Annotated in this window: 106 protein-coding genes and 1 riboswitch (2 of these 107 running past the window's edge); of the genes, 53 read left to right on the top strand and 53 right to left on the bottom strand. The window is 63.3% G+C overall.

What is annotated here, in order from left to right; translation table 11 throughout:
• Nucleotides 1–701, top strand: partial view of a lipid A biosynthesis lauroyl acyltransferase gene (locus tag NKI46_RS10360; RefSeq protein ID WP_352746043.1) — the 3' portion only. The gene continues 307 nt to the left of window position 1, outside the view; 701 of the gene's 1,008 nt are visible here — the last part of the coding sequence; its start codon lies beyond the left edge, outside the window; it ends in the stop codon at nucleotides 699–701.
• A gap of 13 nt (nucleotides 702–714) precedes the next feature.
• Here the strand turns inward: NKI46_RS10360 and NKI46_RS10365 are convergent, their stop codons facing one another.
• Nucleotides 715–1,146: a L,D-transpeptidase gene (locus tag NKI46_RS10365; RefSeq protein WP_023681747.1), complete on the bottom strand. Its 432-nt coding sequence runs from the start codon at nucleotides 1,144–1,146 to the stop codon at nucleotides 715–717.
• Between the two features lie 223 nt (nucleotides 1,147–1,369).
• On the opposite strand from NKI46_RS10365, the gene NKI46_RS10370 reads away from it, so the two are divergent.
• From NKI46_RS10370 to NKI46_RS10390, 5 genes are all read left to right on the top strand, one after another.
• Nucleotides 1,370–2,650 (top strand): acetylornithine deacetylase/succinyl-diaminopimelate desuccinylase family protein, encoded by a 1,281-nt coding sequence (locus NKI46_RS10370; RefSeq protein ID WP_352746046.1) that lies wholly within the window; start codon nucleotides 1,370–1,372, stop codon nucleotides 2,648–2,650.
• A 121-nt stretch (nucleotides 2,651–2,771) separates the two neighbouring features.
• Complete coding sequence (locus NKI46_RS10375) at nucleotides 2,772–4,247, top strand: ABC transporter substrate-binding protein (RefSeq protein WP_352746049.1); 1,476 nt, start codon at nucleotides 2,772–2,774, stop codon at nucleotides 4,245–4,247.
• A gap of 253 nt (nucleotides 4,248–4,500) precedes the next feature.
• Nucleotides 4,501–5,448, top strand: coding sequence for an ABC transporter permease (locus tag NKI46_RS10380; protein ID WP_352746052.1), 948 nt, complete (start codon nucleotides 4,501–4,503; stop codon nucleotides 5,446–5,448).
• Nucleotides 5,445–6,314, top strand: coding sequence for an ABC transporter permease (locus NKI46_RS10385; protein WP_352746055.1), 870 nt, complete (start codon nucleotides 5,445–5,447; stop codon nucleotides 6,312–6,314). Before NKI46_RS10380 ends, NKI46_RS10385 begins: the two co-directional genes overlap by 4 nt.
• Nucleotides 6,311–7,933, top strand: a complete 1,623-nt coding sequence (locus NKI46_RS10390; RefSeq protein WP_352746057.1) for an ABC transporter ATP-binding protein — start codon at nucleotides 6,311–6,313, stop codon at nucleotides 7,931–7,933. Before NKI46_RS10385 ends, NKI46_RS10390 begins: the two co-directional genes overlap by 4 nt.
• 115 nt (nucleotides 7,934–8,048) lie before the next feature.
• Here NKI46_RS10390 and NKI46_RS10395 read toward each other — a convergent pair whose 3' ends face one another.
• A complete protein-coding gene (locus tag NKI46_RS10395; RefSeq protein WP_023700308.1) occupies nucleotides 8,049–8,480 on the bottom strand; it encodes a TerB family tellurite resistance protein in 432 nt (143 codons plus the stop codon).
• Between the two features lie 195 nt (nucleotides 8,481–8,675).
• Here NKI46_RS10395 and NKI46_RS10400 point away from each other — a divergent pair, with 195 nt between their 5' ends.
• Complete coding sequence (locus NKI46_RS10400) at nucleotides 8,676–9,461, top strand: TSUP family transporter (RefSeq protein ID WP_352545365.1); 786 nt, start codon at nucleotides 8,676–8,678, stop codon at nucleotides 9,459–9,461.
• A gap of 52 nt (nucleotides 9,462–9,513) precedes the next feature.
• Complete coding sequence (locus NKI46_RS10405; RefSeq protein WP_023670429.1) at nucleotides 9,514–9,684, top strand: hypothetical protein; 171 nt, start codon at nucleotides 9,514–9,516, stop codon at nucleotides 9,682–9,684.
• A gap of 150 nt (nucleotides 9,685–9,834) precedes the next feature.
• Here NKI46_RS10405 and NKI46_RS10410 read toward each other — a convergent pair whose 3' ends face one another.
• The gene (locus tag NKI46_RS10410) at nucleotides 9,835–11,310 is read right to left on the bottom strand and encodes a cobyric acid synthase (protein ID WP_352746061.1); all 1,476 of its coding nucleotides are present in this window, start codon (nucleotides 11,308–11,310) and stop codon (nucleotides 9,835–9,837) included.
• 2 nt (nucleotides 11,311–11,312) lie between these two features.
• Nucleotides 11,313–11,921: a dimethylsulfonioproprionate lyase family protein gene (locus NKI46_RS10415; protein WP_023744728.1), complete on the bottom strand. Its 609-nt coding sequence runs from the start codon at nucleotides 11,919–11,921 to the stop codon at nucleotides 11,313–11,315.
• A 148-nt stretch (nucleotides 11,922–12,069) separates the two neighbouring features.
• On the opposite strand from NKI46_RS10415, the gene NKI46_RS10420 reads away from it, so the two are divergent.
• The 3 genes from NKI46_RS10420 to mmsB all read left to right on the top strand — a co-directional run bounded on the left by NKI46_RS10420 (nucleotide 12,070) and on the right by mmsB (nucleotide 14,640).
• A complete protein-coding gene (locus NKI46_RS10420) occupies nucleotides 12,070–13,239 on the top strand; it encodes an isobutyryl-CoA dehydrogenase (RefSeq protein ID WP_023688138.1) in 1,170 nt (389 codons plus the stop codon).
• A 49-nt stretch (nucleotides 13,240–13,288) separates the two neighbouring features.
• A complete protein-coding gene (locus NKI46_RS10425) occupies nucleotides 13,289–13,657 on the top strand; it encodes a four helix bundle protein (RefSeq protein WP_023691031.1) in 369 nt (122 codons plus the stop codon).
• A 98-nt stretch (nucleotides 13,658–13,755) separates the two neighbouring features.
• Entirely contained in the window at nucleotides 13,756–14,640 is an 885-nt protein-coding gene (gene mmsB, locus NKI46_RS10430) for a 3-hydroxyisobutyrate dehydrogenase (protein ID WP_023739078.1), read from the top strand.
• Between the two features lie 425 nt (nucleotides 14,641–15,065).
• Here mmsB and NKI46_RS10435 read toward each other — a convergent pair whose 3' ends face one another.
• The 5 genes from NKI46_RS10435 to NKI46_RS10455 form a co-directional block, all read right to left on the bottom strand.
• Nucleotides 15,066–16,445: an aspartate aminotransferase family protein gene (locus tag NKI46_RS10435; RefSeq protein ID WP_023739079.1), complete on the bottom strand. Its 1,380-nt coding sequence runs from the start codon at nucleotides 16,443–16,445 to the stop codon at nucleotides 15,066–15,068.
• A gap of 52 nt (nucleotides 16,446–16,497) precedes the next feature.
• Nucleotides 16,498–16,620 carry a hypothetical protein gene (locus NKI46_RS10440; protein WP_023670422.1) on the bottom strand — a complete coding sequence of 41 codons (123 nt, stop codon included), beginning with the start codon at nucleotides 16,618–16,620 and terminating at the stop codon, nucleotides 16,498–16,500.
• A 32-nt stretch (nucleotides 16,621–16,652) separates the two neighbouring features.
• On the bottom strand, nucleotides 16,653–18,722 hold the full coding sequence (locus tag NKI46_RS10445; protein ID WP_023739080.1) for a prolyl oligopeptidase family serine peptidase: 2,070 nt from the start codon (nucleotides 18,720–18,722) through the stop codon (nucleotides 16,653–16,655).
• Nucleotides 18,723–18,819: 97 nt separating this feature from the next.
• On the bottom strand, nucleotides 18,820–19,977 hold the full coding sequence (locus tag NKI46_RS10450) for an MFS transporter (protein ID WP_352746066.1): 1,158 nt from the start codon (nucleotides 19,975–19,977) through the stop codon (nucleotides 18,820–18,822).
• 147 nt (nucleotides 19,978–20,124) lie between these two features.
• On the bottom strand, nucleotides 20,125–21,300 hold the full coding sequence (locus tag NKI46_RS10455) for an MFS transporter (protein WP_023739081.1): 1,176 nt from the start codon (nucleotides 21,298–21,300) through the stop codon (nucleotides 20,125–20,127).
• A 271-nt stretch (nucleotides 21,301–21,571) separates the two neighbouring features.
• Here NKI46_RS10455 and NKI46_RS10460 point away from each other — a divergent pair, with 271 nt between their 5' ends.
• The 5 genes from NKI46_RS10460 to NKI46_RS10480 all read left to right on the top strand — a co-directional run bounded on the left by NKI46_RS10460 (nucleotide 21,572) and on the right by NKI46_RS10480 (nucleotide 29,340).
• Complete coding sequence (locus NKI46_RS10460) at nucleotides 21,572–23,149, top strand: trimethylamine methyltransferase family protein (protein ID WP_023739082.1); 1,578 nt, start codon at nucleotides 21,572–21,574, stop codon at nucleotides 23,147–23,149.
• A 161-nt stretch (nucleotides 23,150–23,310) separates the two neighbouring features.
• The gene (locus NKI46_RS10465) at nucleotides 23,311–23,775 is read left to right on the top strand and encodes an endonuclease domain-containing protein (RefSeq protein ID WP_156929759.1); all 465 of its coding nucleotides are present in this window, start codon (nucleotides 23,311–23,313) and stop codon (nucleotides 23,773–23,775) included.
• Nucleotides 23,776–23,793: 18 nt separating this feature from the next.
• Nucleotides 23,794–26,364 carry a GcvT family protein gene (locus tag NKI46_RS10470; protein WP_023739084.1) on the top strand — a complete coding sequence of 857 codons (2,571 nt, stop codon included), beginning with the start codon at nucleotides 23,794–23,796 and terminating at the stop codon, nucleotides 26,362–26,364.
• Between the two features lie 84 nt (nucleotides 26,365–26,448).
• A complete protein-coding gene (locus NKI46_RS10475; protein ID WP_352460709.1) occupies nucleotides 26,449–27,978 on the top strand; it encodes an ArnT family glycosyltransferase in 1,530 nt (509 codons plus the stop codon).
• A 54-nt stretch (nucleotides 27,979–28,032) separates the two neighbouring features.
• Nucleotides 28,033–29,340, top strand: a complete 1,308-nt coding sequence (locus tag NKI46_RS10480; protein WP_352460734.1) for a M24 family metallopeptidase — start codon at nucleotides 28,033–28,035, stop codon at nucleotides 29,338–29,340.
• On the opposite strand, the gene NKI46_RS10485 is transcribed toward NKI46_RS10480, so the two are convergent.
• Both NKI46_RS10485 and NKI46_RS10490 read right to left on the bottom strand, forming a co-directional pair.
• Nucleotides 29,305–30,132, bottom strand: a complete 828-nt coding sequence (locus NKI46_RS10485; protein ID WP_352460710.1) for a phosphate/phosphite/phosphonate ABC transporter substrate-binding protein — start codon at nucleotides 30,130–30,132, stop codon at nucleotides 29,305–29,307. The two genes, NKI46_RS10480 and NKI46_RS10485, sit on opposite strands and share 36 nt — an antisense overlap.
• Before the next feature lie 86 nt (nucleotides 30,133–30,218).
• Complete coding sequence (locus NKI46_RS10490; protein WP_352460711.1) at nucleotides 30,219–31,229, bottom strand: fatty acid desaturase; 1,011 nt, start codon at nucleotides 31,227–31,229, stop codon at nucleotides 30,219–30,221.
• Nucleotides 31,230–31,453: 224 nt separating this feature from the next.
• On the opposite strand from NKI46_RS10490, the gene NKI46_RS10495 reads away from it, so the two are divergent.
• Together NKI46_RS10495 and bmt are read left to right on the top strand one after the other, a co-directional pair.
• Nucleotides 31,454–32,311, top strand: a complete 858-nt coding sequence (locus NKI46_RS10495) for a helix-turn-helix domain-containing protein (RefSeq protein ID WP_023681768.1) — start codon at nucleotides 31,454–31,456, stop codon at nucleotides 32,309–32,311.
• Between the two features lie 115 nt (nucleotides 32,312–32,426).
• A complete protein-coding gene (bmt, locus tag NKI46_RS10500) occupies nucleotides 32,427–33,449 on the top strand; it encodes a betaine--homocysteine S-methyltransferase (RefSeq protein WP_023733760.1) in 1,023 nt (340 codons plus the stop codon).
• An 8-nt stretch (nucleotides 33,450–33,457) separates the two neighbouring features.
• Here bmt and NKI46_RS10505 read toward each other — a convergent pair whose 3' ends face one another.
• The 7 genes from NKI46_RS10505 to NKI46_RS10535 form a co-directional block, all read right to left on the bottom strand.
• On the bottom strand, nucleotides 33,458–33,724 hold the full coding sequence (locus NKI46_RS10505; RefSeq protein ID WP_023724232.1) for a hypothetical protein: 267 nt from the start codon (nucleotides 33,722–33,724) through the stop codon (nucleotides 33,458–33,460).
• Nucleotides 33,725–33,964: 240 nt separating this feature from the next.
• Nucleotides 33,965–36,073 carry a vWA domain-containing protein gene (locus NKI46_RS10510; RefSeq protein WP_352460712.1) on the bottom strand — a complete coding sequence of 703 codons (2,109 nt, stop codon included), beginning with the start codon at nucleotides 36,071–36,073 and terminating at the stop codon, nucleotides 33,965–33,967.
• Nucleotides 36,074–36,075: 2 nt separating this feature from the next.
• A complete protein-coding gene (locus NKI46_RS10515) occupies nucleotides 36,076–36,636 on the bottom strand; it encodes an RNA polymerase sigma factor (protein WP_023696454.1) in 561 nt (186 codons plus the stop codon).
• Nucleotides 36,637–36,851: 215 nt separating this feature from the next.
• Nucleotides 36,852–38,030, bottom strand: a complete 1,179-nt coding sequence (locus NKI46_RS10520; protein ID WP_023700323.1) for a BaiN/RdsA family NAD(P)/FAD-dependent oxidoreductase — start codon at nucleotides 38,028–38,030, stop codon at nucleotides 36,852–36,854.
• A 95-nt stretch (nucleotides 38,031–38,125) separates the two neighbouring features.
• Nucleotides 38,126–38,863: a dienelactone hydrolase family protein gene (locus tag NKI46_RS10525; protein ID WP_352746072.1), complete on the bottom strand. Its 738-nt coding sequence runs from the start codon at nucleotides 38,861–38,863 to the stop codon at nucleotides 38,126–38,128.
• 104 nt (nucleotides 38,864–38,967) lie between these two features.
• On the bottom strand, nucleotides 38,968–39,654 hold the full coding sequence (locus tag NKI46_RS10530; protein ID WP_023706084.1) for a 4Fe-4S dicluster domain-containing protein: 687 nt from the start codon (nucleotides 39,652–39,654) through the stop codon (nucleotides 38,968–38,970).
• An 89-nt stretch (nucleotides 39,655–39,743) separates the two neighbouring features.
• Nucleotides 39,744–41,318, bottom strand: coding sequence for a trimethylamine methyltransferase family protein (locus tag NKI46_RS10535; protein ID WP_023670403.1), 1,575 nt, complete (start codon nucleotides 41,316–41,318; stop codon nucleotides 39,744–39,746).
• 259 nt (nucleotides 41,319–41,577) lie between these two features.
• Here NKI46_RS10535 and NKI46_RS10540 point away from each other — a divergent pair, with 259 nt between their 5' ends.
• Nucleotides 41,578–42,276 (top strand): cobalamin B12-binding domain-containing protein, encoded by a 699-nt coding sequence (locus NKI46_RS10540; protein WP_023688118.1) that lies wholly within the window; start codon nucleotides 41,578–41,580, stop codon nucleotides 42,274–42,276.
• An 88-nt stretch (nucleotides 42,277–42,364) separates the two neighbouring features.
• On the opposite strand, the gene NKI46_RS10545 is transcribed toward NKI46_RS10540, so the two are convergent.
• On the bottom strand, nucleotides 42,365–42,505 hold the full coding sequence (locus tag NKI46_RS10545; RefSeq protein WP_023746827.1) for an entericidin A/B family lipoprotein: 141 nt from the start codon (nucleotides 42,503–42,505) through the stop codon (nucleotides 42,365–42,367).
• Nucleotides 42,506–42,570: 65 nt separating this feature from the next.
• On the opposite strand from NKI46_RS10545, the gene NKI46_RS10550 reads away from it, so the two are divergent.
• Nucleotides 42,571–43,212 (top strand): DUF1638 domain-containing protein, encoded by a 642-nt coding sequence (locus NKI46_RS10550; RefSeq protein ID WP_023733763.1) that lies wholly within the window; start codon nucleotides 42,571–42,573, stop codon nucleotides 43,210–43,212.
• A gap of 15 nt (nucleotides 43,213–43,227) precedes the next feature.
• On the opposite strand, the gene NKI46_RS10555 is transcribed toward NKI46_RS10550, so the two are convergent.
• Nucleotides 43,228–43,866 carry a hypothetical protein gene (locus NKI46_RS10555; protein ID WP_023733764.1) on the bottom strand — a complete coding sequence of 213 codons (639 nt, stop codon included), beginning with the start codon at nucleotides 43,864–43,866 and terminating at the stop codon, nucleotides 43,228–43,230.
• Nucleotides 43,867–43,877: 11 nt separating this feature from the next.
• On the opposite strand from NKI46_RS10555, the gene NKI46_RS10560 reads away from it, so the two are divergent.
• The 10 genes from NKI46_RS10560 (at nucleotide 43,878) to NKI46_RS10605 (ending at nucleotide 52,621) form a co-directional block, all read left to right on the top strand.
• The gene (locus NKI46_RS10560) at nucleotides 43,878–44,453 is read left to right on the top strand and encodes a DUF4893 domain-containing protein (RefSeq protein ID WP_023670399.1); all 576 of its coding nucleotides are present in this window, start codon (nucleotides 43,878–43,880) and stop codon (nucleotides 44,451–44,453) included.
• A gap of 110 nt (nucleotides 44,454–44,563) precedes the next feature.
• The gene (locus tag NKI46_RS10565) at nucleotides 44,564–45,346 is read left to right on the top strand and encodes a formyl transferase (protein ID WP_352746077.1); all 783 of its coding nucleotides are present in this window, start codon (nucleotides 44,564–44,566) and stop codon (nucleotides 45,344–45,346) included.
• 188 nt (nucleotides 45,347–45,534) lie between these two features.
• A complete protein-coding gene (locus NKI46_RS10570; RefSeq protein WP_023670397.1) occupies nucleotides 45,535–45,837 on the top strand; it encodes a virulence factor in 303 nt (100 codons plus the stop codon).
• Nucleotides 45,830–46,453, top strand: a complete 624-nt coding sequence (locus NKI46_RS10575; RefSeq protein WP_023688112.1) for a methylenetetrahydrofolate reductase C-terminal domain-containing protein — start codon at nucleotides 45,830–45,832, stop codon at nucleotides 46,451–46,453. Before NKI46_RS10570 ends, NKI46_RS10575 begins: the two co-directional genes overlap by 8 nt.
• Nucleotides 46,450–47,541 carry a methylenetetrahydrofolate reductase gene (locus NKI46_RS10580; RefSeq protein WP_023744709.1) on the top strand — a complete coding sequence of 364 codons (1,092 nt, stop codon included), beginning with the start codon at nucleotides 46,450–46,452 and terminating at the stop codon, nucleotides 47,539–47,541. Before NKI46_RS10575 ends, NKI46_RS10580 begins: the two co-directional genes overlap by 4 nt.
• Nucleotides 47,542–47,621: 80 nt before the next feature.
• The gene (locus NKI46_RS10585) at nucleotides 47,622–48,602 is read left to right on the top strand and encodes a methyltetrahydrofolate cobalamin methyltransferase (protein WP_023688111.1); all 981 of its coding nucleotides are present in this window, start codon (nucleotides 47,622–47,624) and stop codon (nucleotides 48,600–48,602) included.
• A 22-nt stretch (nucleotides 48,603–48,624) separates the two neighbouring features.
• The gene (locus NKI46_RS10590) at nucleotides 48,625–48,975 is read left to right on the top strand and encodes a hypothetical protein (RefSeq protein WP_156929758.1); all 351 of its coding nucleotides are present in this window, start codon (nucleotides 48,625–48,627) and stop codon (nucleotides 48,973–48,975) included.
• Between the two features lie 7 nt (nucleotides 48,976–48,982).
• A complete protein-coding gene (locus NKI46_RS10595) occupies nucleotides 48,983–51,052 on the top strand; it encodes an ASKHA domain-containing protein (protein ID WP_352657527.1) in 2,070 nt (689 codons plus the stop codon).
• A gap of 186 nt (nucleotides 51,053–51,238) precedes the next feature.
• On the top strand, nucleotides 51,239–51,385 hold the full coding sequence (locus NKI46_RS10600; protein WP_352746082.1) for a hypothetical protein: 147 nt from the start codon (nucleotides 51,239–51,241) through the stop codon (nucleotides 51,383–51,385).
• A gap of 270 nt (nucleotides 51,386–51,655) precedes the next feature.
• The gene (locus NKI46_RS10605) at nucleotides 51,656–52,621 is read left to right on the top strand and encodes an alpha/beta hydrolase (RefSeq protein WP_352746085.1); all 966 of its coding nucleotides are present in this window, start codon (nucleotides 51,656–51,658) and stop codon (nucleotides 52,619–52,621) included.
• A 125-nt stretch (nucleotides 52,622–52,746) separates the two neighbouring features.
• Here NKI46_RS10605 and NKI46_RS10610 read toward each other — a convergent pair whose 3' ends face one another.
• Nucleotides 52,747–53,646, bottom strand: coding sequence for a LysR substrate-binding domain-containing protein (locus tag NKI46_RS10610; protein WP_023670389.1), 900 nt, complete (start codon nucleotides 53,644–53,646; stop codon nucleotides 52,747–52,749).
• 202 nt (nucleotides 53,647–53,848) lie between these two features.
• Here NKI46_RS10610 and NKI46_RS10615 point away from each other — a divergent pair, with 202 nt between their 5' ends.
• The 3 genes from NKI46_RS10615 (at nucleotide 53,849) to NKI46_RS10625 (ending at nucleotide 55,819) form a co-directional block, all read left to right on the top strand.
• Nucleotides 53,849–54,034: a hypothetical protein gene (locus tag NKI46_RS10615; RefSeq protein ID WP_023700331.1), complete on the top strand. Its 186-nt coding sequence runs from the start codon at nucleotides 53,849–53,851 to the stop codon at nucleotides 54,032–54,034.
• 362 nt (nucleotides 54,035–54,396) lie between these two features.
• Entirely contained in the window at nucleotides 54,397–54,531 is a 135-nt protein-coding gene (locus tag NKI46_RS10620; RefSeq protein ID WP_023681787.1) for a hypothetical protein, read from the top strand.
• Nucleotides 54,532–54,880: 349 nt separating this feature from the next.
• A complete protein-coding gene (locus NKI46_RS10625; RefSeq protein ID WP_348524244.1) occupies nucleotides 54,881–55,819 on the top strand; it encodes a GlxA family transcriptional regulator in 939 nt (312 codons plus the stop codon).
• Between the two features lie 13 nt (nucleotides 55,820–55,832).
• Here the strand turns inward: NKI46_RS10625 and NKI46_RS10630 are convergent, their stop codons facing one another.
• The 14 genes from NKI46_RS10630 to NKI46_RS10695 form a co-directional block, all read right to left on the bottom strand.
• A complete protein-coding gene (locus NKI46_RS10630; protein WP_352746088.1) occupies nucleotides 55,833–56,630 on the bottom strand; it encodes an ABC transporter ATP-binding protein in 798 nt (265 codons plus the stop codon).
• Nucleotides 56,627–57,400 carry an ABC transporter permease gene (locus NKI46_RS10635; RefSeq protein ID WP_023670383.1) on the bottom strand — a complete coding sequence of 258 codons (774 nt, stop codon included), beginning with the start codon at nucleotides 57,398–57,400 and terminating at the stop codon, nucleotides 56,627–56,629. Before NKI46_RS10635 ends, NKI46_RS10630 begins: the two co-directional genes overlap by 4 nt.
• A gap of 90 nt (nucleotides 57,401–57,490) precedes the next feature.
• Nucleotides 57,491–58,441 carry an ABC transporter substrate-binding protein gene (locus NKI46_RS10640; RefSeq protein ID WP_023825777.1) on the bottom strand — a complete coding sequence of 317 codons (951 nt, stop codon included), beginning with the start codon at nucleotides 58,439–58,441 and terminating at the stop codon, nucleotides 57,491–57,493.
• A gap of 99 nt (nucleotides 58,442–58,540) precedes the next feature.
• Nucleotides 58,541–59,386 (bottom strand): DUF1194 domain-containing protein, encoded by an 846-nt coding sequence (locus NKI46_RS10645; RefSeq protein WP_023681790.1) that lies wholly within the window; start codon nucleotides 59,384–59,386, stop codon nucleotides 58,541–58,543.
• 91 nt (nucleotides 59,387–59,477) lie between these two features.
• Nucleotides 59,478–62,039 (bottom strand): GcvT family protein, encoded by a 2,562-nt coding sequence (locus tag NKI46_RS10650; RefSeq protein ID WP_023714351.1) that lies wholly within the window; start codon nucleotides 62,037–62,039, stop codon nucleotides 59,478–59,480.
• 153 nt (nucleotides 62,040–62,192) lie between these two features.
• Nucleotides 62,193–62,948: an FkbM family methyltransferase gene (locus NKI46_RS10655; protein WP_023670377.1), complete on the bottom strand. Its 756-nt coding sequence runs from the start codon at nucleotides 62,946–62,948 to the stop codon at nucleotides 62,193–62,195.
• Nucleotides 62,945–64,180, bottom strand: coding sequence for a hypothetical protein (locus NKI46_RS10660; protein WP_023681792.1), 1,236 nt, complete (start codon nucleotides 64,178–64,180; stop codon nucleotides 62,945–62,947). The genes NKI46_RS10655 and NKI46_RS10660 overlap by 4 nt, the downstream gene beginning before the upstream one ends.
• A 34-nt stretch (nucleotides 64,181–64,214) precedes the next feature.
• Complete coding sequence (locus NKI46_RS10665; RefSeq protein WP_245260818.1) at nucleotides 64,215–65,645, bottom strand: aspartate aminotransferase family protein; 1,431 nt, start codon at nucleotides 65,643–65,645, stop codon at nucleotides 64,215–64,217.
• A gap of 67 nt (nucleotides 65,646–65,712) precedes the next feature.
• On the bottom strand, nucleotides 65,713–66,720 hold the full coding sequence (locus NKI46_RS10670; protein ID WP_023714350.1) for an NAD-dependent epimerase/dehydratase family protein: 1,008 nt from the start codon (nucleotides 66,718–66,720) through the stop codon (nucleotides 65,713–65,715).
• Nucleotides 66,717–67,160: an EamA family transporter gene (locus tag NKI46_RS10675; protein ID WP_023714349.1), complete on the bottom strand. Its 444-nt coding sequence runs from the start codon at nucleotides 67,158–67,160 to the stop codon at nucleotides 66,717–66,719. Before NKI46_RS10675 ends, NKI46_RS10670 begins: the two co-directional genes overlap by 4 nt.
• A 124-nt stretch (nucleotides 67,161–67,284) precedes the next feature.
• Complete coding sequence (locus NKI46_RS10680) at nucleotides 67,285–68,637, bottom strand: FAD-binding oxidoreductase (protein ID WP_352746093.1); 1,353 nt, start codon at nucleotides 68,635–68,637, stop codon at nucleotides 67,285–67,287.
• Nucleotides 68,638–68,640: 3 nt separating this feature from the next.
• Nucleotides 68,641–70,074: a UbiA family prenyltransferase gene (locus tag NKI46_RS10685; RefSeq protein WP_352746096.1), complete on the bottom strand. Its 1,434-nt coding sequence runs from the start codon at nucleotides 70,072–70,074 to the stop codon at nucleotides 68,641–68,643.
• Between the two features lie 206 nt (nucleotides 70,075–70,280).
• Nucleotides 70,281–70,544, bottom strand: coding sequence for a hypothetical protein (locus NKI46_RS10690; RefSeq protein WP_023670370.1), 264 nt, complete (start codon nucleotides 70,542–70,544; stop codon nucleotides 70,281–70,283).
• Between the two features lie 144 nt (nucleotides 70,545–70,688).
• Complete coding sequence (locus NKI46_RS10695; protein WP_352746099.1) at nucleotides 70,689–73,178, bottom strand: mechanosensitive ion channel family protein; 2,490 nt, start codon at nucleotides 73,176–73,178, stop codon at nucleotides 70,689–70,691.
• 319 nt (nucleotides 73,179–73,497) lie between these two features.
• Here NKI46_RS10695 and NKI46_RS10700 point away from each other — a divergent pair, with 319 nt between their 5' ends.
• The 5 genes from NKI46_RS10700 (at nucleotide 73,498) to NKI46_RS10720 (ending at nucleotide 80,283) form a co-directional block, all read left to right on the top strand.
• Entirely contained in the window at nucleotides 73,498–74,757 is a 1,260-nt protein-coding gene (locus tag NKI46_RS10700; RefSeq protein ID WP_023670368.1) for a sarcosine oxidase subunit beta family protein, read from the top strand.
• A gap of 11 nt (nucleotides 74,758–74,768) precedes the next feature.
• Nucleotides 74,769–75,065, top strand: coding sequence for a sarcosine oxidase subunit delta (locus NKI46_RS10705; protein ID WP_023710790.1), 297 nt, complete (start codon nucleotides 74,769–74,771; stop codon nucleotides 75,063–75,065).
• On the top strand, nucleotides 75,062–78,073 hold the full coding sequence (locus NKI46_RS10710) for a sarcosine oxidase subunit alpha (protein ID WP_352746102.1): 3,012 nt from the start codon (nucleotides 75,062–75,064) through the stop codon (nucleotides 78,071–78,073). The genes NKI46_RS10705 and NKI46_RS10710 overlap by 4 nt, the downstream gene beginning before the upstream one ends.
• A 22-nt stretch (nucleotides 78,074–78,095) precedes the next feature.
• Nucleotides 78,096–78,683 carry a sarcosine oxidase subunit gamma family protein gene (gene soxG, locus NKI46_RS10715; protein WP_023739106.1) on the top strand — a complete coding sequence of 196 codons (588 nt, stop codon included), beginning with the start codon at nucleotides 78,096–78,098 and terminating at the stop codon, nucleotides 78,681–78,683.
• Nucleotides 78,684–78,840: 157 nt separating this feature from the next.
• A complete protein-coding gene (locus tag NKI46_RS10720) occupies nucleotides 78,841–80,283 on the top strand; it encodes an MFS transporter (RefSeq protein ID WP_352746105.1) in 1,443 nt (480 codons plus the stop codon).
• 18 nt (nucleotides 80,284–80,301) lie between these two features.
• On the opposite strand, the gene NKI46_RS10725 is transcribed toward NKI46_RS10720, so the two are convergent.
• Complete coding sequence (locus NKI46_RS10725; RefSeq protein WP_023670762.1) at nucleotides 80,302–81,006, bottom strand: nitroreductase; 705 nt, start codon at nucleotides 81,004–81,006, stop codon at nucleotides 80,302–80,304.
• Between the two features lie 261 nt (nucleotides 81,007–81,267).
• On the opposite strand from NKI46_RS10725, the gene NKI46_RS10730 reads away from it, so the two are divergent.
• The 5 genes from NKI46_RS10730 (at nucleotide 81,268) to NKI46_RS10750 (ending at nucleotide 88,900) form a co-directional block, all read left to right on the top strand.
• Complete coding sequence (locus NKI46_RS10730; RefSeq protein ID WP_081726057.1) at nucleotides 81,268–81,831, top strand: helix-turn-helix domain-containing protein; 564 nt, start codon at nucleotides 81,268–81,270, stop codon at nucleotides 81,829–81,831.
• A 94-nt stretch (nucleotides 81,832–81,925) separates the two neighbouring features.
• On the top strand, nucleotides 81,926–84,379 hold the full coding sequence (locus NKI46_RS10735) for a GcvT family protein (protein ID WP_023739109.1): 2,454 nt from the start codon (nucleotides 81,926–81,928) through the stop codon (nucleotides 84,377–84,379).
• Nucleotides 84,376–85,275: a homocysteine S-methyltransferase family protein gene (locus NKI46_RS10740; RefSeq protein WP_023690993.1), complete on the top strand. Its 900-nt coding sequence runs from the start codon at nucleotides 84,376–84,378 to the stop codon at nucleotides 85,273–85,275. Before NKI46_RS10735 ends, NKI46_RS10740 begins: the two co-directional genes overlap by 4 nt.
• Nucleotides 85,275–86,456 (top strand): pyridoxal phosphate-dependent aminotransferase, encoded by a 1,182-nt coding sequence (locus tag NKI46_RS10745; protein ID WP_023688085.1) that lies wholly within the window; start codon nucleotides 85,275–85,277, stop codon nucleotides 86,454–86,456. The genes NKI46_RS10740 and NKI46_RS10745 overlap by 1 nt, the downstream gene beginning before the upstream one ends.
• Nucleotides 86,453–88,900 carry a GcvT family protein gene (locus NKI46_RS10750; protein WP_352746111.1) on the top strand — a complete coding sequence of 816 codons (2,448 nt, stop codon included), beginning with the start codon at nucleotides 86,453–86,455 and terminating at the stop codon, nucleotides 88,898–88,900. Before NKI46_RS10745 ends, NKI46_RS10750 begins: the two co-directional genes overlap by 4 nt.
• 169 nt (nucleotides 88,901–89,069) lie before the next feature.
• Here the strand turns inward: NKI46_RS10750 and NKI46_RS10755 are convergent, their stop codons facing one another.
• The 7 genes from NKI46_RS10755 to NKI46_RS10785 form a co-directional block, all read right to left on the bottom strand.
• On the bottom strand, nucleotides 89,070–89,651 hold the full coding sequence (locus tag NKI46_RS10755; RefSeq protein ID WP_023685237.1) for an NAD(P)H-dependent oxidoreductase: 582 nt from the start codon (nucleotides 89,649–89,651) through the stop codon (nucleotides 89,070–89,072).
• Entirely contained in the window at nucleotides 89,651–90,232 is a 582-nt protein-coding gene (locus tag NKI46_RS10760; RefSeq protein WP_023685236.1) for an NAD(P)H-dependent oxidoreductase, read from the bottom strand. The genes NKI46_RS10755 and NKI46_RS10760 overlap by 1 nt, the downstream gene beginning before the upstream one ends.
• Nucleotides 90,233–90,515: 283 nt before the next feature.
• A complete protein-coding gene (locus NKI46_RS10765) occupies nucleotides 90,516–91,919 on the bottom strand; it encodes an FAD-binding oxidoreductase (protein WP_031197684.1) in 1,404 nt (467 codons plus the stop codon).
• Nucleotides 91,919–93,220, bottom strand: coding sequence for a cytosine deaminase (locus NKI46_RS10770; RefSeq protein ID WP_023685234.1), 1,302 nt, complete (start codon nucleotides 93,218–93,220; stop codon nucleotides 91,919–91,921). The genes NKI46_RS10765 and NKI46_RS10770 overlap by 1 nt, the downstream gene beginning before the upstream one ends.
• Nucleotides 93,221–93,414: 194 nt before the next feature.
• Nucleotides 93,415–94,266: an ABC transporter permease gene (locus NKI46_RS10775; RefSeq protein WP_023670772.1), complete on the bottom strand. Its 852-nt coding sequence runs from the start codon at nucleotides 94,264–94,266 to the stop codon at nucleotides 93,415–93,417.
• Nucleotides 94,253–95,077: an ABC transporter ATP-binding protein gene (locus NKI46_RS10780; protein WP_023685233.1), complete on the bottom strand. Its 825-nt coding sequence runs from the start codon at nucleotides 95,075–95,077 to the stop codon at nucleotides 94,253–94,255. Before NKI46_RS10780 ends, NKI46_RS10775 begins: the two co-directional genes overlap by 14 nt.
• Nucleotides 95,078–95,079: 2 nt before the next feature.
• Nucleotides 95,080–96,084: an ABC transporter substrate-binding protein gene (locus tag NKI46_RS10785; RefSeq protein WP_023670774.1), complete on the bottom strand. Its 1,005-nt coding sequence runs from the start codon at nucleotides 96,082–96,084 to the stop codon at nucleotides 95,080–95,082.
• A 255-nt stretch (nucleotides 96,085–96,339) separates the two neighbouring features.
• Between NKI46_RS10785 and NKI46_RS10790 the strand changes: the two genes are divergently transcribed.
• Both NKI46_RS10790 and NKI46_RS10795 read left to right on the top strand, forming a co-directional pair.
• The gene (locus NKI46_RS10790; protein ID WP_023670775.1) at nucleotides 96,340–96,723 is read left to right on the top strand and encodes a RidA family protein; all 384 of its coding nucleotides are present in this window, start codon (nucleotides 96,340–96,342) and stop codon (nucleotides 96,721–96,723) included.
• 53 nt (nucleotides 96,724–96,776) lie between these two features.
• Nucleotides 96,777–97,580, top strand: a complete 804-nt coding sequence (locus NKI46_RS10795; protein WP_023685232.1) for a creatininase family protein — start codon at nucleotides 96,777–96,779, stop codon at nucleotides 97,578–97,580.
• A 9-nt stretch (nucleotides 97,581–97,589) separates the two neighbouring features.
• On the opposite strand, the gene NKI46_RS10800 is transcribed toward NKI46_RS10795, so the two are convergent.
• Both NKI46_RS10800 and cobD read right to left on the bottom strand, forming a co-directional pair.
• The gene (locus tag NKI46_RS10800) at nucleotides 97,590–98,099 is read right to left on the bottom strand and encodes a tyrosine phosphatase family protein (protein WP_023685231.1); all 510 of its coding nucleotides are present in this window, start codon (nucleotides 98,097–98,099) and stop codon (nucleotides 97,590–97,592) included.
• The gene (gene cobD / locus NKI46_RS10805; protein ID WP_023685230.1) at nucleotides 98,096–99,151 is read right to left on the bottom strand and encodes a threonine-phosphate decarboxylase CobD; all 1,056 of its coding nucleotides are present in this window, start codon (nucleotides 99,149–99,151) and stop codon (nucleotides 98,096–98,098) included. The genes NKI46_RS10800 and cobD overlap by 4 nt, the downstream gene beginning before the upstream one ends.
• On the opposite strand from cobD, the gene cbiB reads away from it, so the two are divergent.
• A complete protein-coding gene (gene cbiB / locus NKI46_RS10810) occupies nucleotides 99,150–100,127 on the top strand; it encodes an adenosylcobinamide-phosphate synthase CbiB (protein ID WP_352746116.1) in 978 nt (325 codons plus the stop codon). The genes cobD and cbiB overlap by 2 nt on opposite strands.
• 146 nt (nucleotides 100,128–100,273) lie before the next feature.
• On the opposite strand, the gene cobO is transcribed toward cbiB, so the two are convergent.
• From cobO to NKI46_RS10835, 5 genes are all read right to left on the bottom strand, one after another.
• Complete coding sequence (cobO, locus tag NKI46_RS10815) at nucleotides 100,274–100,888, bottom strand: cob(I)yrinic acid a,c-diamide adenosyltransferase (RefSeq protein ID WP_023818021.1); 615 nt, start codon at nucleotides 100,886–100,888, stop codon at nucleotides 100,274–100,276.
• 1 nt (nucleotide 100,889) lies between these two features.
• On the bottom strand, nucleotides 100,890–101,402 hold the full coding sequence (gene cobU / locus NKI46_RS10820; protein ID WP_023818020.1) for a bifunctional adenosylcobinamide kinase/adenosylcobinamide-phosphate guanylyltransferase: 513 nt from the start codon (nucleotides 101,400–101,402) through the stop codon (nucleotides 100,890–100,892).
• On the bottom strand, nucleotides 101,395–102,198 hold the full coding sequence (locus tag NKI46_RS10825) for a CbtA family protein (RefSeq protein WP_023685226.1): 804 nt from the start codon (nucleotides 102,196–102,198) through the stop codon (nucleotides 101,395–101,397). Before NKI46_RS10825 ends, cobU begins: the two co-directional genes overlap by 8 nt.
• Before the next feature lie 15 nt (nucleotides 102,199–102,213).
• Complete coding sequence (locus NKI46_RS10830) at nucleotides 102,214–102,393, bottom strand: CbtB domain-containing protein (RefSeq protein ID WP_023670784.1); 180 nt, start codon at nucleotides 102,391–102,393, stop codon at nucleotides 102,214–102,216.
• A 36-nt stretch (nucleotides 102,394–102,429) separates the two neighbouring features.
• Nucleotides 102,430–102,625, bottom strand: a riboswitch (cobalamin riboswitch).
• 67 nt (nucleotides 102,626–102,692) lie between these two features.
• A complete protein-coding gene (locus NKI46_RS10835) occupies nucleotides 102,693–103,376 on the bottom strand; it encodes a gamma-glutamylcyclotransferase (RefSeq protein WP_031193094.1) in 684 nt (227 codons plus the stop codon).
• A 135-nt stretch (nucleotides 103,377–103,511) separates the two neighbouring features.
• Here NKI46_RS10835 and NKI46_RS10840 point away from each other — a divergent pair, with 135 nt between their 5' ends.
• Nucleotides 103,512–104,687, top strand: a complete 1,176-nt coding sequence (locus tag NKI46_RS10840; protein WP_352746120.1) for an aromatic ring-hydroxylating oxygenase subunit alpha — start codon at nucleotides 103,512–103,514, stop codon at nucleotides 104,685–104,687.
• A 7-nt stretch (nucleotides 104,688–104,694) separates the two neighbouring features.
• Here NKI46_RS10840 and NKI46_RS10845 read toward each other — a convergent pair whose 3' ends face one another.
• Nucleotides 104,695–105,894 (bottom strand): MFS transporter, encoded by a 1,200-nt coding sequence (locus NKI46_RS10845; protein ID WP_352746123.1) that lies wholly within the window; start codon nucleotides 105,892–105,894, stop codon nucleotides 104,695–104,697.
• Between the two features lie 232 nt (nucleotides 105,895–106,126).
• Between NKI46_RS10845 and NKI46_RS10850 the strand changes: the two genes are divergently transcribed.
• Complete coding sequence (locus tag NKI46_RS10850; RefSeq protein ID WP_352746126.1) at nucleotides 106,127–107,137, top strand: heparan-alpha-glucosaminide N-acetyltransferase; 1,011 nt, start codon at nucleotides 106,127–106,129, stop codon at nucleotides 107,135–107,137.
• Complete coding sequence (locus NKI46_RS10855; RefSeq protein ID WP_352746129.1) at nucleotides 107,134–107,640, top strand: methyltransferase family protein; 507 nt, start codon at nucleotides 107,134–107,136, stop codon at nucleotides 107,638–107,640. The genes NKI46_RS10850 and NKI46_RS10855 overlap by 4 nt, the downstream gene beginning before the upstream one ends.
• A 300-nt stretch (nucleotides 107,641–107,940) precedes the next feature.
• Here the strand turns inward: NKI46_RS10855 and NKI46_RS10860 are convergent, their stop codons facing one another.
• On the bottom strand, nucleotides 107,941–108,327 hold the full coding sequence (locus tag NKI46_RS10860) for a MerR family transcriptional regulator (RefSeq protein ID WP_006203215.1): 387 nt from the start codon (nucleotides 108,325–108,327) through the stop codon (nucleotides 107,941–107,943).
• 157 nt (nucleotides 108,328–108,484) lie between these two features.
• Entirely contained in the window at nucleotides 108,485–109,903 is a 1,419-nt protein-coding gene (gene mgtE / locus NKI46_RS10865) for a magnesium transporter (RefSeq protein ID WP_352746131.1), read from the bottom strand.
• A 267-nt stretch (nucleotides 109,904–110,170) separates the two neighbouring features.
• Here mgtE and NKI46_RS10870 point away from each other — a divergent pair, with 267 nt between their 5' ends.
• The 4 genes from NKI46_RS10870 to NKI46_RS10885 form a co-directional block, all read left to right on the top strand.
• Entirely contained in the window at nucleotides 110,171–110,836 is a 666-nt protein-coding gene (locus tag NKI46_RS10870; RefSeq protein ID WP_023698324.1) for a response regulator transcription factor, read from the top strand.
• A gap of 146 nt (nucleotides 110,837–110,982) precedes the next feature.
• Nucleotides 110,983–112,173, top strand: a complete 1,191-nt coding sequence (locus tag NKI46_RS10875) for an aminotransferase class V-fold PLP-dependent enzyme (RefSeq protein WP_352746134.1) — start codon at nucleotides 110,983–110,985, stop codon at nucleotides 112,171–112,173.
• A 10-nt stretch (nucleotides 112,174–112,183) separates the two neighbouring features.
• On the top strand, nucleotides 112,184–113,158 hold the full coding sequence (locus NKI46_RS10880; protein ID WP_023690973.1) for an HpcH/HpaI aldolase/citrate lyase family protein: 975 nt from the start codon (nucleotides 112,184–112,186) through the stop codon (nucleotides 113,156–113,158).
• Nucleotides 113,159–113,176: 18 nt separating this feature from the next.
• A protein-coding gene (locus tag NKI46_RS10885; protein ID WP_352746138.1) for a malate--CoA ligase subunit beta crosses the window boundary here: on the top strand, nucleotides 113,177–113,469 show its 5' portion. The gene runs 892 nt beyond the window's last position; the window shows 293 of its 1,185 coding nt (coding positions 1–293); the start codon lies at nucleotides 113,177–113,179; its stop codon lies off the right edge, out of view.

Here is a 113,469-nt window from a genome sequence, read left to right on the forward strand (position 1 = left end):
ACATCTTTCTCGACGCGCTCTTCGACTATGATCCGAACGCAGCGACGCCCGGCCGCGTCGAAGTCGGTGGCGCCGATCATTTCCATCAGATAGCTGGCGAGGACAAACCGCATATCCTGTTCACCGGCCATCTCGGCAATTTCGAGCTGCTGCCCGTGGCAGCCGCGACGTTCGGCATGAAGATCACGGCGCTGTTTCGTCCGCCCAACAATCCTTACCTCGCCGATTATATCCATTCGACGCGGCGTTCGAGCATGGGCGCCTTGCTGCCGTCTTCGACCGGCGCCTCCTTCGCGCTGGCGTCGATTCTGGAGAAAGGCGGCAATATCGGCGTGCTGGTCGACCAGAAATTCTCCAGCGGGCTGGAGACGATCTTCTTCGGTCGCCCATGCCAGAGCAATCCGGTTCTGGGCATGCTCGCTCGTCACTATGATTGCGACGTCTATCCGGCGCGATGTGTGCGGCTGCCAGGCAACCGCTTCCGCCTCGAGATCGAGGACAAGCTGACCTTGCCGCGCAATGAAAGCGGCAGCGTCGATGTCGCGGCCACCACCCAACTGCTCGCCGACGTGGTCGAGCGCTGGGTGCGCGAAGATCCGGGACAGTGGATGTGGTTCCACAAAAGGTGGGAAATCTCAGGCCGGCGTCGCCGGCGGCGCGGACAGGCCAACGCCACCGGCCAGGGGCAGCGTCAATCTTAAGTCGTCGAAAGCCTCAGTTCGTCACAACGATCCGCGTATTGCCGAAGCCGACTTCGCGCACCATCGCATAGAACATCGCGGCATTGGCGGTGTGCAGCCGCACGCAGCCATGCGATGCCGGACGCCCTAGCTGCCTGACCGCGCCGGTGCCGTGGATGGCGTAGCCGCCATGGAAGAACACCGAGTAAGGCATTGGCGACATGTGGTATTTTTTCGAATACCACATCCGCGCCGTGCGTTGCGGCCGATAGGTGCCGCGCGGCGTGAAATAGCCACTGCGGGCGGTCGACACGCTCCAGCGATAAAGCACCTGGCCGTATTGGCTGACGGTCATGGTCTGCGACGAGACGTCGATGCTGGCCACCAGCGAGGCAGCCCTGCTTTCGATGGACGTGCCGAACAGCATCGCAGCAAAAGCAGCTGCCATGAGAACGATTTTAGTCATGAGATCAAACCCCTTTGATGCCCCTTGCCTGCCCTGTCATCACGCGGTTTTTCATCTTTTTAACGACAGGTGAGTGATCTAACACACACTCCTTGATAAATTCGCCAATCTAAAGCAGCGAATTTGAACGATTTTCCCGCCATAGTTGCCGCTGCGACACGAAGTTTCGGCGCCAGTGCCGCGATGCTTGCAAAACCACCCCCTTGCCTGCTCAAATCCGGGAATGAACGAACGACTCTTCAAAGCGATAGACGCCCGTGTTGATGACCTGGTCGCACTGACCGTCGAGCTGATCGGCTTCCCGACCATCAACCCACCTGGCGAAGCCTATCGCCCCTGCGCCGAATATATCGGGGCGCGCCTAGGCAGGCTTGGCTTCGAAACCGAATTCATCCGCGCCGAAGGCACGCCCGGCGATACCGACCGCTATCCCCGCGTCAATGTCGTCGCCCGCTTCGACGGCCGCTCGCCTGGGGCCTGTGTCCATTTCAACTCGCACATCGATGTGGTCGAAGCCGGCGAAGGCTGGAGCGTCGATCCCTTTGCCGGCGTGGTGAAGGACGGCAAGGTCTACGGCCGCGGCGCCTGCGACATGAAAGGGGGCATGGCCGCCTCGATCATCGCGGCGGAAGCCTTCATGGAGGTTTTCCCCGACTTTCCCGGCGCCATCGAAATTTCCGGCACCGTCGATGAAGAGTCCGGCGGCTTCGGCGGCGTCGCCCATCTGGCGAAGCTTGGCTATTTCTCGAAACCCAAGGTCGATCACGTCATCATCCCCGAGCCGCTGAACAAGGACCGCATCTGTCTTGGCCATCGCGGCGTCTGGTGGGCGGAGATCGAGACCAAGGGCGAGATCGCGCATGGCTCGATGCCGTTCCTCGGCGACAATGCGGTGCGCCACATGGGCGCCGTGCTGCAGGCCTTCGAGGATGAACTGTTTCCGGCGCTCGACCGCAAGGTGACGCGCATGCCTGTCGTGCCCGAAGGCGCAAAGCGCTCGACCATGAACATCAACTCGATCCATGGCGGCCAGACTGAGGATTTCCGCCCCGGCCTGCCCTCACCCAACGTGCCCGACGCCTGCCGGCTGACCATCGATCGCCGCTTCCTGCTCGAGGAGGACCTTGCCACGGTCAAGAGCGAGGTGACCGATATCCTCGACCGGCTGAAGCGCGAGCGCAAAAAGTTCGACTACGAGATTCGCGACCTGATGGAGGTGCTGCCGCTGATGACCGAGCGCGATGCGCCGGTGGTCCAGGCGGTGGCGCAAGGCATCATGGCGATCTTCGACCGCGAGCCGGATTATGTCATTTCACCAGGTACTTACGACCAGAAACACATCGCCCGCATCGGCCACATCTATGATTGCATCGCCTATGGCCCGGGCATTTTGGATCTCGCCCACCGGCCCGACGAATGGGTCGGTATCTCTGATATGGTGGAGTCGGCCAAGGTGATGGCGATCGGGCTGAATGTGCTGCTCAGGGGCACGGCCGCGGACTGAACCATCGGCTTCGCTGAAAAAACATTCCTCCCCGCGCCGCTGCGGAGCACGAAACGCAATTTACTCCACCTCGAAATCACGCTTCTATCGCACTAGGGTTCGAGCATTTGGGAGTTGCACGATGAAATTGTGGAAAACCATTCTTGCCGCCACGGTGCTGGCACTGGCCGGCAGTCAGGCATTTGCCGCACGCACCGACCTGGTGATCGGCATTCCGCTCGAGCCGCCGCATCTCGATCCGACCGCCGGTGCTGCCGCGGCGATCGACGAAGTGCTCTACGCCAACGTCTTCGAGGGCCTGACCCGCATCGGCCCGAATGGCGAAGTGCTGCCCGACCTCGCCGAGAGCTGGGCCATTTCCGACGACGGCAAGGTCTACACCTTCAAGCTGCACACCGGCGTCAAATTCCATGACGGCAGCGACTTCGACGCCGGGGACGTGAAGTTCTCGCTCGACCGCGCCCGCGCCGACAATTCCGTAAACGCGCAAAAGGCCCTGTTCGCCGCCATCGATACGGTCGAAGTCGTCGGTCCGGCAACGGTCAAGGTGACGCTGAAGAACCCGCAAGGGTCGTTCCTTTACAATCTGGGCTGGGGCGACGCCGTGATCGTGGCGCCGGAGAGCGCCGACACCAACAAGGAAAAGCCCATCGGCACCGGCCCGTTCAAATTCCAGAGCTGGGCCAAGGGCTCGTCGATCACGCTGGTGAAATCGGACACTTACTGGGGCGCCCCGGTGTTCCTCGACAAGGCCGAGTTCCGCATCGTTCCCGACGCCGCTGCCGCCGTGCCGGCGCTGCTCTCCGGCGACATCCAGGCTTTCCCTTTCTTCGATCCCGACAGCGTCGCGCAGGTCAAGGACGATCCGCGCTTCAAGGTGGTGATCGGCTCGACCGAGGGCGAGACCATTCTGGCGATCAACAACAAGAAGCCGCCTTTCGACAAGCTCGAGGTGCGGCAGGCAATTGCCTTCGCGCTCGACCGCAAGGCGATCATCGACGGCGCCTCTGCCGGCCTCGGCGTGCCGATCGGCTCGCACATGTCGCCCGCCAGCAAGGCCTATGTCGACCTCACCGGCCTGTACCCGCACAATGTCGACAAGGCCAAGGAGCTGCTGAAGCAAGCCGGCTTCGAAAACGGAATCAAGGCCACGCTGAAACTGCCGCCGCCTTCCTATGCACGGCTTGGCGGCGAGATCATCGCCTCGCAGCTGCGCGATGTCGGCATCGACCTGGAAATCGTTCCGGTCGAATGGGCGCAGTGGCTGGATCAGGTGTTCACCAAGAAGGATTACGACCTGACCATCGTCTCCCACACCGAGCCCAACGACATCGATATCTATTCGCGCAAGGACTACTACTTCAACTACGACAACCCCGCCTTCGACAAGATCATCGCCGAGCTGAACCTCACCTCCGACGACGCCAAGCGCAACACGCTGCTCGGCGAAGCACAGAAGATCCTGGCCGACGACGCCGTGGTGGGGTTCCTCTATGAACTGCCGAAGGTCGGCGTCTGGGACGCCAAGCTGCAGGGCCTGTGGGAAAACGCGCCGATCCAGGCGAATGACCTGACCAAGGTGAAGTGGGCGGATTGAGGCGGCGGGCCAAAGGGCGGCGTTTGCGCTCCGTCACACCCCCCTCTGCCCTGCCGGGCATCTCCCCCGCAAGGGGGGAGATCGGGCTATCATCTCCGCTTTCGCCTATCGCGAACGTTGAACGCTGGTCGACGACACGGAAACTGCTGATCTTCCCCCTTGCGGGGGAGATGTCCGGCAGGACAGAGGGGGGTGTGACAGAACGCTGCCTTTGCTCAGTCATCGCACTTGGCAACGCACCATTCCCTCCACCATGACCGCCTACCTCCTCAAACGCCTCGCCATAGCCATCGCAACCTTGATCCTGGCCTCGATGGTTGTTTTCGCTGTGCTCGAAATCCTGCCCGGCGACCCGGCGCGGCTGATGCTGGGCCTCAACGCCAGCGCCGAGCAGGTCGAACTCCTGCGCAACCAGATGGGCCTCGACGCGCCGCTTCTCCTGCGCTACCTTCATTGGGTCGGCGGTCTGCTCAGCCTCGATTTCGGCCGCTCCTACACTTATTCAGTGCCGGTCATCGACCTTGTCCGCGAGCGCATGGCGGTTTCCCTGCCGCTGGCGCTGATCGCGCTGGCGCTGTCCACCAACATTGCCATCCCGGTCGGGCTCTATTCCGCCAGCCGGCGCGGGCGGGCCGGTGACACGATTGCCATGGGCGCCGCCCAACTCGGCGTCGCCATCCCGAACTTCTGGTTCGCGCTGATGCTGATCTACCTCTTTGCCGTCTGGTTGCGGCTGGTGCCGGCCGGCGGCTTTCCCGGCTGGAGCGCCGGCGCCTGGCCGGCGCTGAAATCGCTGCTGCTGCCGGCCATCGCCCTCGCTCTGCCGCAGGCGGCGATCCTGGCGCGCGTTGCCCGCTCCGCGCTGCTCGAGGTGCTGAACGAGGATTATATCCGCACCGCCCGCGCCAAGGGCCTGCCCTATCGCGCCGTACTATGGCGGCACGCGCTGCGCAACGCGATGATCCCGGTTCTGACCATTCTGGGCCTGCAATTCGCCTTCCTGCTCGCCGGCACCATCATCATCGAGAACGTCTTTTATCTGCCTGGTCTGGGACGGCTGGTGTTCCAGGCGATCACTCAGCGTGACCTGATCGTGGTGGAAAGCATCGTCATGCTGCTGGTCGTCGCCGTCATTGCCGTCAACCTCGTCGTCGACGTCTCCTACGCCATCGTCGATCCGCGCCTTCGAGGCCGGCAATGACGCTGCACATCGACATCCCGCAGGAGACGTTGGGCAGCATTCTGGCCAAGGCCTTCCGCAACCGCTCCTTCCTCATCGGCTGCGCCATCACGGTGCTGGTGGCTGCAATAGCGGTCATCTCCTACGTCTGGACGCCCTACGACGTGACCAAACTGGTGATCTCGGACAAGACGCTCGCGCCCTCTGCGGCGCACTGGTTCGGCACCGATCATTTCGGCCGCGACATCCTGTCGATGATCATGGTCGGCGCCCGCAACTCGATCGCCGTGGCGCTGGTCGCGGTCGGCATCGGCATGGGCGTCGGCGTGCCGCTCGGCGCCTTCGCCGCGGCGCGCGGCGGGTTCGTCGACGAGGCGCTGATGCGGCTGAACGACCTTGTCTTCGCCTTCCCGGCGCTTTTGTCGGCGATCATGATCACCGCCATCTTCGGACCGGGCGCCATCAACGCCATCATCGCCATAGGCATCTTCAACATCCCGGTGTTTGCGCGCGTCGCCCGCGCCGGCGCGCTGGCGATCTGGCCACGCGAGTTCATTCTCGCCGCGCGCGCCGCCGGCAAGAGCAAGACGCAGATTACAATCGAGCACGTGCTGCCCAACATCGCCACGCTGCTTCTGGTGCAAGGCACCATCCAGTTCGCGCTCGGCATTTTGGCCGAAGCCGGTCTCTCCTATGTCGGCCTCGGCGCCCAGCCGCCAATGCCGAGCTGGGGCCGCATGCTGTTCGACGCCCAGACGCGCATGGTGGTGGCGCCGTGGATGGCCATCTTCCCCGGCATGGCCATTGTCGTCACCGTGCTTGGGCTCAATCTGCTCGGCGACGGCATCGCCGACATACTCGACCCGAAATCGCGGCGACAGCGATGAGCCTGCTGCAGATCGAGAACCTGTCGCTGGCGATCGGCGACACGTCGATCCTCAAAGGGGTCGACCTCTCCGTCGCGCCCGGCGAGGTGATGGGCCTGGTCGGCGAATCCGGCTCGGGCAAATCGATGACGGCGCTGACCATCATGCAGCTTCTGCCGCATGCTGCGCGCGCCACCGGCTGCGTGACCTTCGACGGCATCGACATCCTCGCGGCCAAAGAGGACCAGATGTGCGCGTTGCGCGGCGATGACATCGGCATGGTGTTCCAGGAGCCCATGACGGCGCTGAACCCGGTCAAGACCATCGGCGAGCAGGTCGCTGAAGGCATACGCTGGCACACCAGGGCAAGCCGCGCGGAAGCCGAAGACCGGGCGCGCAAAATGCTCGACCGCGTCGGCCTGCCCGAGGCCAAATTCCCGCTGTCGCGCTATCCGCACGAACTGTCGGGCGGCCAGCGCCAGCGCGTCGTCATCGCCATTGCCTGCGCACTGAAACCCAAGCTGCTCATCGCCGACGAGCCGACCACGGCGCTCGACGTGGTGCTGCAGGCGCAGATCCTCGACCTCTTGCGCGGCCTTGTCAGCGAAAACCGCATGGGCCTGCTTCTGATCTCGCACGATCTCGCCGTCGTCACCGAAATGGCCGACCACATCACCATCCTGCGTCATGGCGAGGTGATGGAAGCCGGCGACACCGCACGCACGCTGTCTGAACAGCTGCATCCCTATACGCGCCAGCTGGCGCTTGCCTCCATGCATGTGCCGGCCCGCGCCAAGGTTCACGCCAACGGATCGGCCAAGCCGCTGCTTGAGGTCGAAGGCGTGACCCGCGACTATCCCGGGCGGCGTACATCCCTGTTCAAACCCGCTCCCCCGATCCGCGCTGTCGACGACGTCTCCTTGTCGCTGGCGCCGGGCCAATCGGTGGCGCTGGTCGGCCGCTCCGGCTGCGGCAAGTCAACGCTTGCCCGCATGATCCTGGCGCTCGACAAATCGACCTCGGGAACGATCCGCTTTCGCGGCGAGACCATCACCGGCAAAAGCGAGGCGGAGCTCAAAGCCGCGCGGCGCGACATGCAGGTGGTGTTCCAGGATCCCTACGGCTCTTTCGATCCGCGCCAGAAGGTCGTAAAACTGGTCGCCGAGCCGCTGCATGTACTGGAGACGAAGCCGACACCGGCTGAGCGGCGCGAGATGGTGGCGCACGCACTGCACGAGGTCGGCCTCGGTACCAGCGACATGGACAAATATCCGCATGAGTTTTCCGGCGGCCAGCGCCAGCGCCTGTCGATCGCCCGCGCCATCATCACCAGGCCGAAGCTGGTCGTCGCCGACGAGCCGGTCTCGGCGCTCGACGTCTCGATCCGCGCCCAGATCCTCGATCTGTTCGCAGAGCTCAACCAGAAGCTCGGCATCGGCTATCTCTTCATCACCCACGATTTGACCGTCGCCCGCGCCATCACCGATGAGGTGCTGGTCATGCATGACGGCAGGATCGTCGAGCGCGGCAAGACCGGTGACGTGCTCGATCATCCGCAGTCGGAGGCGGCCAGGGCGCTGGTCGCGGCTGCGCCCGATCTGCATCGGGCGATCGCTCACCGTATGCAGGAACAGGGGTGAGTGACCGGTTCGCGCAGCGAATTCATCGTGCCAGTGGCACGATGAAAGGTCACGAACGCTGGGACGCTGCGAAGCAGCGGGGACCCGGCTGGGCGGCCGTTGCCCCTGGTCTGCCTCACTCCTCCGGCTTCACCACATCGACCGGGCTGATGTCGAGCAAATCGAGCGTGCGGCGCAACAGCCGCACTTCGCTCTCGGCCAGTTTGGAATCGGCTTTGGCGATCTCCGCCATGTGGAGCGCCAGCAACTTGCGCCGTTCGACATCGAGATCGCGGAACAGCGCCATGGCTTGCGAACCGTTGGTCTCGTAGCCGAAATCATTGAGATATTCGATGACCGCGTCGATGCTGCTTTCCGGGATGCCGAAGGCGTCCTTGCAGATGCGCCGGAAGGCGACCATCTCGCTCTCCGAAACCGAGCCGTCGGCCAGGATCATGCGAAACAGCATCAAGAGTTCCGCCGACAGCACCGGGTCGTCGGCAACCTTGCGCACGCCGGGGTCACCATCGAAGATCGAGCGTATCTGGTCGAGCAATGCCATCGCCAACAGTATCCCTTTTCCGAGTCCGCCCAGTGCACATGACCCAAAATTGCCCAGCGGTATTGGGATAATGACATGCACCACAGGAAATCCAAGCGCAACGCGCTTGGATGGACGTAGCGCGGAATCGGCCTTGCGCAAACCAGATGGCCATGAGAAGGCGCGGCATCACCTTTCCCGCCGGAATGTTCAGAAATCCCGATGCTCGACCTCGCTACCCACACCGTCATCATGCTTGCCTTGGCCGCCTTTGCAGCCGGCTTTGTCGATTCGATAGCCGGCGGCGGCGGGCTGATCACCATCCCGGCCCTGCTGCTTGCCGGATTCCCGCCGGTCGCAGCACTTGGAACCAACAAGCTGCAGGGCATTTTCGGCACCGCTTCGGCGACCATCCACTATGCCAGGAATGGCCATGTCGATCTGCGTCGACAGCTGCCATCGGCGCTTCTGGCCCTTGCCGGCAGTGCCGTCGGCGCCTTGCTGGCGGCATTCGTGCCGGGTGATCTCCTGCGGGCGCTGCTGCCGCTGCTTTTGATCGCCATCGCGATCTACTTCGCCGTGAAACCCAACATGAACGATGTCGACCGCGCCGAGCGCCTGTCGCCCTTCCTGTTCGGGCTGATCATCGCCCCTTTGGTCGGCTTCTATGACGGGCTGTTCGGGCCGGGAGCCGGCTCCTTCTATATGCTGGCCTTCGTCAGCCTTGCCGGCTTCGGCGTGCTCAAGGCGACGGCACACACCAAGCTGCTCAATTTCGCCTCCAACATCGGCGGCTTCATCGTCTTTGCGGTCGCCGGCGTCGTCTACTGGAAGATCGGGCTGATGATGGGCGTCGCCCAGTTCCTCGGCGCCCGGCTCGGCGCCAGCCTTGCCATCCGCATCGGCGCCCGGCTGATCAAGCCGCTGCTGGTGATCATCTGCCTGGCTCTGGCGGTGAAGCTGCTGGCCGACCCGGCGAACCCATTGCGCCAGCTGATTGGTGTATAAGCCTCACGCCTGATAGAGTGCCGTTGTACGAATCATGTTGGAGGGACCACACATGAATCTTAGTGCACCCACTCAGCTTGTTTTCATCATATCCCTTGTCATCGCCATCATCGGCGTGCTCGCCGCGCTTGGCGTTCTTGCGTTCATTCCTCTGGCTGCGGTGTGGATTGTCCTCATCGCATACATCGTGCTTGCCGCCGCCTGCCTGATGCGCGGCGCCTAGGCGCCCGCGACTTCTGCAATTCGAAGCGCCCGGTCAAAAGCCGGGCGCTTTTGCTTTGGATGCATGGTCCGTTAGGCTCTTCCGCGCGGAAGGATGACAATGAAGCAAAGCGGACGCGCAGACCCGAGGATGACGAAACGGTGGACGGCCCTACCTCGCTAACCCAAAAATCGCATCGCAATCGAGATGGCGCTCCAGTTCGGCTGCGATCTCGTCCAGAGCGTTTTCCACCTCCGCCCGATAGTCGACGCCGCCGCCTTTCACGCCGAGGCTTTCCAGGAATCTCGCCCGGAAAGCGTCGGCGGAAAACAGGCCGTGCAGATAGCTGCCAAAAACCTTGCCATCGGCGGAAATGGCACCGTCGTCGATGCCGTTGATCACAGCCGACGGCCGCGCCATGTCCGGCCCGGTGGTGCGGCCGAGATGAATTTCGTAGCCCTCGAGCGCCAGGCCGAACGGCACTGAGCGGGCGCTGACATTGCGCACCGTCTTTTCCGGCTCCATCACCGTCTCGATGTCGAGCAGGCCGAGTCCCTCGGCCTCGGTGACGCTGCCCTCGATGCGATCGGGATCGCGCACCAGGCGGCCGAGCATCTGGAAGCCGCCGCAAATGCCGACGATATGGCCGCCGCGTTTGCGGTGCGCGAGGAGATCGCGATCCCAGCCATTCTCGCGGAATTTCATGAGATCCCCGATCGTCGATTTGGAACCGGGAATGACCACCAGGCCGGCATCCTCCGGCAAGCGCTGCCCCGGCGGCACGAACACCACTTCGACCTGCGGCTCGGCCTTGAGCGGGTCGAGGTCGTCGAAATTGGCGATGCGGCCAAGCATCGGCACGGCGACCTTCAACGCCCGCTTCTCGCCCGATGCCAGGCGTTCGAGCACGACCGAATCCTCCGAAGGCAATCGCGCCGCCGCCTTCAGCCACGGCACGACGCCAAAGCAGCGCCAGCCGGTGAAGCTTTCGATCGACCGGATGCCGTCGTCGAACAGCGAGACATCCCCGCGGAACTTATTGATGAGGTAGCCGACGATCATGCGCCTGTCTTCCTCCGGCAGGATCAGATGCGTGCCGGCGACCGAAGCGATGACGCCACCGCGGTCGATGTCGCCGATCAGGATGACCGGCACGTCGGCGCGCGTGGCAAAGCCCATATTGGCGATGTCGCGGCTGCGCAGGTTGATTTCGGCCGGCGATCCGGCGCCCTCGACGACGACCAGATCGGCGCCCTCACCGACCTTCGTCCAGGACTCCAGCACGGCGTCCATCAGCCCCGCTTTCATTGTCTGGTAGTCGCGCGCTCGCGCCTCGCCGAACACCTTGCCTTGCACGATCACCTGCGAACCGATGTCGCTCTGGGGTTTGAGCAGCACCGGATTCATATGCACGGTCGGCTGAACACCACATGCCAGCGCTTGCAGCCATTGCCCACGGCCAATCTCGCCGCCGCCGGGGCGGTTGTCGCCCGGAATGTCGGCGACGGCGGCATTGTTCGACATGTTCTGCGGCTTGAACGGCCTGACTTTCAGCCCGCGATTCCTGGCCGCGCGGCAGAGCCCCGCCACCAGCACCGTCTTGCCGACATCCGAACCCGTGCCTTGCAGCATGATCGCCTTGGCCATGCTCAGCCCCTGCCCTGCGCGCCGGAAACGGTCGACTTCTGCGACAGCGGCCCGCCGCGCCAGATGTAGAGCGCCAGCAACGGTTCGCTGCCGGTGCGCATGGCATGGCTGACATTGGAGGCGTGATGGATAATTTCGCCCGCCTGGCGGGTGTGAAAGCCGCCTTCGCCCATGCGCCACTCGGTGCCGCCGGTCAGCGGAATGTAGATCTCCTCGGCAATGTGATGATGGTCGGGATAGGTGATGCCGGGTCCCAGGATCAGCAATCCGGCCGCGACCTCTTCATTGGCGAAATGGCCGCGCGTGCCAAACACCTCCAGCCAGCCGTATTTTTGCAAGAACGCTTCACCAAAATCGCTCGCGTTGTAGGTCTGCCCCCAGCACAGATCGTCACGACGCTCCGCCAGCAGTTGCACCAGAGGCTGCGGGTCCGGCGGCGCCAGTTCGACAATGCGGTCGAGCAGACCAAGGCAAGGCAGCGGATGCGCTTCGAGCACGCGCGCCGTCATATTCCAGCCGATCCGGGTCACGGCGTCCCGCACCAGCGCGTTGTCCACGCCCCGGAGATAGGCATGGAAGCGGTCGAGCAATTCGTCGAAATATGTCGGCACGCAATGCTCCGTTGCTCCATTCATGCACAGCGGCTGCGCGGCGAGCCGGGTTGCGCGGCGGCATCATTGGTCTAGATTGAGCGGCGCGCAAAGCCAAAAACAACAGGCCAGCAAGCCAACCCCAGCTGGGGAACACAGGGAGCACGCCATGGACGCCGCGGTCGATGCGAGCACCAGCCAGTTCGAGCTCAACGAGGAACAGCGCGCCATCCAGGAGATGGCACAGGCCTTCGCCGCCGATCGCGTTGCGCCCAATGCGCTCGAATGGGACCGGGCAAGACACTTTCCCGCCGATGTAATCCGCGAGACCGGCCCGCTCGGCCTCGGCGGCATCTATGTCAGGGACGATGTCGGCGGCTCGGCGCTCGGCCGGCTCGACGCCGTGCTGATCTTCGAGGCACTGTCGCACGCCGATCCGGCGTTTTCCTCCTTCATCTCGATCCACAATATGGCGGCGTCGATGATCGACCGCTTCGGCGACGACGAGCAGCGCCAACGCTTCCTGCCGAAGCTGACCTCGATGGAATGGCTGGCGAGCTACTGCCTTACCGAGCCGGGTTCAGGTTCGGATGCCGCGGCGCTGAAGACGCGCGCGGTGAAGAACGGCAACGACTATGTGCTTAACGGCGCCAAGCAGTTCATCTCCGGGGCCGGCGACAGCGACCTCTATGTTGTCATGGCGCGCACCGGCGCCGACGGGCCGAAGGGCATTTCCACCTTCGTCGTGCCGAAGGATGCGCCCGGCCTCTCCTTCGGCGCCAACGAGCACAAGATGGGCTGGCACATGCAGTCGACCCGCCAGGTGATCTTCGAGGACTGCAAGGTGCCGGCTGCAAACCTGCTGTCGGGGGAAGGCGCAGGTTTCGGCATCGCCATGGCCGGCCTTGACGGCGGCCGCCTCAACATCGCTGCCTGTTCGCTCGGCGGCGCGCAATCTGCGCTCGACAAGGCGCTGTCCTATACCGCCGAGCGCAAGGCTTTCGGCTCGAAGATCAACCAGTTCCAGGCGCTGCAGTTCAGGTTGGCCGACATGGAGACCGAATTGCAGGCAGCGCGGATCTTTCTCTACGCCGCCGCCTCGAAACTCGACCGCAAGGCGTCGGATGCCGGCAAATGGTCGGCCATGGCCAAGCGCTTCGTCACCGACATCGGCTTCAACGTCGCCAACGAGGCGCTGCAGCTGCATGGCGGTTATGGCTATCTTCATGATTACGGTATCGAAAAACTGGTGCGCGACCTGCGCGTCCACCAGATCCTCGAAGGCACCAACGAGATCATGCGCGTCATCATCGCGCGGGCGTTGATTGGACGGCAGTAGGCAGTAGGCAGTAGGCAGTAGGCAGTAGGCAGTAGGCAGTAGGCAAAGGATGACCGGCAAGATCAACTCGTACAAGGATCTTATCGTATGGCAGCAGGCGATGGATCTGGCTGTCAGCACCTACTCATTGACCAAGACATGGCCCAAAGAGGAATTGTATGGGCTGACCAGCCAAATCCGCCGTTCAGCAACCTCTATCCCTGCAAACATCGCGGAAGGCTATGGCCGAGACAACCGAGGCTCCTATCAGCAATTTCTCAGGATAGCCCAAGGCTCGCTGAAGGAGTTCGAGACACACCTCCAAATCGCTCAACGCATTGGCGTTGCCACGCATGGGCAAGCTGAGCACCTGCTTCTGGCGGCCGAGGCCATCGGAAAGATGCTTCGCCAACTTATTATCAAACTCGCACCCGAATAGGTCGCCCTACTGCCTACTGCCTACTGCCTACTGCCTACTGCCTACTGCCTACTGCCTACTGCCTACTGCCTACTGCCTACTCATCATGGAGCACCGCTATGACCACCATCGCCTTCATTGGTCTCGGCAATATGGGCAACCCGATGGCTGCCAATCTCGTCAACGCGGGGCACGCGGTGCACGGCTTTGACCTGATGCCGGAAAACCTCACCGTCGCCCGCGAGCATGGCGTCATTGTCATGGCGAATGCCGTGGCGGCGGTGAAGGACGCCGATGTCGTGATCACCATGCTTCCCGCCGGCAAGCACGTGCTCTCGGTCTACGAGGACATCGCACCCAAGGCCAAACCAGGCGCCCTGTTCATTGATTCCTCGACCATCGATGTCGAGTCGGCCCGCAAGGCGCATGCCGTAGCAAGGAAGCACGGGCTGCATTCGATCGACGCCCCCGTCTCCGGCGGCACCGGCGGTGCTGCTGCGGGAACGCTGACCTTCATGGCCGGCGGCGCCAAGGATGCCTTCGCCAAGGCCGAACCGGTCCTGAAGCCGATGGCAGGCCGCATCGTCCATTGCGGTGACGACGGCGCCGGTCAGGCAGCCAAAATCTGCAACAACATGATGCTCGGCATTTCGATGATCGGCGTCGCAGAGGCCTTCGTGCTGGCCGAAAAGCTCGGCCTCTCGCATCAGGCCCTGTTCGACGTTGCCTCGACCTCGTCGGGCCAGTGCTGGTCGCTGACCACCTACTGCCCGGTGCCGGGTCCCGTGCCGGCCTCACCCGCCAACCGCGACTACAAACCGGGCTTTGCCGCGGCACTCATGCTGAAGGACCTGAAACTGGCGCAGGAAGCCGCCCAAAGCGCCGGCGCGGTGACGCCGATGGGGGCCGAAGCGGCCCAGCTTTATGCGCTGTTCAACGCCCAGGGAAATGGCGGCGACGATTTTTCCGGCATCATAAATTTCCTTCGCGGCAGTTCTCTATAAGTTTCGAATTTGGCAGCGCTTTTCTCGATTTTTATTGCGCGGAAAAATTGCAAATTTAGATTTGCTTAAGCTCTCGATAACCCGGCGGTAACGATGTGCCTATATAACGGATGGCGAGGCGGACACATCGCATCCGCCCGGCGCTCCGGATCAGGTCTCGCGTACCGGAGCCCGTAAGTTTCGCAAGTGTATTGTTGGCGAAATGCCATGCGTATCTGGCAAAGCCGCGTTCCGATGGAGCGCGGTTTTTTGCGTTTTGCAGTCCTATACTGTTCGGTCTGAATTATATTCCGATTGCAGCGTTCGGAATTGCCTGATGGTCTTCATTGACCAGCACGATCGGTGCGCTGACCCCTTCGACCCTGACGATAAGCAGGCGCACAGTCCGGGCGCCCTGATTGCAAGGCGTCCGGCTGTCGTTCCATCTACTTCTTGCGCAAATCCGCTTGCGCCAGATCCAGCGCTTTGGCGATGCGATCGCAAGCCATGTCGATCGTCGCGCGGGTCCAGATCAGCGGCGGCGACAGGATCATCGTGTCGCCGGTGGCGCGCAGCATCAGGCCTTGCGCGATGGCGTGGTCGCGGACGGTGACGGCGGCACTGCCCGCCGGCAGGAAGCGCTCCTTGGTCGCCTTGTCCTTGACGATCTCGACCGCGCCCATCAGCCCGATCGATCGCACCTCGCCGACCAGTTCGTGGCCGGCAATGCGCTCCTGCAGCGCCTGGGCGAAGTAAGGTCCAGTGTCGTTCCTGACCCTGTCGACCAGGCCTTCTCGCTCCATGATCTCGAGATTCTTCAGCGCCACCGCGCAGGCCACCGGGTGACCCGAATAGGTATAGCCGTGGTAGAATTCGCCGCCCTTTTCGACCAGCGTCGCCGCGATACGGTCGCCGACCAGCAGCGCCGACAGCGGCTGATAGCCCGAGGTCAGTGCCTTGGCCGTGGTGATGGTGTCGGCCTCGACGCCGAAGGTCTGCGCCGCAAACCATTCGCCGGTGCGGCCATAGCCGGTGATGACCTCGTCCAGCATCAAAAGCACATCGTATTTGCGGCAGATGCGCTGCACTTCCGGCCAATAGCTCATCGGCGGTATTTTCACCCCGCCCGCGCCCATCACCGGCTCGCCGATGAAGGCCGCCACCTTGTCGGCACCGGCTTCGAGGATGGCGTCCTCGACGGCCTTGGCCGCGCGCAGGCCGAAATCATGGTCGCTTTCGCCAGGCAGCGCCAACTCATAAGCATAGGGCATCATGACATGGACGATGTTGGGAACCGCCCCGCCGAGCTGCTTGTGCATCAAATCCATGCCGCCCAGCGACGTCCCGGCGACGGTCGAGCCGTGATAGGCCGACTTGCGCGAGATGATGCGGTTCTTCTCCGGCTTGCCTTCCAGCACCCAATAGTGGCGCACGAGCCGCAGCGCCGTGTCGTTGGCCTCCGAGCCGGAGGAGCCGTAGAAAACCTGGGCGATGCCCTTGGGCGCCAGCTCGGCCAGCTTCTTCGACAGCAGCACGGGCGTCGGCGTCGAGCATTTGAAGAAGGAATTGTAGTAGGGCAATTCCTTCATCTGCGCGTAAGCGGCGTCGGCCAGCTCGTCGCGGCCATAGCCGACATTGACGCACCACAGCCCGGCCATGCCGTCGAGTATTTCGGTGCCGTCGGCATCGTAGATGAACGGGCCGTTGGCGTGGGTGATGATGCGCGAGCCGGTCTCGCGCAATTCCTTGTGGTCGGTGAAGGGATGCAGATGATGCGCGGCATCAATCTGCTGAAGCTGCTTCAGCGAATAGTTCTGGTAAGTCATGGGTTTGCTCTTTCCTCTGGAATCAAACCGGCAAGCTGCCGGGGCGACTTCGTCAGAGGACGGCGGGCGGCGAATAGCCGATGCGGGCGCACAGCCTGAGCAGTTCGGCGCGCAGCGTGCGCGGCGACGGTGTCACCGCGACCCCGAAGGCGCCGGATGTGCTCATGTAGACCATGGCGGCAGTCTATGCCGCCCGAGGCCCGGAATTCAAGCGGTGCCGCTCAATACCCTTTGCAGGAACACGTATTTCATGGCGGTTTGCGCCGCTTGCGGCCGGCGGTCGCCGCGACCGCCATGGCCGCCTTCCGTCTCCTCGAAGAACAACGTCTTGCCGTGACCTGCTTCCTGCAGCTTCGCCGCCATCTTGCGGGCGTGGCCGGGATGGACGCGGTCGTCGGCGGTCGATGTCGTGAGCAGCACCGGGGGATAGACGGCATCGGCCGAGACATGATGGTACGGCGAATAGGCGGCGAGCCACTTGGCTTCTTCCGGTTTTGCCGGATCGCCATATTCGCCGATCCACGAGGCGCCTGGCGGCAGTTCGGTGTAGCGCAGCATGTCGAGCAGCGGCACCTCGATGATGACGGCGCCGAACAGTTCGGGATGCTGCGTCAGGGAAACGCCGGTAAGCAGGCCGCCATTCGAGCCGCCCTGGATGCCGAGGGAAGCAGCCGTGGCTATGCCGCGCCTGACGACGTCCTGCGCCACCGCGGCGAAATCGTCGAAGGCAGTCTGGCGATTGCCCTTCAGCGCGGCCTGATGCCAGGCCGGCCCGAACTCGCCGCCACCGCGGATGCAGGCCTGCACATAGGCGTTGCCCTTTTCCAGCCACAGCCTGCCGCGCACGCCGGCATAGCCGGGCAGCAGCGGTATTTCGAAGCCGCCATAGCCGTAGAGCAGCGTCGGCACCGGACCCTTCTGGTCGCGCCGCCTGACGACGAAATACGGGACCATTGTGCCGTCCTTCGAGCGCGCCTCGAACTGTTCGGAGACCAGCGGCGCGGCGTCGAACCGAGCCGGCTGCGATTTCACGGTGGCCAGCGTCGCCCCGTTATCATCCGACCAGATGATCGAACTCGGCGTCAGGAAATCGGTGAAGGAGAAGGAGACGCTGGAACCGAAATGCTCGGCATGCGCGATGCCGACATTGCCGTTCTCGGGCAGCGCCACCGGCTTCAGCGACCAGCGGTCGCCGCTGCGCTCGGCGACAACGACCTTGCCGCGCACATTGTCCATCAGATTGATGAACAGCCGGTCCTGAGTGCGGGCAATGCCGGCGACCGAAACACGGTGCGCTGGCGCGAGCATGGTTTCAACAGGGCCCAGGTCGCCGGTGTCGATCCAGTGTTCGAAATCGAAGGAATAGAGGCCGTCCGGCAAGCACTCAGTGCCGCCCGGCGCCGTCCATGGGCTGCGCACCCCGAACACCAACCGGCCCTTGAACAGGGTGCTGTCGGTGACATCGTCGGGCAACGGGATGCGGCGGTTTTCGCCCGACGGCAGGCGCAGAAAACTGTGCGAGGAGAAGAAGGCGATCGTGCGGGCCAGAAACAAATACTGCCTGTCGCCATCATGCTCGACCCCCGCGCCGGCCGCGAGATCCTGCTTCTCGGCCTCGAAGATCGGCGTCGCCTCCTCCAACCGGGTACCGCGCTTCCACAGCTTGACGACGCGCGGATAGCCGGACTGGGTCTTGTCGTCTTCATCGAAGGCAGCCGAGACAATGACCGTGTCCTTGTCCAGCCAGGAAAAACCGGATTTCGAGGCCGGAGCGCGGAAGCCGCCCTCGATGAATGATTTGGTCTCGATGTCGAATTCCCGCATCTCGCTGGCATCGCCGCCATCCGGCGACATCGCCACCAGGCAAAGGTTGAAATCGGGGTAAAGGCGGCTGGCGCCGCTGAACACCCACTTCACCCCCTCCTTGGCCGACAGCACGTCGAAGTCGATGATCGTCTCCCACACGGGCTTTTCGGTCTTGTAGGAGGCGACCGTCGTGCGGCGCCAGAGGCCGAGCACATTGGTCTTGTCCTGCCAGAAATTATAGACTTGGCCGTTGAGCGCGGCGCCCACAGCGATGTTGTCTTCGGCCGTCATCAGGTCGAGCGCCGTCTCGAACGCCGCCTGGTAGGACGGATCGCCCTGTAGTTCGGCCACGGTGATCTCGTTCTGGCGATGCACCCAGTCGAGCGATTCCTTGCTGGTCCGGTCCTCCAACCAGAGGAACTTGTCCTCCACGGTGGCATCCGTCTGGCGTTTTGTCGTCGATTGGGTCACGCATGGTCTCCAGGCTAGTGGCGGGCAGCCCTGCCTACATCGCGTTGCAAGCGGTTTTATTCAAGATGGTACGTCAGGTCATCGGGGGAATGCGGCCTCAAACCATCCGCCGGCGCAGGACCGTGGCCACAGCCAGTGCCAGACAAATCGTGCCCAGCGTGATCGGCAGGCCGGAGGCGCCGATCACATCCATGACGCCACCCGCCAGCGGCGGCACCACGATGCCGCCGACGCCCCACATCAGGGAGAAGGCGGCATTGCCGGCGACCAGCGCCGAGCCGGTAAAGCGGTCGCCGAGCTCGATGATCGACATGGTGTAGATGCCATAGGAGACCGCGCCCCAGATAAAGACGCAAGGCCAGATCAGCGGCGTCTCGATGAGCAGCGGCAACAGGGCGCAGCCCAGCACCGTCACCACGACGCAGATGAATCGCACCAGCCGCGCCGTCAGCCGTTCCGCCAGCAAGCCGAGCGGCACCTGCATGGCGATGTTGCCTGCGATCATCACCGACAGCAGCGCCGACATGCGCGCTTCCGCGATGCCATAGTGCGTGCTGTAGACCGGCAGCAGCGCCAGCACGCCCTGTTCGAAACCGGCGGCAACGACCACCGCCGACAGCAGTAGCCATGCCAGTGGCACGAAGCCCATGACCGAAACCCTGTGCCCGGCTTCGTCGACCTTCGGCAGTCGCGGCAGCACCAGCGCCAGGCAGGCGCCGCAGAAGATGAAGGCGGCGATCCCCACCAGGAATGGCGGCCATCCCACGGTGCCGACAGCGAGCAGGCAGAGCGGCCCGGCAGCGAAGCCGGCCGAGATGATGGTTGAATAGACACCCATGACGCGACCGCGGCGCGATGGCGGCGCCAGTGCAATGACCCAGATTTCGCTCAAGACATAGAGCGGATTGGTCACCACCCCGATCAAGAAGCGCAGAGGAAACCACAGATAGACATTCTGCGTCCAGCCGATCAGCGCAAGCACAATAGCCGAAAGCGCCGCGCAGGTAAGCGCGGTGCGCCCTGCCCCGAACCGGCGCGCCAGTGCCGGGATCAGCGGCGACGAGACAATGAAGCCGATCGGCGTCATTGCCGCCGAGAGCCCGATGATGGCCGGCGAAACGCCTTGGCGTTGCAGGATGAAGCTCAGCAGCGGATAGGACAGGCCTTGCGCGATGGCGAACACCGAGACGGTCGCGATCACGCCGCTGATCGCCGCCCACTGCATCTTCTCGTTGTCAGCTTCCGCCAGGTTCATCATTGGCACCTAAACCAGGTTCAGGACTAGCTTTTCTGTCCGACGCGGGTAACCCCCGTCCTGGGAAAAACCGTTTGCTCCAGACAAGGCCTGTCAGGAGTTTTTGGGCCTGTCAGGAGTTTTTGGCCTGTCAGGAGTTTTGGGCCGTCAGGAGTTTTGGCGCTTGAACGATCGATAGAGCGCGAAGCTCACCAGCAGCGCGTCGAGGCCGGCGATCACCACCGGCAGACCGAGCGGACCGATGGTCTGCATCAAGGCACCGGCGCCAGGCGGGCCGACAATGCCGCCGGCGCCCCACATCAATGCGAAGGCGGCGTTGCCGGCGACCAGCACGGTTCCCCTGAAGCGGCTGCCGAGCTCCACCAGCGCCATGGTGTAGACGCCGTAGCCGACAGCGCCCATGACGAGAAGGACGAGCCAGATCGCCGGCGTCGTGATCAGCAACGGCAGCAAAACCGCGCAGGTCGTTGTCGCCAACGCACAGAAGATGATCATCGCCCGCCCGCCGAAACGCTCGGCCAGCAGGCCGAGCGGGATTTGCAGGAAGATGTTTCCCAGCGACAGTGCCATCACCAGGGCCGCCAGCGTCCTTTCGGGCAGGCCATAGGCGGCACCGAAGACCGGCATCAAAGCGTAGGTGCCCTGCTGGACCGCCGCCGAAACCAGCACGGCAAACAACAGCGCCGGCGCCAGCCTGGCGAAACCGAAAAAGCCGCCGGGCAATTGGCAGTCATCCTCGAAGCCGGCGAGGCTTGACGAAACAGCACGAAGGATCGCGGCGCACAGGATGAAGCCGGCCATGCCGACCAGGAAAGGAACCCAGCCCGATATCCCTACCGCGGTCAGGACCAAAGGCCCCGCAGCATAGCCAGCGCCCAGCACGGTGTTGAATGCCCCCATCACCCTGCCGCGGCGCGACGGCGGCGCCAGCGACAGCGCCCATACTTCGCCCAGTATATAGAGCGGGTTGATGACGATACCGATGATGAAGCGGATGACGAACCAGCCCACCCAGTCCTGCAGGTAGCCGATGCCGAGGAAGCACAGCGCCCCAATCAATGAGCAACCCACAGCCAGGTTGCGCGCGCCGACCAGCCGAACGGCTGCCGGCACGAACGAGGCCGAAAGGATCAGACCAAGCGGCATCATCGCTGCCGACAAGCCGATCAGCGCCGGCGACATGCCTTGCTTCTGCATCAGCAGCGTAAACAGCGGCGAGCTCAGCCCTTGCGCCGCACCGAACATCGCGAGGGCGGCAGTTACGCCGGCAAGCGCTGCCCATTGCGTCCCTGCTTCGCCATCGCTCGAACCGGTCGCAGCCATGATGCCTTCCACATGAATTGCCGGCCCATCCAGCGGCAAACCACTGAGCTAGGGGTTCGATTTAGGGAAAGGAAGGGCCGCGCCTGAAATCCCCTTGCGCCAAGAGCCGCAGTGGGCGCGTCCTGTCCGCCAATCCCCGGCAATGTTGTCAGCTATCGGACTGCCGTTCGGGCATGTCGCTTCCCTCGTCCTAGTGGTCGCCGCCTCCGCAATGGTCGGACAGCCGCCGGTCCATTATGCCGCCCGCTACCAGCATCGTACGAGGACCATCATGACCGCCGCCCTGCATCCAGCCGAACCGCCTTTGGCAACCGACCGTGCCCGTCGCGGTGGCCGTGCGGGCAAGCGCGCCGGCGGCTCGGCCGCCTTCGAACAGCCGGCTTTTCGGCAACTGAGAAATCCGCTAACGCCGACCAAGCTGGTCTCTGACGACGAGCTGGAATCGATCCACCTCGCCTCGCTGCGCGTCTTGAGGGAAATAGGCGTCGACGTACTGCATGACGAAGCGCGCCGCATCATGAAGGAAAATGGCGCTGATGTCCGCGAGGGCAGCGAGCGCGTGCGCTTCGACAGCGACATGATCCTCGATCTCATCTCCAACTGCCCGTCGGAATTCACGCTCCATGCCCGCAACCCGGCGCACAATGCGCGCTTCGGCGGCAACAATGTGATCCTGTCGATGATGGCGTCGGCACCGAACTGCTCCGACCTCGATCGCGGCCGCCGTCCGGGCAACCAGCAGGACTACCGCAACTTCCTGCGCCTGGCACAGATGCACAACATCCTGAACTGCACCGGCGGCTATCCGGTCGAGCCGACCGACATCCACCCGTCGGTGCGCCACCTCGAATGCATCCGCGACCTCGCCACGCTGACCGACAAGGTGTTCCACATCTATTCGCTCGGCAAGGAGCGCAATGTCGACGGCATCGAGATCGCCAGGATCGCCCGCGGCATCAGCCATGAGCAGATGCTCGAAGAGCCGTCCGTCTTCACCATCATCAACACCAACTCGCCGCTGAAACTGGATGTGCCGATGATGGAAGGCATCATCCAGATGTCGAGCAAGGGTCAGGTCGTCGTCATCACGCCCTTCACTCTGTCCGGCGCGATGGCGCCGGTGACCATCGCCGGTGCGCTGGTGCAGCAAAATGCCGAGGCGCTGTCCGGCATCGCCTTTGCCCAGATGGTGAGAAAGGGCGCGCCGGTTGGCTATGGCGGCTTCACCTCGAATGTCGACATGAAGTCAGGCTCGCCGGCCTTCGGCACGCCTGAATATATGAAGGCGCAGCTTGTCGGCGGCCAGCTTGCCCGCCGTTACAAGATCCCCTACCGCACCTCCAATACCTGCGCCGCCAACACCGTCGACGCGCAGGCAGCCTATGAAAGCGTGTTCTCGCTGTGGGGCGCCATCCAGGGCGGCGGCAATCTGATGATGCACGGCGCCGGCTGGCTCGAAGGCGGCCTGCGCTGTTCCTACGAGAAGACCATCCTGGACATCGACCTGTTGCAGATGGTGGCCGAGTTCCTCACCCCGCTCGACCTGTCCGACGAAGCGCTCGGCTTCGACGCCATCCAGTCGGTCGGCCCCGGCGGCCATTTCTTCGGCACCCAGCACACGCAGGACCGCTACAAGACAGCCTTCTACTCGCCCATCCTCTCCGACTGGCGCAATTTCGAGACCTGGGCCGAAGCCGGATCGCCGACCGCGCTGGAAAAGGCCAACAAGGTCTGGAAGGAGCGGCTGGCATCCTACGAGGAACCTTATATGGACCCGGCGATCCGCGAAGAGCTCAACGACTTCGTCGAAAAGCGCACGTCCGAAGGCGGCGCGCCGACCGATTTTTGATCAATGTTGTTGATGAACTGATTATTCGTATGGATCTGATGAACAGTCGACCCCCACTCCGTCGAGCGGCGCTCGACACCTCTCCCCCGATCGACGGGGGAGAGGAAAGGCGCGAAGTTATGCGGGCTGGCTCCCTTCCTCTCCCTCCGGAGGGGGGAGAGGTGGCGCCGGGAAGCGGCGACGGAGTGGGGGAAGGCGCTGGTCAAACCCGCAGTCGCCGCAACAATGGCACTACCCTGCGAGCCAGAAAACTTAGACAAGGTGACAATCAGGCCGAAGCTCTGCTTTGGCTTGAGTTGAAAGCCCGCAAACTTGGCGGCTACAAATTCACGCGACAGTTCTCTATCCGACCATACTTTGCAGACTTCGCCTGCCGCGAAAAATGGCTTGTCGTGGAAATCGACGGCCATCAACACGCCGGCAGCTCCTATGACTGTCGCCGTGACGATTTCATGCGCGCGCAAGGCTATTCGATCCTGCGTGTTTGGAACCATGACGTCCTGAACCATCGCACTTCCGTCTGCGAAACCATCCTTGCCGCGCTTGATGGCAGGTTGGCCGAGAACGTCGCTGCGGCCGACCTCCGCTTTGTTTTCACGCCCCGCCCATTCGATTCAATCTCTTAAAAAACGGACCTATCTCTCATGAAATCTCATGTAAAAGCGGTTGTCATTGGCGGCGGCGTCGTTGGCTGCTCGGTGCTCTATCACCTGGCCAAGGCCGGCTGGACCGACATCATGCTGATCGAGCGGTCCGAGCTCACCTCCGGCTCGTCCTGGCACGCAGCCGGCGGCTTCCACACGCTGAACGGCGATCCCAACGTCGCCAAGCTGCAGGCCTATACGGTGCAGCTCTACAAGGAGATCGAGGAAATCTCCGGCCAGTCCTGCTCGCTGCATCTGACCGGCGGCGTGATGATGGCCGATACGCCCGAGCGCATGGATTTTCTGCGCCTGGCCCACGCCAAGGGCCGCTATCTCGGCATGGACACCGAACTGATCACGCCCTCCGAAGCCAAGGCGATGTTCCCGCTGATGGACGAGACCAATTTCGTCGGCGCCATGTGGGATCCGGTCGAAGGCCATCTCGATCCCTCCGGCACGACGATCGCCTACTCCAAAGCGGCCAAGAAGCTGGGCGCCGAGATCGTGCTGCGCAACCGCGTCGTCGAACTGACGCAGGAAGTTGACGGCACCTGGAACGTCGTCACCGAACAGGGCACCGTCCACGCCGAGCATGTCGTCAACTGCGGCGGCCTGTGGGCGCGCGAGATCGGCCGCATGGTCGGCGTCGAACTGCCGGTGCTGGCCATGGAGCACATGTACCTGCTCACCGAGCCGATGCCCGAGGTCGAAGAGTTCAACAAATCGACCGGCCGCGAGATGATCGGCGTGCTTGACTTCAAGGGCGAGATCTACACCCGACAAGAGCGCAACGGCATCCTGCTCGGCACCTATGAAAAGGCCTGCAAGCCATGGTCGCCGGTCAACACGCCGTGGGATTTCGGCCATGAACTGCTGCCGCCCGACCTCGACCGCATCGCGCCGTCGCTGGAGATCGGCTTCAAGCATTTCCCCGGCATCGAGAAAGCCGGCATCAAGCAGATCATCAACGGCCCCTTCACCTTCGCGCTCGACGGAAATCCGCTGGTCGGGCCGGTGCAGGGCCTGACCAATTTCTGGTGCGCCTGCGCCGTCATGGCCGGCTTCAGCCAGGGCGGCGGCGTCGGCCTCGCGCTGTCCAACTGGATGGTGCATGGCGATCCCGGCTTCGACGTCTGGGGCATGGATGTCGCCCGCTTCGGCGAGTGGGCCGGCCTGCGCTACACCAACGCAAAGGTGCGCGAAAACTATTCGCGCCGCTTCTCCATCCGCTTCCCCAATGAAGAGCTGCCGGCTGCGCGCCCTGCACAAACCACCCCGCTCTATGACACGATGCTCGCCAACAACGCCGTCATGGGCGATAGCTGGGGCCTGGAGACCCCGCTGTGGTTCGCGCCGAAGGGCAAGGAGCCGAAGGACGTCGTCTCCTTCCACCGCTCAAACGATTTCGGTCCTATCGGCGAGGAAGTGCGCGCCACGCGCGAACGCGTCGGCGTCACCGAAATCGCCAACTTCGCCAAATACGAAGTGTCGGGACCTGCGGCTGAGGATTTCCTCAACCGGCTGATGACCAACCGCATGCCGAAGATCGGCCGCATCGTGCTGACGCCGATGATCAACGAATTCGGCAAGCTGATCGGCGACTTCACCATCGCCAAGGCAGGCGAAGACAGATTTATGATCTGGGGTTCGTCCGCCGCGCAGAAGTACCACATGCGCTGGTTCGAGAAGCATCTGCCGAAGGATGGTTCGGTGCGCATCCACCGCTTCGATCAGACGCTCGTCGGCCTGTCGATCGCCGGTCCGAAATCGCGCGACCTCTTGCAGAAGCTGGTCGATGTCGACATCTCGACCAAGGCGTTTCGCTTCATGGATTTCCGCGAAATGGCGGTCGGCGGCGCGCCCTGCATGGTCAACCGCATCACCTATACCGGCGATCTCGGCTATGAAATCTGGATGGCGCCGGCCTATGAGCGTCTGGTCTACAAGGCGATCAAGGACGCCGGCGAGGAGTTCGGCCTCGTCGATTTCGGCATGCGCGCTTTGCTCTCCATGCGCCTGGAGAAGAACTTCCCGACCTGGTACCGCGAGTTGCGCCCGATCTACGGCCCGTTCGAAGGCGCGATGGACCGTTTCATCAAGCTGGAGAAGAACGACTTCATCGGCCGCGAAGCCGCCGCCAAGGAACAGGCGGAAGGGCCGAAACTGCGCCGTGTCTCCTTCATCGTCGATGCGGCCGACGCCGATGTCATGGGCGACGAGCCGATCTGGGCCAAGGTCGGCAAGGACTATGGCACGGTGGAAAAGCCGCATGGCTATGGCGCGCCACGCTTCGATACGGCAGGCAAGGACGTGCGTGGCTCAAAGGCTGCCGAAGGAGCTTCCGCCGTGCGCGGCATCGTCGACCGCGACTGGCGCGTGGTCGGCTGGGTCACCTCGGGCGGTTATGCGCACTATGTGCAGAAGTCGATGGCGCAGGGCTATGTGCCGGCGGCACTCGCCGAGGACGAAAGTGCCGGACTGTTCGAGATCGAGATCCTCGGCCACCGGCGTCCGGCGCGCATCAATGTCGAGGCGCCCTTCGACCCCAGCGGCGAGAAGATGCGGACCTGAAAAGGCGACAGGGAGCGTGAGATCGTGTAAGGGGCCTTCGGCAGTTGGCCGCAGGCATTTTCCCTCAATGAGAAGACGATCCCCTTGCAGTATCTAGAGAAATGGACGGACTGGCTCTGCGAAGGCAAGGTCGGTCCCTTCAACGCCGCACTGGTCTGCGTCGCGGTCTATTGCGTCGTCCAGATCGTGGTGATGGCGCTGCTGTCCCATGTCGTGGGAACCGGTGTCGGCGTCGACGATTCCGAACAGCTGATGTACATGCACTACCTCTGGGCTGGCTATGGCGGCTCGCAGCCGCCGCTCTACACCTGGCTTGCCCGCCTCGTCGCCGCCGTGGTCGGAACGAACATCCTCGCGCTCAAGATCGTGAAGTACCTGCTGATCGGAGCGGCGCTGGCGTCGGTTTTCATCGCTGTCCGCCGCCTGGGCTATTCCAGCCGCGCTGGCGCCGCCGCATTGTTCGGCCTGCTGTTGTTTCCGCAGATGGTGTGGGAGATGCAGCACGCCCTCACTCACTCGATCGCCGCTTTCTGTTTTTCAGCGGTGCTGTTTCTTGCGCTCGTCGAACTGGTGCAGCGGCGTTCGCTGGCCACCTATGTGCTGTTTGGCGTGGCGATGGCCGCCGCCATCCTGTCGAAATACAACAACGCGATCTTTCTCGGCGCGCTGATGCTGTCCACCCTGTCGCTGCGCGAAACGCGCGGCGTCATCCTCAACCGCCGGTTTTCGATCAGCCTTGTCGTGGCGGTGCTGCTTTGCCTGCCGACGCTCTACTGGAACCTGACCTACACCGACCAGTTGCTGTCGCACAGCGGCGGCTTCGGCATGGGCAGAGGAGAAAGCGCCATACAAACCGCATTCTACGGAATGCGCGGACTGGGCAAGGCTATCCTGTATTTCGCCGTGTTGCCGGCCGGCATATTCGTCGCGGCTTTGCTCATCGCATGGAAAAAGCCAGCGCCCGCGCTGCAACCGGCGCCATGGACCGAGAAACTGGTGTGGCGCACCATCGCTTTTGCCCTGGCGATGACCATCGTGCTCGTCCTGGCGAGCGGGACGACGCAATTTCGCGATCGCTGGATGCTTCCCATCCTTGTGTTGCTGCCGGTCGCGCTGGCCTTGCGGATGGATGCCAGAGGCGACAAGGGAAGGAAGGTGCAGGACGTCGTCGTCTTTGTAGGCGCAACGCTTGCCATCCTCGTGCTGCCGGTGACCTGGTACACGCACCTCAATGGCGGCGACAGCCGCGGCAGCATCGTGCGTGTCGACTACCAGTCGCTCTATGGCCAGCTGACGGCAAACGGTCCGGTTCGCACGGCGATATCAAGCTGGCACTGGGTGGGAAATCTGCGTCTTGTCGATCCCGATCTGGTCGTGCTCGACGACGAGATGCCGGACTTCGGCCATTTGCTGATCGAGCCGGCGGTGCTCGTGACGGCCAATGACAAGGAACCTCCCGAGGGCATCCTGCGGGCCTTGAGCGAGGCCGGCTATGTCGCTGACGGCTCGCCGCAGCAGTTGGTCGTTCCGATGCTGTTCGACAGCGAGCCGCCCACCCGCACGCTGACGGTCACGCGGCTGAAGAAAGCGGCCGCGGGCGCAGCGCCACAGTAAGTCGGCAGGAGGCGTCGGGTGGAGAAACAAGGGTTCGGTCGTCATCGCAAGATCATGCCGTTCGAGCCCGGCTCCGTCGAAGCCTTGCGCGAAACATCGCGCCAGAAGGCGGCGTCGCTGAACCAGCATCTGCTGGGCTATGGCGCGCTGGCTGAAGCCGAATGGCAAACGGCAGGCATCGCCGCGCCCGATCTTGCCGCGATGCGCAAATACCGGCTCGAGCGCCTCCGCGCCGAACTGAGGCGCCGAAACTACGCCGGCGCGCTGCTCTACGACCCGATCAACATCCGCTACGCCACCGATTCGACCAACATGCAGCTGTGGGTCGCGCACAATCCGACCCGCCACTGCTTCGTCGCCACTGAGGGACCCGTGGTGCTGTTCGACTATTTCTCCTGCGAGCATCTGTCCGATCATTCCGGCGTCGTCGACGAGGTGCGGCCGGCAGTGTCGTGGATGTACCTCTATGGCGGTGAGCTGACCGAGCACAAAGTCCGCCGCTGGGCGGCCGGCATCGCCGATCTGGTCAAGGAGCATGGCGGCGGCAACAGCCGCATTGCGGTCGACCACATCAACCCGGAAGGCGTCGAGGAACTCGCCCGGCTCGGCATTTCGATCGGCAATGGCGAAGCGGTGATGGAAAATGCGCGGCTGATCAAATCGCCGGACGAGATCCTCGCCATGCGCCGCGCAATCGTCGCTTGCGAAGCGGCGATGGGTGAAATGGAGAAGGCGCTGACGCCGGGCATTTCCGAAAACGAATTGTGGGCCGAACTCCACCGCGGCAACATTGCGCGCGGCGGCGAATGGATCGAGACGCGGCTGCTTGCCTCAGGGCCGCGCACCAATCCGTGGTTCCAGGAATGCTCATCGCGCGTGATCGAAGCAGGCGACCTCGTCGCCTTCGACACCGACCTGATCGGTCCCTACGGCTTCTGCGCCGATCTCTCGCGCACCTGGCTGTGCGGTGACGCCAAGCCGTCGAACGAGCAGCGCGATCTGTTCCGCATGGCCGCCGACCAGATCGCCCACAACACGCAACTAATGCAGCCCGGCATTTCCTTCCGCGACCTGGTCGAACGGTCCGTGGTGCCGCCGGGAGATTGCTTCCCGGCGCGCTACGGCGTGCTCTATCATGGCGTCGGGTTGGCCGACGAGTATCCAACCCTGCCACATGCCAGCGACTGGACGCCGGACACGCCCGATGGCGTGCTGGAGCCGGGAATGGTGCTGTGCGTGGAAAGCTATATCGGCCGTCTCGGCGGCCATGAGGGCGTCAAGATCGAGGAACAGATCCTGATCACCGAGACCGGTAACGAGCAGCTTTCAACCTACCCGTTGGATGCGAGGCTGCTCGGCTGATCCGGCAAGCGCCTCGCGCAGAGCCTTGAGCGTCTTTTCCGGCGTCGTCCTGGCGGTGATGTAGGGCAGGCCTTTGCGCCTTGCCGTCCAGCCGACGACCTTCACGGCGTTTGCCGCAGGCTCGAAACGCTGCGCCAGCGCCCAGCTCTCACAGTCGATGGCAGCTATATCCGCCTTGCCCCCGGCGACCGCGATGATCGAGCGGCGATGGCCACCGCTTTCGCTGCGCGAGGAAAAGATATCCAGGCTTTCGCCGGCGGCCTGCAGGTCGCGCGTCAGCGCGATGATGCCCGACATCGAATCGAGGCTGTTGTAGGTAAAACGCTTGCCACGCATCAGATCGAGCGGCAGCAAGGCTTTGCCATCCGCGGGCGAGCGAACTTCCGATCCCTCGGCCGTGCGCATCACCAGCGCGCTGGAATAGAGTTCGCCCTGGCCGCCTTCGTAAGCGTCGTAGCTCGGCTGGCCGACCACCTGCACATGCTTGTTCAGGCCAAGTTCCATCGGCCCCCAGCAGGTCTGCGCGAACAGCAGCGCCGGATGGAGCCAAAGCTGGTGATGGTCGAGTTCGTTCGGCGGCAGTGTCGCCGGATCGGGCGCGATCAGTCTGCCCTGGGCGTCGTGGATGCCGTCCGGCACCGGCGGCAGGTCGCCATTGCGGCGCACGATTGTCTGCGGCGCATCGACGCCCTTGTGCCGAAAAGCCTCGCGCAACGCTGCCCATTGCGCGTCGACCTCGCCGCGCACTTCGGGCCAGTCATACATCGGCAATGCCGCAATCAATTCACTCATGCCGACACTCAATCATCATGGCTCGGGAAAGGATCGCAAAAACGCGGCGTCCAATCAGAATTGGCCGACACCGGGATGTCCGGGGATTATTCCTTCGGCGGCTCGGCCGGAACCGGCGCGCTGCCAAGCCCGCTGATGCTGCGCGCCCTGATGCGCGGCTTGAACGCCCTGCCCGGCTCGGGCTGGCGGCGCAGCACCGGGTGCACGATCGGCTCCTTGGCCTTGAATGCGTAGGCTTTGATCAGTGCGAAATAGTTCGGATAGGCGTAGCCATTGTTCATCCGCAGCCACTCGTCGCGGCGGTCGGCAAACAGTTTTGGCAGCCTGTACCAGGCAACGGTCGGGGTCTTGTGGTGAACGAAGTGCAGATTGTTGTTGAGGAACAGGAACGACAGCGGCGAGCGCTCGATGATCACCGTGCGTCCTTCAGGGTGCTCGGACCACTGATGTTCGGCGAAAGTCCGGACCGCGATCAGCGACTGGCCGAGCCAGACCGGCACCAGAATGTAGAGCCATACGGGAATGCCGAAGCCGAACTGCACGATCGGCACTACGATGGCGAGGCCGATCGCATGCAGCAGCCATGCCTTGCCGATCACCTTGTCGCCGGCAATCACATGCTTGGCATCGTCGACGAAGAAACCGATGCAGGACAGCCAGGGGCCGAGGAAGAAACGGCCGGCCATGGTGTTGTTGATCTTGAGCAGGAATTTCATCGTCGGCGGCAGATCGTCATGCATCCACAACGCCTGGTAATAGCTCTCGGGATCGTCGAGGGGATCGGTCAGGCGCTCGTCGGCGTGGTGGCGCAAATGAAGCGTCTTGAAGCGACGGAACGGCCAGACCAGGCCGATCGGCAGGAAGACGAAGGCTTCGTTGATGAGCGCGCTGCGCGTCGGATGGCCATGCAGCACTTCGTGCATGATCGACGACTGCAAGGCCAGGATGAAGCCGAGGAGAAGAAGTGCCGGGATCGGATAAGAGGGCCAGAGCAGGAGCCCGGCAGCGAGCCACATTCCGTAACAGAAGAAAGCGAGGAGCACGGTCGGCCACTCGATGGCCGCTGCGTCGCGTCGCTTGATGCGCTTGCCTGTCATGCTATCGACCACTGTCCCTCAGTCGCCGGAATTGGTTCCTGACAGCATAGTGTCAGGAGAAGCAATTCCGCTCAACGAGACAAAGTGTACAAAATGTTGCGATTGCGCGATTTCGACCGCAGATGTTATACATTGTAAACAACCCTACGGATTCATTTACGCTGGAAGTGCTGATCCGACGGATCGGGCGCAAATTTTTCCTAAGAGAGCGCGGAGAACGAACAGTGGACAAACGGGACCTTTCGGCAATCTTCCGGGAGCGCCTGAAGCTGCTCCTGACAAGGTCCGATCTCAACCAGTCGGCTTTCGCGTCAGCAGTCGGCATCGACCGGTCGGCTCTGTCGCAACTGATGTCCGGCGCCTCGACGCGCCTGCCACGCGCCGAAACGCTGCTCAACATCGCCGCCGAATTCAAGATCTCGCTGGACTGGCTGCTCGGCCTCTCCCAGGACGAAGGCGTCACCGGCGAAATCCGCGAAAGCCTGGAGATCGAAGAGGCGCCCGACGGCTTCGACCGCACGCTGCTCGCCAAATGGTTCGCCGAGGCCGCAGGCACCAAGATCCGCTATGTGCCGGCCGGCATTCCCGATCTCCTGCGCACACGCCAGCTGGTCGACTACGAAGCCAATATCACCAACCGCAGCCGTCTGGCGCAGGCCAGCGAGACGCAGTACCGCATCGAGTACAACCGGCGCCCTGAGACCGATATGGAAGTCTGCATGCCGCGCCACACGCTGGAGATTTTCGCCCGCGGCCTGGGCGTCTGGGACCGCTTTCCCGAGGCTGACCGCCGGCAGCAGCTTGCCCATATGGCGACGCTGCTTGACGATCTCTACCCCACCTTCCGCCTGTTCCTCTATGACGGCCGCATGCGCTATTCCATCCCGCTGACCATCTTCGGCCCTTATCGCGCCGCCATCTATGTCGGCGACATGTATGTCGTGCTGAACGCCACCCAGCCGGTCCAGGCGCTGACCCAGCATTTCGACAATCTGATCCGGGCCGCCGACATCAACCCGCATGAGGCCGCCGCCTACGCGCGCAATCTGGCCGGCGCGTCATTTCCATCGGGTTCTGCCTGATCCCCAACGCCCCGGAAAGGTGCGCCGCGCGGCAATTGCAGGTCGCAAACACATTGACTGGACATAAAGACTTCTTTATATCCTTATTCCATTCAAATATCTGAAAGTCGATCCGATGACCGCGAACAATCCCATCGATGCTCTGCTGGCCGAAAAGGGCGTGCTGCTCGCCGATGGCGCCACCGGCACCAATCTGTTCGCCATGGGTCTGGAGGCCGGCGAAGCGCCGGAGTTGCTGAACGAGGCAGCGCCCGACACCATCACGAGCCTGCACCAGAATTTCGTCGACGCTGGCGCCGATATCATTCTCACCAACTCGTTCGGCGGCACGCGCCACCGGCTGAAGCTGCACCATGCGCAGGACCGCGTGCATGCGCTGAACAAGCGCGCCGCCGAGATTGCCCGCGCGGTCGCCGACAAGGCCGGCAGGAAAGTCATCGTCGCCGGCTCGGTCGGTCCGACCGGCGAGTTGCTGGTGCCGCTCGGCGCCATGACCTATGACGAAGCGGTCGAGGCTTTTGCCGAACAGATCGAGGGTCTCAAGGAAGGTGGCGCCGAAGTCGCCTGGATCGAGACCATGTCTGCGCCGGACGAAATCCGCGCCGCGGCGGAGGCCGCCATCCGCGTCGGCCTGCCCTACACCTATACCGGTTCGTTCGACACTGCCGGCCGCACCATGATGGGCCTGCTGCCCAGGGATATCCACGGCGTCGTCGACGGACTTTCAGAGACGCCGCTCGGTGTCGGCGCCAATTGCGGTGTCGGCGCCTCCGACATCCTGGCCTCGCTGCTCGACATGACCGAGGCGAAGCCGGAAGCGACGGTGATCGTCAAGGGCAATTGCGGCATTCCCGAATTTCGTGGCACCGAGATCCATTATTCCGGCACGCCGGAGCTGATGGCCGACTATGTCCGGCTGGCGGTGGATGGCGGCGCGAAGATCATCGGTGGCTGCTGCGGCACGTCGTTCCAGCACCTTGCCGCCATGCGCAAGGCGCTCGACGCGCACACCAAATCCGAACGCCCGACCGTCGCGGGGATCGTCGAGCGCATCGGTCCGATGCGCAACAAGGTGGCGACGGAAAACACCGCCGAGACCAGCGAAGCCCGCCGCGAACGCCGCCGCAGCCGAGCCTGATATCGAACTTATTCGCTGTTTTCAGCGTAACGCGATAGCGCCGTCGTGAAATCCAGGGCGGTGCTGTCGGCGCTTTCATTCATCGTCACCAGGTCACCCGACGACTGCGGATTGCCGATCTGCTCCAGCATGACGCGAAAGCGGTCATTGGTCAGCGCCGACTTTGCGGTATTCCGGGCTGCGTCGACGTCATCCATGATGCGCCTGGATTCTGGCGACAGCGTTCCCGACGCCTGCGTGTGTCTCACCGCCGGCGTCGTGTTTCCAATGTTCATATCTGCAATTCCCGGCTCCCCAAGCCCAGTCCCGACCCCATGCAATAATAGCAGGGCATTGCGATGACGTTCCGGAAAAGCCGCGCAATTTAACGATCAGGCGGATCATCTGTGCGCTTCGGATCAATCGATCCGAAAAAAAGGCCGGCAGGGTTTCCCCCGCCGGCCTGCCTCACCCGCCCGTAGTCGGTTCCCCGTATCAGAACGACCCCCGTCTGAAAGGAACCGGCTGTATTGCCACTACCGGTTACCGCCCAGCGCCGAGGCAAGGCGCACAAGCGAAAGGAACTCGGACCTGTACCCAAACGGGTCGGCTCCTCGGGCGGCGGTGGCAATCTCCATGATCTTGTCGTAGCCGAACTTCGCGGTCGCATCCTCGTCGCGCAGCTTCTGGCCGAAGGCGGCGACAGCGACGGAGAAACGCTGGTCGGTGCTGGCCTGGTCGAAGGACGCGACCTCGTTGGCCGAGGTCACCGGCGTGGTGATCAGCTTCGAGACGTCTTCGTTCGGCAGCTTGTAGCGGATTTTCACAAAGGCATATTCGTCGGCATTGGCGACGCCGCCATTGTTGACCGTTGCCTGGCCGTAGCGCAGCGGATCCATCTGCTCGCCGCCACTGCCCTTCGGCGTGATCTCGTAGATGGCGGTCACCGAATGACCGGAGCCGATATCGCCGGCATCGACGCGATCATTGTTGAAGTCCTCGCGGTTCAAGGCGCGGGTTTCATAGCCGATCAGCCGGTACTCCGAGACCTTGTCCGGATTGAACTCGACCTGGATCTTGACGTCCTTGGCGATGGTGAACAGCGTCGAGGAGGCATCCTCGACCAGAACCTTCTCGGCCTCGGCCAGCGTGTCGATATAGGCGGCGGTGCCGTTGCCGTTCTGGGCGATGGTCTGCATCATCTGGTCGTTCAGATTGCCGCGTCCAAAGCCGAACACCGACAGGAAGACGCCGGTCTTGCGCTCCTGCTCGATCAGTCGCTTCAGATCGTCGTCATCGGTCTGGCCGACATTGAAGTCGCCGTCCGTGGCCAGCATCACACGGTTGATGCCGTCCTTGACGAAGGACTGCTGGGCAAGCTTGTAGGCTTCCTTGATACCCGCCTCGCCGGCCGTCGAGCCGCCCGGCTGCAGATTGTCGATGGCGTTGAGGATCTTGTCCTTCTCGGTGACCTTGGTCGGCATCAGCACGGTGCCGGCGTCACCGGCATAGGTGACGATCGAGATGGTGTCGTCCGCCTTGAGCTTGCTGACCAGCAGCCGGAAAGCCGACTTGAGCAGCGGCAGCTTGTCCGGCTCATCCATCGAACCCGAGACGTCGATCAGGAACACCAGATTGGCCTTGGGCTGCTCGACCGGCTTGATGTCGAAGCCCTTGATGGCGACGTGCATCAGCTTGGTGTGCCCGTTCCACGGCGTCGGCATGACCCTGACGGTCGAGTTGAACGGCGTCGAAGCCGAGTCCGGACCCTTCCAGTCATAGGGGAAGTAATTGACCATCTCCTCGACGCGGACCGTATCGGCCTGCGGCAGGTAGCCCTGCTTCAGCGAGCCGCGGACGAAGGAATAGGAAGCCGTGTCGACGTCGATCGAGAAGGTCGAGACCGGATCCTGAAGCGCTGCATGCACCGGATTGGTCTTGAAATCCTCGACGCGGTCGCGGTTTGGCTCCTGCGGCGCAATCTGGTCGGCCGGCATGGTCGAGGGCTGCGCCAGGTACTTGGACTCACCAGCACCCGCCATGCGGTCGACCCGCGCGGTGCCGGCCGGGGCAGCCGTGCCGTCAAGCGAGAACTCGCGGCTCTCAACCGGCGCGGGCTCGGCCAACACGCCGCGCCCCAGCGCATCCTGCTGCGCCGGGGCGACAGCAACGGTCGATTCGGGTTTCGGCGGCGCGGGCGGCGTAAGCGACATAATCACGCGGCTTCGTTCATCCGCGTCGGCCTTCTTGTCGCCTTCAGGCGTCTGCTTTGCCTTGTCCGGCGCATTGATGGCGGGCTCACTGGTTGCCGGCTTGTCGGCCAGCGTCTCGGTGATCTTCTCGTCGCCGCCGAACGGCAACGGCTGTTCCCTCAGCATATGGAAGGTGGCGTATCCGGCGATCGGCAGGGCGACGAGCCCGGCAATGGCCGGCGTGGCGATGAGTTTCTTTTGCATGATCTCGCTCCAGAGCTTTTGTGCTCGCTCTGTGAGACGAAGCCCGCCGACCGATCCTTGGGTGACGGCAGAAATATTTTCCTGATCATAGGCGCTCATGGCGGCTTCGAAGGCGCGTGCCTTCGCGCTTTCGCCCGGCGCCGGTACTGCTGCGTCGCGCAGCCTGTTGAGTTCGTTGTCGTCGACCATGGTCACACTTCCCCGGCTGAACGCATCAACGTCTTCAGCCGTTTCTTCGCTTCATGGATGTGCCAGGAAACCGTCGTCTCCGAGATTGCCATCGCCTCGGCGGCGGCCGCGTGGCTCAAACCTTCGCCATAGACCAGAAGTACTGCATCGCGCTGCTTGTCCGGCAATTGCCGCACCGCTGCCCAGAGCGCCTCAGTCGGATCTTCGGGCTCGGCCGAGGCCTCTCCCGAAATCATGCTGTAGGCGCCGAAAGCCTCGGTCTTGACGTTTTCGCGCGTGGTCTTGCGCATCATGTCGCGCGCCGCGTTCAGCGTCACGGAATAGAGCCATGTCGTGAACGCGCCGCCGCCGCGATAGTCGCGGATCGCCTTGCCGAGACGGACACAGACCTCCTGGGCGATGTCTTCGGCATCGGCCTTTTTTCCGCACCAGCGATAGGCGGCGCGATAGACGAAGTCGTAGTGCCGCTCCAGCAATTTGCCGAAGGCGCCCCTGTCTCCGCCCTTCGCCCGCCCGATTAATTCGGCGTCGGAGGCTTCGCTTTCATCCAGCATCATCGCCATCATTTGCCTGTTGGACGAAGGCTAATGGCCAATCCTTGGGGTTATGGAAAGATTTTTTTCCGAGGCGACGGATGCACGCGCAACAGGTGCGCTGAGATTCAGGTCAGGCCGAGCCGAAAACGATGGATTTCGAGAACCGGAGCGGAGCGTACTTTTGGTACGCGAGCACCGGAAGCACAGAAAGCCGTCGTTTGCAGGCCGGCCTCACCTGAATATCAGCACACCTGGCCCGAGGCCCAGCCGGACGACCAAGCCCACTGAAAATTATAGCCGCCCAGCCAGCCCGTGACATCGACGACTTCGCCGATGAAAAACAGCCCCGGCACGGATTTCGCCTGCATCGTCTTCTGATCGAGCCCGTTGGTATCGACACCGCCAAGCGTCACTTCCGCCGTGCGGTAACCCTCGGAGCCGGCCGGCTTGATGCGCCAGTCGTTGACGGCGGCTTCGACGGTTTTCATTTGCAGGTCTGTCAAATCAGCGAGATTGCCATCGATCCCACTGCGCTCGGCGACTGCTTGCGCAAGGCGCTTCGGCAAATGGTTTGCAAGCACCGTCTGCACCGCTTGCCTGCCGTTGACGCGCCGGGCGGCGCGCAGCAGTTCCGCCACATCCCTCCCCGGCAGCATGGCGATGCGGATCTCGTCGCCCTCGCGCCAATAGGACGAGATCTGCAGGATGGAAGGCCCGCTCAAGCCGCGATGCGTAAACAGCATCGCCTCCGAAAACCGCGTCTTGCCGCAGGCGACTTCGGCATCGACGGCATTGCCGGCCAAAGGCGCCAGCCGCTCCAGCGTTCTTGCGTCGAAGGTAAGCGGCACCAGCGCCGGCCGTGTTTCCACCACCGCAAGGCCGAATTGCGCCGCAAGCTCGTAGCCGAAACCGGACGCGCCCATTTTGGGGATCGACTTGCCCCCGCAAGCCACGACTAACGAGCTGCAAGCGACGCTGCCAGCGGAGAGCGTCAGCACAAACCCGTCCGCGGTCTTGCTGACGTTCCTCACCTCGGTCGACAACGCCAGTTCCACACCCCAATCCTGCATGTCGGAAACCAGCATGTCGATGACCTGGCGCGCCGAGCCGTCGCAAAACAGCTGTCCCAGCGTCTTCTCGTGATAGGCAATGCCATGGCGTTCGACGAGCGCGATGAAGTCGCCTTGCGTGTAGCGGCTGAGCGCCGAAATGCAGAAATGCGGATTGCCGGAGATGAAATTCTTCGGGCTGGTGTGGATGTTGGTGAAATTGCAGCGGCCACCGCCGGAGATGCGGATCTTCTCGCCGGGCTTTGCCGCGTGATCGAGCACCAGGACCGAGCGGCCGCGCTTGCCCGCCTCGATGGCGCACATCATTCCGGCCGCACCGGCGCCGATCACCACGACATCATAGGATTGCATCAGGCTGTTCGTTCCCGCTCGACTGGCGCTGTTTTAACAGGCCGCGCCAATCGTGCAGTCTCTACCCGTTCGTTGCGACTTCAGGCAACGCCTCGTTAGATCAGCGTCTCGGCGAACAGCGTCGTCAGTCGCTTCCAATGACGTTCCGCGCCGGCCGCGTTGAAGACGCTGTGGTCCGACACGCACCAGCCATGCGCCATGCCGGCATAGTTTTCGATGGCGTGGTCGACCTCCGCCACGCGCAGCGCCTCGACCAGCCGCGCCGACTGCTCCGGCGGAAAGCTGCGGTCGACGCCCGATGTCCCGACATAGACGCGCGCCTTGATCATTGCGGCCTTGCGGTGCGGGCTGTCGGCGGCATCGCTGGCCAGATTGCCGCCATGGAAGCTCGCCGCCGCCACGATGCGATCGGGATAGGTTGCAGCCGCATTCAAAGCCCGCGCCCCGCCCATGCAGTAACCGACGACACCGACCGGTCCGGTGACACCTTCAGCGGTAAGCGTGTCGAGGAACGCCCTGCTGTCGCGGATGGTCATGTCCTGTGTCGTGCCGTGGACCAACGCCGTCAGCGCGACCTTGGTCTCCTCGACGACGAAAGCGGTCTTGGGCTCGAACGGCCCGTAGGGTGCTTTGCGATAGAAAAGATCCGGCACCAGCACGGCATAGCCCTCGCCTGCCAGCCGTTCCGCCATTGCGTCGAGCGCCGGTCGCGGACCGAAAGCGTCCATATAGAGAATGATGCCGGCCCTGGACGAGGAAGCGGTCGCCGAGCGGAACAGCCCGGCTTTCGCCACGCCGTCCCCGGTCTCTATCTCAATGTCCTGCTTCGCCATGGCTCGCCCCATTGATTGTCGTGCGATACATATAAGCAGGCATTGTCAGGGCAAGCCGTTCCCTGACAATCCCGTTCAACACTTTGTGCAGGCGTTCAACGCCGCTACAGGCCAGCAAACGCCGTCATGTGAAAGGCCTGAACCTCAAGCGGATAGCGATGGGCCGTGCCATACGGACAAGCGTTGCGGTCGAGGCAGCCGCCGCCGCGGCATGGTTCGCCGTTTTGCCCGCGCACATGCGCCAGGCAGGACTCATAGGCGAAACCATCGACCGAATAGGCATCAACCGGACAGGATTTCAGGCAAGGTTTTGCGACACAGGCGTCGCAAAGGTGAATCGCTTCGCGACGTTCAGGAAGCGCGATCTCATCCTCGAACAGCAACGCGCCGCGATAGGCATGCCAGAGCCCGTACTGCGGATGCATCAGGATGCCCAGCGGCGACGGTCTCAGCCCCTCCGCTCGCATCGCCCATTGCTGGAACGGCAGATAAGGTCTGTCCGAAGGCGAAACGGCGCGCGCGCCGAATTTCTCCGCCACCGCACCGATCACTTCGCGCGACCATGTGTCGAGCGGATTAGCAATGGTTTGCGGTTGCCGGTCGCGCCAGCGCAGGAAATGCGGCCAGGGTGCCGCTCCCGCCTGCCCGACCAATAGCACGGATTTGGCAGGGGCGGCTGAAGGGCCATGCGGCGGCGTTTCGCTTGTTGCGAAATTGAAGCCGCCGCGCAGGATGAGGCCGTCGGCGGAAAGCGCGGCCGCTATCTCGTCAGCCCGGCGCCGCGCAATCATCCCTTCTTGTCCGGGTCGGAGAAAGCGCTCCGCCAGACTTCCTTGTGGATGATGTTGGCGACTTTAGCCCCGCCTGACTCGGGCTCCTTTCAGGTGAAGGCGTCAGCCATCGACGCCTTCTTCGTCGCGATGTAGTCCTTCAGCCCGTCGTCGATGCCCGGATCGAGATACGGCGCCTCGTAGGTCTCCAGCCAGCGGCGGGCGAGTTCGTTGGCGCGCTGCGGCGCTGTTTTCTCCCCCTCGGCCAGCCACTGCTCGTAGGAATTGTTGTCGGCGATGCTGGAGCGATAGAAGGCGGTCTGGAAATTCGCCTGCGTGTGGTCGCAGCCGAGATAGTGGCTGCCCGGGCCGACCTGGCGGATGGCGTCCATCGCCTGGCCGTTTTCCGAGAGGTCGACGCCTTCGGAAAACTTTTGCGTCATGCCGAGCTGGTCGATGTCCATCATGAATTTTTCGTAGCAGGAGGCCAGTCCGCCCTCGAGCCAGCCGGCCGAATGCAGGACGAAATTGGTGCCGGCAAGAATGGTCGAGTTGAGCGTGTTGGCGCTCTCATAGGCGGCCTGCGCGTCCGGAACCTTGGAGGCGCAGAGCGAGCCGCCGGTGCGGAACGGCAGACCGAGCCGGCGGGCAAGCTGTGCGGCGCCGTAGGAAACCAGCGACGGCTCCGGTGTGCCGAAGGTCGGCGCACCAGACTGCATGGAGATCGACGAGGCGAAGGTGCCGAACAGCACCGGCGCGCCGGGACGGATCAACTGCGTGAAAGAGGCGCCGGCCAGCACCTCTGCCAGAACCTGCGTCAGCGTGCCGGCCACCGTGACCGGGCTCATCGCGCCGGCAAGGATGAACGGCGTGACGATGCAAGCCTGGTTGTGACGCGAATAAACCTTCAGCGCGCCCAGCATGGTTTCGTCGAACACCATCGGCGAATTGGCGTTGATCAGGCTGGTCAGCACGGTGTTGTTTTCGACGAAATCGTCGCCGAACACGATCTTGGCCATGGCGACGGTGTCTTCGGCCCGCTCTGGCGCCGTCACCGAACCCATGAACGGTTTGTCCGAATATTTGATGTGGCTGTAGATCATGTCGAGATGGCGTTTGTTGACCGGCACGTCGACCGGCTCGCAAACCGTGCCGCCCGAATGGTGAATCGACGGCGCCATATAGGCGAGCTTCACGAAATTCCGGAAATCCTCGATCGTCGCGTAGCGCCTGACACCGTCGAGATCGCGCACGAAGGGCGGACCATAGACCGGCGCGAAGACCGTGGCGTTGCCGCCGATCTGCACCGAACGTTCGGCGTTGCGCGCATGCTGGGTGTAGATGGGCGGCGCGGTCTTCAGCAGCGAGCGGCAGAGGCCCTTGGGAAAATGCACGCGCTCGCCCTTGACGTCGGCGCCCGCCTCTTTCCAAAGCTGCAGCGCCTCGGCGTCGTCGCGAAAGATGATGCCGATCTCTTCCAGCACCGTATCGGTGTTGTTTTCGATAATCGCCAGGCCTTCCTCGTTGAGGACCTCATAGATGTTGATCTTGCGCTTGATATAGGTGAGCTGGGTGCCCGGTCCGCCGCCCGAGCGCGCCGCCCGCCTTGCAGCCGCGCCGCCGCTGGCAGCACGTCCACGTCGCGCATTGGACGCTTCCTGGTCGACTGACGCGTTTTCACTCATGATCGTTTTTCCCTAAAAACCGTTTGCGGCCGCGTAGGCGGCTTCTCGCCCGGATCGTAGCCATGCACCCTATTCGAAACGGCCCGCCAGCGCCAACGCCTGTCGCAAAATCGACAAGAATTCCAATAGATTTGCGGTCGCTTTCCTTTTGCGGGAAGTCGCAAATCAGCTATGGATACCTGCCCCCGCCGGGTTAGGTATTGACGCGATTATTTTAAGCCGCCGTGATCGCATCCGCGCGGCAAGGAGCCCGAGAAAAATGGCCGACGACGAGATCATCCTCTCCGAGCTTTCCGACGACGAGTTGGTGCAGCAGATGCACGACGATCTCTATGACGGACTGAAGGAAGAGATCGAGGAAGGCACCAACATCCTGCTCGAGCGCGGCTGGGTGCCCTACAAGGTGCTGACCGAAGCTCTGGTCGAAGGCATGCGCATCGTCGGCGAGGACTTTCGCGACGGCATCCTGTTCGTTCCCGAGGTGCTGCTGTCGGCCAACGCGATGAAAGCCGGCATGTTCATCCTGCGCCCGCTGCTGGCCGCCACCGGCGCGCCGAAGCAGGGCAAGATGGTGATCGGCACCGTCAAGGGCGACATCCACGACATCGGCAAGAACCTCGTCGGCATGATGATGGAAGGTGCCGGCTTCGACGTCATCGATCTCGGCATCAACAATGCGGTGGAAAAATACCTCGACGCCATCGAGCAGCACCAGCCCGACATTATCGGCATGTCGGCGCTTTTGACCACGACCATGCCTTACATGAAGGTCGTCATCGACACGATGAAGGAAAAGGGCATCCGCGACGACTATGTCGTCCTGGTCGGCGGCGCGCCGCTAAACGAGGAATTCGGCAAGGCCGTCGGCGCCGATGCCTATTGCCGCGACGCGGCTGTGGCGGTCGAGACCGCCAAGGACTTCATGAAGCGCAAGCATAACGTGCGCGCTTCAGCCTGATCTGTTACGCAAGGCGTCTGGGCCACAATCGAAAGCCGCGCCTTGCAGCGCGGCTTTTTTGTTCCAGCTATTGGAACGGATGGCTGCGTCAGGGTTTGGTGACGGTGTCGTCGACGGCTTTCGCAGTCGATTTGATATCCCGGCCGACACCACGGACGGTGTTGGCACAGGCCGTAAGCGCCAGGATGCAGGCAAGGATTGCAATCGGCGCAAGGCGTAACAGTTTCATGGACGGTTTATCCCTCTCTCGATAGATTCGCCCCACAGCAACGAAGGCCGCTTCGACCGGGTTCCATGGCCAGAATGCAAAAAACGAAACCGAATCAGGACGACAGGCTGCTAGTCATCGCCTGCGGAATGATTGCGCGCGAAGTTTTGGCCGTCAAGGAGCAGCTCAAGCTCGACCATCTCGACCTGACCTGCCTGCCGGCGGAGTTCCATTTCTACCCCGACCGCATCGCACCGGCGATGGACAAGGCGATCGAAAAGGCCAAGGCGGAAGGCTATAGCAACATCTTCGTTGGCTATGCCGATTGCGGTACCGGCGGCATGCTCGACCGGGTCCTGGAGAAGCACGGCGTCGAGCGCATGGCCGGGCCGCACTGCTTTGCCTTCTACCAGGGCATGGACGCCTATGCGAAGGTCGCCGACGACGACATGATGTCGTTCTACATGACCGATTTCCTGTGCCGCCAGTTCGACGCCTTCTTCATGAAGCCGCTCGGCCTCGACAAGCACCCGGAGCTGATCAAGGACTATTTCGGCAACTACCAGAAGCTGATCTACATCGCCCAGACCGACGATCCGGAACTCGACAAGGTCGCCGAGAAGGCCGCGAAGATGCTTGGCCTCGCCTATGAGCGCCGCTCGACCGGCTATGGCGACCTGACGGCTGAATTGGCGCGGGTGGCGGCACATCCAGAAGAATTGCGTTAGGCGCCCGACTTCGGATTATTTGCTCTCCGGTTGCGGATCCGACACGAAATCGACAACGCGGCCGTTGTCTAACCGGATCGGCCCTCTTGCAGTTGGATCCTTGCGCAAAGCCTCTGCAAGCAGAGCGTCGACTGTGTCGAGATTGACCTGCAGAATTGTGCGGTCGCCCAGTTCCCAGTACTCGCCTTCATCGAAGACGTCGAACTTGTCGAAAAAAGGAGCAACTTTGCGAAGCAACTCGATGATCTCGATATGCGCCTCCGACCCCGCAAACTGGGTCTTGCAATATTGCTGCATGAAGAGGTCCCTGTCGAACTCGAACCTTAGGCGATCCGACTTGGGATGCGGCTGGCATTCTATCCCCAAGACCGGGCCGATATAGTCAACGCTGCGTTCGTCGATGACCCGGTTGAGAACCATTTCGGCCTCGTCTATCGGCCGAAATCGCCAGTCTCGAGCGATGGCAAGCGCTTCAACTTCCTGCAACAGCGCAACATATTGTTCCTCTCCGCGCAGTTGTCCCTCAAAATGGATTGTAACCCCCACGCGCACCTCCCGCGGAACATACCGCTGTTTAAGCACGGATGACAGGCCGCCGCGAATGGGTAAGTGTGCACTGGAAGATAGAATCGGCTGCTCCAGCCGCGCCAACATGGATACCACCGATGACCCCTCGCGTCCTGCTCGCCGCCCTTGGCCTCCTCTGCCTCGTCTTGCCCGCTCGCGCCGACGGCGAGGTGCAGAAGATCATCACGCCTGCCGACAAGGTTCGCCTCGACAAATATGGCGAGACCCGCAAGGCGGCGCTGGCCGAGGCAAAAGCGGGAGACCCGGCTGAGGTCAGCCAACTCGACGCGCTGCTGGCAAAGCCGATAGTGGCCTTTTCCGACAAGGACCTGAGCGGCAACTGGCAATGCCGAACCATCAAGGTGGGCCTGACCGGCCCGCTGGTCATCTATGGCTGGTTCAAGTGCAAGGTCACGGACGATGGCTCCGGCTGGCAGCTGGAAAAGGTCAGCGGCTCGCAACGCACCAAGGGCCGTTTCTTCGACGATAGCGAAAAACGCGCGATCTATCTCGGCTCCGGCTATGTCAATGACAACAAGCCAAAACCCTATGGCAGCGGCCCGGAAAGCGACCAGGTCGGCTATGCCTTCCGCACCAGCGCCAATGAATGGCGCATCGAATTCCCGGCGCCCTACTACGAATCGAAACTTGACATCATCGAGTTCAAGCGCTGATCCGTTGGTCTCTCGCTGGCCCGGCGCTCATCAAGATTTAACCTCGCCCGGCACAGAATTGAGCCGGGCGGCGCACGGCAAATGGTTGCGCGCCGGCAAGAAAGCGCGCCATGGCATCAGCGGTTGAAAAAAGTGCTGCGATCGTCATCGTCACCGAAGGCGGGCCGCACATCTGGGCCATCGTCAACGCCATCGCCGACCAGTTCGGTCCTGTCAGCGTCATCCTCGAAAGCCCTGAATCCAAAAAACAATTGCTGCTCGGCCGGGCGCGCCGCCAGGGGTTGTTTTCGGCCATCGGCCAGCTTGGCACGATGGTGCTGACCAGGCTCGGCAAACGCTTCTTCGCCGGGCACGCGGAGCGGCTGATCGCAGCGCAAAAACTGCAGACAGAGCCGAGGCCGGGACAAAAGATCATCCACGTCTCCTCCGCCGACGGGCCCGATTGCCTGCAGGCGGTCGCCGACATCCGCCCGGGCGTGGTGCTGCTCGCCGGCTGCCGGATTTTGTCCCGGCAGACGCTGGCGCAAATGCCCTGCCCGGTGCTCAACTACCACGCCGGCATCGCGCCCAAATACCGCGGCATGAATGGCGGCTACTGGGCGCTGGCCTCCGGCGATCTCCAGAATTTCGGCACCACCGTGCATCTGGTCGACCCCGGCGGCGACACCGGCGGCGTGTTGAAACAGGCGCGCGGCAAGCCGGAGCCCGGCGACATCATTTCGAGCTATGCGTTGCGCCAGGCGGCGTTCTCGCGCGACATCTGCGTCGAGGCGGTCCGCGACGCCTTGGACGGAAAGTTGGCCACGATCGACCCCGGCCTGCCGTCGAAACAATGGTACCATCCGACGATCTGGTTCTATCTCTGGACCGGCCTGACCAAGCGGGTTTGGTAGCCAGCCTTCCCTCGGAATCTCGCCTTTCTTTTTGCGACGTCCAATAGCGTCGCTTTTGAATGCGCGCGCGTCGTCCCATAACAAGCAGCCCCACTGCGCATCCGGCAATGCTCGCACCTGCTGGACAAAGTGGTGGAGCGTCGTTTCCCTCGTGGACGCACGGCGCTCTACAGGGAGTGAGAGAATTCATGGCCGATCTGATCGTCGTCTATTGGCGCGACATCCCCGCCCAGGTCATCGTCAAGAAGGGCCGGCAGAACGCCAAGCGCGAACTGCCGCTGCGCTTCACCGAGGCGATCGATATGTGCGCCATGCGCACCGGCGCCGGCGGCACCGACGATTACCTCGCCGAATGGCGCAAGGCCGATCCGATCCCGGTCGGCGACGACCTCGAAGCCGAGGTCGAGAAGGCATTCAGCGACATCGACGCGAAATACGACCGCGAGCGGCTGGTCGCTCTGGTCAAGGCAGGCGGGAAAGAAAATGTCTGAAACCACTCCTGCCAAAGAGGGGCCAAGGGTTACCCAGCCGGTTACCCAGGCCACTCAGGTCAAGAAAGCAGCGCCGAAATCGGACTACAAGCCGGCCGACGTATCGCCGCAGCGGCGCGTGCAGCGCTCGTTTGCGATCAGGCTGTGGTCGATCCGCCACTCGCGATTGCTCGAATGGTTCTACTCCAGGTTCGCCGACATGTTCCTGCTTCTTCATCCGCTTTGGAAAGGCCTCGGCTATGGGCGCGTCGAGGCGCCGATCAAGTTTGTCGAAAGGCGCGTCAAGGGCTTCATGTTCGACTGCCGCATGTGCGGCCAGTGCATCCTGTCCTCGACCGGCATGTCGTGCCCGATGAACTGCCCCAAACAGCTGCGCAACGGCCCGTGTGGCGGCGTGCGCGCCAACGGCAATTGCGAGGTCGAGCCCGACATGCCTTGCGTCTGGGTCAAGGCCTGGGAAGGTTCGCGGAACATGGAGCATGGCGACAGGATCCTGACCGTTCAGAAGCCCGTAGACCAGTCGCTGCGCGAAACCTCGGCCTGGCTGCGGGTGACGGCGCAGTCGGCAGCGGCCCGTGAAGCCGCTGCCAAAGCCAACACTGGAGCGGCCGCGTGATCGGCCGCCAGCGCGACGAAAACCCGGCCGGCATCCATCTGCCGCTCGATCCCCTGCCCGGCCACTCCTCACGTGGCCGACTGGAGCGTGTGCTGCGGCGCGGCGAATTCGCGGTCACCACCGAGCTCAACCCGCCCGACAGCGCCGATCCCGAAGACGTCTATAACCGCGCGAAAATCTTCGACGGCTGGGTCGACGCCATCAATGCCGTCGATGCCTCCGGCGCCAACTGCCACATGTCGTCGGTCGGCATTTGCGCGCTGCTCACCCGCATGGGCTACGCGCCGATCATGCAGATCGCCTGCCGCGACAGGAACCGCATCGCCATCCAGGGCGACGTGCTGGGCGGTGCCGCCATGGGGGTCGCCAACATGCTGTGCCTCACCGGCGACGGCGTCCAGGCCGGCGACCAGCCCGGCGCCAAGCCTGTCTTCGACCTCGATTCCATGTCGTTGCTGGAAACCTGCCGCATCATGCGCGACAACGGCAAGTTCCTGTCCGGCCGCAAGTTGACGACGCCGCCGCAAATTTTCCTCGGCGCCGCCGTCAACCCCTTCGCGCCACCCTTCGATTTCCGCCCGATCCATCTCGGCAAGAAGATCGCCGCCGGCGCGCAGTTCGTGCAGACGCAGTATTGCTTCGACGTGCCGATGTTCAGAACCTTCATGCAGAGGGCGCGGGACTTGGGGCATACGGAAAAGGTTTTCATCCTGTGCGGCGTCGGCCCGCTGGCTTCGGCCAAGACGGCCAAATGGATCCGCTCCAACGTGCCGGGCATTCATATTCCCGATACCATCATCAAGCGGCTGGAAGGCGCGCAGGACCAGAAGAAGGAAGGCAAGCAGCTCTGCACCGACATCATCAACGAGGTGAAGGAAATTCCTGGTGTCTCCGGCATCCATGTGATGGCCTACCGCCAGGAGGAATATGTCGCCGAGATCGTCGATGAATCGGGTGTGCTGAAAGGCCGCCAGCCATGGAAACGTGAGATCCGCCACGACGATCAGATGGTCGCCGACCGGCTCGAGAGCATACTGCACGACGACATTACCGAAACGCAGGTGGACATGGTGAAGACCGCGCACTGACAGCGCGGACGGCCAGCCATTCGCTTGAATGAAACCAGACAACGATATAAAGAAATCTTTATATCAGGCGGAGAAACTTCATGACCCGGACCATCGTCGCCTCGGCGACACGAGAGATCATCATCGGCTTCGACCAGCCTTTCTGCGTCATCGGCGAGCGCATCAACCCGACCGGCCGCAAGAAGCTGGCCGCCGAGATGATCGCCGGCAATTTCGAGACCGTCATCAAGGATGCGCTGGAACAGGCCGCCTGCGGCGCCACCATGCTCGACGTCAATGCCGGCGTCACCTCCGTTAATCCGAACGAAACCGAACCCGGCCTGCTCGTGCAGACGCTGGAGATCGTCCAGGGCCTGGTCGACCTGCCGCTGTCGATCGACTCGTCGGTGACCGCCGCCATCGAGGCAGCGCTCAAGGTCGCCAAGGGCCGGCCGCTGGTCAACTCCGTGACTGGCGAAGAGGAAAAGCTCGAAGCCATCCTGCCGCTGGTCAAGAAGTACAACGTTCCAGTCGTCGCCATCTCCAACGACGAGACCGGCATTTCGATGGATCCGGATGTGCGCTTCGCCGTCGCCAAGAAGATCGTGCAGCGCTGCGCCGATTTCGGCATTCCGGCGCATGACGTCGTCGTTGACCCGCTGGTGATGCCGATCGGCGCGCTCGGCGATGCCGGCCGCCAGGTCTTCGCGCTGTTGCGCCGCCTGCGTGAAGAGCTCAAGGTCAACACCACCTGCGGCCTGTCCAACATCTCGTTCGGCCTGCCGCACCGCCACGGCATCAACGCCGCCTTCATCCCGATGGTGATCGGCGCCGGCATGACCTCGGCGATCATGAACCCGGTGCGCCCGCAGGAAATGGAAGCCGTGCGCGGCGCCAATGTGCTCAACGGCACCGACGAGAACTGCACCAACTGGATCAGGACCTACAAGGACTACAAGCCGGCCGAAGGCGGTCAGGCGGTCGCAGCGCCCACCGCGGTTAACGCTCCGGGCGAAGGCGGCGGCAATGGCAATGGCGGTCGCCGTCGCGGCGGCCGTGAAGCCCGCATGGCCAGGGGATAGAGCGAGACAGGACACGGTTTTCTTGACAGATCAAGACCGCACAAGGCCTGAAATGCCGAACTGGCAGGTAATTCTGCGAGTGGCTTTTTGCAGCGTATTTATGCTTTTGGCCGGGTCCTATGCCTTCGGCTATCTGAGTCATGAATACCTCCGGTATTTTGTTCTGTGTATCTACGCCACTGCCTTTCTAATGTTTGTCCTGATCGCATTTCCACTTCTGCTCGGGGCAATTCCCGCAAGGACATTGGACCGGCAAAGACTGGACAATTTCTCCATGTTTTGGCTGCGATGGTATCCGCTGCCGCTCATCGCTTCCTATCTGGCAAGCCTCGCATATGTGAAATCTTTTCCCAGTGCCGGCTTAGTCGAGTAATGAAAATATGAACTCGCCTGCAAACATTACCGATCCGCTCGTGCTGTTCATGCCGTCAGGCAAGCGCGGGCGGTTTCCTGTCGGCACGCCGGTGCTCGACGCCGCGCGCCAGCTCGGTGTCTATGTCGAAAGCGTCTGCGGCGGCCGCGCCACCTGTGGGCGCTGCCAGATCGAGGTGCAGGAAGGCAATTTCGCCAAGCACAAGATCGTCTCGTCCAACGACCACATCTCGCCCAAGGGCGCCAAGGAAGAGCGCTACGAGCGCGTCCGCGGCCTGCCCGAGCGGCGCCGCCTCTCCTGCTCGGCGCAGATCCTCGGCGACCTCGTCATCGACGTGCCGCAGGACACGGTCATCAATGCACAGACCATCCGCAAGGATGCCGACACCCGCGTCATCGCCCGCGATTCAGCGATCCGCATGTGCTATGTCGAGATCGAAGAGCCCGACATGCACAAGCCGCTCGGCGATCTCGACCGCCTCAAGATCGCGCTGATGAAGGATTGGGGCTTCAAAAACCTCGAATTTGACTTCTACCTGATGCCGCAGGTGCAGGGCATCTTGCGCAAGGGTAATTGGACCGCCACCGCCGCCATCCACAAGGACGCCGAAAGCGACATCGCCCGCGTCATAGCACTCTGGCCCGGCCTCAAGAACGAAGCCTATGGGCTGGCCTGCGATATCGGCTCGACCACCATCGCCATGCATCTGGTGTCGTTGCTGTCGGGCCGCGTCGCCGCCTCGTCGGGCACGTCGAACCCGCAGATCCGCTTCGGCGAGGATCTGATGAGCCGCGTCTCCTATGTGATGATGAACCCGGACGGCCGCGAAGGCATGACGGTCGCCGTGCGCGAGGCGATCTCGGGCTTGGTCGACAAGGTTTGCGCCGAAGGCAATGTCCAGCGCAACGACATCCTGGACAGCGTCTTTGTCGGCAATCCGATCATGCACCATCTGTTTCTCGGCATCGATCCGACCGAGCTCGGCGGCGCGCCCTTTGCGCTCGCCGTCTCGGGCGCGGTGCGCATCAAGGCCTCCGATATCGGCCTGAAGCTCAACCAGGGCGCGCGCCTCTATATGCTGCCTTGCATCGCCGGCCATGTCGGCGCCGACGCCGCAGCCGTGACGCTGTCGGAAGGTCCGCACCGCCAGGACGAGATGATGCTGATCGTCGACGTCGGCACCAATGCCGAGATCGTGCTCGGCAACCGCGCGCGGGTCGTGGCTGCTTCTTCTCCGACCGGTCCGGCCTTCGAGGGCGCCGAAATCTCCGGCGGCCAGCGCGCCGCGCCCGGCGCCATCGAGCGCGTGCGAATCGATCCCGATACGCTGGAGCCGAAATACCGCGTCATCGGCTCGGAACTGTGGTCCGATGAACCGGGCTTCCTCGACAGCGTGCAGGCGACCGGCGTCACCGGCATTTGCGGCTCGGGCATCATCGAGATCGTGGCCGAGATGTATCTCGCCGGCATCATCTCCGAGGATGGCGTTGTCGATGGCTCCCTGGCCGCCCGCTCCCCACGCGTCACCGCCAATGGCCGCACCTTCTCCTATGTCTTGAAGGAAGGCGAACCCAAGATCACCATCACCCAGACCGACGTGCGCGCCATTCAGCTCGCCAAGGCAGCACTCTATGCCGGCACCAAGCTTTTGATGGAAAAGCAGAACACCGAACACGTCGACCGCATCCATTTCGCCGGCGCCTTCGGCTCGTTCATCGATCCGAAATACGCCATGGTGCTCGGCCTGATCCCGGATTGCGACCTCGACAAGGTCTCGGCCGTCGGCAACGCCGCCGGCGCCGGTGCGCGCATGGCCCTGCTCAATCGTGGCTATCGCCGCGAGATCGAGGACACAGTCAGCCACATCGAGAAGATCGAGACGGCACTGGAGCCGAAATTCCAGGAGCATTTCGTCTACGCGATGGCGCTTCCCAACAAGGTCGATCCGTTCCCGAAACTGTCGGCGGCGGTGAAATTGCCGCCACGCAAGACCGTCAGCGAGGATGGCGTCGCCGGCGACGCCGCCCCGCGACGGCGTTCGCGCGAAGGCCATGCCGCCAGGCGCAGCCGGGAATAAGCCGCCTTACGAAGGCCGCCAATTCGCCCAATTTCATTTGTATGCAAATGTTTCCAGATCGCACCGATCTGGAAACGGAAACGCTGTTTTGGCGCAATCCGTCCGATACAGACGTGAAGCATTTAACGGACATCGAATGGCGGACCGGAGTATTCCGCCGCCACAACGCTCCAAAGGAGAATAGAGATGTTCGAGACCCTCGGCCGTTTTCGTGCGGCCATGAAGAATGCACAGGCCGTGCGCGCCATGAACAACCTGCCACCCGAAATCCAGAAGGACATCGGCTGGCCGTGTCGCCGCGCATCGACGCCCAGACCAACCTGTCGCGTCTGATCCTGGGCTCGGGCCGCTGATGACCTTCGCCGACAAGTGCAAATTGCTAACCAAGCGCCGGGGCCGCCGTGTGGTCCCGGCTGCGACCGACATCAAGCTGCGCGCCGCGCTGCTGCCCCGGCGCTGAGCCGCGCTGCGCAGAGCCGCGGACGTGGCTGATCAAACAACCGTGTTGGCTTGGGCCAGAATCTTGACATTTCGGCTGGAGGTACGATCTTCGAGATAGTGGGGAATTCTTCTAGTCGGCTGCTACCGAACTTGTGTATTCGAATGCCCAGTTTCAAAAGCCACCTCGTTTCCTTCATCCTCCGGCACAGCCGCAAGAAGGCATTTGCCAGCCCGGAAAACCTGCAGCGCTGGATCGCCTATGCCCGCAAGACCGAGGATCATCATCCCCCGGCATTGCTGCGGGAGCGGCTCGATATCACCGAGCGCAGCGTCGATGGCTTTCCCGTCTACGAGATCGCGCCGAAGGCGGGCGAACGCAGGCGCATCCTCTACATGCATGGCGGCGCCTATGTCTTCCAGATCACATCCTATCATTGGGGGTTGATCGCCGAGATGGCCGAGCGCTTGGGTTTCGGTATCACCGTGCCGATCTATCCCATTGCGCCGGAGCATGATTTCCACGCCATGTTCGGCATGGTCGGCGACGTCTACCGGCAGATGCTGGATGAGACGGACGCCGAAGACATCGTCTTCATGGGCGATTCCGCGGGCGGCAACATGGCCGTCGTGCTGACCATGATGGTGGCTGAGGAAGGCCTGCCCTTGCCGTCGCGCCACGTGCTGATTTCACCCGGCCTCGACATGTCGCTGTCCAACCCCGAAGTGTTCGAGGCGGAACGCAACGATCCGTGGCTCGGCATTTCCGGCGGGCTGGAAGCGATCCGCATGTACAGTGCCGGCATCGATCGCAGGGACTGGCATATCAGTCCGCTCTATGGCGACCTCTCGGTGCTGCCGCAGACCCTGCTTCTGACCGGCTCGCACGACCTGCTCAGCCCCGACAATCTGATCTTCGCCAAAAAGGCGCGCGCTGCCGGCGTCGATATCGACGTCGTCTATGAGGAAGGCATGTTCCACGTCTGGCCGCTGATCGAGATGCCGGAGGCGCGTCGCGCCAGGGACAGCATCGTCGCCTTCCTTGAAGGTGAGCCCACCAAGCGGCGCGCAACCGCGCGGCGCACGGCGCGACCCGCTCTCGCGGCGCGCCCCGCCCAAGCAGCGGAATAGCAGAGCAATTCCAGGAAAAGTGTAAAACGGTTTTCCCGGGAAAAGCGTGTAGCGCTTTCCCTTGGGAATTGCGTCAAAACAAGGAGTTAGAGCGGCTCGCCGTTTCCGTGAAACGGTGAACCGCTCTAGAACTTGCCGGTTTCGCGGAAAAGCTCGAACGTCGCACGGATATGGTCGGCGACGGCCTTGACCGGCGCGCTGGCGTCCGGCGACACCACCATCGCCAGATTGTAGGTGCCGATATCGGGCATGCCGTCCTTCGGGCAAAGCTCGACCATGTCGTTGCCCAGGAACGACTTCGGCAACGGTGCAACCGCGAGATCCGACATGATGGCGGCGCGCTGGCCGGCCGTGTGGGCGCTCATATAGGCGATGCGGTAGTTGCGGCCTTCACGGCTCAGCGCATCGAGCGCGCCGGCCCGCCAGGCGCAGCCCTCTTCCCACAGCGACACCGGCAAAGGCTCGCGCAGATGCGCGCTGCCGCCCTTGGCGCCGGCCCAGACGATCGGCTCGGTGAGCAGCACCTCGGCGCCGAGTGCGCTGGTCTTGTAGGAATTGGTCAGCAGCGTGATGTCGAGCGCCCGGTCGTCCATGCGGCGGCGCAGATTGCTGCTCTGGTCGATGGTGACGTCGACGGCAATCGACGGATGCGACTGCGCGAAACGCTTCAGCACATGCGGCAACACGCGCTCGCCATAGTCGTCCGGCGAGCCGAGCCGCACCACGCCGACGATCTCGGGGATGATGAACTTCGACACCACCTCGCGGTTGATCGACAACAGCCGGCGGGCATAACCGAGCAGCATCTCGCCATCGGTGGTCAGCGTCACCGAGCGCGCGTCGCGCGCAAAGACCGAGCGGCCGAGAATGTCTTCGAGCTTCTTGATCTGCATGGAGACCGCCGACGGCGTGCGGAACACCGCATTGGCCGCGGTGGTGAAGCTGCCGGTCTCGGCAATGGCCACGAAGGTGCGCAAAACGTCGAGATCGAGCAGCGGCAGCGGATGATTGAGCGGGGCGTTCATCGGGATCGACCTTCAATTTTTCTGATGTGAAGCATCATTCCATTTCGTTTGATTGAACATCAGATTGGGAGGATAGTCAACTCCATCGAAGGCAGGACGTGCCATGACCCAAACGCTCCTGACGCGGAATTGCACTCGATGCGGAATATCCAGGCGACGGAACGCGTTCATGCGGGACGTGCCACAACCAAAGGTAAATGAAATGTCTATCCTGTCGTCCATCGGTCGGCTTGCGACCGAGTTCAGCGCGGCCCGCGCCCGCTTCCAGACCGAACGTGCGATCCGCTCGCTGCCGATCGAACTGCAGAAGGATATCGGCTGGCCTGAAGCTGCCGACACCAAGACCGGTGCACGCCACGGCGTCGGATCCTGGGCTGGAGCAAAGTAAACCATTGTGTACCATGTGCTGAAGGCCTGCCGCGCAGACCAGCCCGGCAGGCCTTCTCTATTTGCCCCGCAGGCTTCTCCAACTTATTTGCATTCAAATGATTTTCAGAGCCGTGTCGCCGCTGCATGGCGCATATGCGTCACTTGCATGGCGCCTCAATGTCGCCGGTAACACGCTGTAAGTAATCGTAAATTTTGGGCACCATGCCCAATAATGTCGCAACCGATGTCGCATTTCCATTCAAGCGCTTCGCATTTGCGATTTAGTTTCTGCTCACGCGGCCCTATATCAACGCCAGCAAACGAGCTGCCCCACTCCATCAAGCGAAGGCGACCCGTCTGAGCAACCGATAGGAGATGATGATGAAGCTTTTTGCCCGCCTCTTTGCCCGCCGCGAAATGAACCTGACGACCGCTCTCGAGCGCCAGCGCCTTGCCAACACCATGCCCGGCCAGACCGGCGCCATGAATGCGGTGCGCCTCGGTTTCGTTGCCTGAGATAACGGCTAGCGCTCAGCGCTTCCCTGCCGCTGCCGATAGTCGATAACAGCGCCGCTTCGGTTTGACCGAAGCGGCGTTTCTCGTTTTCGGCACCTATGCCGCCACCACCATGCCCAATCCGTCGGCAGCCCGTCCCTGTCATCCCGGACGATTGCCCATTTGCGACCCATGTCGCAAATATAGTTTCCGCTTAGCCCCCTAGCCAATTGACAGGAATGGTTTTTCCTGATGTCGCTGTGCTGTTCGCGACATCCTGTTCGCGCCATGGCTGCGTGAGGTTCCCTTGAACGCCGTAAAGCATCCGATCAAGCGATCGTTTGTATTCTTCCTTGTCCCGGACTTCACCATGATCGCCTTTGCGACGGCGCTCGACCCGCTGCGCTCGGCCAACCGCATGCTCGGCTATGAGGCCTATCGCTGGCGCCTCGCCAGCATCGACGGCAAGCCGGTGCGCGCCTCCAACGGCGTCGAATGCGCCGTCAACACCTCGCTCGAGGAAGAGCGCAAGAAAATGGCCGGGCCGGATCGGCCGAACATGGCCATCGTCTGCAGCGGCATGAATGTCGAGCGCTACCAGAACAGGTCGGCCTTCGCCTGGCTGCGCGAGGAATATAACAGAGGCGTCGCCGTCGGTGGCCTGTGCACCGGCGCGCATATCCTTGCCGCCGCGGGCCTGCTCTCCAACAAGCGCTGCGCCATCCATTGGGAAAACCTGCCGGGCTTTTCCGAGGCTTTTCCGAAGGCCAATGTCTTTGCCGACCTCTTCGAGATCGACCAGAACATCTACACCTGCGCCGGCGGCACCGCCGCCCTCGACATGATGCTGAAGCTGATCGGCGACGATTTCGACGACAATCTGGTCAACCGCGTGTGCGAGCAGGTGTTGACCGACCGCGTGCGCAGCCCGACCGACCGCCAGCGCCTGCCGCTGCGCGCCCGCCTTGGCGTGCAGAATTCCAAGGTGCTGACCATCATCGAGCTGATGGAGGGCAACCTCTCCGAACCGCTGTCGCTGATCGAGATCGCCGACCATGTCGACCTGTCGCGCCGCCAGATCGAGCGCCTGTTCCGCACCGAGATGGGCCGCTCCCCTGCCCGCTACTATCTCGAGATTCGCCTCGACCGTGCCCGGCATCTGCTGATCCAGTCATCGATGCCGGTGGTCGAGGTAGCGGTCGCCTGCGGCTTCGTCTCGGCGTCGCATTTCTCCAAATGCTACCGCGAACTCTATGCCCGCTCGCCGCAGCAGGAGCGCGTCGACCGCAAGCAATTGCTGGCGGCCTGATCCGAAAACGCACTCAGGCTTCGGCGGGCTGCGCCTGTACTGTGCGCATCGCCTCGACGCGGATATCCTCGGTCAGCCGCGCCTTCAGGCCTGAGAACTCCGGGCTGGTCTTCAGCGTGTAGTGGCGTGGATGGGGCAGGTCGATGGCGACATCCGACTTGATGCGGCCTGGCCGCGCGCTCATCACGATTACCCGCGAAGCCATGAAGATCGCCTCCTCGATGTCGTGGGTGACGAACAGCACCGTCTTCTTGCGCCGCTCCCAGATGCCGAGCAGCAGTTCCTGCATCAGTCCGCGCGTCTGGTTGTCGAGCGCACCGAACGGCTCGTCCAGCAACAGGATTTCGGGGTCGTTGGCCAGCGCCCGGGCGATCGCCGTGCGCTGCTGCATGCCGCCGGACAGCTGCTTTGGCCAATGGTTCTCGAAGCCCTTGAGCCCGACGAGGTCGACATAGGAAGCGACGATCCCGTCTCGCTCCTTTTCGGCCATGCCGCGTTCGCGCAGGCCGAAGGCGATATTCTGCGCCACCGTCAGCCACGGAAACAGCGTGTAGGACTGGAACACCATGCCGCGATCCGGTCCCGGCTGCGTCACCGCGTTGCCGTCAAGCAGCACACGGCCTTCGCTCGGCGCTTCCAGTCCGGCAACGATCCTGAGCAGCGTCGACTTCCCGCAGCCGGACGGCCCCAGAATGGTGATGAAGTCGTTGGCCGCGACCGCAAGGTCGACCGGCATCAGCGCCTTGACCGGCTGCCCGCCGCGCACGCCGGCGAAGGTTCGCGAGACGCCTTCGATAAGCAACTTGCTCATGCCAGGCTCCAGGGGAAGAGCCAGCGATTGAACGCCTTGAAGGCGAAGTCGGACAACAGTCCGATCAGCCCGATGACGATGATGCCGAAGATGATCTGCCCTGTCGCCAGCCGCGACTGGCTGTTGATGATCATGTAGCCGATGCCTGAGGACGAACCGATCAGCTCGGCGACGATGACATAGGTCCAGGCCCAGCCGAGCACCAGCCGCAGCGTTTCGGCAATCTCGGGCGCATTGGCCGGCATGATGACCCGTTTGACGATACCGTTGTTGGTCGAGCCCAGCGTATAGGCCGCCTCGACCAGGTCGCGCCGCGTCGAGCCCACCTTGACCGCGACGATCAGGATGATCTGGAACACCGAGCCGACGAAGATGACCAGCAGCTTTTCCAGCTCGCCAATGCCGGCCCACAGGATGAGCAGCGGAATGAAGGCCGAAGCCGGGAGGTAGCGGGCGAAGGAGACGAACGGCTCCAGAAACGCCTCTATTGGTTTCCAGGCGCCCATGGCGATGCCGATCGGCACGGCGACGATCGACGCCAGCAGGAACCCGCCGAAGACCCGCCAGATGGTGATCAATATGTCGAGCCAGAAGCGGTCCTCGACCAGCAGCCGCCAACCATCCCGCAGCATCGACAGCGGGTCGGCGAGGAAGATGCGGTTGACGTGGCCGCCAAGCGTGATCCACGCCCAGAAGGCGACGAACAGCACGAAGAAGGAAATGCCAAGCACGGTTCGAATGCCCGGCGACACCGGATGCAAGGGGCGCATCTTCAGATCGTCCGCATCGTCAAATCATCACTTGTCCAGGAGAGAGCGACGGCCTAGGCGCCGCCGCACAATGGTCAAAGGCGAGGCCTGTCAGTTCGCCACCGCGCTGGTGTCGGCCAGCGTGGCAACATCTGGCGCTTCCTTGATCAACCCCATCTGCAGCAGAAGCTCGCCGGCGGTCTTGGAAAAGTCCTGGAATTCCTTGGTGAAGAACTGCTTGTTCTCCGCCTTGTCGGCCCATTTCAGGTATTTCGCCGAATCCTCGAATTCTTTCGCAGACTGCTTCACGTCGGCGCCCATGATCTCGTAGGATCTCTGCGGATCGCTCTTGATCAGGTCGAGCGCTTCGAAATAACTGTCGGCCAGCGCCTTGGCGGCGTCGGGATTGGCGGTGAGGAATTCAGGCGTGCAGCCGACCGTGTCGAGCACCATCGGGTAGTCGAGCGTGGTCGCCAATATGTGGCCCTGATCGGACTTGTCGCGCACCGCCGAGATGAACGGCTCATAGGTGACCGCCGCATCGTTCTGGCCGGCCAGGAAGGCTTGCGCCGCCGCATCCGGTTCCAGGTTGACGACGGTCACATCCTTGGTCGACAGGCCGTTCTTGTTCAGCACCCAGGCCAGCATGAAATAGGGCGACGTGCCCGGCGCCGAGGACGCGACATTCTTGCCCTTGAGGTCGGCGACGGTCTTGATGTCGTTGCGCACGACAATGCCGTCGGCGCCATAGGATTTGTCGAGCTGGAAGATCTGCTTGGTGGTCACCCCTGAGGCGTTCCACACCAGCCAGGTCTCGACCGTGGTGGCGGCGCATTGCAGATCGCCGCTGGCGATGGCGAGCGGCCGGCTGGCCTGCGGCACCTTCTTCAGGGTCACGTCGAGGCCATGCTTCTCGAAGATGCCGGCCTGCTTGGCGAGCGTCAGCGGCGCAAAGCCGGTCCATCCGCTGATGCCGATGGTGACCGATGTGGCAGCCTCGGCCGGCACGGATATTGCAGCCGCAAGCGCCAATGCCGCGGCAGCGACGATGGTCTTGTTCATGTCGGTTCCCCTTGTTTTTTCGGATGCCGAATTGTGTCACAGACGCCCATGGGCTTGTCAATGAAACCGGCCCTTCACGGCAGCGTGATGATGCGAACGCTAACGCGCATCGAACATCCAGCTGCGGTCGCGCCACATCTTTTCGCCGACCTGGCAGTCGGTCGGCCGGTCCTGCGCCAGCACCACCGGCGGATGCCCGGCCTCCTCGCGCGCCCGTTGCGGCGAAGCGGCGCCGGCCAGCTCCAGCACCAGCTTGCGGCGGATGGCTTCGGGAAACTGCGTCCAGTCATTGACCGGGATCATGAAGGATCCGGGACCGCCGATGACGCAGTCGCTGTAGTAGCGGTCGAGATTGTTGACGTCATAGGCGCCGCCGAACCCGCCGCGCGTCATCAGCGGCAGGCCGTTGATGATGATGCCTTGCTTGACCACCGCGTCTCGGGTGATGTCAACGGGCGCGCCCTGGTTGTTGGGTCCGTCGCCGGAAATATCGATGACGCGCTTTGTCCCCTGAAAACCGCTTTCGGCGAAGAGATCGCTGCCGAATTCCAGCGCGCCGGAAATCGAGGTGCGCCGGGCGCTGGCCGGCGCATGGGCGGAAAGCTGCGCGGCCACCCGCTCGGCATCGGCCCGGCTGGCGATCACCGTCCACGGCACGACGACCTGCTGCGTGGTCGCACCCGCCCATTCGACATAGGTGACGGCGACCTTGCCGTAGGCGCCATCGGCGATAGCCTGCAGCACATTGTCGTGCGTCAGCGCCGCCGCATAGCCGTGACGCTGGATTTCGAGTTCGCCCGGCGACATCGACAGCGACACATCGACCGCCAGCACCAGCTCGACGTCGACCGGCTCGGCGGCTTGAACCGGCGGCACCAGCCAGAGCCCCAGCGCCAGTGCGGCGCTGCCTGAAAGGAAATGTCGTGCGCAAGAAAAAGCAGACATGCCCGAAGGTAAGCGAGAATCGGTTGTTGACAAAGCGAAAAGCCCGGCGAGGTGCCGGGCTTTTCGATGTGTTGGTTGGAACCTATGACGCTCAACTCCTCGGCTTCAAATTCTCTGGATCGTAGAGCGGCTTGTAGCCGACGGCAGCCACTTCGACCGGATAGGTCTCGCCGAAATATTCGATGGCGAACTTGCGGCCTTCCTGGGCATGGGCCCAGGGCAGATAGGCGAGGCCGATGTTCTTGCCGATGGTCGGGCCGTAGGCCATCGACGTGGTGAAGGAGCGGCGGCCGAGTTCGTCGACCAGCGTCTCGCCCGTCTTCGGATCCATCACCGGCATGGTGCCCACGGGATAGCGGGCAATGCCTTTCGCATCGACGTTCTCGGTCATCACCAGCGTGCACAGGATCGCCGGCTGGTGTTCGCGGGCGCGGTATTCGACATGTTTGGCCTTGCCGCAGAAGTCGTTCTCCTTGACCTTCGGTCGGGCAAGGTCGGCCTCGAGCAGATTGTACTCGGTCAGAAGGTCGGCGTTCTGCAGGCGCAGGCTCTTTTCCATGCGCCGGGTGTTGGCATAGGTCTCGACGCCGAACGGCATGACCCCCGTTGAGCGCAGCGCGTCCCAAACGGCCAGGCCGTCTTCGTAACGCATATGCAGTTCCCAGCCCTGCTCGCCGACATAAGAGATGCGGAAGGCGGTGACGTCCTTGCCGCCGATCCTGACCGGCTTGATCGCCGCGAACGGGAAGTTCTCGAGCGAGAGACCATCCGGATTTTCGACCACTTTCTGCAGCGTCGCCCGCGCGTTCGGTCCCCAGATGCCGATAGTGACGTATTTTTCCGTCACGTCGGTGATGGTGACGTCAAAGCCTTTGTCCTGCGCGGTGCGCTGCATGTAGCGGAAGTCGCGCGGGCCGGCGTCGGCGCCGTCGATCAGGCGGCAGCGGTCGGCCATGCGGATGACGGTGAAGTCGGCGCGCACCATGCCTTCCTCGTCGAGGAAGTGGGTGTAGATACCCTTGCCGATGTTGTTGTCGCCACCGATCTTGGCCGCGCACAGCCATTCCAGCAGCGCGACATGATCCGGCCCTTCGATGTCGTACATCGAGAAATGCGAGAGGTTGACGATGCCGCAATCCTCGCTCATCGCCAGGTGCTCGGCATTGGACACCCGCCAGAAATGGCGATTGTCCCACTCGTTCTCACGTATGGGAACCCGGTTGCCATACTTCTCCAGCAGATGCTCGTTGGCGGCATAGCCATGCGCGCGCTCCCAGCCGCCCAACTCCATGAAGTAGCCGCCGAGTTCCTTCTCACGCTCCCAGAACGGCGAGCGGCGGATGTTGCGACCTTTGGAGAACGGCTCGCGCGGATGCACCGCTGGATTGTAGACCTTCATCGCCGTCTCGGTGCAGCGATCCCAGATGAACTGCTCTTTCGTCTGGTGCGGATAGAATCGGGCATAGTCGATGGCGTGATGGTCGATTTCCGTGCGGCCGTCCGTCATCCAGTCGGCGATCAGCTTGCCCATGCCGGGGCCGTCCTTGACCCAGATGGCGACGGCGTACCAGAGGCCCCTCACCTTCTGGCTCTCGCCCATGGACGGGCCGCCATCGGCGGTCACCTGCAACAGGCCGTTGAAGGAATGGCTTTCATTGTAGCCGAGTTCGCCCAGGATCGGCGTCAGCTCCATGGCGCGCTCAAGCGGCGCCAGGATCTGCTCCATGTCGAGATCGCGCTGCGACGGTGACAGCCGCGCCTGATCCTTTTCCAGCAAATCGCGCGGATGGCAGAGGCGCGGATTGGTCTCTTCGTAATAACCCCATTCGATCTGCCCGCCCTCGGCGGTCCTGGGGTCGCCGGTGTCGCGCATATAGGCCGAATTGCCTTGGTCGCGCAGCAGCGGCCAGCCGATCTCCTTGCCGGTACCGGCAAACTCATTGTAAGGCCCGAAGAAGGTCAGCGGATGGTCGATCGGCATCACCGGCAGGTCTTCGCCGACCATTTCGGCGATCAGCCGGCCCCAGATGCCGGCGCAGACGATGACATAATCGGCCATGATCGTGCCGCGGTCGGTGACCACGCCCTTGATGCGGCCTTCCTCGACAATGAGGGATTTGGCCGGCGTGTTGGCGAACGACTTCAACTTGCCCGACGCTTCCGCCTGGTCGACCAGCTTGCCGGCGACGGTCTGCGAGCGCGGGATGACCAAGCCGGCGTCCGGATCCCACAGGCCGCCCTGCACCATGGACTCTTCGATCAGCGGGAATTTTTCCTTGATCTCGGCCGGTTCGATCAGCCGGGCGCGGGTGCCGAAGGATTTTGCCGAGGCGATCTTGCGCTTGATCTCGTCCATGCGGCTTTCGTCGCCGACGCGCGCCACTTCGAGGCCGCCAATGCGGGCGTAGTGGCCCATCTTCTCGTAGAAATCGATGGAGTAGAGCGTCGTCCAGCAGGACAGGAAATCATGGCTGGTGGTGTAGCAGAAGTCCGAGGCGTGCGCGGTCGAGCCGATGTCGGTCGGAATGCCCGATTTGTCGATGCCGACAATGTCGGTCCAGCCGCGTTCGATCAGATGATGGGCGATCGATGCGCCGACAATGCCACCCAGGCCGACGATGACGACCTTCGCCTGTTTCGGAAACTCTGCCATTGCCGCGACTCCAAGGGATAAAGCAGGCGTGTCCGCGCCCGTTCGAATGGCGCACAATATGCAGAGGACGTGGATGGAGCTACCGCCTGTTTGCGACACGTCGCGGATGCGACGCGACCCGGCGCGCCGGCGTGCCGCCAGTGGCGATCTATCTCAGGCGAAGGCCCAGATGTCCTCGGCCTGGAAGCCGACCTGATAGCCTGATGTCTTCAGCTTGACCACGACCTGGCCGATTTCGGCGGCCGGCAGCGCGCCGACCTCGACCTTGATCATGCCCGGACGATAGCGCTTGAGATCGAGCTGTTCGAAGACGATCCAGTCGGCGCCCTCGCAATCGACCAGGAAGGCGTCGATATGCGTGATGCCGTTGCGGTCGAGCAGCGTCTGCAGCGTTTCCGACGGCACCTCGATATCCCTCACGTGCGGCGCGAACTTGTTGAAATTGGCGTCGTCCTCGCCCCAGGCATTCTTGCCCGACATCAGATTGGTGTCGGTGACCGACGAGCAGCCGATGAACTCGATCGGCAGCGTGCCGGCCTCGAGTGCCGCGGCATCGAAAGTGTGGACGGTGATCGTGCCCTTGGTCTTCGTCACCGCGACCGGTTCGATGACGAAGCGTTCCGTGTCGGGATAGTTGGCGCGCAACCGCTTCTGATTGTACGGGATCGGCTCGACCAGCACGGCCCGCGCCCGCGGAATGCGGTGCAGCCACGGCGTGACGTCGTCGAACAGCGCGCCGTCGCAAGCGCCGACATTGACCATCTGGAAGGCTTGCCCACCGCCAAACCGCGCCTTCAGCGCCGCCTTGGCCAGGAATTTCGTGCCACGCAACGCGGGCCCGCGATCGAGCAGGCCGGCGGGCAGGCCGAGCGAAAGGGCGATGCGCGCCAGGCCGGAAATGGAACTCATGGCTTATCTCCAGGTATGGCCTGCAAGGCGATGGGTCGCCTTCCATTCAGGCTTGCCGACGCCCACAGCGCCATGATCGGGCCGACGAGCAAAAGGTAGGGCGGCAGAAGGTTCGGGAAGTAGATGCGGGTGTCGTGGATCGGAAAGACGGTGAATTTCGCCAGCACGCCAAGCACCAGTGCTGCAAGCAGGATGCCGGCGCGACGATCGAGCCGGAAGCCGGCGCGGCCGAGCGCAAACCACGCGGCCAGCGCCAGAACCGAGACCCCGACCCAGCTGTTGATGCTGATGGCGCGAATGAAGGATGCGGTAAACGCCTTGAGATAGGCGCCAAGCGAGAACGGCGGCTCGAAGCCATCCATATTGTAGTGCTGCTCGATGCTGGAGAACCACAGATGCGGCCACCAGCCGGGATGTTGGGCCCAGTGCGAAATCGCGAAATAGGCGACGAAGGACGCGGCAAAGCCGGCCAGCGCGCCCCATGCCCGCTGCCGGAAGACCAGCAGCAGCACGGCGAAAATGGCCAGGAACACGATGTTGTCCGGCCGCGCCATGAAGGCCATGAAAAGCAGGACAGCGGTCGCTGCCTCGCGGCCGCGCACATAAGCAAGCAGCCCGCCGAGGAACAGGGCCGAGCACATCAGATCCGGAGTCGAGGCGCGCGCCGCGTCGCCGAAATCGGCCATGATCAGTACCGCGCCGGCCACCGGCGCCAGCGCCAGCGCACCTTCGGTTCGCAGCCACAGCAGCGTGATCATCCCGAACAGCAGCACCGAGACCACCTGCAGCACCCGCATCGCCTCGACCGGCGACATCACCGAACTCATCGTCGAAAGAATCTCGGCGTAGAGGAACTTGATCCGGTACATGCCAAGCAGCGAGTGAAAGTCGGCGGCATTTTGCGCCATATGGCTGCGGAAACCGCCACCATCGTCGGTCAGCGTCTTGTAGTCGGCGGCCGACACGCCGGCCTGGACCGTGCTGTAGGCGTAGTCATGCAATGCCTGCGCATCGGGATAAGCGCCCTCCCCGGCGATTGCGAGATAAGGCAGCATGTCCCAATTGGCGTCGGGCATCGTCCAGGCCATGAACGCCGTCAGCAGGATATAGAGCGAAAACGCGATCGCGCCGATTGGCGCGGCCCATCGCGCATAAGTCCCCTCGCCCCACGCCAGAGCGGCCGCGGTCAGCCGGTCGAGTGTGTTTTGCGGGGCGGGAGACTTGCTCAGCATTGTCGGACTCGGGACTTCGCTCAACGGACTTCTTTTAACGGACTTGGCTTTTGACGAAATGCTTCACGATTCCCACAATGCCGCGCGACAGCAGGCTATCGAAAGCATCGACGAAACGGTCGACATGCTCGCGCTGACAGATCAGCGGCGGCTCGAGACGGATGACGTTGCGGTTGTATTCGGTGAAGGCGACGAGCACGTCATAGTCGCGCAGCAACAGCGCGCCGACGAAGCCCGACAGCGAGCCCTTCAGCTTGTCGTCGAGGACGCTGACGATCGGACGCAGCACCATCGGCAAGGTCTGCGAGAAGTCGTGGAACTCGAGCCCGACCATAAAGCCCTTGCCGCGCACATCCTTGATGATCTTCGGGTACTTCTCCTTCAGCGCCTGCAGACGCTGCAGCAGATAGTCGCCGGTCGTGGCGGCGTTGTCGATCAGCCCCTCATCATAGAGCACGTTGATGCCCTCGATCGCGGTGACGCAGGCCTCGCCCATGCCGCCAAAGGTGGCCATGGCATGGATCATCGCCGTCTTCGGCGTGCCATAGGCCTTCATATAGACCTCGCGCCGGGCGATCATCGCGCCGACCGCCGCCTTGCCGGCGCCGAGCGATTTCGCCAGCGCCGTCACATCGGGCACGACGCCATAATGCTCGAAGGCGTAGAAGCGTCCCGAACGGCCATAGCCGCACTGCACTTCGTCCGCCACCCACAACACGCCATACTGGTCGCAGAGCACGCGCAATTTCTGCCAGTATTGCGCCTCTGCCTGGATGATGCCGCCGCCGCCCTGGATTGTCTCAAGCACTATGACGCCGACCTCCGGGTCGGAGCGGAACAGCCGCTCGACCGCTTCGATATCGGCGAACGGAATGCGAACGGTGTTCTCAGCCATCTTGAAGTCCGCGCGGTAGAGCTGGCCATCGGTAATGCCGAGCACGCCCTTGGTCTTGCCGTGGAAGGAATTCTCGGCATAGACGATTTTTGGCCTCTTCGGCCCGGCGGCGCGCTCGGCGAGCTTCACCGCCGCTTCCATCGCTTCCGAACCCGACGAGCCCAGAAACACCATGTCGAGATCGCCGGGCGAGCATTTGGCGATGTTGTGCGCAAGGGCCGATGCATATTGCGACATGAAGGCGATGGCGATTTCCTGGCGCTTCTCCTCCTGGAATTTGCGCCGGGCCTCCAGGATGCGCGGATGGTTGTGGCCGAAGGCCAGCGAACCGAAGCCGCCGAAGAAGTCGAGAATCTTGCGGCCGTTCTGGTCGATGTAGAACATGCCTTCGGCACGCTCGATCTTGATCTTGTGGAAGCCGAGCAGCTTCATGAAATGCAGCTGGCCCGGATTGAGATGCGCCTTGAACAGGTCGGTCATGCGCGCAACATCCATCGCCTTCGCCTGCTCGACGCTGATCAGGTCGGGCTTGGCGATGGCGGTAGGCGACAACGCCGGCGCGCCGACCATGGTGCGCGCGTTCGTCTGCTCAGGCTTGGCCATGACGGTCATTTCGGAGTTCTCCTGGTCGTCCCACCTATTCGGCGGGGACATGATTTGCGGTGACGGCAAGCCCGTCTTTCTTGGCGCGGTATTCGCTGTAGGCGGCGATCAGCATGTCCTCGTCGCGATATTGCGGCACCCAGCCGAGCTGGCGCTCGGCCTTGGATACGTCGAGCACGCACTCCTCATCGGCGATCAGATATTGTTCGGGATCCATGATCGGCATGTTCATGAGATCGAGCAGGTCGAGGGTGCGCTTGACCGCCCAGCCCGGCGTCGGGATCAGCAGCGACTTCGAGCCGGCATGCTTGATCAGGTCGCCAAGCAGTTTTTTCACCGGCGGCGGATTGAGGGAGCCCAGATTATAAGCCTCGTTGGGCACGCCTGCCTTCCAGGCCGCGCGGGCAGCTTCCGCGCAATCGAACACCGAGATGAACTGATAGGGGTTCTTGCCCGAGCCGATCATCGGCACAGGAAAATTCCAGTCGATCAGTTTGAACAGCTTTTCCAGGATCCCGAGCCGACCGGGACCGATGATCAGGCGCGGTCGAAACAGCGAGATCGACATGCCGCGCTTGCGCCATTGAGCGGCGAGCTCCTCGGTCTTCTGCTTCGACCAGCCATATTCGCCGAGCGGCGCGACCGGGTGCTCCTCGGTCATCGGCTGGGTGACCGTGTGGCCGTAGATCATGTCGGTGGTGTAGTGGACGAGCTTGGACGCACCGGCCTTGTCCATCGCCTGCATGATGTGTTCGGTGCCGTGGAAATTCACCGGAAAGAAGAAGTCGTGACGCTTGGCCCGCACCTGGATCGGCGACAGCATTTTGGCCGACAGGTTATAGACGATGTCGTCGGCCTTCAATCCGATGTTGGCCACCGAGGCCGTATCCGTGACATCGCAGGTGACGAAGCGAACGTTGCGATAGTGCGTCAGGTCGCTCTTGACGATGTCGGCAACGACAACCTCTTCACCATCGGCCACAAGCTTCGGGGCAAGATGACGGCCGACGAAGCCGTCGCCGCCGAAAATAACATGTCTCATCGAACGATCTCGCTGGTCTTGTCGGGGATGATGGAAGCGGTTTGGTCGTCATGCCCGCTCCCGCCCAAGTCTCGACCGCTTTGCGCGATCAGCACGGTGCCGATGCAGATGAAGGCGATGCCGGCAATGCGCCAGGCATTGAGGTCCTCGCGGAAGATGAAATAGGCGAAGATCGCAACCGCGACATAGGCAAGGCTGAGGAACGGATACGCAAAGCTGAGCTCGACCTTGGACAGCACATAGAGATGCGAAGCCATCGAGATGACGAAGGTGCACAGGCCGAGAAACACCCATGGGCTGAAAACGACCTGCAACAGCTTCAACAGCGGATTGGTGCCTTCGAACGAAATGGGACCGAGCGACATCATGCCTTGCTTCAGCATCAGCTGCGCGGCGGCATTGGTCATGACCGTGAACAGAATGAAGACGATGTATTTCATATTTTGCACCCGCCACTCGCAACGGTCCTATTACTAACCTGCAAACATTTCGTGAAGTCACGACAATGCTTTGAGTAAACCACGAAACTTACGATCTATTCACCATGACTTATTCGGATTGTACCTATTCAGCTGCCTCGACACGCCCTGGCCGGACGTTGAGCTTTTTCGCCGTCCGCAGCCAGAAACTGGACACGAACGCCGGGTCGCGCAGCGCTTCAAGCCGCTGCCAATTCGGGAAGGAGGCCGCGAAAGTGTCAGCGCCCATGCGCGCATCCTTGTACGGGTTGACCGCGCCGCCGGCCGCGACCGTGATGCGGTCGAGTTCGCTGAGCAGGGCCAGCGTCCTGTCGCCGCGATTGGGGAAATCCAGCGTCAACGTGAAGCCTGGCCGCGGAAAGGACAGCAGCCCCGGCGAGCGGATCGAGCCGAAGCGCTTCAACACGGTGAGGAAGGAGCCCTGCCCGGCCCGTCGCGCCGCCTCGAGCAGCGCCGGCATGGTCTGACGCGCGACATTTTCCGGCACCACGCTCTGGTGCTGGTAGAGACCTTTCGGGCCATACAGCCGATTCCAGTCGCCGACACCATCAAGCGGAAAGAAAAAGCCCTGGTAGCCGGTTTGGCTCGGCCCCGGCAAGCGCCCCTTCTTCCACCGATAGGCGGCGTTGAAGGCGGTGAGGAACGGCCGGTTGAGCACATTGAACGGCGGCTGGAACGGCACTGAAAAACGGGAGCCGGCGCGAGACGCCGCATGCGAGCCATACTCGGCATGATTGCCTGTCAACAACAGGCCGCGCCCGCGGCCATGGCCGCCGGCAAGCTGGTCGATCCAGGCGACGGCATATTCATTGGCCTGGTCGGCGGCCTCGGCCAGTTCGAAGAATTCGCCGAGATCGGCAAACCGCGTCACCTTCTCGGCGATATCGAGCGAATGCACCCGCATCAGCCGGATCGAGGCCGACAGGATCAGGCCGGTCAGCCCCATGCCGCCGATCGTCGCCGCAAACAGCCTTGCATTGTCGGTTGCCGAGCAGGTGTAGGTCCGCCCATCCGAGCGCAGCAGGGTGAGAGACTCGACATGGCAGCCAAAGGTGCCGCGCCGGTGATGGTTCTTGCCATGGACGTCATTGGCGATCGCGCCGCCAAGGGTGACGAACTGGGTGCCTGGGACCACAGTCGGAAAGAAACCGTAAGGTGCAGTGTGCGCAATGATATCGGAGAGGAACACGCCGGCCTCCGCCTCGAGCAGGCCGGTCTCGGCATTGAAGGCGCCGATGCGGTTCAGCGGCCGCATGTCCACGACCGCACCTGGCTCGTTCTGGCAGGAATCACCGTAGGAGCGGCCATTGCCATAGGCGAGCAGAGCGTTCTTTGTCGCCTTGCCGCTTCGCATCAGCGCGATGGCATCGTCGGCCGCGATGGCTCGCTTTGCGGCCGGCGTGGCGAGGCCAAAACTCCGGTACCGTTCGCCGGCCATGCCCTACCAGCCTCCCGCGACCAGAAGGGCGGCGCCGATCACCACGACGATCTGGCTTCGCCAGTCGCGAATGATGAAGATGACCGGATCGTCATTCATCTCGTTGCGGCGCGCCAGGATCCAGACCCGCATGGTCAAATACAGCACGATCGGCGCCAGCGGCCAGACCAGCCAGGGATGCGGATAGAGTTCGCGTACCGCGACGCTGTCCATGTAGAGCGCCAGCACCAGCGCCGAGGAGAAGGCCGACGCCATGCCTGCCTGGGCGACGATCTCCTGATCTTCGATGCGGTAGCCGCGACCGGCAATGCGCTCGCCCACCGGAATGGCTGTGGTGCGCAGTTCGACATAGCGCTTCACCAGCGCCAGCGACAGGAAGAAGAAAATCGAGAAGGCGAGCAGCCAGAACGAGACTTCGACCCCGGTCGCCGCAGCACCTGCCAGCACACGCACTGTGTAGAGCCCCGCCAGCGTCAGTACGTCGGCCAGGAGCATGCGCTTGAACGACAGCGAATAGGCTGTCGTCACCACCAGATAGCCGGCGAGCACGCCCAGGAACTCGGTCGGCAACAGAAGCCCGGCGGCAATGCCGATCGCCAGCAGCACCGCCATCGCGCCGAGACCGAACGGGATCGACAAAGCGCCGCTGGCGAAAGGTCGGTTGCGTTTGGTCGGATGCTTGCGGTCGAGCGCAAGGTCGAAGAAATCGTTGAGAATGTAGATGGCGGAAGCCACGGCGCTGAAGGAGACGAACGCCAGCAGGCATTGCCAGATCATGTTGATGTTGAAGTATTCATGCGACAGCACCATCGGCACCGCGATCAGCGAATTCTTCAGCCACTGATGCACCCGCAGCATCTTGACGAATGTCTTCAATGTCCTTTTCGGCGCCGGCATCCTTTCGGCGCTATGCGCGGCCTGCCAGCGCCTCGCATGGCGGTCGGGCGCCACGACGATGGCGTTGCGTGCGGCTCCGAAAACCTTGAGGTCGTGCCGGCTGTTGCCGGCATAGTCGAAACCGCCGTCGCCATAGGCGGCGATGAGCGCGTCGCGCTTGCGGCCCGAGGTCATGTTGTGGGGACCGTCGGTCGCCAGCACATAGTCGAAGACGCCCAGATGCGCGGCGATCGCCCCGGCGAACTTGCGTGGCGTACCGGTCGCCAGCACGATCTTGCGTCCGTCGCTATGGTCGGCGCGCAGCCGCTGCAGCAGCGCTTCGCGATAGGGCAGCGAGGCCGGATCGATGTCGATGCGGTCTGCGATCCCTTGTTTCAGCCGCGCCGGGCCGGCGGCCAGCCAGAACGGAACCAGGAAAACATAGAGCGGATTCTTCTTGAGCAGGATGAACAGGCCTTCCCAAAGAAGATCGGTCGCAATCAGCGTGCCGTCGAGGTCGACCGCAAGCGGGATTGCGTTCTTGTCCGACCGCGCATCCATGTCCGTTCTGCCCTATTCATAACCGGTTGCGCCGTGTTTCGGCGTCTTCGCACCGGTATAGCGGCGGAACGGCGTATTGAACGTTAAAACGCACGGTTGCAGCCGGTAGGCGCCACGATATTTCCCGCGTCATTGTTAAGCAATCGCTACCGCGAACAATAAAAGCCCGGGCATTGCCCGGCCTCTACTACATCTGCCTGCCGACTTTACTTGATGCGGGCAACGCCACCCGAGATTTCGACCGTTTCCGAGCCGGTCAGGGCCTCGAGGTCACCATTGGGCAAGGTGACAAAACAGCCGTTCGGGCAGAATTCCACGGTTTCGCCAGCGGCCAGCGCCAACTCCGTCTTGCCGCCGCCTTCCGTCACGATCAGCGTACGGGTCTCAGCATCCTTGTTGACCGCGCTGGCGGCAAAGGCCGAGCCACTCGCTGCGGTAAGAGCGATGGCGACGACGAGCGACTTCCACATTTTGCAATATCGGTGTTTCCACACCGCCTCTGTTGCATTTCGCAAGGCATTCTCGCCTTTGCATGTGAGCTTATATGAGATGCAAGCTGAACCGCAACTGAATGCCGCATTCATGCCGCAATCGGTTTGGGAGGAGCTTGGGGCCTAGCTGGGATCGGGTTTGCGGGCCTTGCGACCAGTTTTGGCCAGCCGCTTCGCCTCGGTGGCGGCTCTGGCCTCCGCCTGCTCCTTCTCGGCGAACTCGACTTCGATCTTGTCGTCGTCGATCGGCCATGCGTCGGTCTGCTTGACCTTGACCTCGGCGCGCGGCGTCGAGGGGATTTCTATGTGCTCGGCGTCAAAAGCATCGAGAACGGCAAAGCGGATATCGTTCTGAACGATGGCGCCGTTCAGCACATCGGCCAGGAACACGCGGATCTCGAACTCGAGTGCTGCCGGCCCGAAATTGGTGAACAGCACGAAGGGTTCCGGGTTCTTCAGCACCAGCGCATGGCCGCGCGCAATCTCAAGCAGGACCGCGTGTACCCGCTTGACGTCGCTGCCATAGGCGACCCCGACCTTGATCTCCACACGTCCGAGCTTGTTGCGGTGCGTCCAGTTGCCGACGGCGTTGTTGATGAGGTTCGAATTGGGCAGGATCACCGATTGCCGCTGGAAGGTCTCGATTTCGGTGGCGCGCACGCTGATCTTCTTGACCGTGCCTGATGTGTCGCCGGCGACGATCCAGTCGCCGACCTTGAACGGCCGCTCGGCGAGAAGGATCAGGCCCGACACGAAGTTGGACACGACATTCTGCAGGCCAAAGCCGATACCCAGCGAGAGTGCGCCGGCAACGAGCGCCAAATTGGAAAGATCGATGCCCGCCGCCGAGATGCCGACCAGGCCGGCGAGCGCGACGCCGGCATAGCCGACCGCCAGCCGGATCGAGTTGCGCACGCCGGTATCGACCTTGCCGCGAGCCATAACCGAGCCGTCGAGCCAGCCCTGGAACCAGCGGGTCAGGAAATAGCCGATGATGAAGACGACGATGCCGGTGAGGATGCCGGTGACCGAAATCGTCACCGAACCGACGGTGACGCCTGTCGCCAATTTATAGCCCCAGGCCTGGATATCGCCGGGCTGGAAGCCCCACATCAACAGGATCAGCGGCAGGAACACCAGCACGATCATCAGGTTGATGGCGACGCTGACGACGAGGCCGAGTTGGTCGAGCGCGGTGTCCTCATAGCTGGAATTGGTCTTCAGCCAGCGCCCGATGGACGTGCCGGCGAAACCACCCTCCTCGCCGATCTCGCGCGCCGACAGGAAGCCGATATAGGCGGTGAGCAGGATGGTGCCAGTGACCACGACCTGCAACGAGACGAAGATGGCAAGACCGATATAGCCGAACAGCGCCGCCGCAATCGTGAACAGGCCGAGCGCGACACAGGTGTAGCGCAGCCAGGCCGGCCAGCGGCGCCAGCGCCCAGCGACGTCCTTGTAAGGCTTCAGCAGCGCCATCAGGATCAGGATGACCCCGACGATCACGGTGGCGACAAAACTCCTGGCCACCGTCAGCGACAGAGGCGAGCCCATCTTGTCGTTGACGATCGACAGGAAATTGTTGATGCCGATGACGACTGCCATGGCCGTCGTCAGCCGCACCAGCCAACGCGCCGGGCCGGTCTCGACCTGGATCAGACGCCAGTTCGGCATGCTGGGCGACAGAGCCGCATTGGTCAGGCGGTTGACACAGAACACTATGGCGATGACGGCTGCCAGAGCGTTGAGGAACACGCCTATGTCGCCGCGCAGCACATTGTAGTAGTTGTACAGGAACACCGTCGAGGCGAGGAAGGCGCTGACCGCCAGCGTCGGCAGCAAGGTCGACCAGAACGCCACCGACAGGCGACTGAGATACGTCGGATCTTCAACCGACGCGTCGGGCTCGAAGATGCGCCCAAACAGGCGGCGCCCACCGACCAGAAGCACCACGGCCAACGCAAGCGCCATGAGGGTCGCCGCGAGCATCGCCTGGAACTTGAACTTGAAGGCAAAGCTCAGCCACGACGACACCGCCCTGTAAAAATTGGCGTATTCGTCCCTTGCGTCGGAAAACACCTGCGGGCTCAGTGCATCGGACAGCACATAGCGCTTGGTCAGGCCGCTGCGAAACAGCTCGCTGCGCATATTACCGATCTTCTCGATCAGCGAATTGATGCGAATCGACAGGTTCTGCGCCCCGGCGATGACGGCGTTGATCTCCGCCTTTTCCGACGCCAGCGCCTGGCGCTCGCCGGTCACGATGTCCGGTTCAGGGGGCTGTCCGGCAGCCGGCGGGGCGCCAAGCTGCTCGAGCCTCGAATTGATCTCTCCCAGCCGCGAACGAAACGCCAGCGCGCTGTTCAGCGCACCGCGCGACAGCTCTTCCAGCTGCAGGCGGATCTCGACGAGGGTGGTGTCGTCGACGCCGTCCTCCTGGACTTTCTTCTCCAGAGCGTCGGTTTTCGTCGTCAAACCCTGCAGGATTTTCTGCTGGTCGGCGACCAGCCCGGCAGGCGCCTGGCCAAGCCCCTGCGCCATCGCGCCGAACGAATGCGGCGCCAAGGCAACGAGCGCGAGGACCAAGATCAGGCGAAAGAAGCGAAAAGACATAATGGTGGCGACTCAAAGGGCGGCAAAGGCCGCTTCTAAAGCGGTCCTTGATAGAGACGCTCATCCCGTGGGGCAAGTCGTGGCGAAGTCATGACAGTTGGGCGCCTTGCGGGAGTCGGCCAGTCGAAAAGCCATGGCGCAATCTTGGCTTTGCGCACGCCGCCTGCTCTATAGTCTGCCGCATCGCACCCGAGCCGGATGGCTTCAGGTCTGTTGGACATGAAATCATCCGGCTCTAAAAATCAAAGATATAGAGCATGATGTCGTCCGAAAACCGCTTCACACTTTTCGGCATCATGCTCTAGGGATGACATGAAGAATGGCGGAATATTCAGCCCTTTCGCTTCTCACGAACGCGCTCAAGGGAAACAAGGACTGGAAGCCGGCCTGGCGCAAGCCCGACCCCAAGGCTTCCTATGACGTCATCATCATCGGTGGCGGCGGCCACGGCCTGTCGACGGCCTACTATCTGGCCAAGGAGCACGGCATCACCAATGTCGCGGTGCTGGAAAAGGGCTGGCTGGGTTCCGGCAATGTCGGCCGTAACACCACGGCGGTGCGCTCCAACTACCTTTTGCCGTCCAACACCCGCTTCTACGAACATTCGATGAAGATGTGGGAGAACCTTTCGCACGACCTCAACTACAACGTCATGTTCTCGCAGCGCGGCTGCCTGAATCTGGCTCACACGCCGGGCCAGTTCGACGACCTGGCAAGGCGCGGCAACGCCATGCGCCATCTCGGCGTCGATGCCGAGCTGATGAGCACCGCCGAGATCGCGCGCCTGGTCCCGGCGCTGGACATGTCGGCCTCCGCGCGCTTTCCCATCGTCGGCGGCCTGATGCAGCCGCGCGCCGGCACCGCCCGTCACGATGCGGTTGCCTGGGGCTATGCCCGCGGCGCCGACCGACGCGGCGTCGACATCGTCGAGAATTGCGAGGTCACCGGCTTCCTGCGCGACGGCGACCGCATCACCGGCGTGCAGACGACGCGCGGAGAGATCCGCGGCAAGAAAGTCGCCGTGGCCGTTGCCGGCAGCACCGGACGGGTGATGCAGCTTGCCGGCATCGACAGGATGCCGATCGAGAGCCATGTGCTGCAGGCCTTCGTCACCGAATCGCTGAAACCTTTCGTCGACACGGTGCTGACCTTCGGCATGGGTCATTTCTACATGTCGCAGTCCGACAAGGGCGGCCTCGTCTACGGCGGTGACATCGACGGCTACAACAGCTACGCTCAGCGCGGCAACCTGCCCATCGTCGATGAGGTGATGAGCGAGATGCTGGCGCTGTTTCCCGGCCTTGCGCGTGTACGCATGCTGCGCTCCTGGGGCGGCGTCTGCGACATGTCAATGGACGGTTCGCCGATCATCACCACCGGCCCGCTGCCCGGCATGTATCTCAACTGCGGCTGGTGCTATGGCGGCTTCAAGGCGACGCCGGCCTCGGGCTGGTGCTTTGCATACACCATCGCCAAGGATGAGCCGCACGCGTTCAACGCGCCCTTCACGCTCGACCGTTTTTATCGCGGCCTGGTGATCGACGACAAGGGCCAGGGCGCAACGCCCCGGCTGCATTAGGGTTCAAACAAATGCTTATCACTTGTCCCTATTGCGGCCCGCGCGACGTCATCGAGTTCACCTATCAAGGCGACGGCAACCGCGAGCGCCCGCAGCCCGCCTCGCAGGATCTCGACGCCTGGAACGCCTATGTCTACGACCGGCTGAACCCGGCCGGCGACCACAATGAGATCTGGCAGCATTCCGGCGGTTGCCGCACCCATCTGAGGATGGTGCGCAACACGGTCACGCATGAGATTTCCAGCACCGGTTTCGCCCGCGTCGACCACAATGCCGGTGCCCGGCACAAGGCCGGAGGCAAGTCGTGAGCCCGCGCCGCACCGAGACCGGCGGCCGCATCGACCGCCTGCGCACCATCCGCTTCACCTTCGACGGCACGCCTTACACCGGCCATGGCGGCGACACGCTGGCCTCGGCGCTGCTTGCCAACGGCGTGACGCTTTTCGGCCGCTCGTTCAAATACCACCGCCCGCGCGGCCTGCTCTCGGCCGGCGTCGAGGAACCGAACGCGCTGGTGACGGTGCTGCGCGGCGAAGTGCGCGAGCCCAACATCGCCGCAACCATGGTCGAGATCTATGACGGGCTGGTGGCCGTCAGCCAGAACCGCTTTCCCTCGCTCGCCTGGGACATCAACGCCGTCAACCAGCTCGGCGGCAAGATCCTGGCCGCCGGCTTCTACTACAAGACCTTCATGGGCCCTGTCTTCGGCCCCTTGAAAGGCACCCGCTTCTGGATGTTCTGCGAGCATTTCATCCGCCGCGCCGCCGGCCTGGGCCGCGCCGGTATTGCCGCCGACACCTCGCGCTACGAGCGCATGAACGCGTTTTGCGACGTGCTGGTGGTCGGCTCCGGCCCGGCCGGCCTGTCAGCCGCCAAGGCCGCTGCCGACCAGGGCGCGCGCGTCATCCTGGCCGAACTCGGGCCGCGTTTCGGCGGCTCGGCCAACTGGTCCGGCGAGGCCATCGACGGCGCGCCGGCCGCCGACTGGGCGGCGCGCGCCGTCAGCCAGCTCGAAGGCCATGACACGGTCCGCCTGCTGCCGCGCACCACGGTGTGGGGCTATTACGACGGCAACACGCTAGCCGCGCTCGAGCGCGTCACCGACCACAAGGAAACGCCCGGCAAGGGCGAGCCGCGCCATCGCTACTGGGCGATCCGCGCGAAGACGGTGGTGCTGGCCACCGGCTCTTTCGAGCGGCCGCTTGTGTTCACCGGCAATGACCGGCCGGGCGTCATGCTGGCGCATGCCGCCGAGCGCTATGCTAACGATTATGGCGTGCTGCCCGGCGACAGGATCGCGCTGTTCACCAACAATGACAGCGCCTATCGCTCGGCGCTGGCGCTGAGGAAGGCCGGGGCGGCTATTGTCGCCATCGTCGATGTGCGCCCCGAGCTTTCGGCCGAAATGCGCAGCCTCGCCACCGAGGCCGAAGCCGAAATCCTCTCCGGCCATGCCGTGGTCGCCACCGAAGGCGGCAAGGCGCTCTCCGGCCTCAAGGTGCAGCGCTTCGACATGACCTCGGGCGCGCTCAGCGGTGACGCCCGCAGCATCCACGCCGATAGCCTGCTGATGTCGGGCGGCTGGTCGCCGACCATCCACCTCGCCAGCCAGGCTGGCGCGAGAGCCGAGTGGAATCCTGCCCGCCAGGCCTTCCTGCCGCCAAAGCAAACGCAACAGCGCTGGCCAAATCAGCAATGGATTGGTGCGGGTGCTTTCAACGGCAGCTTCTCGACCATCGAAGCGATCACTGAGGGCCGCGCAGCCGGCCTGTCCGCAGCGGGCGGAGCGGCTGCGCCGGCAGCCTTGCCGGATGTCGAAGCAGCCCCGGGAAACCCAGATCCGGCCCCGGTGTTCGAGATCAAGGCGAAAGGCAAAAGCTTCGTCGACTTCCAGCATGATGTCACCGCCGAGGACGTGCGGCTGGCGCATCGCGAAGGCTTCGTCTCGGTCGAGCATCTGAAGCGCTACACCACGCTCGGCATGGCGACCGACCAGGGCAAGAACTCCAACGTTCCGGGCCTCGCCATCATGGCCGAGGCGTTGGGCAAACCGATCCCCGAAGTCGGAACGACGCGCTTCCGCCCGCCCTATTCCGCGGTGTCGATCGGCTCGCTTGCCGCCGAACGCTTCGGCGATCTGAAACCCGAGCGCCTGACGCCCATGCATGACTGGCACCTCGCCAATGGCGCAACGATGTATTCCGCTGGCCTCTGGTATCGACCAATGATCTACGGCCTTGCCGGCGAGACGGTCGAGCAGGCTTATGTCCGTGAAGCCAGGGCGACGCGCGAAAGTGCCGGCATTGTCGACGTCTCGACGCTGGGCAAGATTGCCGTGCAGGGACCGGATGCCGGTGAATTCCTCGACCGCGTCTACACCAACATGTTTTCTACCCTCCCCGTCGGCAAGGCCCGCTACGGCCTGATGCTGCGCGAGGATGGCCTGGCCTTCGACGACGGCACCACCTGGCGGCTTGGCGAACAGGATTTCCTGATGACGACCACCACGGCCAACGCCGGCAAGGTGATGCAGCATCTGGAATATTTCCTCGACGTCATCTGGCCGGAACTCAAAGTGCATGTCACCTCGGTATCCGACGAATGGGCGGGCGCGGCCATCGGCGGGCCGAAGGCGCGGGCCATCCTCGCCGCCTGTGTCACCGGCACCGCCGTCGACAACACGGCCCTGCCCTTCATGGGCATCGTGCGCGGCGAGATATCAAGCGTGCCGGTGATGATTTGCCGGCTGTCCTTCTCCGGAGAAATGGCCTTCGAGGTCTATTGCGGCGCCGGCTACGGCACCCATGTCTGGCAAGACCTTGTCGAAGCCGGCAAGCCGTTCGGCCTGGTCACCTACGGGCTGGAGGCGTTGGGCACGATGCGCATCGAAAAGGGCCATGTCACCGGCGCGGAGATCGACGGGCGCACTACGGCGCGCGACCTGCATCTCGACTGGATGCTGTCGAAGAAGAAGCCGTTCATCGGCTCGGCGATGATGGACCGCGAAGGCCTGATCGCGCCCGAGCGGCTGCAGCTGGTCGGCCTAGTCTCGCTCGACAACCGGCCGTTCAATGGCGGCGCCCACCTCGTCGAGGAACTGGACGAAGCCAATCCGCACGATTCCATCGGCCACATCACCGCGTGCTGCTATTCGCCGGCGCTGGGCAAGCACATCGCGCTGGCCCTGGTCGAAGGCGGCAAGGCGCGCCATGGCACCCGGGCGTTTGTCTCCGATCCGCTGCGCAAGCGGTTCGGGCCCGTCGAGATCGTCTCCAACCATTTCTACGACCCGGACGGGAGCCGCATGCATGGCTGAGCGCCAATCACCCGAACGCCAACTGCCCGAGCGCCTCTCACCGCTCGAGCCGGTATCCCATCCGGGTTCGCACGGCAATTTCGAGCATGGCGTTGAAGTCATCCTGACCGAGACCCGGCCAGGCTCGATCCTGCAACTGGCCGCGTGGCCGGGCGCGGAAAAGCAGCTGATCGAAGCGATCCGCAAGGTCACCGGCCTAGATTTGCCCGATGGCGCCGGCGGCGGCGTTGCCAAGGACGGCAAGGCCGCGTTCGGTTTCGCGCCTGGAAAATTCACCGCCGTCGACGACGCCGAGGGCCTGGCGACGCGTTTTGCCGGGGACGTAACCCCGGCAATCGGCACGATCACCGACCTGTCGCATGGCCGCACCGCTATCCGCATCGCCGGCCCTAAGGCCGAATGGGTGCTGGCGAAATTCTTCGCCATCGACTTTGCGCTGCCCGCCTTCCCCATAGGCTCCGGCCGTTCGACCACCCATCACGACGTCTTTGCGCAGATCCAGCGCACCGGCGCCGACCAGTTCGACATCTATGTCTTCCGCTCCTTCGCCCGCTCGTTCTGGAAGGCGCTCTGCCTTGCCAGCGAGGAGGTCGGCTACGAGGTGCAGTAGCCGTCCCGCCTTCGGCCACTGGCATCCAGGCCAGCCGGTTCTGCCGCTAGAGAATGCTCCAATGGAAGCCCATGGTGGGGAACGTGGCCCAACCGGCCCAGGGGATTAAAAAGATCCCGTCTCATAGTCGGCATCGTCGTTTGGTTCGAACATCCCCATGACCGCAGAACTATCCGCCGGCGCCACGGATCGCGCCGATGTGTCGGCCACAGCCTTGCTCCTGCTGCCGCTGACGGTCGCCTGCGGCGTGTTCATGACCAGCCTCGACCAGAATGTCGTGGTCACCGCCCTGCCCGGTATCAGCGACAGCCTCGGCCGGCCGCCGAGCCAGCTCGGCCTGTTGATCACCGTCTATGTCGCCAGCCTGATCATCTCGATGCCGCTCGGCGGCTGGGCGGCCGACCGCTTCGGCCTGCGCAACGTTTACTGCTTCGCCTTGCTGGTGTTCGCCGCGTCATCGGCGCTGTGCGGATTGTCCAACGACATCTGGACGCTGGTCGGCGCCCGCGCGCTGCAAGGCTTCGGCGGCGCCTTGATGGGGACGCTCGGCCAGGTCGTCATCCTGTCGACCTTCCCGCGCAGCCGCACGCTGAAGATCAACATGTATATTTCGCTGGCCGGCCAGTCCGGACCGCTGGTCGGCCCGCTGGTCGGCGGCGCGCTGATGACTTATATCTCCTGGCGCTGGATCTTCTTCATCAACGTGCCGTTCGCGCTGGCGGCGGCCGTTCTTGCCGCCTCGCTGTTTCCGACTGTTACCAAACCGGTGCGCACGCCGTTCGATTTCCCGGGCTTCCTGCTGGTCGGCAGCGGCATGGTCCTGCTGGTCTTCGGCATGGATTCGCTTGCGGCCAAAGACGCCGCCGGCAGCATGATCGCGGCCGAGCTGACGCTGGCGATCGTCATCCTGACGCTTGCTTCCTTCTACTGCCTGCGCGCCCGCAACCCCTTGCTTGACCTGAAACTCCTGCGCATCCGCACCTTTCGCATCTCCTTCCTCACCGGTGGTGGGCTGGACACGATCGGCCTGAGCTCGGTCGTTTTCCTTTTGCCGCTGATGTTCCAGCTCGGCTTCGGCATGAGCGCGGTGCAGGCGGGATCGCTGACTTTCGTCGCCGCAATCGGCTCGCTGATCATGCGTGTGTTCATGCCGCGCCTGCTCAACCGTTTCGGCTTTCGCCGCGTGCTGGTCGTCAACACGCCGATCGTTGCTGCCATGGTAGCGGGCTTCGCCTCGATTGAGGCGACAACGCCGGTCTGGATCGTGCTCGTCTATATCTTTGCCTTCGGCGTTCTGCGCTCGGCGCAGTGGGCTTCGACCGGCAACCTCGCCTATTCCGACATCGCGCCCGACCAGCTCGCCCGCTTCAGCGCGCTCTACTACATACTGTGGCAGTTGGGGGTGGCGATCAGCGTCGGCCTGGCGGCGGCGCTGTTGTCGTTCCTGGCTGGCGGCAGGCCGGCGGTGACCAACGATTTCCGCATCCTGTTCGTGGTCGAGGGCGTCATCACGTTGTGCGCGCTGATCGCCTATCTCAGACTGACACCGCAGGACGGCGCCCATGTCAGCGGCCACGGCGCGCAGATGAACGTGGAATGAGGCCCCGGTAGCCGAGTCCTAGCCGCTGAATGTCACCCACTCTTCCAGCGGCACGCGGTCGGTGCGGAAGTCGTTTTCGGGTTTCGACGTATCCTCGAGGCCGAGCGCCATGCCGCAGACGACGATCTCCTCATCGGGGATGTTGAGCACCGGCCGGATCTGCCGGTGATAGGGCGCGAAGGCGGCCTGCGGGCAGGTGTGCAGGCCCCTGCCTCGCGCGGCCACCATGATGTTCTGCAGGAACATTCCGTAGTCGATCCACGAGCCCTGGTTCAGCCGCCGGTCTATGGTGAAGATCATGCCGACCGGCGCGTCGAAGAAGACGAAGTTGCGGTCGTGCTGGGCGCGCATCTTGTCGACCTCGCGGCGGCCGATGCCGAGTGCCCCATAGAGCCCGAAACCGTTGGCGCGGCGGCGGGTGAGATACGGCTCGAAGAACTGGGTGGGGTAATAGCGATACTCGTCCCAATCGGCCTTTTCGGCCCGGATACCGGAATTCAGGATGGCATCGGTGATCTGCTGCTTGACCTCGCCCTTGACGACATAGACCCGCCAGGGCTGCATATTGGTGCCCGAAGGCGCGCGCGCGGCGACGCCAAGAATGGCTCGGATCGTCTCGTCATCGACCATGTCGGGCAGGAAGGCGCGCACCGAACGGCGCGAGATGATCGCCTCGTCGACAACAGCCGCGTTATGCGCTGCCAGGCCGTTTTTTTCCAGCATGGGCCGTCCCTTTGCGCACACTTCGAAAGCCGAACCGGCTATCGGAAAAGACCTTGCGCAGATTTCAATCCTTGGTCGCCGACCCGCATTCCCACACCCGCCGCTCGTGCCAGAGCCTTTGCATGAACCGCCAAAATCGCGCAAGCAAATCTTGTGTGTACATGAAAATTCGCTTGATTTTTTCACGGACGTGAGCTCTCATGAAATTCATTTCCAGTTTTTCATCAAGTGAGCGTTTTGCCCCCAGCTATCCCCAAAACATTGCAGGGACCTGACGAGCGCCTGCTGGCGAGCGACATCCGTGCGCTGCGCAAGGCGCGCGGGCTGACGCTGGCTGAGATCGCGCTGAAGCTTGGTCGCTCCGTCGGCTGGGTCAGCCAGGTCGAGCGCGGCCTGTCTATCCCTTCGCTTGGCGACCTCAGGGCTTTCGCAGACCTGTTCGGCGTGCCGCTCAGCCTGTTCTTCAGCCACGACGTGCCGATCGAAAAGGAGCGCGGCTTTGTCGTGCGCGCCGGCAGCCGGCGCACGCTTGGCACAAGCGAATCCGGCCTCGTGGAAGAGCTTCTGTCGCCCGATCTCGGCGGTAGTTTCGAGATGGTGCGTTCGATCTTTGCGCCGGGCGCCGAGATGAAGAGCGAGCAGCTGCGGCCGACCGAGGAAGCCGGCTACATCGCCTCTGGCATTTTCGAGATCGAGATAGCCGGCGTCTGGCACCGGCTCGGCGAAGGCGATTCCTTCCGCTTCGAGCGCAAGCCGTACCGCTGGCGCAATCCCGGCAGCGAGCCGGCCGTGGTCATCTGGGTGGTTTCGCCGCCTGTTTATTGAATGCATGTCGCCCAAAGTGTGCAGCGGTTTGGGAAACGACATGCATCAAGCAAAAAGATAGAAGCGCAGCGCGCTTCAGGTTTGGGAGAAGAATATGGCCGGTTTGCCGACCACGGCACGCGTGGTGATCATCGGAGGCGGTGTCGTCGGCACCTCCTCGCTCTACCATCTGTGCAAGGCGGGTTGGACCGATTGCGTGCTGCTTGAAAAGAACGAGCTGACATCGGGCTCGACCTGGCATGCCGCCGGCAATGTGCCGACCTTCTCGTCGTCCTGGTCGCTGATGAACATGCAGCGCTATTCGACCGAGCTCTATCGCGGCTTGGCTGATGCCGTCGACTATCCCATGAACTACCACGTTACCGGCTCGCTCCGCCTCGCCCACACCAAGGAGCGCATGCAGGAGTTCCAGCGCGCCAAGGGCATGGGCCGCTACCAGGGCATGGACATCGCCATTGTCGGCCCTGATGAGATCAAGCGCCGCTATCCCTTCATCGAGACGCATGACCTCAAAGGTGCGCTCTACGATCCAAACGACGGCGACATCGACCCCGCGCAGCTGACGCAGGCACTGGCCAAGGGTGCGCGCGACATGGGCGCCAGGATCGTCCGCTTCTGTCCGGTGTCAGGTGTGCGCCGCGAGAACGACGAATGGGTTGTCGGGACGCCGCAAGGCGAGATCCGTTGCGAGATCGTCGTCAACGCCGCCGGCTACCGAGCCGCGGAAGTCGGCAAAATGTTCGGCCGCGACGTCCCGATGATGGTGATGAGCCATCAGTACATTTTGTTCGAGGAAATCCCCGAACTGGTGGCCTGGTCGAAGGAGCAGGGCAAGAAACTGCCGCTGCTGCGCGACGTCGACACATCCTACTATCTGCGCCAGGAAAAGAACGGCATGAATCTCGGTCCCTATGAGCGCAATTGCCGCGCGCATTGGGCAACCCACAACGACCCGATGCCGGAGGACTTTTCCTTCCAGCTCTTCCCCGACGATCTCGACCGTCTCGAGCACTACCTTGCCGATGCCGTAGCCCGCGTGCCGATCCTGGGCACTGCCGGCCTGTCCAAGGTGATCAACGGGCCGATCCCTTACGCGCCGGACGGCAATCCGCTGATCGGTCCGATGCCCGGCGTTCCCAACGCGTTCGAGGCCTGTGTCTTCACCTTCGGCATCGCCCAGGGCGGCGGCGCCGGCAAGGTGCTGGCCGAATGGGTGACGCAGGGCCAGACCGAATGGGACATGTGGTCTTGCGATCCGCGCCGTTTCACCAGCTTTGCGGCCGCCCCCGACTATAGCGTCGCCAAGGGCATGGAGATCTACGGCAACGAATACGCCATCCAGTTCCCGCGCCATGCCTGGCCGGCCGGGCGCGACCGTAAGCTGTCGCCGATCCACGATCGCATCAAGGCGCTCGGCGCCCAGTTCGACGCCTATAATGGCTGGGAGCGTGCCACCTGGTATGCGCAACCCGGTGACGACACGTCGGAAGAAGCAACACTCACCTTCCGCCGCGACGGGCCATGGCAGCACCGCGTGCGCGAAGAATGCCTGGCGGTGCGCGACGCCGCCGGCATTCTGGACCTGCCCGGCTTCTCGCGCTTCAACCTCGAAGGTCCTGGCGCAGCCGAATGGCTGGCGCTGCAGGTCACCGGCCTGGTGCCCAAGCCCGGCCGAATCGGCCTCGCCTATTTTGCCGACGACAAAGGCCGCATCGTCACCGAGATGTCGGTGGTGCGCCATGGCGAAGAGCAGATGACTCTGATCACCGCGGCGGTAGCGCAGTGGCACGATTTCGAATGGCTGAAGTCGCGCCTGCCGAAGGACGCAGCTTTCACCCTCACCGACAGGACCGAAGACTATTCGACGCAAATCCTCGCCGGCCCCAATTCGCGCAAGATCCTGGCCGAGGTCTGTGGCGCGGATCTCTCGCTGCCCTGGCTGACGCATCAGGAAACCACCATCGCCGGCCGCTGGGCGAAGCTGGTGCGGGTATCCTTCGCCGGCGAACTCGGCTGGGAAATCCACACCAAGGTGGGAGACACCGCCGCCATCTTCGACGCCGTCTGGACGGCGGGACAAAAACACGGTCTGAAACCGTTCGGCATGTATGCGCTGGATTCGCTGCGCCTCGAAAAGGGCTACCGGACCTGGAAGGGCGACCTGTCGACCGACTATACGGTCCTGCAGGGCGGGCTCGAGCGCTTCGTAAAATGGGACAAGCCCGACTTCCGCGGCAAGGCAGCCCTGCAGAACGAAAAGCAGCAAGGCGTAAAGAAGCGCTTCGTCACGCTGGTGGTCGAAAACCCCGGCGATTGCGACGCGCCGTCGGTGTCGACGCTCTGGCATGACGGCAAGATCGTCGGCGAGACGACGTCCGGCGGCTGGGGGCATCGCATCGACAAATCGATCGCGCTCGGCATGCTGCGCGCCGACCTGGCTGAACCCGATACCGCGATCGAGATTGAAATTTTTGGCGATCGTTTCAAGGCAGTCGTGCAGAAAGACGAGCCGCTGTGGGATCCGAAAAACGAAAGACTGAGAGCATGAAGAAAGTCATTCTCACCGATGGCGGCATGGGCCAGGAACTGGTCCGCCGCAGCAGCTCCGAGCCGACGCCGCTCTGGTCGGCCAGGGTGCTGATCGACGAGCCGGATCTGGTGCGTGGCCTGCATGCCGAATTCATCCGGGCCGGCGCTCGCGTCATCACCATCAACACCTATTCGGCGACGCCGGAGCGGCTCGCGCGGGAAGGAGCAGAAGACCTCTTCAGGCCCTTGCAGAAGCGCGGCATCGAATTGGCAAGACAGGCACGCGAGGAGGCAGGCGATGCAGCGATCGCCGGCTGCCTGTCACCGCTGTTCGGCAGCTATGCGCCGGCGCTGACCATATCGTTCGAGGAGACGCTGGACATCTATCGCCGCATCGTCGCCGAGCAGACCGACGGCGTCGACCTGTTCCTGTGCGAGACCATGGCCTCAGCCGACGAAGGCCGTGCGGCCGTTACCGCTGCGTCGGAAAGCGGCAAACCTGTCTGGGTGTCTTGGACGCTCGCCGATCACGGCGCGCCGCGGCTGCGCAGCGGCGAAACAATAGCGGCAGCGGCGGACGCCCTCGACGGCCTGACGGTTGCAGCGCGCCTGGTGAATTGCTGCCGGCCAGAAGCGATCGCCGCGGCACTGCCCGAATTGATTGCTCTCGGCGGCCCGGTCGGCGCCTATGCCAATGGCTTCACCTCTGTCGAAGCGCTCAAGCATGGCGGAACGGTCGAAGTGCTGCACGCACGCCACGACCTTGATCCGGATGCCTATGCCGACCAGGCGCTCGGCTGGGTCGCCGCTGGCGCCACCATCGTCGGCGGCTGCTGCGAAGTCGGCCCTGCCCACATCGCCGCGTTGCGCGATCAGCTCGAACAGGCCGGCCACGAAATCTCGGGAGTATCCTGATGCCCAGACCCTCATCGCGCATTTCCGGCATCGTGCCTTCGGGCAAGGATGGCTGGGAGGTCCACACCGAGGCATGGGCCCGCAAGGAGGCCGGCCAGGACATCATCATGCTGTCGGTCGGCGACCATGATTTCGATACGCCGAGCCAGACGATCGAAGCCTGCGTGACGGCGGTTCGCGGCAGCAACCACCACTACACCCCGCTTCCCGGCGTTCCGCGCCTGCGCAGGGCGATGGCGGCGGCCTCGACCGCTTGCACCGGGGTCGAGACGGCACCTGACCAAGTCATCGCCACGCCGGGCGGCCAGGCTGCCCTTTACGCGGCCGTGCAGGCCGTTCTCGACCAGGGCGACCACGCTATCGTGGTGGCGCCCTACTACGCGACTTATCCCAACACGTTCAGCGCCGCCGGCGCCAGCTTCACCGTCGTCGAGACGCCGGCCGAGGACGGTTTCCAGCCGCACGCCGAGATGATCCGCGCGGCGCTCAAGCCCAACACGCGCGCCATTTTGATCAACACGCCGAACAACCCGACCGGCGCCGTCTATTCGCGTGAGCGTCTGGAAGAGCTGGCCGAGATCTGCCGCGAGCACGATCTCTGGCTGCTGTCGGACGAGGTCTACTGGACGCTCGGCGGCGGCGAGCACATCTCGCCGCGCGGCCTGCCCGGCATGGCCGAGCGCACGCTGGTCATCAATTCGATGTCCAAGAGCCACGGCATGACCGGCTGGCGCATGGGCTGGCTGACCGGCCCGACGCAGATGATCACGCTGTTGACCAATCTCAATCTGGTGACGACCTACGGCCTGCCGGCCTTCATCTCGATCGCCTGCGCCGAGGCGCTGGAGAACTGCTTTGGCGTCAAGGAGATCGCCGAACGCTATGCGGCGCGCCGCACCGTCCTGCTCGACGCCGTGCGCGGCATGAACAATGTCAGCGTGCACGGCTCCGAGGGCGGCATGTATGTCATGCTCGACATCTCCGCCGTCGAGCCCGACGACGAGAAATTCGCCTGGGCCTTTCTCGACCAGGAGAGTGTCGGCGTCATGCCGGGTTCCAGCTTCGGCAAGGCCGCTGCCGGCCACATCCGCATCAGCCTCTGCCAACCGGAACCGGTGCTTCAGGAAGCCGCAAAACGCCTGCGCCGCTTCGCATCCGGCTATCGCCGCGAGGCCGCATGACCAGAAGCATTCCCATCAAGGCCCGCGCGGTTATTATCGGCGGCGGTGTCTCCGGCTGTTCGGTCGCCTACCACCTGGCCAAGCTCGGCTGGACCGACATCGTGCTGCTGGAACGCAAGCAGCTGACCTCGGGAACGACCTGGCACGCCGCCGGCCTGATCGGCCAGCTGCGCGCATCGCAGAACATGACGCGGCTGGCGAAATATTCGGCCGACCTCTACGTCAAGCTGGAGGCCGAGACCGAAGTCGGCACCGGCATGCGCCAGGTCGGCTCGATCACCGTGGCGCTGACCGAGGAGCGCAAGCACGAGATTTACCGTCAGGCCTCGCTCGCCCGCGCCTTCGATGTCGATGTGCGCGAGATTTCGCCTGGTGAAGTCAAGGAGATGTACCCGCATCTCAACGTGTCCGATGTGGTCGGCGCCGTGCATCTGCCGCTCGACGGCCAGTGCGATCCGGCCAACATCGCCATGGCGCTGGCCAAGGGCGCCCGCCAGCGCGGCGCCACAGTCGTCGAGAATGTGAAGGTAACCAAGGTCCACACCAAGGCCGGTCGCGTCGCCGGCGTGTCGTGGGCGCGAGGCGACGACCAGGGCACGATCGAGGCCGACATCGTCGTCAACTGCGCCGGCATGTGGGCGCGCGAACTCGGCGCCCAGAACGGCGTCACCATCCCGCTGCATGCCTGCGAGCATTTTTATCTCGTCACCGAGCCGATCCCCGGCCTTGGCCGGCTGCCGGTGCTGCGCGTGCCGGATGAGTGCGCCTACTACAAGGAAGACGCCGGCAAGATGATGCTTGGCGCCTTCGAGCCGGTGGCCAAGCCCTGGGGCATGGACGGCATAAGCGAGGATTTCTGCTTCGACCAGTTGCCGGAGGACATGGAGCATTTCGAGCCGATCCTCGAGATGGGCGTCAACCGCATGCCGATGCTGGCAACCGCCGGCATTCACACCTTCTTCAACGGCCCCGAAAGCTTTACCCCCGACGACCGCTACTATCTCGGCGAAGCGCCGGAGCTGTCGGGCTACTGGATGGCGACCGGCTACAATTCCATCGGCATCGTCTCGTCCGGCGGCGCCGGCATGGCGCTGGCGCAGTGGATCAATGACGGCGAAGCGCCCTTCGACCTCTGGGAAGTCGACATCCGCCGCGCCCAGCCATTCCAGAAGAACCGTAGGTATCTCAAGGAGCGTGTCTCCGAAACGCTCGGCCTGCTCTATGCGGATCACTTCCCCTACCGGCAGATGGCAACGTCCAGAAATGTCAGGCGCTCGCCCCTGCACGAACACCTGAAGGCGCGCGGCGCCGTGTTCGGCGAAGTCGCCGGCTGGGAGCGCGCCAACTGGTTTGCGCGAGAGGGGCAGGAGCGCGAATACCGCTATTCCTGGAAGCGGCAGAACTGGTTCGACAACCAGCGCGAGGAGCACCTGGCGGTCCGCAACAAGGTCGGCCTGTTCGACATGACCTCGTTCGGCAAGATCCGTGTCGAAGGCCGCGACGCCTGTGCCTTCCTGCAAAGGCTGTGCGCCAACGATATGGACGTGGCGCCGGGCAAGATCGTCTACACCCAGATGCTCAACCAGCGCGGCGGTATCGAAAGCGACCTCACGGTGTCGCGGCTATCTGAGACCGCCTACTTCCTCGTCGTGCCGGGCGCGACGCTGCAACGCGACCTCGCCTGGCTGCGCCGGCATGTCGGGGATGAATTCGTAGTCATCACCGATGTCACGGCAGCTGAGGCCGTGCTCTGCCTGATGGGTCCGGATGCGCGAAAGCTGATCCAGAAAGTCAGCCCCAACGATTTCTCCAACGACAACAATCCATTCGGCACCTTCCAGGAGATCGAGATCGGCATGGGCCTCGCCCGTGCCCACCGCGTCACCTATGTCGGCGAACTCGGCTGGGAACTTTATGTCTCGACCGACCAGGCGGCTCATGTCTTCGAGGCGATCGACGAGGCCGGCGGCGATGTCGGCCTGAAACTTTGCGGCCTGCACACGCTGGATTCCTGCCGCCTCGAAAAGGCGTTTCGGCATTTCGGCCACGACATCACCGACGAGGACAATGTGCTGGAGGCCGGCCTCGGCTTTGCGGTCAAAACCGCCAAGGGCGAGTTCATCGGCCGCGATGCGGTGCTGAAGAGAAAAGAAGCCGGCCTGTCGCGCCGGCTGGTGCAGTTCCGTTTGAAAGACCCTGAACCCCTGCTCTTCCACAACGAGGCGATCCTGCGCGACGGCAAGATCGTCGGCCCGATCACATCGGGGAATTACGGCCACCATCTCGGCGGCGCGATCGGACTGGGCTATGTGCCCTGCCAGGGCGAGAGCGAGGCGGATGTGCTGGCCTCGTCCTACGAGATCGAGATCGCCGGCGAGCGTTTTGCGGCGGAAGCATCGCTGAAGCCGATGTACGATCCCAAGGCGGAACGGACGAGGATGTAGCACCTTTTTACCCTCCCCTTGTGGGGAGGGTCGGCTCGCAGTCGGAGCGAAGCGGCGATTGCGAGACGGGGTGGGGGTGCGCCCTACGAGACCCCCCACCCCGCTTCGCAAAAGCCGCCTTGCGGCATTTGCTGCGCGACCCTCCCCACAAGGGGGAGGGTGAAGAAGCTCAAAACCGCTCCAGCTTCGCCCGCACCTTCACCAGAAACGCCGCCCTCGTCCTTGGCGTCGAGGCGTCCATCAGGTAGTGCGCCAGGAAAAACGTCCGGCAGCGGCGGGCGCACAGCGCGCGCATACCGCGCAGCAAGGTCTTGCGGCCGGGCTGGCCGACGACGACGCTCCACCAGGTCGGCGCGCCGCAGGGGGTGATGACGCCGACCCTGGTGACATGTGTCATCAGCGACATGATGCGCCCCTTGCCCAGCTTGAAGGCGACATCGGTCGCCCAGACCCGGTCGAGCCAGCCCTTCAGCATGGCCGGCAGCCCGTACCACCAGGTCGGATAGATGAACAGGATCGCCTCAGCCCAGGCGAGATGCTCGAAATGCGGTTTTAGGGCCGGATCCTCCGGCGCCCGCTCATTGTAGGCGCGCCGCTCCTCGCTACCCATCACCGGGTCGAATTTTTCGGCATAGAGGTCGAGCAGCCGTACCTCCCAACCCCGCGCCTTCAGCACGTCGACGGCGGTATCTCTGATCGCGGCGCAAAAACTTTCGGGCACCGGATGGCAATAGACCACCAGCACGCGCATCAGAAGGTATCCATCCCGGCCGCGACCTTGGCCATGAAGGCTGCCCGCGTCTCGTCGGTCGACAGGTTCATCGAATAATGAGCGAGGTAGGACACCGAGGCGCCGGGCCTGATCGTCGCGCGCAGCATCCGCTTGACCAGCCGGCGCGGCGGATCGCCCATCAGCATGGCGCGGAACCGGCTGCCGCCATAGGTGGTGACGGCGGTCAGCTTGCGGATGTTGTGGAGCGAAGGCTGCGCCTTGCCGTCGACCAATTTGAACGACACGCCGGGCAGAAACACGCGGTCGAAAAAGCCTTTCAGGATAGCCGGAAAGCCGTAGTTCCAGACGGGATATGACAGCACCAGCGCCTCGGCCTTGAGCAGCCGCTCGACATAGGGCGCGGCCGGGTCCGCAGGGCTGCGTTGGTTGTGATAATCCAGCCTCTCCCCGCGCGTCAGCCTGGGGTCGAAATCCTCGGCATAGAGATCGCAATCGTCGACCTCATGGCCGGCCGCCGTCAGCCGCTCGACGATCGTGCGGTGCAGGCTGGCATTGAAGCTGGTCTCCACCGGGTGTGCGTAAAGGACGAGGACTTTCATGGGAAATTGCTGGGGTCGGCGCGAGGCACCCCCCTCTGCCCTGCCGGGCATCTCCCCCTCAAGGGGGGAGATCGGACTGCCGCATCGCTTTCACTAATTGTCAGCGTGTCAGATTGGCTGCGGCGTTCAGGCTGCCAATCTCCCCCCTTGCGGGGGGTGAGAAGTGGTCGGCGAAGCCGATGGGAAGCCAATTGCTTGGCTTTCCAAACAACGAACGCCCGAAGCGGCAGCGTAGGGCCTGTGCCGGCAGGACAGAGGGGGGTGCTCAAGCTCAAACCTCTGCTCATTCTGCTTTCTGCAAACCCTTGAACAAAAAAGTCCGGCCGGAGCGATAGTCGTAATCCGGATTTTCCCAGGCGATCATCTTGCCGGGATTGAGCAGGCCTTGCGGATCGGTCTCGCGCTTGAAGGCGAGCTGGATTTCATCCGTCTGCTTCATGCCGCCCTCTTCCAGCGTGTAGCGGTGCGGGTTGAAGATCGGGCAGCCATTCTCCTCATGCAGCCGGATGATTTCGTTGAGCCGCGCCTCGGTGGTGAATTTCACCAGCGGCAGGCCGAAGCAGGTGATGTTGCCGTCGAGGCGCACGAATTCGAGATGCGAAAAGACCTCGTTCGGAAACATCGCGTCCATCTTCTCCACCAGCGCCAGCTGGTTGGGAAACGGATAGAGCGATTGCAGATAGGTGATCGCGGGATCGACCCGCAGTGCCCTGAGCGTGGTGTGGTTCCACGCCAGCTCGAAGCCCGGCGGCAGGCCCTTCTTCTCTTCGTCCGTTGCCGTCGCGGCATTGAAGATGACCTCGCCGCCGGCGCGGCGGGTGAAGGCGAGGAATGCGTCTAGCCCATGCCGGGCAACCATGACGACGCAGATGCTTTGCCCGTCCCGGAAGAACTTCTGGTGTCGCTTGAAATAGAGCTGCGGCACCGGCGCGGCGATCGGCGTGATCAGCTTGGTCAGGATGCCGTCCTGGCGTGCCAGCGCGTTGCCGTAGCGGGCTGCCGGCATGAAAGCGTCGAAGCCGACGATCACGTCGATCCATTCATAGGCTGCAGTCAGCGGCATCTCGACCTCGGTGATGATGCCGTTGGTGCCATAGGCGTGCGTGACTTTGTGCAAATCCTCGCCGGTGAGTTCGAGCGCCTTCGGTTCGGTTTCCATGGTGACGACGCGCAGCCGCAGCACATTGCCGAAATCACGCAGACCGCCGAAATTGATCGAGCCGACGCCGCCCGAGCCGCCAGCGATGAAGCCGCCGATCGAGGCGGTGTTGTAGGTCGACGGCGACAGCCGCAGTTCCTGCCCGGAATGCGCGCGCGTCGCTCTGTCGATGTCGGCGAGGATCGCGCCCGGCCCGGTGACGACGCGGCCCGGCGCTATGGCCTTGATCTCGTTCATCTCGGCAAGGTTCAAAACCACGCCGCCCGATAGCGGCATCGCCTGACCGTAATTGCCGGTGCCGCTGCCGCGCGGCGTCACCGGAACGCCATGACGGTGGCAAGCGGCAAGCACGCGGATCAGTTCGGCCTCGTTCCTGGGCGTCACGATCAGGTCGCCGGTGACGTGGTCGAGCTGCTGCTTCAGCACCGGGCTGTACCAGTAGAAGTCGCGGCTCTTCTGCTGGATGATGGCCGGATTGTCGTCGAGCTTTATCCCGTCGAGATCGCGTTTGAGCGCCGAAACATCCATCATTCCACCATCAGTCCGTCGAGCTCGGCGTAATCGGGCAATTGTCTGTCGATCGCTCGTCCCGCGCGCACGACGATGCGATCCGATTCGGGCCGCGAGAGCAATTCCGTCCAGCTCCGCCCTTTGAAGACGATGAAATCGGCGCTGCCACCGGCTGCCAGTGTCCCGACACCGTCGAGCCGCATCACCTTGGCCGGCGTCGCCGCCACCGTCTGCGGCCAGTCGCCGACCGGATGGTCGAAATGCAGGATGCGCGTCGCCATGCGGTAGACCTCCAGCATGTCGAGATCGCCATAGGCATAGAAAGGATCGCGGGTGTTGTCGGAGGCGACCGCGACCGCAATGCCCCTCGCCTTCATCTCGTGCAGCAAGGTCACGCCGCGCCAGCGTGGCGTGGTCTGGTCGGCGCGCCGGTCCTGCAGATAGAGATTGCACATCGGCAGCGACACCACGGCAAGTTTGGCCTTGGCGACCTTGTCCAGCGTGTCGAGCACGTCGAGGTCCGGCTGGCGCGCCAGCGAGCAGCAATGTCCCACCAGGATGTTGCCCTCAAAACCGTTCCAGAGTGCGGCCTCGGCAATCTTCTTCAGCGAGATCGCCGCGATATCGTCGGTCTCGTCGGCGTGGAAATCGAGATCGAGCCCGTGCTTGTTCGCCTCGGCGAACACCTTGTCGAGAAGCTCTTCGAGATCCGGCACCATATAGGTGACGACGCCGAGCACGCCCTTGGCCGCAGCCACACGCTTGGCCAGCCTCTCGAACCACTTTCTGTCGCGCACGCCTTCGATGCCGAGCAGGCAGGCTGCCTGCAATTCGATGCGGCCGCGCCATTTCTCCCGCATCGCCTCGAACACCGGCCAGGAGATTTCCTCCTGTGGCGGCACGCTGTCGAGATGAGTGCGCAAGGCCTTGGTGCCGTGCGCGTAGGCCGAGCGCAAAGAGAAATCCATGCGCCGCGCCACGTCCTCGGCGCTCCAGCGCGCTGCACGGTCGGCGCTGGTGGCATTGAGCGCGCCCATGAAACTGCCGTCGGGATTGGGTTTGCGCGGCCAGATATGGCCCTTGTCGATGTGGGTGTGGCAATCGACGAAGCACGGCAGGATGATGCGGCCGGCAAGGTCGATGGCGGTGGCTGGCGCTTTTGATTTCTTGTGCGCGGCGATGCTGGAGAGCTTACCGTCGGCGACGGCGATGTCGGCCAGCGCGAAGCCGTCAGTATCGTAAGTGGTGGCAAGACCTGATGTCAGCGACCGGTGAAGGCGGACGTTGGTGAGATGGTACGAGCCAGAGGTCGGTATCAAGGACCGCCCCCCTCTGCCCTGCCGGGCATCTCCCCCTCAAGGGGGGAGATTGGCAGCTTTGCCGGCAGCACCCGTCTTCCAACGTCGATAATTGGCGAAATCCCGGATGACGTCCAATCTCCACTCTTGAGGGGGAGATGGCCGGCAGGCCAGAGGGGGGTGCTTCGCGCCAACGTCTCGCTCACCTCGTCACCCTACCGCTCCTGCTTCAGCGCGCTCTCGTGCCAGCGGCGCAGGATGAGATGCGACACCAGCGACAGCACCAGGAAGATCAATATGCCGGTGAGCGAGATCAGGATCAGCGCCGCGAAAAGCCTTGGCGCGTTGAGGCGGTAGCCGGCCTCGATGATGCGCGAGGCGAGCCCTGAGGATTGTCCCTGCGCGCCGGCGACGAACTCGGCCACCACGGCGCCGATCAGCGACAGACCGCCGGCGATCTTCAAGCCTCCTAGAAAATACGGCATGGCCGCCGGCAGTCTGAGATAGCGCAATTGCTGCCAGCGCGTCGCGCCGTTGAGCTTGAACATGTCGCGAAGATTGCGGTCGACCGAATTGAGGCCGAGCGTGGTGTTGGACAGGATCGGGAAGAACGCGACGATCCAGGCGCAAAGCAAAAGCTTCACCGTCTGGTTGTCCACATAGATGTTGATGAGCGGGAAGACCGCCACGATCGGTGTTACCTGCAGCACGATGGCGAAGGGAAAGAACGACATCTCCACCCATTTCGATTGCGCAAACAGCACCGCCAGTCCGACGCCGCCGACGACCGCGAGCAGCAGGCTGAGAAAGGTTATGCGCAACGTGACCAGCAGCGCGGAGAACAGGAGCCCGGCATCGCTATAGAGCGTCCACAGCACCACGCCGGGGCGCGGCAGAATATATTGCGGGATCGCGTTCCACACGCAAATGCGGTCCCACAGCCAGATCGCCAGGATCATGATCGCCAAAGGCAAGACCCACCGGCCGATCCGCTCCAGCCGCTCCTGGCGTACGCGGCCCGCCTCTTCCGCGTCGAGCGTTGCGGCATTCTGGTCAATGGCCGTCATGGTGCGGTCCGGCTGATGTGTTGATGGCGTTGACCAGGATGTCCGAGGCCTGGCGGCAGAGCGCGGCATAATCGGGCGAAGTGCGGAAAACCTCGTCTCGCGGATAGGAGGCGTCGATGGCAAGCTCGGCATGGACGCGGCCCGGCCGCGCCGCCATGACGACGACGCGGTTGGACAGGAACACGCTTTCGAAGACGCTGTGGGTGACGAAGACGACGGTGAAGCGCTCGTCCTGCCACAGCTCCAGAAGGTCGTTGTTGAGCTTGAAGCGGGTGATCTCGTCGAGTGCGGCGAACGGCTCGTCCATCAGCAGAATGCGCGGCTTCGTCACCATGGCGCGTGCGATCGAGACGCGCATCTTCATCCCGCCGGAAAGCTCGCGCGGCACGGCGTTCTCGAAGCCGGTCAGGTGCACCCGCTCCAGCATCTCCGTCACCGCCGGCGCCGCCTTGGCGCGCGACACGCCTTTCAGCCTGAGCGGCAGCCAGACATTGTCGAATACATTGGCCCAGGGCAGCAGCGTCGGTTCTTGGAAGACGAAGCCGATATTGGCGCGGTCGATCGAACCGCCCCAGTCGAGCTGACCGGATGTCGGCGTCGACAGGCCCGCGATCAGCCTCAACGCCGTTGACTTGCCGCAGCCGGACGGCCCGAGAAGGCTGACAAAATCGCCCTCGCGGATGGCGAGATCGACGTCGCTCAATGCAGTCACGCCATTGGAAAACACCTTGCCGACATGGCGCAGCGTCAGCAGCATCGGGCCTTCACCCGATGCCGTCATGGGCGCCTGCGCCATCTTTTCCAGCTTCACGACTACTTCTTCAGCTCGATCCCGACACCTTTGTTGATGAAGGCCAGCGTGTAGGCCTTCTTGATATCGATGCCCTCGGGCGTGACCTTGGCCTTGACCATCTTGTCATAGAAGCTCTTGATCCGGTCTTCGTTCATGGCGCCGATGCCGAGCTTTTCGGTGTCGCCGGAATCGGCCAGGCCGAACTTCTTCATCTGCTCGATCGAGAAGGCAATCTGCTCGTCGCTCATGTCGGGGTTGTCTTTCTTGATCATCTCGTTGGCGGCCTTGTTGTCGCCGTAGAGGTAGTTGTACCAGCCCTTGGCCGAGCCATCGACGAAGCACTGGACCACCTCCGGCCGCTTGTCGATCGTGTCCTGCATCACCTCGATCGTCGTCGAATAGGTGTCCCAGCCATAGTCGGCGAGCAGGAACTGGTTGGGCACGAAGCCGCCTTCCTTCTTGACCGCAAAAGGCTCCGAGGTGACGTAACCCTGCTGGATCGACTTCTTGTTGGCCAGGAATGGAGCGGTGTTGTAGGTGTACGGCACGCGCTTGGCGGCATCGAAACCGAGTTCGATGACCATCCACTGGAAGAAGGTCTGGACGCCCTCGTCGCCGAGAATGTACTGGTCGGCGTTCTTCAAATCCTCCCACTTGTCCAGCCCCTGCCCCGGGTGGGACATGATGACTTGAGGGTCCTTCTGGAAATCGGCTGCGACGACGCGCATCGGGATGCCCTGCTGGACGGCGTCGAAGGCCGACAGCAGATTGCCGCCCATGTAGAAATCGAGCTTGCCGGCCAGCAGCAGCGGCCGCCCGCTGACCTGCGGACCTCCCTGCGAAATCGTCACGTCGAGGCCACATGCAGCGTAGGTGCCGTCGGCGACGGCCTGGTAGTAGCCGCCATGCTCGGGCTCGGCCAGCCAGTTGGTGCCGAAGGTGACCTTCTCGTTTGCTGCCGCGCCGAACGTGCCGGCTCCAAGCAGCGCGACCGCAAGCGCTGAAATCTTCTGTTTTCCGTACATCGACACCACCCTTTGTTGGCTCCGGAGCGTCACGCGCCGGGCTCGACACCATTGATCCAAGAAGCAAGACACATGCCACCGCCCGGGCCGCCTGCTTGCGCGGCAGTCACTGCCAACACCGGACGGGTCATGCTGTGCGGGAGGCATCGTGCCTATTTTTTGGACGCCTGTCCACAATCGCCCTCGTGCCATGCACCACATCTTGAACGTACTATCGGTCACGTCTTAGGCTGGTCTCGCAGACAGGAGATTGCCATGTTCAGATACCTCGCGCCGAAGTCGATCAAGCCGCCTTTCGCCCGCTATAGCCACGGCGTCGAGGTGCCGCCAGGCAAGCGGCTGGTTCTGTGCTCCGGTCAGGTCGCCATCACGGCGGACGACCAGATCCCCGAGGATGCCGGCGCGCAGGCCGAGCTCTGCTTTCAAAACATAGCGGCGATTCTGGCTGAAGCCGGGCTGGGGCTAGGCGACATCGTGCGCATAAACGCCTACGTCACCGACCGCGCCTTTCTGCGGCCCTATATGGACGTCCGCGACCGCTTGTTTGCCAGCCCCGCGCCCGCCTCGACGCTGATGATCGTGTCAGGCTTTGCGCGGCCGGAGTTCAAGGTCGAGGTCGAGGCGATTGCGGCTGGGTGATCGACAGGCGACGTTTGGCGCGCTAGGTCTCCCTCACAGTCAAGAGGCATGACATGACCGTTGCAAACAGACGCGTTTGGTGGGGCGACTACCGGACCACCGAATACGCCGCGATCGATCCGGAGGCGACGATTGCCGTGCTGCCGGTGGCGGCGATCGAGCAGCACGGCCCGCATCTGCCTGTATCAACCGATACCTCGATCATGAACGGCATGCTGGAGACGGTCATCGCCCGCCTGCCCGGCGATCTCGACATCCGCATCCTGCCGGTCCAAACGGTCGGCAAGTCGAACGAGCATCTGCAGGCGCCGGGCACGCTCACCCTGCCGGCGGCCACCCTGGTCGATGCCTGGACCGAGCTTGGCCTGTCCGTTGCCCGCGCAGGCGTAAGGAAACTGATCGTCGTCAACTCGCATGGCGGCAATGAAGAGATCATGGGCATCGTCGCGCGCGAGCTGCGCGTGCGTGAGAGGATGCTGGCGGTGAAGACCAGCTGGCAGCGCTTCGGCCGCCCCGCCGGCATGTACACCGAGCTGGAAGACCGCCATGGCATCCATGGCGGCGACGTCGAGACCTCGTTGATGCTGCATTTTCGCCCGGAGTTAGTCGACATGGCCAAGGCCGACAATTTCGCCTCCAAGGTCGCCCGCGCCGAAACCGAATTTGCGCTGCTGCGCCACACTGGAACGCACGCTTTCGCCTGGATCGCTGGGGATCTCAACCCCAACGGCGTGGTCGGCGATGCCAGCATTGCCGCGGCCGAGAAAGGCCGACTGACGGCGGAGCATCAGGCCGACGGCTTCATCACCCTGTTGAAGGATGTGCGCAAGGCGAAGCTTGCCGACTGGCTGGCATAGCGGGCCGCCTTAGCCGTCGATCTTCAACACGAAAGGCGTACCCTCAAAAGCATCGGCGCCGCGTCCGATCGCCTCGATCGCTTCGATCATGCGGCCTTGTCGTGAGAGAAGAGCATCCGCGACGGCGATCAACCGTGGATTGGGTGTCGCCGAGGGCGAAAGCTTCCGCAATGTCTGCGCAAGTTCGACTTCGTCGCGCTTCGGGGCGAGCGCCGCCGCAATGATATAGGCCGAGGCGGTCGAGCGGCTGATGCCGGCATAGCAATGGACGACCATGGGTTTGGCGCGGTCCCATTTCCGGGCGAAATCGAGCAGATTGCGCACATGGCCTTCGCCGGGCATGGTCATGCCGTCCTGCGCCACCGCGATGTCGTGCATGACCAGATGCAGGTGGTTCTCCCTCGATATCGAGGCCGGCCGCGTCACCTCGGTGCCGGCAGCGAGCAGCGACAGCACGCGCTCGGCGCCGCTTTTGGCCACCGTCTCCTCAAGCTTTGCCAGCGAACAGATATGGATCATGGCGCGATCTCCTTCGACCCATCGTCGCGCCGTGCGCGCCAGTCGGCAAGCGCCGATTCGAGCCGCTGCCATTCCTCCTGACGTCCAGGCAGCCCCGCGCGGAGCACCTGGGGACGCTCGAAAAAATGCCTGAGCAATATGCCGCGCTCGCCGAGCGTCGAAAACAGCCCCGGTGCATCGGCAAGCCGGAGATAGCGAAACAGCGTCGTGCCGCCGGCGACAGCAACGCCAAAGCGCGAAAGCAGCGCATCGAGCCGCGCCGCATCCTGCGCCAGCCGCCGCCGCATGTCGGCCTGCCAGCCGCTGTCGGCAAGCGCGCGGATGCCGTATTCGAGCGCTGGGCCGGCGACCGCCCAAGGGCCGAATTGCGTTTCAAGCCTTTCGACCGTCACCGCACCGGAAAGTGCGAAGCCGAGCCGCAGGCCGGCGAGACCGAAGAATTTGCCAAACGAGCGCAGCACGACGATGCCGCCCCGCCCGACATCGCCGGCCAGGCTTTCCGCGTGCGGGCCGACATCCATGAAGGCTTCGTCGACGACCAGCAGACCGCCTATGGCGCGCAATGTCTCGGCAAGCCGAAGCAGCCTTTCCCGCGACACGACTCGCCCGTCGGGATTGTTGGGATTGACGACGATGGCAATTTCGGCTCCGGCAAGCGCCTCGAAATCGTCGACCTCCGCCACCGCATGGCCGGCAATCGCGGCGGCCCTGGCATGCTCGGCATAGGTCGGCCCGAGCACCAGCGCCTTGCCGGGGCTGACCAGCGAGGCGACGCGCGGCAGCAGGATCTGCGTGCCCGGGGCGACCGCCACATTCTCGTCCGAAGGCGCGCCATAGGCGCCGGCCGCGACCCTGGCCAGCTCACGCAGGCGCGCGGCTTCCGGCAATCGTGACAGGGCGGTGGCGGGCAGCTCGAAAAGCGGGTAGGAGTGCGGATTGATACCTGTCGAGAGATCGACGAAAGGTTGTGGCGCGTGAGGGAAGAGCGCCCTCGCCCGGCCAAGGGATCCACCGTGATCCACCACAGTAATCGCTCCATCAGAAAGCTTCATGTCGATCCTGATCGCTTTCCTGTCGCTGGCCATCGAACGCATCCTGGGTTACCCGGACTGGCTGTTCCGTGCCGTCGGCCATCCCGTCACCTGGTTCGGCAGGCTGATAGCCTTTCTCGACCTCAGGCTCAACCGCGACACTGATTCCGACGCGCTGCGTCGCCGCCGCGGCGTGCAGGCGCTGCTGGTGATCGTGCTGGTGCCGGCGGCAATCGCCTTCATCGTGCAAATCCTGCTCTGGCAGCTCTTTCCTGCCGGCATGATCATCACGGCAATCCTGGCCTCGTCGCTGCTGTCGCAAAAGAGCCTTACCGAACATGTCGAGGCGGTGGCCGATTCGCTGGATACCGGCGGGCTGGCGCTCGGCCGCATTGCGGTTGCGCGCATCGTCGGCCGCGACCCAGAGAAGCTCGACCATGCCGGCGTCAGCCGCGCCGCCATCGAAAGCCTGGCCGAGAATTTCTCCGACGGCATCGTTGCGCCCGCCTTCTGGACAGGTGTCTGCGGTCTGGCCGGCGGCGTCGCCTACAAGGCCGCCAACACCGCCGATTCGATGATCGGCCACCGCACCCCGCACCACGAGGCCTTCGGCCGCGCGGCGGCACTCTTCGACGACTGGATCAACCTGCCGGCGTCCCGGCTGACCGCGTTGCTGATCGTTGCCGCCGCCTTTCTCGTTGACGGCGCCGATCCCCGCAACGCCTGGCAAGCAATGCGGCGCGACGCCAAAAAGCACCGCTCGCCCAATGCCGGTTGGCCGGAAGCAGCAATGGCCGGCGCACTCGGCCTGGCGCTCGCCGGCCCGCGCAGCTATGGCGGCGTTGTCGTCAACGATGCCTTCATGGGCGAAGGCGGCCGCCGCGAGGCGGAAAGTCTGGACATCAGGCGGGCGCTGAAACTTTATCAGGTCGCCGACTATCTGCTGATTGGGCTGTTCGGGTTGCTGTCGGCGGTGCTTATCGCGGTAACGTTCTGAGAGCTTACCGTCGCCCTTCCTTTACCCTCCCTTGTGGGGAGGGTCGGCGCGAAGCGCCGGGGTGGGGGACTGCGACCTACGAGAACCCCCACCCCAATCCGCTTCGCGGATCGACCCTCCCCACAAGGGGGAGGGTACGAAACCCCTCAAAACTCGATCCCCTGCTGTGCCTTCACGCCGGCCGAAAAATGATGCTTGGTCACGCCCATCTCCGTCACCAGATCCGCCGCCTCGACCAGCGCCGGCTTGGCGTTGCGGCCGGTGACGACGACATGCAGGCCTTCGCGCCGCGCTTTCAGCGCCGCCACCACTCTGTCGAGATCGAGATAGTCGTAACGCAGCGCGATGTTCAGTTCGTCCAGCACCACGAGGCTGATCAAGGGATCGGCGATCAGCTCCAGTGCCTTGGCCCAGGCGGCTTCGGCCGCCTTAATGTCGCGCTTCAGATCCTGCGTCTCCCAAGTGAAACCCTCGCCCATCGTGTGCCAGACGACGCGGCCGCCAAACGCCGCGAAGGCATCCTTCTCGCCGGTGTGCCATTTGCCCTTGATGAACTGGACGATTCCGACGCGCTTGCCATAGCCGAGCATGCGCAGCGCCAGCCCGAAGGCAGCCGTGGTCTTGCCCTTGCCGGGTCCGGTGTTGACGATCAGCAGCCCCTTCTCGACCGTCTTTTCCGCGACCTCGGCGTCCTGCACCGCCTTGCGCTTGGCCATCTTGGCGCGATGGCGTTCTTCGTCTTTTGCGTCGATATCGGTCATCTCATTTCACCTTGAGCGGCAGCCCCGCCACCATCAGAAGCACCATATCAGCTACCACCGCGATCTGCTGGTTGAGCCGGCCGGCGGCATCGCGGAACCGGCGTGCCAGCGCATTGTCGGGCACAATGCCTTGTCCGACTTCGTTGGAGACCACGAACCACGGTCCGCGCGGCCGCGAAAGCACATCGGCCAGCCGCCGGCACTCCCCCTCCAGATCATGATCGGCCAGCATATGATTGGTTAGCCAAAGCGTCAGGCAGTCGACAAGCACCGGCTGGCTGTCCGGCAATGCCTCGAGCGCACCGGCAAGATCAAGCGGGGCGTCGATGGTCGCCCATCCCTCGCCGCGGCGCGAGCGGTGCTGCGCGATGCGCTCGCGCATTTCGCCGTCATAGGATTGCGCGGTGGCGATATAGGCCCATGGCGGCAGCAACGCCGTCGCCAAAGTTTCGGCATGCGCGCTCTTGCCGGAGCGCGCACCGCCGATGATGAAGGTCAAACTGCGATCAGGCAAAGCTGTCGCGCAGGCTGGTCGCGGTGCCGGCGAAGCGCGAGTGCACTATGCCGACAACTGCGCCGAGCACCAGCCAGAACACCAGATTGGTCAGCGTCACCGCCACCACGAACTGATGATGCAGGCCCTCCGGGATCGGCGTTACGAAACTGTCAGGCTGCGGCGCGCCGACAATATGCGGGGCGACGATCAGGAGGACGGCGAGCACGGTCAGGGGCGCCGACGTGCGGAAGGTAATAAGGGCAAGGCCGATCGCGGTTGCCATCACCGTTGCCCACCACCAGATCTGGCGCTGTATGAGATCGGCCGCCGGCATTGCCGGCAGTTCCGGCGGCAGGCCGAGTCCCGGCGCCAGCGTGAACACGGCAAAGCCCGCCAGACCCCAGAACACGCCCTGGCGCCAGCTGCCGATGCCGCCGGCGAACTCGGAAACCGCCACCAGGACCAGCGCGAAGCCGATGCCGGTGACGATATTGGCGACGACACTGAAGGCGAAACGCTCGAAGCCGTCGGCCGGCGCCCAGCCTTCGTCCTCCGCCGGCGCGGCTGCTTCAGCCGGTGCTGCGCTGCTCACCGCATTTTCCGCCGGCGCGGCGGTGCTCATGGCATTGGGGTCCGCAGCGTTGGCGGCGGGCGCCGCGGCATGCTGATGCTCATGGCCGCCACCAGCCTTTTCGTAGACCTCCGCCTTGAGGATCAGCGGCACGGTGGCGTAGGCCTGCATGCAGGCGAGAGCGACACCGGCCACGAGCCCTGCGATCGCCGCGATGAACACGACGTTGCGAAACAGGTTCATGATGTCAGATCCTCGTCAGTGGCAGGGAAACGCCATCGAATGGCGATAGTCGTGCGCCGCATTGTGGACCGCATCGATGTGCGAGAAACCGACAACGCCGACGACGAAAATGCCCAGAAACGCGCTAAGCACGAGCTGCATGAAGCGCGACTGCGAGGAGACGGAAGCGCCGAGGGAGACGGAAGCGGTATTCATATCTTGTCCTTTCGCCCTCCACCCGAGGGCATCGAAGTCAGTTCCCTGTCGCCGGCAGGTCTCCTGGCTCGCGGATCAGCGCCCTTCCCCACCTTCCCGAAGAAAAAATCCCCAGTGGCTTGGAGAGGACTACCGCACACAGTTGCGGGGGCAGCCACGGCATTGGGCAACAAGTCAGCCCTCACCGCATTCCCTCTTGGTCCCTAACGGAACCGACGACATGCATGACTATAGGCTGAAACGGTCGCATCCGGCAAACCAAATTCCGCCGGCCAACAGCGCGAATGCGCCATGCGGCGTTACGGGTTCAACGCGGTGATCCGCTCGGCAACCAGCCGCTGCAGCCGCCACAGATGGCGATCGTGAATGCCGCGCTCTTCAAGGTTTTTCACCGTGTTGTAGAGATAGTCGGCGCCCGACCCGCAGGACGTTGCCAGCCTTTCGACGACCTTGCCCTCGTCGAGCGGTCCGGAATAGGTCAGGCCGTTGCGGTTGATGACGAAGGCCAATGCCCTGAGCGGTCCGGCCTCGCTTGCAAGCTTGAGCATGCGCGGCCGGTAGCTTGTCGGCTTCAGCGTGACTTCGCGCCGGAAAAGCCGGCCCAACTGCTCGCGCCGGTTATTGCCGGTCAGCCGAAAGGCGACGCCCTTGCATTGTCCGCCACGGTCCAGCGCCATCATCAGGCCGGGGCTGTCCTTGGTGCCGCGCCAGCGCGTCATGTTCATGCAAAAGGACCGATGCCAGCCGCGCGCCAGCGCAACGCGGTCCTCGACATAATCTATTTCCGGTTTCCAGATCAGCGATCCATAGCCGAACAGCCATAGCGGTTCGCTGTCCGGGAGTTCGACCTGCAATTCATCCAGCAGCGCGTCATAGTCGGCTTCATCGAGATGCATCGCGTCCGGATCCGGCCCGGGGTCCCTGATCTCGCGCCAGCAGCGCGCGACCAGCTCCGGCGTAAGCGACATCTGTCGTGCGGCCACTTCCGAATCCCCCCAATTTCCGAATGTCCCGTGTCCACGACATGATTATGCGCCGCGCCTGCAACCGGCAATGCGGCACTCTGATTGACAAACGATTTGCCGGGGTGTCGGCTGACGCTTCATAGGAAGCCAGCCATGCATCCCAGCCCGAGCGAGCGCGACCCCTATAACGGCCTGAGCCGGGCCGAACCGACGCTACCGTCGTCGGCCTATTGGAATAGCGAGGCTTACCAGCGCGATCTCGACGCCATCTGGCACAAAAGCTGGCTGCTCGTCTGCCGCGAGGCCGACCTCGCCCAGCCGCTGGCGTTCAGGACATTCCGCGTCGGCACGCAGGAAATCGTCATTCTGCGGGACGAGACCGGCGAACTGCGCGCCTTCCACAACACTTGCCGGCATCGCGGCTCGCAGCTTTGCCAGAAAAGCGAGGGCCGGCTTAAAGCGCGGCTCATCACGTGCCCCTACCACGCCTGGTCCTACTCGCTGCGCGGCGATCTCGTGCGCGTTCCCTCGAAATCGCTGCCAGATGGTTTCGACAAGGCAGATCATCCGCTCTACCGGGTGGCGCTGTCGGTGTGGCGCGGCTTTGTCTTTGTGAACCTTCAGCAGGCTGCGGCCGGCTCCGCCGGGACCTCCTTCGATCCCGCATCCGGCGACCTCGCCAACTGGCCGCTGGAAACGCTGGTATCAGGCCATGTCCTGCGCAAGGTGATGAACTGCAACTGGAAGATCTTCTGGGAAAACTTCAACGAGTGCCTGCATTGCCCGGGCGTCCACAAGGACCTGTCTCGGCTGGTGCCGATATACGGTCGCGGCCTGATGAGCCGGCACGACGACCCCGACTGGGTCCGCCATGCCGACAATGACGCGCCGGAGTTTTCGGGTGGCCTGCGCGCCGGCGCCGAGACCTGGTCGCGCGACGGACATGCCCATGGCCCGGTCTTACCGGGCCTGACGCCAGCCGAGCGTGCGGCCGGACAGACCTATGCCACCAGCCTGCCCTCGATGTTCATCGTCGGCCATGTCGATTATGTCAGGACGGTGCGACTGATGCCGCTCGGTCCCGAACAGACCGAACTCACCGCCGAATGGCTGTTCGCGCCCGAGGCGCTGGCTGAGACGGACATCGACAACGTCGTCGCCTTCGGCACCCAGGTGCTGGAGGAGGATGCCGCGATCTGCGAGATCAATCAGAAAGGCCTGCGCTCGATGCGCCACCAGGCCGGCGTGCTGATGCCGGAGGAGTACGATCTGCACCGCTTCCACAACTGGGTGCGCGGGCGGCATGCAGCGCTTGAGGCAACCGCCTGATCGGCGACTAAAGCGACTTCGGCAGATAGCGCCAGGTGATAAAGCCGCAAACCGCGGCCAGAATGCCCAGCGTCACGAACACCGAGCCGAGGCCGAAAAACGCCAGCACCACCGAATAGACCAGCGGCGGCGTCAGCTCGGAAAAGTCGAGATAGGTGCGGTAGACCGCGGCCATCTGCGCCCGCTCATAGGACCGCACCGAGCGCATGAAGGCGGTCGAGCCCAGTGCATCGAGCGCGATGGTGAAGAAGGCGCCGCAGAGCAGGAAAAAGCCCGTAAGCAGCGGCGCGGTAGTGCCGACCGCGCCCGCCGCAAGCAGCGTCGCCGACATCGCGAAATAGGCGAAGGTCATGGTGCGCCGGCCGCCGAAGCGTTTTCCAGCCTTGCCCCAGAAGATCGCCATGAACAACAGCGCATTGCCGGCCGAAACCAGCAGGCCGCCGGCAAGCTCGCCCTCGCCGGTAATCACCATGAACAGCGGCCCATAGACGAAGAACGTCGTCCAGAAGCAGGACCGGCCGAAGGCGATCAGCCAAGCCAGCCTGAGCCTGGGTTGTGCTACGAAGCGGCCGATATTGGCCAGCGGATTGGCCGGCCGCGTCTTGCCAGGCCGGATCGACTGGTTGTCGCCCAGCCTGTAGGTCCAGAACAGCGCCAGCAAGGCCAACGCAAACACCGCCACCGCGCCATGCGCGGCATAGATGCCGTAGCGTGTGTAGAGGAAGATGCCGAGTGTCGGCCCGCCGGTCCAGGCAAGCATCGACCACGCCATGCGCAGCGATTCGGCCTGCATGAAATCGGTCTTGCGGATGTGATCCATGATGTAGAGGTTGAGCGTGATCGACAGGGCGCTCGCCCCCATGACGCGGCACAGCATGCCTGCCAGTTGCCCGGCAAGCGTGTGGGTGACGAAGAACAGCGAGCCTATCGCCAGCAGGCAGGCGCCGGCGGTATAGACCCAGCGCCGGGCAAACCTGCGGATCAAGATCGGCATGAACAAGGTCACCGACAGGCCGAGCAGCGCCACGATGGTGTATAGGATCGAGACGATCTGCTCGTTGTGCAGAATCTCATAGGCCTGGATCGGGATGACGCTCGATACCGTGGCGCGGGCAAAGGATTCGACCGCATAGAGCGAGGCAAAGGTGCGGGCATCCGCCGGACGCAGGGCCGGAAGCCAGATCGGATGGCGCACATGGGTGGACATTTGATCCCCAAATCAGACTCGCAGCCCAAATCTGCGCTGGCGCTTCCTCCGCCGGTAACAGGAAACCGACCCCTTCCCGGCAAAAAGCGAATTCGGCCAAAGGCTTTCCGGCTCTGGCCTAAAGCGCCGCCCGATGCAGCTGCACGGCATGACCCGGAGCGTAGAGGGCGGCCTTCTTTTGTCCGGTGCAACCGTGATAATCGTCTTTCGGGCTGAATCAGATCGCGAGACCATGAGCATCCATACCGCACCCCCTGGAGATCAACTGAAGCGAGATCAACCGAAGCGCATCGTCGCCATCGATGTCGTACGCGGCATCGCGCTGATCGCCATGGCGAGCTACCACTTCACCTGGGATCTCGAAAATTTCCACTACACCGACCCCGGCCTCACCGCCGTCGGCTGGTGGAAGATTTATGCGCGCTGCATCGCCTCGACCTTCCTGTTCTTGGTCGGCGTCAGCCTGTTTCTCGCTCATGGCAGGCAGATCCGCTGGACCGGCTTCTGGAAACGTTTTGCCATGGTCGCCGTCGCGGCCGCCGCTATATCGGCGGTCACGTACTTCATCACGCCGGACAGCTTCATCTTCTTCGGCATCCTGCATCAGATCGCGCTGGCCAGCTTGCTCGGCCTTTTGTTTCTGCGGCTGCCTTCCTGGCTGACGCTGGTCGTGGCGGCGGTGGTGATCGCAGTCCCCCTCTATCTCCGATCCGAAGCCTTCGATCATCCGGCGCTGTGGTGGGTCGGCCTGTCGGCGATCAACCCGCGCTCCAATGATTACGTGCCGCTGTTTCCCTGGTTCGGCGCCGTGCTTCTCGGCATCGCCGCGGCAAAGTTTGCGTCCACCACCGGCCTGCTGGCGCGGCTGGCCACGCTGGGATCAGGAAGCTGGACCAGGCCGCTCACCTTCATCGGCCGCCACAGCCTGGCTTTCTACCTGATCCACCAGCCGCTGCTGTTCGGCTGCGTCTGGCTGTTCTCGCAGATCGCGCCGGCGCCGGTCGAGACACGGGAAGTGGTCTTCCTCAAAGAATGCCAGGTATCCTGCGAACAGCAGCGCGACACGGAGTTCTGCACCAGCTATTGTGTGTGCATGCTGGACACGCTGCAAAGCGAAGCGGCATTCGACCGGCTCTACAATGGTGACCAGACCCCGGAGTTCAAAGCGCATCTCGGTGAACTCGCCGGCATCTGCACCGCCAGGACGGAGGAGAGTCCGATGACGCAGGGAGGGCAACAATGACCGACAAGCTGGCAAAACCCCGGCTGGCAAAACCCGATCTATCGAGACCACGGCTGATCCCGTGGCCGCCACTGATCTACATCGCCGCCATCGCCATCAGCATCGTGCTCGGCCTGTTCTATCCCCTGCCCTGGATCGGCGACCTCTTGGGCGACCTTTTGTTTGCCGCCGGCTTTGTGGTGCTGTTTGCCGTCGCAGCCCTCTGGTTCACCGCTATCCGCACCATGATCCGGGCCAAAACGACGATGAACCCCAATGGCTTGCCGGAGCATCTGGTGACGTCTGGCCCGTTCGGCGTCACGCGCAACCCGATGTATCTGGCCAACACGCTGCTTTTGATCGGCGTCGCCTTCGTCTCGGGGATCGTATGGTTCCTGCCGCTGGCTTTGATCGCGGCATTTGCAACGCAGAAGGTCGCGATCGAGAGCGAGGAGAAGGTGCTGTTCGCCAAATTCGGCAAGAAGTACCGCGACTATGCGAAGCGGGTCAGGCGCTGGATCTAAAGCGGCGTGGCAGGGGTGTATACCTTGGCGATTAGCTGGCGCATCCGTCTCGTCGTCATCCACGGGCGGAGCAAGGAGCGTAGCGACGCAGCACAGACCCGAGGATCCATGCCGCGACTTCCAAGCGCCGCCATGGTCCAGAATTCTGCAGCGCTGCACTCCACGGCCAATGTCACGGAAGGGATTCTAGGGTCTCCGCGACGGAGCTTCGCTCCTGCTTCGCCCTAGAATGACGAAGTGGGAAGGGCTCCGGCTAATCGCGAACGTTTGCGACGGGCGCGCAAACGCTCGGGGGTCCGCTCAGGTATTAACCCCCAGCTCCACCAGCCGCTCGACGCATGACTCCTCAGCCTGGTCGAGCTCCGCCAGCGTCTCCTCGAGATCGCGGCGCTTCTGGCGCAAATCCTCGCGCTTCTCCTCGATGCGCTTGATCATCAGCTTGAGTTGACCGACCTCGCCGGGCGGTTCCTTGTACATCTGGATAATTTCGCGGATCTCGTTGATCGAGAAGCCGAGCCGCTTTCCGCGCATGATCTGGCGGATCAGATGCCGGTCCGACGGACGAAACAGCCTTGTGCGGCCCCGCCGCACCGGTTGCACCAGCCCCTCATCCTCATAGAAGCGCAGCGTCCGCGTCGACACGTCGAATTCGCGGGTCAGTTCGGTGATGGAATAATATTCCCGCATCTTTGCTCCAAATGTCGGAACATCGGAAAACGCCCGGTCGCCCGGGATTCCAACGCATTCCGATCAACCCCGTTCCAAGCCGGACTCGGCATGAAACCCCGCGCAAGCCTCGCACCACATTTACGTAAAAGTCAATTGAACCCGCAACGCCTCTTTCTCAAGGGATAGCGAACCACCAGGTGGCCAGCCCGAGGAAGGCAAAGAAGCCAACGACGTCGGTGACGGTGGTGACGAAAACCGCCGACGCCACCGCCGGGTCGATCTTGAACCGGTCGAGCAATAGCGGGATCAGGATACCGGCAAGGGCTGCCACGAACATGTTGATGATCATGGCCGCCGCTATGATGCCGCCCAGATTGGCATCGCGGAACCAGACGGCCGCGACGATGCCGATCAGCACGGCGAAGATGATGCCGTTGATGGAACCCACGCCCATTTCGCGGCGGATGATGCGGCCGGCATTGTAGATGTCGAGATCCCTGGTCGCCAGCGCGCGCACGGTGACGGTCATGGTCTGCGAACCGGCATTGCCGCCCATGCCGGCCACGATCGGCATCAGCACGGCCAGCGCCACAATATGCTCGATGGTGCGGTCGAACAAGCCGATCACCGATGCCGCCAGGAACGCCGTCAACAGGTTGACCAGCAGCCAGGGAACGCGCGAGCGCGAGGTCGAAAGAATGCTGTCGGACAACTCTTCGTCGCCGACGCCGCCCATGCGCAGCAGATCTTCCTCGGCCTCCTGCTGGATGACGTCGACGACGTCGTCGATGGTCAGCACGCCGACCAGCCGCTCGTTCTCGTCGACGACGGCGGCGGACAGAAGATCGTATTGCTCGAAGTCCCGCGCCGCCTCTTCCTGGTCCATGGTGGCCGGAATGGCGTGCCTCGTCTCGTGCATCACGTCTCCGACCTTGGTCGTGCGCTTGGTGCGCAGGATCTGGTCGAGGTCGATGGCGCCGAGCAACTTGAAGCTTGGATCGATGACGAAGATCTGGCTGAAGCGCTCGGGCAGGTTCTTGTCTTCGCGCATGTAGTCGATGGTCTGGCCTATGGTCCAGAACGGCGGCACGGCGACAAACTCGGTCTGCATGCGGCGACCGGCGGTCTCTTCCGGGTAGTCGAGCGAGCGGCGCAGCCTGATCCGCTCGGTGAACGGCAACTGCGACAGGATCTCGTCCTGGTCTTCCTTTTCAAGGTCTTCGAGAATGTAGACCGCGTCATCGGAATCGAGGTCCTGCATGCCCTGGGCAATTTGCTCATTGGGCATATTGTCGACGATATCGCGGCGGATCGCCTCGTCGACCTCGGTCAGCGACGAGAAGTCGAAATCGGCGCCGAGCAGTTCGACAAGGGCGCGACGCTGTTCGGGGTGCAGGGCCTCCAGCAGATCGCCAAGTTCCGACTGGTGCAGGTCGTCGACTTCGCGCTTCAGCGTCAGCGTATCGCGATCGGCGATCGCCGCCCCGATCTGGGCCAGGAATGATGACAGGACGGCGCCGTCCTCGCCATAGATGTCGGCGTGGGCATCCTCAGCGGCTTTGGCGCCGGTCGTGTGGTCGTCCTGGCGTTCCACCAGCGGCTCCCGCCATGGGAATTTCGGAAAAGGTGCCTGTCAGGTCTAGCGCGCAACGCACGGGAATATCAAACGAAATGCGCCCCGCCCGGCATATGGGGAGAGAGCGATTTCATCAGGATATGACGCCGCCCAGGATTCAGGCGGCGCGACAGCACATGTCGCTGGGGAAAGAGCACCCCAGCACGGTTGGGGCAGAATTGTCATGATGCAGGTCCAGGCAAAGGCCGGACCCGCCCAGGCGACAACCAGAACAGCCGGAAGCCCTTGAAGATCAGGTCGCAGACGCAGAAGGCAATCGAGGAACGGCGCGTGCGCGTGGTCGTGGCCGAACGCAATCCGCTCGTCATATCGGCGCTGCGCGACATGCTGGACTGCGACGGGCGCTTCGATCTCAGGGCCTGCGTGCAAAGCGGCAGGCATTTTCTGGAATTGGCAGCCGAAGCGGAATTCGACGTCGCCGTTATCGGCTGGAAGCTCTCCGACATGGACGGCGCCGATGTGCTGGCCGAGGTTCACAGCCGCAAGCTCGGCGTGCGCATCGCGGTGTTTTCCAACGACCACGACATCGGCATCCTGAAGCAGTGCGTGCGGCTCGGCGCCCAGGGCTACTGCTTCCAGTTCGACGATCCGGCGATCATCTTCGAGACCATCCTGGCCGTCGCGCATGGCCGCATCTGCATCCCCTACATCGACATCAACAAGGTCAACGACACACCCTTGTCGCTGCTCACCGTGCGCGAGCGCGAGCTGCTGGCGGTGCTGTCCGACGGCTGGACCAATCTGCAGATCGCGACGCGCACCGGGATTTCGGAGAACACGGTGAAATACCACCTCAAGAACCTCTACGACAAGCTCGACGTCCGCAACCGGGCGATGGCCGTCGCGCTCTATGCGCGCGAGCGGCGTACCCAAAAGCAGCCGTTCGGGTAGGCAAGCGATGAGCCGCGGGTAGGATGGCCGGGTAGGCAAGCCCCACCCGCGCGCGGCAAGATGTTACCCCTTGAGGTGTTGTCGCCTTTAGCCGTCGAAACGAAACTCCCTATCACCGCTTTGCTGGATCAGGAGGAGTTCGCGACATGGCCGGTTTCACCCATCTTTTCATTCCCGGACCGACCAACATTCCCGAACAGGTCCGCCAGGCAATGAACCTGCCGATGGAGGACATGCGTGCAGCATCCTTCCCCGATCTCACGCTACCGCTGTTCGAAGACATCAAGACGGTGTTCAAGAACGAGACCGGCCGCGTCTTCATCTATCCCTCCTCCGGCACCGGCGCCTGGGAAGCGGCGATGACCAATGTGCTCAGCCCCGGTGACCGCGTGCTGATGTCGCGCTTCGGCCAGTTCTCGCATCTGTGGGTCGACATGGCCGAACGGCTCGGCTTCGAGGTCGATGTCATCGACTGCGAATGGGGAACCGGCGTGCCGCTCGAGCTCTATGCCGAGCGGCTCAGGGCCGACAAGGCGCACCGCATCAAGGCAGTCTTCTGCACCCAGAACGAGACCGCGACCGGCGTGACCAGCGACGTCGCCGGTTGCCGCGCCGCGCTCGACGACGCCAATCACCCTGCCCTTCTCTTTGTCGACGGCGTGTCGTCGATCGGCTCGATCGACTTCCGCCAGGAGGAATGGGGCGTCGACTGCGCGGTCAGCGGCTCGCAGAAGGGTTTCATGCTGCCCGCCGGCCTCGGTTTCCTCTCCGTCAGCAAGAAGGCGCTGGTGGCGTCGCGGAGCGCGACCCACCGCCGCTGCTTCTTCTCCTTCGAAGACATGATCCGCGCCAACGACGCCGGCTATTTCCCTTATACGCCGGCTACTCAGCTGCTGCGCGGCCTGCGCGCCTCGCTCGACCTGATCGCCGAGGAAGGGCTGGAAAACATCTTCGCCCGTCACCATCGCCTCGCCGAAGGCGTGCGCAAGGCGGTCGACGCCTGGGGCCTGAAGCTCTGCGCCAAGGCGCCGAAATGGCACTCCGACACCGTCAGCGCCATCCTGGTGCCGGACGGCGTCGACAGCGGCGATGTGGTCAAGCGCGCCGACCAGAAATACCAGACCTCGCTCGGCGGCGGCCTCAACAAGGTGATCGGCAAGGTCTTCCGCATCGGCCATCTCGGCTGGCTGAACGAGGTGATGGTGCTGGCCTCGCTCTCGGCCGCCGAAATGGCGCTGCTCGACTGCGGCGTACGGCTGGCGCCCGGCTCCGGCGTCGGCGCCGCCATCCAGCACTTCCGCGCCTCGGCCGCCGTGCCGGTCGCCGAAGCCGCCTGAGGAGCCGACAATGAGCCACACCATCAACCACCTCAAGAAATTACGGCTGCAGCGCAGCGAGCTGGCGGTTCCAGGCTCCAGCCCGGAAATGATCGACAAGGCGGCCAACAGCGCCGCCGACTTCATCTTCCTCGACATCGAGGATGCGGTCGCCCCGCCCGACAAGGAACGCGCCCGCAAGAACATCATCCAGGCGCTCAACGACATCGACTGGCGCGCCAAGGGCAAGACCGTCTCGGTGCGCATCAACGGCCTCGACACGCACTACATGTACCGCGACGTGGTTGACGTCATGGAGCAGGCCGGTGACCGGCTGGACACCATTTTGGTGCCGAAGGTCGGCGTGCCGGCCGACCTCTACATGGTCGAGGCCATGGTCAACCAGATCGAGATGGCAAAGGGCTTCAGGACCCGCGTCGGCCTCGAAGCGCTGATCGAGACCGCGCTCGGCATGGCCAATGTCGAGGCGATTGCCGCGACACCCGGCCGGCTGGAAGCCATGCATTTCGGCGTCGCCGACTATGCGGCAAGCTGCAAGGCGCGCACGGTCAACATTGGCGGCCTCAACCCCGACTATCCCGGCGATCAGTGGCATTTCGCTCTGTCGCGCATGACCGTCGCCTGCCGCGCCTATGGCTTGCGCGCCATTGACGGGCCGTTCGGCGACTTCTCCGATCCGGAGGGCTACATCGCTGGCGCCAGGCGCGCGGCGGCGCTGGGCATCGAAGGCAAGTGGGCGATCCACCCCTCGCAGATCGCGCTTGCCAACGACGTCTTCTCTCCACCGGAAAAAGAGGTCACCCGCGCCCGGCGCATCCTCGAAGTGCTGAAGGAGGCGGAGGCGCAGGGCAAGGGCGCGGCCGCCCTCGACGGCAAGATGATCGACGCCGCGTCGGAACGCATGGCGCGCAATGTTCTGGTGGTCAACGAGGCAATCGAACGCGCCGGTCAATTCTCTAGTGAGCCGCGCGTCGCCACGCATTGACCGTTCAGGGAGGACAAAATGGACATCCACGAATATCAGGCCAAGGAACTGCTGGCACGCCACGGCGTGCATGTGCCGCGCGGCGGGCTGGCCTACAGCCCCGAGCAGGCAACCTACAGGGCGCGCGAGATCGGCGGCAGCAAATGGGTGCTGAAGGCGCAGGTGCATTCCGGCGCCCGCGGCAAGGCCGGCGGCATCAAGCTATGCGCCAATGACGAGGAAATCTCCGACGCCGCCGAAGCCATGCTCGGCCGCAAGCTGGTGACCCACCAGACCGGCCCGCGCGGCAAGCTGATTTCGCGCCTCTATCT

It is taken from the genome of Mesorhizobium sp. M0615 (genome assembly GCF_040320805.1).
Taxonomy (GTDB): domain Bacteria; phylum Pseudomonadota; class Alphaproteobacteria; order Rhizobiales; family Rhizobiaceae; genus Mesorhizobium.

Excerpts from the sequence above, each read along its gene's own strand:
- NKI46_RS10660 (WP_023681792.1), bottom strand. The coding sequence starts at position 64,180 with ATGCTGAGCAAGTCTCCCGCCCCGCAAAACACACTCGACCGGCTGACC.
- NKI46_RS10550 (WP_023733763.1), top strand. The coding sequence starts at position 42,571 with ATGGCCAGAATGCAAAAAACGAAACCGAATCAGGACGACAGGCTGCTA.
- NKI46_RS10670 (WP_023714350.1), bottom strand. The coding sequence starts at position 66,720 with ATGAGACATGTTATTTTCGGCGGCGACGGCTTCGTCGGCCGTCATCTT.
- NKI46_RS10860 (WP_006203215.1), bottom strand. The coding sequence starts at position 108,327 with ATGCGGGAATATTATTCCATCACCGAACTGACCCGCGAATTCGACGTG.
- NKI46_RS10525 (WP_352746072.1), bottom strand. The coding sequence starts at position 38,863 with ATGGCGAAGCAGGACATTGAGATAGAGACCGGGGACGGCGTGGCGAAA.
- NKI46_RS10700 (WP_023670368.1), top strand. The coding sequence starts at position 73,498 with ATGGCGGAATATTCAGCCCTTTCGCTTCTCACGAACGCGCTCAAGGGA.
- NKI46_RS10850 (WP_352746126.1), top strand. The coding sequence starts at position 106,127 with ATGAGCATCCATACCGCACCCCCTGGAGATCAACTGAAGCGAGATCAA.
- NKI46_RS10875 (WP_352746134.1), top strand. The coding sequence starts at position 110,983 with ATGGCCGGTTTCACCCATCTTTTCATTCCCGGACCGACCAACATTCCC.
- NKI46_RS10765 (WP_031197684.1), bottom strand. The coding sequence starts at position 91,919 with ATGGATGTTTCGGCGCTCAAACGCGATCTCGACGGGATAAAGCTCGAC.
- mmsB (WP_023739078.1), top strand. The coding sequence starts at position 13,756 with ATGACCACCATCGCCTTCATTGGTCTCGGCAATATGGGCAACCCGATG.
- NKI46_RS10470 (WP_023739084.1), top strand. The coding sequence starts at position 23,794 with ATGAAATCTCATGTAAAAGCGGTTGTCATTGGCGGCGGCGTCGTTGGC.
- NKI46_RS10635 (WP_023670383.1), bottom strand. The coding sequence starts at position 57,400 with ATGCGCCCCTTGCATCCGGTGTCGCCGGGCATTCGAACCGTGCTTGGC.
- NKI46_RS10400 (WP_352545365.1), top strand. The coding sequence starts at position 8,676 with ATGCTCGACCTCGCTACCCACACCGTCATCATGCTTGCCTTGGCCGCC.
- NKI46_RS10450 (WP_352746066.1), bottom strand. The coding sequence starts at position 19,977 with ATGAACCTGGCGGAAGCTGACAACGAGAAGATGCAGTGGGCGGCGATC.
- NKI46_RS10640 (WP_023825777.1), bottom strand. The coding sequence starts at position 58,441 with ATGAACAAGACCATCGTCGCTGCCGCGGCATTGGCGCTTGCGGCTGCA.
- NKI46_RS10825 (WP_023685226.1), bottom strand. The coding sequence starts at position 102,198 with ATGAACCTGTTTCGCAACGTCGTGTTCATCGCGGCGATCGCAGGGCTC.
- NKI46_RS10645 (WP_023681790.1), bottom strand. The coding sequence starts at position 59,386 with ATGTCTGCTTTTTCTTGCGCACGACATTTCCTTTCAGGCAGCGCCGCA.
- NKI46_RS10555 (WP_023733764.1), bottom strand. The coding sequence starts at position 43,866 with ATGTTGGCGCGGCTGGAGCAGCCGATTCTATCTTCCAGTGCACACTTA.
- NKI46_RS10740 (WP_023690993.1), top strand. The coding sequence starts at position 84,376 with ATGAAGAAAGTCATTCTCACCGATGGCGGCATGGGCCAGGAACTGGTC.
- NKI46_RS10625 (WP_348524244.1), top strand. The coding sequence starts at position 54,881 with ATGATCGCCTTTGCGACGGCGCTCGACCCGCTGCGCTCGGCCAACCGC.
- NKI46_RS10380 (WP_352746052.1), top strand. The coding sequence starts at position 4,501 with ATGACCGCCTACCTCCTCAAACGCCTCGCCATAGCCATCGCAACCTTG.
- NKI46_RS10600 (WP_352746082.1), top strand. The coding sequence starts at position 51,239 with ATGTTCGAGACCCTCGGCCGTTTTCGTGCGGCCATGAAGAATGCACAG.
- NKI46_RS10425 (WP_023691031.1), top strand. The coding sequence starts at position 13,289 with ATGACCGGCAAGATCAACTCGTACAAGGATCTTATCGTATGGCAGCAG.
- NKI46_RS10535 (WP_023670403.1), bottom strand. The coding sequence starts at position 41,318 with ATGAGTGAAAACGCGTCAGTCGACCAGGAAGCGTCCAATGCGCGACGT.
- NKI46_RS10790 (WP_023670775.1), top strand. The coding sequence starts at position 96,340 with ATGTTCAGATACCTCGCGCCGAAGTCGATCAAGCCGCCTTTCGCCCGC.
- NKI46_RS10595 (WP_352657527.1), top strand. The coding sequence starts at position 48,983 with ATGAACTCGCCTGCAAACATTACCGATCCGCTCGTGCTGTTCATGCCG.
- NKI46_RS10830 (WP_023670784.1), bottom strand. The coding sequence starts at position 102,393 with ATGAATACCGCTTCCGTCTCCCTCGGCGCTTCCGTCTCCTCGCAGTCG.
- NKI46_RS10760 (WP_023685236.1), bottom strand. The coding sequence starts at position 90,232 with ATGAAAGTCCTCGTCCTTTACGCACACCCGGTGGAGACCAGCTTCAAT.
- NKI46_RS10785 (WP_023670774.1), bottom strand. The coding sequence starts at position 96,084 with ATGTACGGAAAACAGAAGATTTCAGCGCTTGCGGTCGCGCTGCTTGGA.
- NKI46_RS10405 (WP_023670429.1), top strand. The coding sequence starts at position 9,514 with ATGAATCTTAGTGCACCCACTCAGCTTGTTTTCATCATATCCCTTGTC.
- NKI46_RS10750 (WP_352746111.1), top strand. The coding sequence starts at position 86,453 with ATGACCAGAAGCATTCCCATCAAGGCCCGCGCGGTTATTATCGGCGGC.
- NKI46_RS10705 (WP_023710790.1), top strand. The coding sequence starts at position 74,769 with ATGCTTATCACTTGTCCCTATTGCGGCCCGCGCGACGTCATCGAGTTC.
- NKI46_RS10435 (WP_023739079.1), bottom strand. The coding sequence starts at position 16,445 with ATGACTTACCAGAACTATTCGCTGAAGCAGCTTCAGCAGATTGATGCC.
- NKI46_RS10840 (WP_352746120.1), top strand. The coding sequence starts at position 103,512 with ATGCATCCCAGCCCGAGCGAGCGCGACCCCTATAACGGCCTGAGCCGG.
- NKI46_RS10440 (WP_023670422.1), bottom strand. The coding sequence starts at position 16,620 with ATGGTCTACATGAGCACATCCGGCGCCTTCGGGGTCGCGGTGACACCG.
- NKI46_RS10455 (WP_023739081.1), bottom strand. The coding sequence starts at position 21,300 with ATGGCTGCGACCGGTTCGAGCGATGGCGAAGCAGGGACGCAATGGGCA.
- NKI46_RS10575 (WP_023688112.1), top strand. The coding sequence starts at position 45,830 with ATGTCTGAAACCACTCCTGCCAAAGAGGGGCCAAGGGTTACCCAGCCG.
- NKI46_RS10565 (WP_352746077.1), top strand. The coding sequence starts at position 44,564 with ATGGCATCAGCGGTTGAAAAAAGTGCTGCGATCGTCATCGTCACCGAA.
- NKI46_RS10620 (WP_023681787.1), top strand. The coding sequence starts at position 54,397 with ATGAAGCTTTTTGCCCGCCTCTTTGCCCGCCGCGAAATGAACCTGACG.
- NKI46_RS10720 (WP_352746105.1), top strand. The coding sequence starts at position 78,841 with ATGACCGCAGAACTATCCGCCGGCGCCACGGATCGCGCCGATGTGTCG.
- NKI46_RS10610 (WP_023670389.1), bottom strand. The coding sequence starts at position 53,646 with ATGAACGCCCCGCTCAATCATCCGCTGCCGCTGCTCGATCTCGACGTT.
- NKI46_RS10515 (WP_023696454.1), bottom strand. The coding sequence starts at position 36,636 with ATGGCGATGATGCTGGATGAAAGCGAAGCCTCCGACGCCGAATTAATC.
- NKI46_RS10585 (WP_023688111.1), top strand. The coding sequence starts at position 47,622 with ATGACCCGGACCATCGTCGCCTCGGCGACACGAGAGATCATCATCGGC.
- cobD (WP_023685230.1), bottom strand. The coding sequence starts at position 99,151 with ATGAAGCTTTCTGATGGAGCGATTACTGTGGTGGATCACGGTGGATCC.
- NKI46_RS10725 (WP_023670762.1), bottom strand. The coding sequence starts at position 81,006 with ATGCTGGAAAAAAACGGCCTGGCAGCGCATAACGCGGCTGTTGTCGAC.
- NKI46_RS10880 (WP_023690973.1), top strand. The coding sequence starts at position 112,184 with ATGAGCCACACCATCAACCACCTCAAGAAATTACGGCTGCAGCGCAGC.
- NKI46_RS10385 (WP_352746055.1), top strand. The coding sequence starts at position 5,445 with ATGACGCTGCACATCGACATCCCGCAGGAGACGTTGGGCAGCATTCTG.
- NKI46_RS10630 (WP_352746088.1), bottom strand. The coding sequence starts at position 56,630 with ATGAGCAAGTTGCTTATCGAAGGCGTCTCGCGAACCTTCGCCGGCGTG.
- NKI46_RS10540 (WP_023688118.1), top strand. The coding sequence starts at position 41,578 with ATGGCCGACGACGAGATCATCCTCTCCGAGCTTTCCGACGACGAGTTG.
- bmt (WP_023733760.1), top strand. The coding sequence starts at position 32,427 with ATGACCGCGAACAATCCCATCGATGCTCTGCTGGCCGAAAAGGGCGTG.
- NKI46_RS10855 (WP_352746129.1), top strand. The coding sequence starts at position 107,134 with ATGACCGACAAGCTGGCAAAACCCCGGCTGGCAAAACCCGATCTATCG.
- NKI46_RS10490 (WP_352460711.1), bottom strand. The coding sequence starts at position 31,229 with ATGACAGGCAAGCGCATCAAGCGACGCGACGCAGCGGCCATCGAGTGG.
- NKI46_RS10510 (WP_352460712.1), bottom strand. The coding sequence starts at position 36,073 with ATGGTCGACGACAACGAACTCAACAGGCTGCGCGACGCAGCAGTACCG.
- NKI46_RS10505 (WP_023724232.1), bottom strand. The coding sequence starts at position 33,724 with ATGAACATTGGAAACACGACGCCGGCGGTGAGACACACGCAGGCGTCG.
- NKI46_RS10735 (WP_023739109.1), top strand. The coding sequence starts at position 81,926 with ATGGCCGGTTTGCCGACCACGGCACGCGTGGTGATCATCGGAGGCGGT.
- NKI46_RS10460 (WP_023739082.1), top strand. The coding sequence starts at position 21,572 with ATGACCGCCGCCCTGCATCCAGCCGAACCGCCTTTGGCAACCGACCGT.
- NKI46_RS10570 (WP_023670397.1), top strand. The coding sequence starts at position 45,535 with ATGGCCGATCTGATCGTCGTCTATTGGCGCGACATCCCCGCCCAGGTC.
- NKI46_RS10695 (WP_352746099.1), bottom strand. The coding sequence starts at position 73,178 with ATGTCTTTTCGCTTCTTTCGCCTGATCTTGGTCCTCGCGCTCGTTGCC.
- NKI46_RS10845 (WP_352746123.1), bottom strand. The coding sequence starts at position 105,894 with ATGTCCACCCATGTGCGCCATCCGATCTGGCTTCCGGCCCTGCGTCCG.
- cobO (WP_023818021.1), bottom strand. The coding sequence starts at position 100,888 with ATGACCGATATCGACGCAAAAGACGAAGAACGCCATCGCGCCAAGATG.
- NKI46_RS10410 (WP_352746061.1), bottom strand. The coding sequence starts at position 11,310 with ATGGCCAAGGCGATCATGCTGCAAGGCACGGGTTCGGATGTCGGCAAG.
- NKI46_RS10485 (WP_352460710.1), bottom strand. The coding sequence starts at position 30,132 with ATGAGTGAATTGATTGCGGCATTGCCGATGTATGACTGGCCCGAAGTG.
- NKI46_RS10755 (WP_023685237.1), bottom strand. The coding sequence starts at position 89,651 with ATGCGCGTGCTGGTGGTCTATTGCCATCCGGTGCCCGAAAGTTTTTGC.
- NKI46_RS10650 (WP_023714351.1), bottom strand. The coding sequence starts at position 62,039 with ATGGCAGAGTTTCCGAAACAGGCGAAGGTCGTCATCGTCGGCCTGGGT.
- NKI46_RS10800 (WP_023685231.1), bottom strand. The coding sequence starts at position 98,099 with ATGATCCATATCTGTTCGCTGGCAAAGCTTGAGGAGACGGTGGCCAAA.
- NKI46_RS10685 (WP_352746096.1), bottom strand. The coding sequence starts at position 70,074 with ATGGATGCGCGGTCGGACAAGAACGCAATCCCGCTTGCGGTCGACCTC.
- NKI46_RS10370 (WP_352746046.1), top strand. The coding sequence starts at position 1,370 with ATGAACGAACGACTCTTCAAAGCGATAGACGCCCGTGTTGATGACCTG.
- NKI46_RS10420 (WP_023688138.1), top strand. The coding sequence starts at position 12,070 with ATGGACGCCGCGGTCGATGCGAGCACCAGCCAGTTCGAGCTCAACGAG.
- NKI46_RS10545 (WP_023746827.1), bottom strand. The coding sequence starts at position 42,505 with ATGAAACTGTTACGCCTTGCGCCGATTGCAATCCTTGCCTGCATCCTG.
- NKI46_RS10390 (WP_352746057.1), top strand. The coding sequence starts at position 6,311 with ATGAGCCTGCTGCAGATCGAGAACCTGTCGCTGGCGATCGGCGACACG.
- NKI46_RS10520 (WP_023700323.1), bottom strand. The coding sequence starts at position 38,030 with ATGCAATCCTATGATGTCGTGGTGATCGGCGCCGGTGCGGCCGGAATG.
- NKI46_RS10365 (WP_023681747.1), bottom strand. The coding sequence starts at position 1,146 with ATGACTAAAATCGTTCTCATGGCAGCTGCTTTTGCTGCGATGCTGTTC.
- NKI46_RS10480 (WP_352460734.1), top strand. The coding sequence starts at position 28,033 with ATGCCGTTCGAGCCCGGCTCCGTCGAAGCCTTGCGCGAAACATCGCGC.
- NKI46_RS10605 (WP_352746085.1), top strand. The coding sequence starts at position 51,656 with ATGCCCAGTTTCAAAAGCCACCTCGTTTCCTTCATCCTCCGGCACAGC.
- NKI46_RS10745 (WP_023688085.1), top strand. The coding sequence starts at position 85,275 with ATGCCCAGACCCTCATCGCGCATTTCCGGCATCGTGCCTTCGGGCAAG.
- NKI46_RS10795 (WP_023685232.1), top strand. The coding sequence starts at position 96,777 with ATGACCGTTGCAAACAGACGCGTTTGGTGGGGCGACTACCGGACCACC.
- NKI46_RS10615 (WP_023700331.1), top strand. The coding sequence starts at position 53,849 with ATGTCTATCCTGTCGTCCATCGGTCGGCTTGCGACCGAGTTCAGCGCG.
- NKI46_RS10655 (WP_023670377.1), bottom strand. The coding sequence starts at position 62,948 with ATGAGTTCCATTTCCGGCCTGGCGCGCATCGCCCTTTCGCTCGGCCTG.
- NKI46_RS10690 (WP_023670370.1), bottom strand. The coding sequence starts at position 70,544 with ATGTGGAAGTCGCTCGTCGTCGCCATCGCTCTTACCGCAGCGAGTGGC.
- NKI46_RS10680 (WP_352746093.1), bottom strand. The coding sequence starts at position 68,637 with ATGGCCGGCGAACGGTACCGGAGTTTTGGCCTCGCCACGCCGGCCGCA.
- NKI46_RS10775 (WP_023670772.1), bottom strand. The coding sequence starts at position 94,266 with ATGACGGCCATTGACCAGAATGCCGCAACGCTCGACGCGGAAGAGGCG.
- cbiB (WP_352746116.1), top strand. The coding sequence starts at position 99,150 with ATGTCGATCCTGATCGCTTTCCTGTCGCTGGCCATCGAACGCATCCTG.
- NKI46_RS10665 (WP_245260818.1), bottom strand. The coding sequence starts at position 65,645 with ATGGTCGGCGCGCCGGCGTTGTCGCCTACCGCCATCGCCAAGCCCGAC.
- NKI46_RS10675 (WP_023714349.1), bottom strand. The coding sequence starts at position 67,160 with ATGAAATACATCGTCTTCATTCTGTTCACGGTCATGACCAATGCCGCC.
- NKI46_RS10560 (WP_023670399.1), top strand. The coding sequence starts at position 43,878 with ATGACCCCTCGCGTCCTGCTCGCCGCCCTTGGCCTCCTCTGCCTCGTC.
- NKI46_RS10375 (WP_352746049.1), top strand. The coding sequence starts at position 2,772 with ATGAAATTGTGGAAAACCATTCTTGCCGCCACGGTGCTGGCACTGGCC.
- NKI46_RS10530 (WP_023706084.1), bottom strand. The coding sequence starts at position 39,654 with ATGATTGCGCGGCGCCGGGCTGACGAGATAGCGGCCGCGCTTTCCGCC.